General features: G+C 66.9%; 76 protein-coding genes, 3 pseudogenes and 1 riboswitch. Of the genes and pseudogenes, 30 read left to right on the forward strand and 49 right to left on the reverse strand.

From position 1 onward, the window contains the following. The first annotated feature begins 433 nt into the window (after positions 1-433). From U5805_RS18015 to U5805_RS18025, 3 genes are all read left to right on the forward strand, one after another. A complete protein-coding gene (locus U5805_RS18015; protein ID WP_322104852.1) occupies positions 434-679 on the forward strand; it encodes a hypothetical protein in 246 nt (81 codons plus the stop codon). A 93-nt stretch (positions 680-772) separates the two neighbouring features. Continuing rightward, the gene (locus U5805_RS18020) at positions 773-1234 is read left to right on the forward strand and encodes a mobile mystery protein A (protein WP_322104853.1); all 462 of its coding nucleotides are present in this window, start codon (positions 773-775) and stop codon (positions 1232-1234) included. Positions 1235-1563: 329 nt separating this feature from the next. Then, on the forward strand, positions 1564-7761 hold the full coding sequence (locus U5805_RS18025) for a tetratricopeptide repeat protein (RefSeq protein ID WP_322104854.1): 6198 nt from the start codon (positions 1564-1566) through the stop codon (positions 7759-7761). A gap of 380 nt (positions 7762-8141) precedes the next feature. On the opposite strand, the gene glmS is transcribed toward U5805_RS18025, so the two are convergent. The 5 genes from glmS to U5805_RS18050 form a co-directional block, all read right to left on the reverse strand. Beyond that, a complete protein-coding gene (glmS, locus tag U5805_RS18030; protein WP_322104855.1) occupies positions 8142-9959 on the reverse strand; it encodes a glutamine--fructose-6-phosphate transaminase (isomerizing) in 1818 nt (605 codons plus the stop codon). Between the two features lie 74 nt (positions 9960-10033). Beyond that, positions 10034-11395, reverse strand: coding sequence for a bifunctional UDP-N-acetylglucosamine diphosphorylase/glucosamine-1-phosphate N-acetyltransferase GlmU (gene glmU, locus U5805_RS18035; protein WP_322104922.1), 1362 nt, complete (start codon positions 11393-11395; stop codon positions 10034-10036). 218 nt (positions 11396-11613) lie between these two features. Continuing rightward, entirely contained in the window at positions 11614-12624 is a 1011-nt protein-coding gene (gene ttcA, locus U5805_RS18040; protein ID WP_322104856.1) for a tRNA 2-thiocytidine(32) synthetase TtcA, read from the reverse strand. Between the two features lie 3 nt (positions 12625-12627). Continuing rightward, on the reverse strand, positions 12628-13023 hold the full coding sequence (locus U5805_RS18045; RefSeq protein WP_322104857.1) for a dihydroneopterin aldolase: 396 nt from the start codon (positions 13021-13023) through the stop codon (positions 12628-12630). Between the two features lie 236 nt (positions 13024-13259). Continuing rightward, on the reverse strand, positions 13260-14123 hold the full coding sequence (locus U5805_RS18050) for an SDR family oxidoreductase (RefSeq protein ID WP_322104858.1): 864 nt from the start codon (positions 14121-14123) through the stop codon (positions 13260-13262). A 13-nt stretch (positions 14124-14136) separates the two neighbouring features. On the opposite strand from U5805_RS18050, the gene U5805_RS18055 reads away from it, so the two are divergent. Together U5805_RS18055 and U5805_RS18060 are read left to right on the forward strand one after the other, a co-directional pair. After that, positions 14137-15360, forward strand: coding sequence for a class I SAM-dependent methyltransferase (locus tag U5805_RS18055; RefSeq protein ID WP_322104859.1), 1224 nt, complete (start codon positions 14137-14139; stop codon positions 15358-15360). Between the two features lie 94 nt (positions 15361-15454). Next, a complete protein-coding gene (locus U5805_RS18060; protein ID WP_322104860.1) occupies positions 15455-15649 on the forward strand; it encodes a DUF2905 domain-containing protein in 195 nt (64 codons plus the stop codon). A gap of 90 nt (positions 15650-15739) precedes the next feature. On the opposite strand, the gene U5805_RS18065 is transcribed toward U5805_RS18060, so the two are convergent. The 4 genes from U5805_RS18065 to U5805_RS18080 form a co-directional block, all read right to left on the reverse strand. Next, positions 15740-17002, reverse strand: a complete 1263-nt coding sequence (locus U5805_RS18065; protein WP_322104861.1) for a multifunctional CCA addition/repair protein — start codon at positions 17000-17002, stop codon at positions 15740-15742. After that, on the reverse strand, positions 17002-17649 hold the full coding sequence (locus U5805_RS18070) for a glutathione S-transferase family protein (RefSeq protein WP_322104862.1): 648 nt from the start codon (positions 17647-17649) through the stop codon (positions 17002-17004). The genes U5805_RS18065 and U5805_RS18070 overlap by 1 nt, the downstream gene beginning before the upstream one ends. 75 nt (positions 17650-17724) lie before the next feature. Next, complete coding sequence (locus tag U5805_RS18075) at positions 17725-18681, reverse strand: complex I NDUFA9 subunit family protein (RefSeq protein ID WP_322104863.1); 957 nt, start codon at positions 18679-18681, stop codon at positions 17725-17727. Between the two features lie 142 nt (positions 18682-18823). Next, entirely contained in the window at positions 18824-20797 is a 1974-nt protein-coding gene (locus tag U5805_RS18080) for a lytic transglycosylase domain-containing protein (protein WP_322104864.1), read from the reverse strand. A 20-nt stretch (positions 20798-20817) separates the two neighbouring features. Between U5805_RS18080 and U5805_RS18085 the strand changes: the two genes are divergently transcribed. Next, entirely contained in the window at positions 20818-21513 is a 696-nt protein-coding gene (locus tag U5805_RS18085; RefSeq protein ID WP_322104865.1) for a 5-formyltetrahydrofolate cyclo-ligase, read from the forward strand. On the opposite strand, the gene U5805_RS18090 is transcribed toward U5805_RS18085, so the two are convergent. Then, complete coding sequence (locus tag U5805_RS18090; RefSeq protein ID WP_322104866.1) at positions 21514-22026, reverse strand: winged helix DNA-binding protein; 513 nt, start codon at positions 22024-22026, stop codon at positions 21514-21516. 187 nt (positions 22027-22213) lie between these two features. Here U5805_RS18090 and pxpB point away from each other — a divergent pair, with 187 nt between their 5' ends. The 5 genes and pseudogenes from pxpB to U5805_RS18115 all read left to right on the forward strand — a co-directional run bounded on the left by pxpB (position 22214) and on the right by U5805_RS18115 (position 26966). Continuing rightward, the gene (pxpB, locus tag U5805_RS18095; protein ID WP_322104867.1) at positions 22214-22873 is read left to right on the forward strand and encodes a 5-oxoprolinase subunit PxpB; all 660 of its coding nucleotides are present in this window, start codon (positions 22214-22216) and stop codon (positions 22871-22873) included. Beyond that, positions 22870-23919 (forward strand): annotated as a pseudogene (locus tag U5805_RS18100) (biotin-dependent carboxyltransferase family protein); the annotation flags it as partial. The gene pxpB and the pseudogene U5805_RS18100, both read left to right, overlap by 4 nt. A gap of 226 nt (positions 23920-24145) precedes the next feature. After that, on the forward strand, positions 24146-24901 hold the full coding sequence (gene pxpA, locus U5805_RS18105; protein ID WP_322104868.1) for a 5-oxoprolinase subunit PxpA: 756 nt from the start codon (positions 24146-24148) through the stop codon (positions 24899-24901). A 302-nt stretch (positions 24902-25203) separates the two neighbouring features. Next, a complete protein-coding gene (locus U5805_RS18110; protein WP_322104869.1) occupies positions 25204-26013 on the forward strand; it encodes a DUF969 domain-containing protein in 810 nt (269 codons plus the stop codon). Continuing rightward, entirely contained in the window at positions 26010-26966 is a 957-nt protein-coding gene (locus U5805_RS18115) for a DUF979 domain-containing protein (protein WP_322104870.1), read from the forward strand. Before U5805_RS18110 ends, U5805_RS18115 begins: the two co-directional genes overlap by 4 nt. Before the next feature lie 74 nt (positions 26967-27040). On the opposite strand, the gene U5805_RS18120 is transcribed toward U5805_RS18115, so the two are convergent. The 14 genes from U5805_RS18120 to U5805_RS18185 all read right to left on the reverse strand — a co-directional run bounded on the left by U5805_RS18120 (position 27041) and on the right by U5805_RS18185 (position 41572). Further along, on the reverse strand, positions 27041-27835 hold the full coding sequence (locus tag U5805_RS18120; protein ID WP_322104871.1) for a glycosyltransferase family 2 protein: 795 nt from the start codon (positions 27833-27835) through the stop codon (positions 27041-27043). Between the two features lie 334 nt (positions 27836-28169). Continuing rightward, positions 28170-29444: a TraB/GumN family protein gene (locus U5805_RS18125; RefSeq protein WP_322104872.1), complete on the reverse strand. Its 1275-nt coding sequence runs from the start codon at positions 29442-29444 to the stop codon at positions 28170-28172. 55 nt (positions 29445-29499) lie between these two features. Then, on the reverse strand, positions 29500-30537 hold the full coding sequence (locus tag U5805_RS18130) for a peptide ABC transporter ATP-binding protein (RefSeq protein WP_322104873.1): 1038 nt from the start codon (positions 30535-30537) through the stop codon (positions 29500-29502). After that, the gene (locus U5805_RS18135) at positions 30534-31580 is read right to left on the reverse strand and encodes an ABC transporter ATP-binding protein (RefSeq protein WP_322104874.1); all 1047 of its coding nucleotides are present in this window, start codon (positions 31578-31580) and stop codon (positions 30534-30536) included. The genes U5805_RS18130 and U5805_RS18135 overlap by 4 nt, the downstream gene beginning before the upstream one ends. Before the next feature lie 2 nt (positions 31581-31582). Further along, entirely contained in the window at positions 31583-32500 is a 918-nt protein-coding gene (locus tag U5805_RS18140) for an ABC transporter permease subunit (RefSeq protein WP_322104875.1), read from the reverse strand. A gap of 54 nt (positions 32501-32554) precedes the next feature. Continuing rightward, complete coding sequence (locus tag U5805_RS18145) at positions 32555-33568, reverse strand: ABC transporter permease subunit (protein ID WP_322104876.1); 1014 nt, start codon at positions 33566-33568, stop codon at positions 32555-32557. A 127-nt stretch (positions 33569-33695) separates the two neighbouring features. Next, positions 33696-35330 carry an ABC transporter substrate-binding protein gene (locus U5805_RS18150; protein WP_322104877.1) on the reverse strand — a complete coding sequence of 545 codons (1635 nt, stop codon included), beginning with the start codon at positions 35328-35330 and terminating at the stop codon, positions 33696-33698. A gap of 176 nt (positions 35331-35506) precedes the next feature. Further along, a complete protein-coding gene (locus U5805_RS18155; RefSeq protein ID WP_322104878.1) occupies positions 35507-35860 on the reverse strand; it encodes a hypothetical protein in 354 nt (117 codons plus the stop codon). A 337-nt stretch (positions 35861-36197) separates the two neighbouring features. Beyond that, on the reverse strand, positions 36198-37031 hold the full coding sequence (gene metF, locus U5805_RS18160; protein ID WP_322104879.1) for a methylenetetrahydrofolate reductase [NAD(P)H]: 834 nt from the start codon (positions 37029-37031) through the stop codon (positions 36198-36200). 37 nt (positions 37032-37068) lie between these two features. After that, complete coding sequence (locus U5805_RS18165) at positions 37069-37422, reverse strand: phage holin family protein (RefSeq protein WP_322104880.1); 354 nt, start codon at positions 37420-37422, stop codon at positions 37069-37071. Positions 37423-37605: 183 nt separating this feature from the next. Next, the gene (ahcY, locus tag U5805_RS18170; protein WP_322104881.1) at positions 37606-39024 is read right to left on the reverse strand and encodes an adenosylhomocysteinase; all 1419 of its coding nucleotides are present in this window, start codon (positions 39022-39024) and stop codon (positions 37606-37608) included. Between the two features lie 33 nt (positions 39025-39057). Next, a riboswitch (S-adenosyl-L-homocysteine riboswitch) is annotated at positions 39058-39187 on the reverse strand. A gap of 123 nt (positions 39188-39310) precedes the next feature. Beyond that, complete coding sequence (locus U5805_RS18175) at positions 39311-40081, reverse strand: glycosyltransferase family 2 protein (RefSeq protein ID WP_322104882.1); 771 nt, start codon at positions 40079-40081, stop codon at positions 39311-39313. A gap of 287 nt (positions 40082-40368) precedes the next feature. Beyond that, positions 40369-41091 (reverse strand): LrgB family protein, encoded by a 723-nt coding sequence (locus U5805_RS18180; RefSeq protein WP_322104883.1) that lies wholly within the window; start codon positions 41089-41091, stop codon positions 40369-40371. A gap of 94 nt (positions 41092-41185) precedes the next feature. Further along, positions 41186-41572, reverse strand: coding sequence for a CidA/LrgA family protein (locus U5805_RS18185; RefSeq protein WP_322104923.1), 387 nt, complete (start codon positions 41570-41572; stop codon positions 41186-41188). 243 nt (positions 41573-41815) lie between these two features. On the opposite strand from U5805_RS18185, the gene U5805_RS18190 reads away from it, so the two are divergent. After that, the gene (locus U5805_RS18190; protein ID WP_322104884.1) at positions 41816-42757 is read left to right on the forward strand and encodes a LysR family transcriptional regulator; all 942 of its coding nucleotides are present in this window, start codon (positions 41816-41818) and stop codon (positions 42755-42757) included. A 154-nt stretch (positions 42758-42911) separates the two neighbouring features. Here the strand turns inward: U5805_RS18190 and U5805_RS18195 are convergent, their stop codons facing one another. Both U5805_RS18195 and U5805_RS18200 read right to left on the reverse strand, forming a co-directional pair. Further along, entirely contained in the window at positions 42912-44750 is a 1839-nt protein-coding gene (locus tag U5805_RS18195; protein ID WP_322104885.1) for an OmpA family protein, read from the reverse strand. A gap of 217 nt (positions 44751-44967) precedes the next feature. Beyond that, positions 44968-46593: a GMC family oxidoreductase gene (locus tag U5805_RS18200; RefSeq protein ID WP_322104886.1), complete on the reverse strand. Its 1626-nt coding sequence runs from the start codon at positions 46591-46593 to the stop codon at positions 44968-44970. Between the two features lie 455 nt (positions 46594-47048). On the opposite strand from U5805_RS18200, the gene U5805_RS18205 reads away from it, so the two are divergent. Beyond that, complete coding sequence (locus U5805_RS18205) at positions 47049-48770, forward strand: isovaleryl-CoA dehydrogenase (protein WP_322104887.1); 1722 nt, start codon at positions 47049-47051, stop codon at positions 48768-48770. A gap of 35 nt (positions 48771-48805) precedes the next feature. Continuing rightward, complete coding sequence (locus U5805_RS18210) at positions 48806-50428, forward strand: coniferyl aldehyde dehydrogenase (protein WP_322104888.1); 1623 nt, start codon at positions 48806-48808, stop codon at positions 50426-50428. On the opposite strand, the gene U5805_RS18215 is transcribed toward U5805_RS18210, so the two are convergent. The 5 genes from U5805_RS18215 to fliE form a co-directional block, all read right to left on the reverse strand. Continuing rightward, a complete protein-coding gene (locus U5805_RS18215) occupies positions 50425-50841 on the reverse strand; it encodes an EscU/YscU/HrcU family type III secretion system export apparatus switch protein (RefSeq protein WP_322104889.1) in 417 nt (138 codons plus the stop codon). The two genes, U5805_RS18210 and U5805_RS18215, sit on opposite strands and share 4 nt — an antisense overlap. Next, entirely contained in the window at positions 50838-52277 is a 1440-nt protein-coding gene (locus U5805_RS18220; protein WP_322104890.1) for a flagellar hook-length control protein FliK, read from the reverse strand. The genes U5805_RS18215 and U5805_RS18220 overlap by 4 nt, the downstream gene beginning before the upstream one ends. 689 nt (positions 52278-52966) lie before the next feature. After that, positions 52967-53299, reverse strand: coding sequence for a flagellar protein FliT (locus U5805_RS18225; protein WP_322104891.1), 333 nt, complete (start codon positions 53297-53299; stop codon positions 52967-52969). Continuing rightward, complete coding sequence (gene fliS / locus U5805_RS18230) at positions 53296-53742, reverse strand: flagellar export chaperone FliS (RefSeq protein ID WP_322104892.1); 447 nt, start codon at positions 53740-53742, stop codon at positions 53296-53298. Before fliS ends, U5805_RS18225 begins: the two co-directional genes overlap by 4 nt. Positions 53743-53885: 143 nt before the next feature. Next, positions 53886-54221: a flagellar hook-basal body complex protein FliE gene (gene fliE, locus U5805_RS18235; RefSeq protein ID WP_322104893.1), complete on the reverse strand. Its 336-nt coding sequence runs from the start codon at positions 54219-54221 to the stop codon at positions 53886-53888. A gap of 278 nt (positions 54222-54499) precedes the next feature. On the opposite strand from fliE, the gene fliF reads away from it, so the two are divergent. The 13 genes from fliF to fliR all read left to right on the forward strand — a co-directional run bounded on the left by fliF (position 54500) and on the right by fliR (position 66915). Then, positions 54500-56290 (forward strand): flagellar basal-body MS-ring/collar protein FliF, encoded by a 1791-nt coding sequence (fliF, locus tag U5805_RS18240; RefSeq protein ID WP_322104894.1) that lies wholly within the window; start codon positions 54500-54502, stop codon positions 56288-56290. Further along, on the forward strand, positions 56280-57275 hold the full coding sequence (gene fliG / locus U5805_RS18245; RefSeq protein WP_322104895.1) for a flagellar motor switch protein FliG: 996 nt from the start codon (positions 56280-56282) through the stop codon (positions 57273-57275). Before fliF ends, fliG begins: the two co-directional genes overlap by 11 nt. After that, on the forward strand, positions 57268-57942 hold the full coding sequence (fliH, locus tag U5805_RS18250; RefSeq protein WP_322104896.1) for a flagellar assembly protein FliH: 675 nt from the start codon (positions 57268-57270) through the stop codon (positions 57940-57942). Before fliG ends, fliH begins: the two co-directional genes overlap by 8 nt. Then, positions 57936-59768, forward strand: a complete 1833-nt coding sequence (gene fliI / locus U5805_RS18255) for a flagellar protein export ATPase FliI (RefSeq protein WP_415914628.1) — start codon at positions 57936-57938, stop codon at positions 59766-59768. Before fliH ends, fliI begins: the two co-directional genes overlap by 7 nt. Beyond that, positions 59765-60217 carry a flagellar export protein FliJ gene (fliJ, locus tag U5805_RS18260; protein ID WP_322104898.1) on the forward strand — a complete coding sequence of 151 codons (453 nt, stop codon included), beginning with the start codon at positions 59765-59767 and terminating at the stop codon, positions 60215-60217. The genes fliI and fliJ overlap by 4 nt, the downstream gene beginning before the upstream one ends. A 34-nt stretch (positions 60218-60251) precedes the next feature. Next, entirely contained in the window at positions 60252-61775 is a 1524-nt protein-coding gene (locus tag U5805_RS18265; protein WP_322104899.1) for a flagellar hook-length control protein FliK, read from the forward strand. A gap of 489 nt (positions 61776-62264) precedes the next feature. Then, positions 62265-62771: a flagellar basal body-associated protein FliL gene (fliL, locus tag U5805_RS18270; protein WP_322104900.1), complete on the forward strand. Its 507-nt coding sequence runs from the start codon at positions 62265-62267 to the stop codon at positions 62769-62771. 96 nt (positions 62772-62867) lie between these two features. Next, positions 62868-63866 (forward strand): flagellar motor switch protein FliM, encoded by a 999-nt coding sequence (gene fliM / locus U5805_RS18275; protein ID WP_322104924.1) that lies wholly within the window; start codon positions 62868-62870, stop codon positions 63864-63866. Then, entirely contained in the window at positions 63859-64302 is a 444-nt protein-coding gene (gene fliN / locus U5805_RS18280) for a flagellar motor switch protein FliN (protein WP_322104901.1), read from the forward strand. Before fliM ends, fliN begins: the two co-directional genes overlap by 8 nt. Further along, positions 64299-64955, forward strand: coding sequence for a flagellar biosynthetic protein FliO (gene fliO / locus U5805_RS18285; protein ID WP_322104902.1), 657 nt, complete (start codon positions 64299-64301; stop codon positions 64953-64955). Before fliN ends, fliO begins: the two co-directional genes overlap by 4 nt. 99 nt (positions 64956-65054) lie before the next feature. Next, positions 65055-65792: a flagellar type III secretion system pore protein FliP gene (fliP, locus tag U5805_RS18290; protein WP_322104925.1), complete on the forward strand. Its 738-nt coding sequence runs from the start codon at positions 65055-65057 to the stop codon at positions 65790-65792. A 10-nt stretch (positions 65793-65802) separates the two neighbouring features. Further along, entirely contained in the window at positions 65803-66072 is a 270-nt protein-coding gene (fliQ, locus tag U5805_RS18295) for a flagellar biosynthesis protein FliQ (protein ID WP_322104903.1), read from the forward strand. A 51-nt stretch (positions 66073-66123) separates the two neighbouring features. Continuing rightward, positions 66124-66915 (forward strand): flagellar biosynthetic protein FliR, encoded by a 792-nt coding sequence (fliR, locus tag U5805_RS18300; RefSeq protein WP_322104904.1) that lies wholly within the window; start codon positions 66124-66126, stop codon positions 66913-66915. Positions 66916-67043: 128 nt separating this feature from the next. Here the strand turns inward: fliR and flgL are convergent, their stop codons facing one another. The 12 genes from flgL to U5805_RS18360 all read right to left on the reverse strand — a co-directional run bounded on the left by flgL (position 67044) and on the right by U5805_RS18360 (position 79509). Beyond that, positions 67044-68285 carry a flagellar hook-associated protein FlgL gene (gene flgL, locus U5805_RS18305; protein ID WP_322104905.1) on the reverse strand — a complete coding sequence of 414 codons (1242 nt, stop codon included), beginning with the start codon at positions 68283-68285 and terminating at the stop codon, positions 67044-67046. Positions 68286-68296: 11 nt separating this feature from the next. Beyond that, the gene (gene flgK, locus U5805_RS18310; RefSeq protein ID WP_322104906.1) at positions 68297-70315 is read right to left on the reverse strand and encodes a flagellar hook-associated protein FlgK; all 2019 of its coding nucleotides are present in this window, start codon (positions 70313-70315) and stop codon (positions 68297-68299) included. A 254-nt stretch (positions 70316-70569) separates the two neighbouring features. Further along, positions 70570-71325: a flagellar brake protein gene (locus U5805_RS18315; RefSeq protein WP_322104907.1), complete on the reverse strand. Its 756-nt coding sequence runs from the start codon at positions 71323-71325 to the stop codon at positions 70570-70572. Positions 71326-71770: 445 nt separating this feature from the next. Next, positions 71771-72769 (reverse strand): flagellar assembly peptidoglycan hydrolase FlgJ, encoded by a 999-nt coding sequence (flgJ, locus tag U5805_RS18320; protein WP_322104908.1) that lies wholly within the window; start codon positions 72767-72769, stop codon positions 71771-71773. Between the two features lie 19 nt (positions 72770-72788). After that, positions 72789-73997: a flagellar basal body P-ring protein FlgI gene (locus U5805_RS18325; protein ID WP_322104909.1), complete on the reverse strand. Its 1209-nt coding sequence runs from the start codon at positions 73995-73997 to the stop codon at positions 72789-72791. After that, a complete protein-coding gene (locus U5805_RS18330; protein ID WP_322104910.1) occupies positions 73991-74701 on the reverse strand; it encodes a flagellar basal body L-ring protein FlgH in 711 nt (236 codons plus the stop codon). The genes U5805_RS18325 and U5805_RS18330 overlap by 7 nt, the downstream gene beginning before the upstream one ends. A gap of 35 nt (positions 74702-74736) precedes the next feature. Continuing rightward, positions 74737-75525: a flagellar basal-body rod protein FlgG gene (gene flgG / locus U5805_RS18335; RefSeq protein WP_322104911.1), complete on the reverse strand. Its 789-nt coding sequence runs from the start codon at positions 75523-75525 to the stop codon at positions 74737-74739. Positions 75526-75603: 78 nt separating this feature from the next. Beyond that, complete coding sequence (gene flgF, locus U5805_RS18340; RefSeq protein ID WP_322104912.1) at positions 75604-76362, reverse strand: flagellar basal-body rod protein FlgF; 759 nt, start codon at positions 76360-76362, stop codon at positions 75604-75606. 29 nt (positions 76363-76391) lie between these two features. Then, positions 76392-77627: a flagellar hook protein FlgE gene (gene flgE, locus U5805_RS18345; RefSeq protein ID WP_322104913.1), complete on the reverse strand. Its 1236-nt coding sequence runs from the start codon at positions 77625-77627 to the stop codon at positions 76392-76394. Between the two features lie 26 nt (positions 77628-77653). After that, complete coding sequence (locus tag U5805_RS18350) at positions 77654-78304, reverse strand: flagellar hook assembly protein FlgD (protein ID WP_322104926.1); 651 nt, start codon at positions 78302-78304, stop codon at positions 77654-77656. A 184-nt stretch (positions 78305-78488) separates the two neighbouring features. Next, positions 78489-78914 carry a flagellar basal body rod protein FlgC gene (gene flgC, locus U5805_RS18355; protein WP_322104914.1) on the reverse strand — a complete coding sequence of 142 codons (426 nt, stop codon included), beginning with the start codon at positions 78912-78914 and terminating at the stop codon, positions 78489-78491. An 88-nt stretch (positions 78915-79002) separates the two neighbouring features. Beyond that, entirely contained in the window at positions 79003-79509 is a 507-nt protein-coding gene (locus U5805_RS18360) for a flagellar basal body protein (RefSeq protein WP_322104915.1), read from the reverse strand. 232 nt (positions 79510-79741) lie between these two features. Between U5805_RS18360 and flgA the strand changes: the two genes are divergently transcribed. From flgA to U5805_RS18375, 3 genes are all read left to right on the forward strand, one after another. Continuing rightward, positions 79742-81229 (forward strand): flagellar basal body P-ring formation chaperone FlgA, encoded by a 1488-nt coding sequence (gene flgA / locus U5805_RS18365; protein WP_322104916.1) that lies wholly within the window; start codon positions 79742-79744, stop codon positions 81227-81229. Between the two features lie 187 nt (positions 81230-81416). Beyond that, a complete protein-coding gene (flgM, locus tag U5805_RS18370) occupies positions 81417-81770 on the forward strand; it encodes a flagellar biosynthesis anti-sigma factor FlgM (protein ID WP_322104917.1) in 354 nt (117 codons plus the stop codon). 48 nt (positions 81771-81818) lie between these two features. Next, the gene (locus U5805_RS18375; protein WP_322104918.1) at positions 81819-82262 is read left to right on the forward strand and encodes a flagellar protein FlgN; all 444 of its coding nucleotides are present in this window, start codon (positions 81819-81821) and stop codon (positions 82260-82262) included. Positions 82263-82664: 402 nt separating this feature from the next. Here the strand turns inward: U5805_RS18375 and U5805_RS31845 are convergent. From U5805_RS31845 to flhB, 6 genes and pseudogenes are all read right to left on the reverse strand, one after another. Then, a pseudogene (locus U5805_RS31845) lies at positions 82665-82739 on the reverse strand (pentapeptide repeat-containing protein); the annotation flags it as partial. Positions 82740-82925: 186 nt separating this feature from the next. Continuing rightward, positions 82926-83657 (reverse strand): RNA polymerase sigma factor FliA, encoded by a 732-nt coding sequence (locus U5805_RS18380; protein ID WP_322104927.1) that lies wholly within the window; start codon positions 83655-83657, stop codon positions 82926-82928. Positions 83658-83987: 330 nt separating this feature from the next. Next, a pseudogene (locus U5805_RS18385) lies at positions 83988-84863 on the reverse strand (MinD/ParA family ATP-binding protein); the annotation flags it as partial. Then, positions 84856-87156 carry a flagellar biosynthesis protein FlhF gene (gene flhF, locus U5805_RS18390; protein WP_322104919.1) on the reverse strand — a complete coding sequence of 767 codons (2301 nt, stop codon included), beginning with the start codon at positions 87154-87156 and terminating at the stop codon, positions 84856-84858. The gene flhF and the pseudogene U5805_RS18385, both read right to left, overlap by 8 nt. Before the next feature lie 521 nt (positions 87157-87677). Beyond that, positions 87678-89777 carry a flagellar biosynthesis protein FlhA gene (gene flhA / locus U5805_RS18395; protein ID WP_322104920.1) on the reverse strand — a complete coding sequence of 700 codons (2100 nt, stop codon included), beginning with the start codon at positions 89775-89777 and terminating at the stop codon, positions 87678-87680. Then, complete coding sequence (gene flhB / locus U5805_RS18400; protein WP_322104921.1) at positions 89774-91048, reverse strand: flagellar biosynthesis protein FlhB; 1275 nt, start codon at positions 91046-91048, stop codon at positions 89774-89776. Before flhB ends, flhA begins: the two co-directional genes overlap by 4 nt. Positions 91049-91802 lie beyond the last annotated feature (754 nt).

Consider the following 91802-nt stretch of genomic DNA (forward strand, 5'->3'; position numbering starts at 1 on the left):
ACACAGCATTAAGGGGGAGTTCTCGCGGCGAACCGCCGATTACCCGATTCGCCGACGCCATCGCTCGATGAACTCCGCGCGCTCTGGGCCGCCCATCGGTCCGGCAGCAGCCAGGATGAGACCGTTCGGCGCCTGATTCTTGAAATCGTCAGGCTTCGCCGTCTAATGTACGAACTAGATGCGTTGTGCGGTGCCGTTCGGTCCGCGTGGAAGGAGGAAACCCGTTCGCATCTGATTGCGCTGGAGAAGATGCGGGTGCTCTTCAACGATGAGCGGTCGCGCCAAGGCGGACATTCCAGCGAGTCGCCGCCGGCACCGCTTGACTCATGGAGACGCTACCCCTGAGGTGACCGTACACATCGCCGGGAGAAACTGGGTAGGTGCTCTCGGGAAGGGGCTACACTCGATTGATACCCGTGACCGGAGAGCCATAATGGATACGGAAGATAGAGTCACAACAGGAGCATCTCTCGGTGAAGCTCTTTCGGTCGCCGATGCGGCGAAGCTGCTCTTTGTTTCTCGGCCGCATGTACTGAAGCTCCTCGAGAAGGGAAAGCTGGAACTACGCCACGAAACGGCCTCGGAGCAACTCGTCACGAGGGCATCGGTTCAGCGTTACCAAGCGGAACGGGAGGCTGCGGCGCGAGCCTATCAAGACTCAGCCTCGAACGAGGAATAAGCGGGCCGCTACGCTCGCCGGGCTGGGCGCGATTCAGCTTGCTTCCCTTTAGGGCAGCAAAACTTGGCTTTTTGCTAGCTTACAGGCAAGCAGATGGATAAACGGATGAGGCAGCTCAAACTTGAGCAGGTGCAGGCACTGACTGAAGCCTATGGCGATTTGGCAAAACGTCGTGCTCCTCAGCGGGGTTGGATGAAGCTCATTCGAGAGACGCTTGGGATGACCGAGCGCCAGCGAGCCTCCCGTGCAGGTATCTCGCCATCCACACTACATAAGGCGGAGCAAGCCGAGGCTGAGGGGCGAATTACGCTTCAGCGATTGCGCAGATTGGCAGACGAGTTGGACTGCGAGCTTGTCTATGCTCTCGTACCCCGCAAACCGCTCTCGAAGGTGGTCGAAGAGCGAGCGCGAGAGATTGCCATGCAGGAAGTGAGCGGAGTGGCGCACTCCATGGCTTTGGAGAACCAGCGCCCAACGTCGTCTCGACTTCGGAAGCAGGTCGAGCAGCGCATGGAAGAACTGCTCCGGGGGCCTTGGTCCGACCTCTGGCGATGATGCCGTTGCAATGGAGGCAGCTAACATCTGGCTACCCACATGACGGCGGCGTACAGGCATCTGATTCCAGCTTAGCTGGCGCAAACGCGCCAGCTAAACGCAGTGTGGTTAGTAACTGCCCATCATTCAGTACGCATCTAGGTATCCATCAGCGCCGTCACTTGACATCGGTCCACCGCATCAGAAAAGAAGTCCAGTTCACGAAAGCTCGTCGTCCGTTGCCGCTTTTATCCACCAGAGCATCAGCGTTCCATAGTGCGCTTACAAAAAAATAGGGTTAAGTCGTATAAGATTCTTCGGAAGAGAACCATTTCCTCGTGACCGCTCGCATGACCGCAGATTCCTCGCGCCGTGAAATCGTCCCGTCCACAAATCGTGGAGACCCGCCTGACTTCTCACAGATGGAGTCAAAGCAGTTTGAGGAGCTAACTCGCGCAGTCTTGGCACTCGAGCCAGATGTCAAAACTGCCGAGATGTTTCACGACGATGGCGAAAAGCAGTTCGGCGCGGACTCATATGGTGACCTACGAGGCGAGTTCGCCATAGTCGTGGCCTCTTCAAAATGCTACGGACATGTGATTCCGAGCGAAATCAAAGAGTGGTCTGACGATTTTTTGAAGTATTACGAATCGTTTTGGAAACAGCGGAATGTCCGCCGCTTCATCCTCGCGGTCGCAGCGCCGGTTCACAGGCGTGCGACGGCAGACGCGGTCTTCGAGCAGAAGCAGATTTTCCACGAACGTGGAATGGAATACGAGGTTTGGGGGCCACGCCAATTCCAAGACAAGCTCAGATTTCAGCGGGCCATCGTTGGTCAATATATTGGCAACTATTGGGCTAACGTTATCTGTGGCGATGTTCCGGCAGGCGCGCATGCGATTGCTTCTGACCAAAGCGTCCTTTTGGAGATGCTCACGACAACCGTGGCGCCGCTCGTCACTGCATTGAGCACCGAAGTCGACAGCAAACTGGATGCGTTGAAGGCTCGACTGCGCGAAGAGAATCCAAGCAGCATCGTCGTGGAGCTGGAAAAGACAAGAAATGGCGAAGCTTGGTCGCGGCTTCCCGCGCCCGTCAAAAGTAAGTGTCTGCGGTATCTAGCATCTGCAAAACTTCAAGAGGGAAATATCAGCGCGGCGACGGAGTTTGCGGACCAAGCCGATGCTTTCTCCGCAGACGGAGCTCTAGGCTTCAGAGCACTTTTGACGGCCCACCAAGGCGACCACGACAGAGCGCTGCAGCTTCTCGAAAACACATCTGAGCCTAACGCGCTGGAGGTTAAAACGGCGTTGCTTCTCCAAGCTGGGCGTCTGGATGACGCCGAATCCATCTTGGATAGGTTGCCTCTCGTCGACGGCGTGCCGACTATCGAAGTGTGCAGGTTACGTGCGTATTTGCTTCTATTCCGAGGCAAGCGTCATGCAGCACTCGCCGAGATACGCCGAGCCGAATCGCGCGCACCTCGTTGGTTCATTGTTAAGCGGGCTGGCGCGGTCATCCGCTACGCGAACGCTTTATCGAAGGTCGTTGGAGAGGAACACTTCGCCAATCCTTCGCCTATCGCGGCAGAACTTGTTCGCCAAGATGACGCGAGTCAAGCGCTTCTCGACGAAGCATTGACGACGTTCGCCAGTCTCGCCGCTGAGCCCGGAAAGCCGCTCGGAGGCTCCTACGATGAACTATGGGCACTGGCGTGCGAATGCAACCTTGTCGACGGCCTGTCCGCGGCACAAACACGCTGCGACCGCCTTTTGGACGCCGACCCGGCAAGCCCTGAAGTCATAAGTTGGGCTCTCACGCGAGGCCTTAAATTCGACCGTTCACGAAGTCGCGAGGCACTCCGCGCTTTCGTGGAAGGGGATGACAAAGATGCAAATCACGTTCTGGCCTACAGCTGGCTTCTGACGCTCGACTCAAATGATGTTGGCGCGAAGGATGTATTGCTCCAGAACGAGGCGCTCTTCACGAGTGTCGCACAACGCGCCGCGTACGAGGCCCGTGTAGGATTTTTAGAACCGCCGTCGGGAGAATCAATCTCGGCGCCAACTCCAGACAAAGATGGTTTGGAGCGGCGCATCTTCGCAATGGTCAGTGACGTTTCTGACAGCTTCGCCTGGACAGACCTTGAGTCGCTGTTCGCAAGTCTGGCCGCTAGAGATAACTGCTCAGTCGCGTTGCTTGCTGCCGCGTCTCGTCTCGCTGCCGCCGGCCGCTGGGCGTTTCTCGGTCGTTACGTCGAGCTGCTCACCAAGTTTGAGACGGCATCAGCCATCGAGATGGCTGCACACGCCGCTTTCAATTCCGGAAATGCGGCCCGCGCGCTACAGGTACTACAGAAGAATCAGACCTCTTTCCCACATGGCAAATTTCCTCGAAATCTTGCTGTCATTGAGGCTCACTCTCTCGCAGACCAAGGAGAGCACCGAAAGGCACTTAAGGCAGCGCAAGCGTTGTCTTCCGAATTCGACGGGTTCCGCGAGCGTATGTTGCCCGCAAACATTCGGCTGCAAATCGGCGACATCCGTGGCGCCATTCCTACCATTCGCGACGAGTTATCGAAGAAAGACCTATCCGCAGGTGACGCGCTTCGCTGGTCACGCTTTGTGGCATTGGAAGACCAAGACTTGGCCCGCAAACTGGTGAAGCATGCAGAAGAGAGCGGCTTGTCCGAAGAATTCGCAGTCGAGGCGCACATGCAAGCAACTCGACTTGGAATGGACAAAGAGGCCGTCGTCTTCCAGTCAACTATCGCCACGCTGATGAGCAGGTCAAGCGATGGGCCGTTCAAGATGATGAACTTTGAAGAGTTTCGAGAATTCCAAGCGGCCCGAGTTCAAGCACGGTTCAACGTGTGGAATCTCTATCTTGACGGCGCAATTCCGTTTCATGTCGCGGCGCAGCCAGCCGATATTGATTTCAGTGTGCGGTATTACATTGGGCACGAAACATCAACTGATACGAATGAGTGGCTGCCGTTGATGATTCGGAATGGCGCTCGGGATTTTGATTTTGACACTGGGATAGCGCTCAAGGACTGGCGCTTGTACATTGACGTCTCGACTTTGCTACTGGCGAAGCAGCTCGGAGTGTTGGAAACAATCGAATCTGTTGTCGCTGCGGTAATTGTGCCGGCATGTTTGCCAAGCCAGCTCGTAACCTTCGGCGACTCGCTGGAACATCCTCAGCCAAAGCGTCTCGAAATCGAACGTGCCATCGTCGAAGCATTCAAGACGGGAGCTATCCGCGTTTGGTCACAGTCACGACACACTGGCACCTATTTGTTGCCTTCCGAAAGCGACGACGCCGACATGTGGATGGTCGTTGCGGATGAAACGGAGCCCGTGCCAAACGGACTTCATCGGGCCACGGTCGCGTGCGTGCTGGAGGGACTTCGCCGAGCTGGCCGAATAGATGCAACTCAATTTCAAAATGCCGTCTCGGACTTGAGTCCGGTGAGTGCCGACCTAACCATTCCACCGGTTGGCGCTCGGTTGTGCTTCAACGAAGGCACGCTTGCTACTCTCACATTCAGATGTTCGCTGCAGGCGATTCTGGATACCTTCGCGGTGTTCGTCGACAGCGACTTTGCAGCTGTAATGACACAAACCTTCCGCGCCTCACGCCAGAGGCAGGAAGTGCTGCAGGTAGTGAATGAACTCCGTACTCACGTTGTAAATCAACTCCTTGGCGACAAATACCAGACGGCGAGGCGACGCACTTTACGCGCGGAAGCCGATGCGACGACTGGCTATCCTGTGCAGACTCAAGGTTTGCTTGAGTTACTCCGGTGCGAGCCTGACGCCAACGCAGTGTTTTCCTGCGATGACAGGTATATAACGGGTTATCCACGTTTTGGTACAGCCCCCGTAGTCGGTATATACGAACTTCTGCGTGCGCTCAGGAAGTCGCGAGCGCTGTCGGACGCAGACTATTTCATGAAGCTCCTACACCTCAGAAGTGCGAACGCAATGTTTCTGCCAGTCGCGGCCGAAGAGGTTCTGTTCCATCTCAGACAGGCAGCCATCGTCGATGGGGAAGTGGTGGAAACACACTCGCTTTCAGTTCTTAGACGCTATCTAGCTCGAGCGACGCTCCAAGAGCGCCGCTTGAAAATCGGCGCTTTTCCAGCCACCAACACTGACCGACCGGATGAAATCCACGTTTTCATTGCAACTCGTCGTCTGACGGACGAGTGCCTGACAATGGTATGGACGAAGAAAGCGCATACAGACGAACAGTGCGTTGCATGGGCAACCTGGATTTGGTCCGAGCTCCGAATGGAGAGACCACTGGGAGAGCATCCTTCGATAAGGAAGGACCAAGATTCGTTGGCAACTTTCGCCGCAGTGACGTTCAGTGCCGCCTTGAGTGCCATCATACAGCTCGCCATTGGACATTCAGAGTCTCGGAAGGAGGCGTATTCAAAGTGGCTCAACGACCGTGTCATCAAGAACAGATTTCACAACGACCAAGTGTTGGCAAGCCATCTCGTCCGCCAATTCGCGATGCTGCTGGACGGCCTCCTTGCTCCAGATATACCGCCTAAAGACAAGCAAGTATCAGACGACATAATTGCTGCCTACTTGCGAGATGGCCTTGAGCTTGTACCCGAAGAACTCCGCGACCGATTGCTAGGTGAGTCCAGCCTGCGGCGGGCTCTAATGACCAAAATCGTGAAGGTCACTCACATCGGTGACATCCAACTGCTTCAGAGCCGCTTCATTCCGGCAGTTTCCCGCGCCATTCGGCAGGGAAAATCGCAGTCTAAGGCATACGATTCGACCGACATGGTCACGTTCCAACCGATGGAGCCTCCCGGAGCTATCGCCATTGAATTCAACGGCAGGAAAGCCCAAATCAACGACCCCGCGTTTGTCATATTCGCGTGCGATGACGAAGGCGAACTTCGCTCGTTTCTGAATCAACACCTCGCGTGGTTTGACCGTGCTCCTGCTGAATCCGCCAAAGCGATGGAAGCGATTGTCGAACTGAAATCCGGCGTGAAGCGATACGAAGCGCTTGATGAAATCAGGAAACGAAGCCTCCCATTCTGCTATAACGATATTGAGGAGCAACTCAACGAGCACCATAGTGTTCCCCTCACGAAATGCATCCCGCCGGAGTCGAGTCAGGTCTTCAGACATTTGAGACTCAAAGCTCAAAGCACAACGTTTTCGTTGCGATGGGCCGAGGCCGCCGAGGCGTTGCTGCACGAATATGGTCTTGAAGAGACCTTCCTTCGATTGGCCTGCCTGCCGGTGCCGTTGCCGCAGGTCTTTATCGAACGCTTTGCATCTAGCTCGCCGGAAATTCAGCACTCTGCCTATGCAGCATTTGCCGAACTGGGTGCTCGGTCACCTCTGCACTTCCTTCACGCATTTTCATTGCTAAAGATACAGAACTTGCCTTCGGGAGTCCGAGCGCTGGGCTCACGTATGGCTACGGACGTTCTGTCCCGCTGGGACGGTTTGGCAAACGCAATGGGCCCGCTGCTGATGTGGTCAGAAATCCGCGCTCATGAGATGCAGGAATGGCGAAGCAGGTCAGTCGAAGAGCAGTTGGTAACGACTTGGTACCACGCAGCGCGATTGATGTGCATCCTTAATCGCAATCTCGACATGGAAACGCAGATTCCTAAAGCCTTTGGCAAACTGCGCAGCTCCATGTCATCGGATGCTGCGTTTGGCGGGCTAACGCGGTCTTTAGATTGTGCATCTCCCAACAATTATGTTGGAGTAGTGTTGTTCTACGGCGGCATGAACTACGCGCTGCAAGGGGCAAACGCTGGCTCGTTACAGCCTCCGGAACTGCTGGACCAAGCGATTGCGTTGACCCGAGTCGACAATCGCGTCAACCCATGGCTCATTGCATCGCGAGAGTTGTCGCCGAATTGCCTCGACTCTTTCCTGCAGGTCCACTCGGCGACACGTGCGGCATCGCCTTTATTGCCGGCGACCATCTCAGAAGACTTCGAGCAAGAACTTATTAAAGGCTTTGAGTCCTCGCCAGAGAATCCGATGCTTTGGGTTCACCTGTACACACTAACGCGCATGGGCTTGCGCGCCGCCACCCGTCAGCGTTTCGTCGAGATTGTTGCGGGCGCAAATCTAATTCAGCTTGCTGCAGTGCAGACGGAGGCTCTCATTGCTTGGCGCTGCTTTGCTGGATGCGTAAAACTACTTGGTGAATGTGAGACACAAACGAGCTTCAGGTCTCAAGTGTTCGAGCTCGCGAAGAATCTCAGTGACCGATATGAAGAGGATAAGACATCAATCGTTATTGACGGGGAAGACGAACGCGCCAAGAGACTCAACGAGTTGCTCGAAGCGTGCATCACCTTCAGCCGGAGCGATGACGTTGCTCTTGCTTACAGCAACGTAGCCGAGCTCTTCTCGCAGGTCGCTGCTGCATGGAAGCCGGCAAAGACGGCGATTCGCAGAACGCTAGAGTCCATATATGAAGAGTCGCGAATAAGCGACAACAGCGCCGTGTGGAACGCACAGATTCGCTTGCGAGCTCAGACTTGAACCGCTTGCCAATCTGACGTACGCCACCCACTAATTTACCTTCTCGGCATCTGCAGTGCGTTGAGCGCGTCTCGAACTGTCTGGAGCTCTTCGGTTGCAGCGGCAAGACATGCCTGTTCTCGCGCAGAAGCGAGTTGGGCCACGCAAAAAAGATTCGGGGAAGCCGACAAGGGGACGGAAAAACGCGAAAGTGGTGTCATTCGTCTGCCACTTTCGCGCTCAGAGGGGTCACGCGACCGTCTACAAACCGGTTTGGACTGAAAGCGTTTACGCCATTCAATCAAGCACTTGGGCGTCGAAACTCATCGAAACCGGGGCGAATCGTTTACGGCGAAAACGTTTCTAATTCCAATTACCACCAGTCGCTTCCGCGAAAAAACTTACTCCACCGTCACCGACTTCGCGAGGTTGCGCGGCTTGTCGACGTCGGTGCCGCGCGCGCACGCCGTGTGGTACGCGAGCATTTGCAGCGGCACGGTATGCAGGATCGGCGAAAGCAGCCCGTAGTTTTCCGGCATGCGGATCACGTGGATACCGTCCTCGCTCGTGATGTGCGTGTCGGCGTCGGCGAACACGTAAAGCTGGCCGCCGCGTGCGCGCACTTCCTGCATGTTCGACTTGAGCTTTTCGAGCAGCGCGTCGTTCGGCGCGACCGTGACCACGGGCATCGCTTCCGTCACGAGCGCGAGCGGTCCGTGCTTGAGTTCGCCCGCCGGATACGCCTCGGCGTGGATGTACGAGATTTCCTTGAGCTTGAGCGCGCCTTCGAGCGCGATCGGATAGTGCAGCCCGCGGCCGAGGAACAGCGCGTTTTCCTTGCGCGCGAACTCTTCCGACCACGCGATGATCTGCGGCTCCAGCGCGAGCACGCCGTTGAGCGCGGCCGGCAAATGGCGCAGCAGCTTCAGGTACGCGGCGTCCTGCTCGGCGCTCACATGGCCGCGCAGCTTGCCGAGCGTGACCGCGAGAATGAACAGGCCGACGAGCTGCGTGGTGAACGCCTTGGTCGACGCCACGCCGATCTCGCGCCCCGCGTGCGTGAGGAACGTGAGTTCGGTGAGGCGCACCATCGCGCTCGTGCCCACGTTGCAGACCGCGAGCGTGTGCGTCATGCCGAGCGACTGCGCGTGCTTGAGCGCCGCGAGCGTGTCCGCCGTTTCGCCCGACTGCGAGATGGTGAGGACGAGCGCGCGCCGATTCGGCACCGACTCGCGATAGCGATACTCGCTCGCGATTTCCACTTCGGTGCGGATCTTCGCGACCGATTCGAGCCAGTATTTCGCCGTGAGGCCCGCGTAGTAGCTCGTGCCGCACGCGAGAATCAGGATGCTGTCGATGTCCTTGAACACCGCGCCCGCGTTGTCGCCGAAGAGGCTGGCGTCGAACGCGTCGGCGGCCGGAATCGTGTCCGAGATCGCGCGCGGTTGCTCGAAGATTTCCTTTTGCATGTAATGCCGATACGGGCCGAGATCGACCGCGCCGCCGTACGCCTGCACGTCGCGCGCTTCGCGTGCGACGAGATTGCCGGCGCGGTCGGCGATGCGCACGCCGTCGAGCGTGATCTCGCAGACGTCGCCTTCTTCCAGATAGCTGATGCGCCCGGCGCTGCCCGCGATCGCGAGCGCGTCGGAGGCGATGAAGTTCTCGCGATTGCCGTAGCCCACCACGAGCGGCGAGCCGGCGCGCGCGCCCACCACCGTGTGCGGCTGCGCCTTGTGTACCACGCCTATCGCATAGGCGCCCGCGAGCTGCTGCACGGCCGCGCGCACGGCCGCGAACAGATCGCCTTCGTAAAGGCTGTGGATCAGGTGCGCGATGACTTCGGTGTCGGTTTGCGACACGAACTCGTAGCCCTTGGCCTTGAGCATCTCGCGCAGCGACTCGTAGTTTTCGATGATGCCGTTGTGGACGATCGCGAGCGCGTCGCGCGACGAGATCGGGTGCGCGTTATTGACCGTGGGCGCGCCGTGCGTGGCCCAGCGCGTATGCGCGATGCCGGTCACGCCTTCGAAGCGCGCCTCGCGCACCTGGTCGTCCAGCTCGGCCACGCGCGCGACGCTGCGCACGCGCTGCGGGCCGTCGCTCGTCACGACGGCCACGCCGCACGAGTCGTAGCCCCGATATTCGAGGCGCCGCAATCCTTCGATGAGAATGGGAACGATGTTACGTTGCGCAACCGCGCCGACGATGCCGCACATGGAGTCGATCCTTTGCAATGAGAGGCCGGGCGCCGCGCCCGCCGTTCACGAAGCGCGACGCCGAAATACCGCGTTTATTTCTTCTGCTTGACCGGACGAACGTAGCCGGACTTCGCAAGCTGGCGCTTTTCGTTGAGCGCGAGGGTGCCTTCCGGCACGTCTTTCCAGACCGTCGTGCCCGCCGCGATCGTGACGTTGCGGCCCACGCGCACCGGCGCGACGAGTTGCGTGTCCGAGCCGACGAACACGTTGTCCTCGATGACGGTGCGATGCTTGTTCGCGCCGTCGTAATTACACGTGATGGTGCCCGCGCCGATGTTCACGCCCGCGCCCACGTCGGCGTCGCCCACGTAGCTCAGGTGGTTCGCCTTCGAGCCCGCGCCGATGTTCGCGTTCTTCACTTCGACGAAATTGCCCACGTGTACGCCGTTCGCGAGCGCCGCGCCGGGACGCAGGCGCGCGTACGGGCCGAGCACCGCGTTTTCGCCGACCGTCGCGCCTTCGACGTGCGTGAAGGCGTCCACGCGCGTGCCCGCGCCGATGCGCGCGGCGCGAATCACGCAATTCGGGCCGACGTGGACGTTGTCGCCAAGCGTCACTTCGCCTTCGAACACGCAATTGACGTCGATGAACACGTCGCGCCCGCAGGCGAGCGTGCCGCGCACGTCGATGCGCGCCGGGTCCGCGAGCGTCGCGCCCGCGACCAGCAGCGCCTCGGCCACGTTGCGCTGATGCACGCGCTCGAGTTCGGCGAGCTGCGGCTTGCTGTTCACGCCAAGCGTTTCCCATGCGGCGTCGGGCTGCGCCGTCACGACCGCGTGGCCGGCGGCGATGGCGGCTTCCACCACGTCGGTGAGGTAATACTCGCCCTGCGCGTTGTCGTTCCTGAGCGCCGCGAGCCAGCCCGCGAGCGGCGCCGTCGGCGTGACGACGATGCCCGTATTGATTTCGGCGATTTCGCGCTCGGCCTCGCTCGCGTCCTTCTGCTCGACGATGCGCACGACCTGGCCCGCCGCGTCGCGCACGATGCGGCCGTAGCCGCTCGGGTCGTCGAGCGTGACGGTGAGAATGCCGTAGCGGTGTGCGCCCGCCGCGTCGGTCAGGCGCTTGAGCGTGGACGCCCGCGTGAGCGGCACGTCGCCGTACAGCACCAGCGTGGGCACGCTCGTGTCGAGCAGCGGCAGCGCCTGCGCGAGCGCGTGGCCCGTGCCGAGCTGCTGCGCCTGCACCGCGAACTGCACGTCGGGCGCGCCGACGGCTTCGCGCACGGCCTCGCCGCCATGCCCCGTCACCACCACGAGGCGCGTGGGCGCCAGCGTGCGGGCGGTGTCGATCACATGGGAAAGGAGCGGTTTGCCGGCGAGCGGATGGAGGACTTTCGGCAGCGCGGAATGCATGCGTTTGCCCATGCCGGCCGCGAGAATCACGACGTTCATTGCATCGGTGATGAGAGAGAAGGAAGCGGACGATTCTAGCATGGGGGTATCCCCCAAACACCGCGTGGGCGGGCCTTCGCGCCCCGTTTCATGCGCGTTGACAACGCCCGCACGCGCCGCTGGCAGCGCGCTCCGACAACCGCGTCGGCGCCGGTGCCGGAGCGGCTCGGCGCCGGCGCCGGATCACCGCCGCGCCGACCTGCCGGCGGTGGCGCGGCTCACAGCTCGTCGAGCGGCGTGAACTTCAGCGTCGCGCCTTGCGCGCCTTCGCCCGGCGCCGGATCGGCGGAGCACGGTTCCTCGTCGAACGCGATGTCGCCGGCCGGATCGGCCACGCCCGTCGCGCGCAAATTCGTGAAGTTGAACAGCCCCGCGTCCATCAGATGCGAAGGCACGACGTTGCCGAGCGCGTTGAACATGTTGTCGACGCGGCCGGGGAAACGCTTGTCCCATTCGCGGATCAGCGCCTTCATTTCCGCGCGCTTGAGGTTCGGCTGGCTGCCGCAGAGATTGCACGGAATGATCGGGAATTCGCGCAGCTCCGCGTACTTTTCCAGATCGGTTTCCTTCACGTAGGCGAGCGGCCGGATCACGACGTTCCTGCCGTCGTCCGATTGCAGCTTGGGCGGCATGCCCTTCAGCTTGCCGCCGTAAAAGAGATTCAGCAGCAGCGTTTGCAGGATGTCGTCGCGATGATGGCCGAGCGCGATCTTGGTCGCGCCCAGCTCGCCCGCCACGCGGTACAGAACGCCGCGGCGCAGGCGCGAGCACAGCGAGCAGGTGGTCTTGCCCTCGGGCACGAGGCGCTTGACGATGCTGTACGTGTCCTGATTTTCGATGTGGAACGGAATCTCCAGCTTGCCCAGATACTCGGGCAGCACGTGCTCGGGAAAGCCGGGCTGCTTCTGGTCGAGATTCACGGCCACGATGTCGAAGTGGATCGGCGCGCGCTCGCGCAGGCGCAACAGCACGTCGAGCATCGCGTAGCTATCCTTGCCTCCCGACAGGCAGACCATCACCTTGTCGCCGTCCTCGATCATGTTGTAGTCGCCGATCGCCTGGCCGACCTGACGCACGATGCGCTTGAACAGCTTGTTGTTCTCGTAGGCTTCCTTCTGCTCGCGGCGCGTGAGCGCGCGGCGGCTGGTTTCCTCGGGCGCGCCTTCGCTGGCTTCGCCGTGCGCGTCGCGGGCGTTCTCGCCGACGGGCAGCGTTTCGGGGGCGTTCATGAATCAGTCCTCTTTGATGCGAAAGACTTCGACGCCCACCGCGTCGCAGTCCGGATAAACGTCGGGTTTTTCGGTCGAAACGCGCACCGCGCGCACCTGTTGATGCGACAGCAGCGCCGCCGCGAGGTCGTCGCAGAGCGTTTCCTGCAAATGGATATGGCCCTTGCCCACGCGTTCGGCTACGGTCGCGCGCATGAAGTCGTAATCGACGACCTCGCGCAACTTGTCCTCGTGCGGCGTGGTCGAGGCAAGCGGCACGAACAGCTCGACGTTGATGACGACGCGCTGCTCGCCGCGCTTCTCGAAATCATGCACGCCGATGTTGATGTGTACCTCGTAGTTGCGCAGGAAAAGCCGGCGGCAATCGGCAAGCCGGGGATGAAGTAAAGCGGCGGACATGTGCGTTCCAGTCGATAAAAGCGTGCGTTTGCGTCGCACGTGGGCGGGCGCGGCGCGCCCTCTCGTGTTCGGCCGGCGTGGCCGGCCGGTCGGCGAAACCGCTCGTGCGCGGCGGCTCGCTTCGTTTCCCGGCGCCCGCCGCGCCGCTTCGGAGCGTTGGCGACGGCGAACCGCTTAATGCATTTAGTTGCAAATATAGCCGTGCAACCTCGGCGGATTGCTAACCGCGCGGCGCGTCAGGCGGCGCCGCCCGTCAAAAACATCACGTCGCGCGGCAACGGCACGAGATGCTGCCCGCCGTCCACCACGAGCGTCGTGCCCGTCACGCCCGCCGCGCGCGCGAGATACAGCGCCGCATCGACGAGATCGCCGGGCCGCGACGCGCGCTTGAGCGGCGTGACGCGATGCGCGGCGGCAAAGCTCTCCGGCGTCTGGTCGCCCGACTGCAACGTGAGGCCGGGCGCGAGCCCCACCACGCGCACCTTCGGTGCGAGCGCCTGCGCCAGCGCGACGGTCGCGTTGGCAAGCGCGGCCTTGGTGAGCGTGTACGACAGATAGTCGGGATTCATGTTGTACAGCTTTTGATCCAGCACGTTGATGACGCAACTGCGCAGCGTCTCGTCGTGTTCGGCCGCCTCGGGCGTGGCCTCGAACAGCGTGCGCGCCAGCACGAGCGGTGCGCCCACGTTGATCGCCATCAGATCGAGCAGCTTCGCGTAGCCGACGTCGCGCGCCGTGTCCTCGTCGAAGCGCGAGGCGTTGTTGAGCACGCACACGGGCCGGCCGAGCGCCGCGGCGCAGTCGGGCACGAGGCGCGCCACTTCGGCTTCGTCGGCGAGATCGGCGTGCAGCGCCACGGCGCGGCGGCCCATCGCGGCAATTTGCGCGACGACTTCCCCGGCGCCCTCGCGCGATTCGCCGTAATGCACCGCGACGTCCCAGCCGCGCGCCGCGAAGCCCAGCGACAACTCGCGGCCGATGCGGCGTCCGCCGCCCGTCACCAGCACCACGGGCGCGCGGCCGGATAAATCGGGGCGCGATCCATCGTCATGCGCCGACGCATCGGCGTCGGCCGGGCGGATCACCGAAGTTGCGCTCATTTACAATGCCGGGATGAATCCGAAAGCTCACGAACCCGCTAGTTTACCTGTTCCCGAGCCGATCGCGCTCGCGCAGTCCGAGGCGCTCGCGGCCACGCTGCGCGCCGAAATCGCCGCGGCGGGCGGCTGGCTGCCGTTCGACCGCTACATGGAGCGCGCGCTGTACGCGCCCAAGCTCGGCTATTACGGCGGCGGCGCGCGCAAGTTCGGCCTGTTCGCCGACGACGGCAGCGACTTCGTCACCGCGCCCGAGCTCTCGCCGCTCTTTGCCGCGACACTCGCGCGCGCCGTGGCGCAAGCGCTCGCGGCAAGCGGCACGCATCGGCTGATGGAATTCGGCGCGGGCACCGGGCGGCTCGCGGCCGGCGTGATGCTCGCGCTCGACGCGGCGGGCGTGGCGTTCGACGCCTATGCGATCGTCGATCTTTCGGGCGAACTGCGCGAACGCCAGCGCGAAACCATCGCGGCGCTCGCGCCCGCGCTGCTGGACCGGGTGACGTGGCTCGACGCCCTGCCCGCAACGTTCGAGGGCGTGGTGATCGGCAACGAAGTGCTCGACGCCATGCCGGTGCGCCTTTTCGCGCGCAAGGACGCGGTGTGGTTCGAGCGCGGCGTGAGCGTGAACGACGAGGGCGCGCTCGCTTTCGCGGACCGGCCGGCGCAATCGGGCCTCGACGCCAGCTGGCACGGCGGCGGCCCGCACGGCGCGCTCGCGAACATCGAAGGCAGCGAGGATTACGTGACGGAAACGCACGAGGCCGCGCTCGCGTTCACGCGCACCGTTTGCGCGATGCTCGCGCGCGGCGTGGCGTTGTTTATCGACTACGGTTTTCCGCGCCACGAGTATTACCACCCGCAGCGCACGCAAGGCACGCTGATGTGCCACTATCGCCACCGGGCGCACGGCGATCCGTTTCTTTATCCCGGCTTGCAGGACATCACGGCGCACGTGGAATTCACCGGTATCGCCGAAGCGGGCGTGGAAGCGGGCGCGGACCTGCTCGGCTACACCTCGCAGGCGCGCTTCCTGATGAACGCGGGCATTACCGAAGTGCTCGGCGAGATCGATCCGCGCGACGCGCAGCGGTTCTTGCCGGCCGCGAACGCCGTGCAAAAACTGGTTTCCGAAGCGGAAATGGGCGAGCTGTTCAAGGTGATCGCGTTTTCGCGCGGCATCGACACGAGCGGTGCGACGCTCGCGGCGTTCGCGCGCGGCGACCGCAGCCATACTTTGTAATGCGCGGTGTAATGCGCGTCGTAACGCGCGAAAACCCGCGAAAGCGCGCATGAAAGCGCAAGACTCACGCAACGACAACCCTTAAGCCGCCGACATGATCCGCTGGTTTCTCACCACCTTCATCGCCGTGGCGATTCTTTCGGGCGCGCAGCCGTGGCTGAAGAAGCTCGGCATCGGCAGGATGCCCGGCGACATCACCTTGCGGATCTTCGGCCGCGAATATCCGCTGCCTTTCATGTCGACGCTGGTTCTCTCGATGGCGCTCTCGTTTCTCGTGCGCGTGCTTTAACGGGCACTCCCACGGCGCTTCAGTTTCGCCTCGACTTCGCGTCAACGTCGCCTTCGATTACCGTTCGCTTCGGCCGCGCCGCGCCGTGCGTCAAGGTCGAGCCTCGGCCGCCAGCGCCGCTTCCACCGCTTCGATGCGCGCCTGATGCACGGCTTCCTTGATCTTTCCGGTCGCGCCCTTCGGATGCGCCTGCGCAATGCCTTGCGCAATCGCGCCCGCATCCACGCCGCGCGCCGCCACGAGCGCCACGCGCAAACGCTCGGCTTGCGGATACGGCGCGTGCTCCCAGTTCAGGCGTCCGCGCAGATCGCACTCGCATGCCTGTAGCGCCTCGGCGAAACGCGCCGGTTTGCGCAGCGCGTCGCAGCGTTCGAACATGCGCACGAGCGACGCCGCATTCATGTCCATCACGCGATGCACGTTGCCATGCTCGCGCGCGACCAGCAGCGCGAGGTCGCGGCATTCGTTGGGCACGCGCAGCCGGTCGCAAAGCGGCTTGATGAGATCGACGCTGCGCCCCTCATGGCCGATATGGCGCGGCAGCACGTCCTCGGGCGTGGTCGCCTTGCCGAGGTCGTGCGTGAGCGCCGCGAAGCGCACCGGCAGCGCATAGCCTTGCGCGGCCGCGTGGTCGATCACCATCATCACGTGTACGCCGGTGTCGACTTCCGGATGATAGTCGGCGCGCTGCGGCACGCCCCAGAGCGCGTCGACTTCGGGCAGCACGCGCGCGAGCGCGCCGCACTCGCGCAGCACCGCGAACATGCGCGACGGCTTCGCCTCCATGAGACCGCGCGCGAGTTCCTGCCACACGCGCTCCGGCACGAGCGCATCCGCTTCGCCCGAATTCACCATCTCGCGCATGAGGGCGAGCGTTTCGGGCGCGACGGTGAAATCGGCGAAACGGGCGGCGAACCGCGCGATGCGCAGGATGCGCACCGGGTCTTCGAGAAACGCCTCGCTCACATGGCGGAACACGCGGTCCCGCAAATCGCGCGCGCCGCCGAACGGATCGACCACGGGCCCGGTCAGCACGCCGCCCGGCTGGACTTCGCGCGCCATCGCGTTGATCGTGAGGTCGCGGCGCGCCAGGTCTTGTTCCAGCGTCACGTCGGGCGCGTAGAAAAACTGGAAGCCGTGATAACCGGCGGCCGTCTTGCGCTCGGTGCGCGCAAGCGCGTATTCCTCGTGCGTCTCGGGATGCAGGAAGACGGGAAAGTCCTTGCCGACGGGCCGATAACCCTGCGCCGCCATTTGCTCCGGCGTCGCGCCGACCACGACGTAATCGCGGTCGCGCACGGGCAGGCCGAGCATTTCGTCGCGGATCGCGCCGCCTACGACATAGATCTTCATCAGTCGTCGCGCTCGTCGTGGGCCACGACATGGGTTTCGCGCCGCGCGGCCTCGATCCATTCGGCCAGCGCGGGCAGCGCGCGCAGGCGCTCGCAGTAGGCCGCGGCGGGCGCCGAAAGCGCCGGCTGATAGCTCGCGAAGCGCATGGCCACGGGCGCGTACATGGCGTCGGCAATGCCGAATTCGCCGAACAGGAACGGGCCGCCGCTTTCGGCGAGGCAGGCGCACCAGATCGCGTCGATGCGCGCGACGTCGGCGAGCGCGGCCGGCGTCGCGCCCGCGCCCGGCTTCACCTTGCGGATGTTCATCGGCATGTCGTTGCGCAACGCGCCGAAGCCCGCGTGCATTTCGGCGCTCACGCTGCGGGCGCGGGCGCGCGCCTTCGCGTCGCGCGGCCAGAACGCGTGCTGGGGAAAGCGCTCGGCCAGCGTTTCGACGATCGCGAGCGAATCCCACACGGCAAGACCTTCGTCGTCGATCAGGCACGGCACCTTGCCCGACGCCGAAAACGCCAGAATGGACGCCTTCGTCGCGGGTTCGTCGAGTTCGATCAGCACCTCCTCGAACGCAATGCCGAAGTGCTTGAGCAGCAGCCACGGACGCAGCGACCACGACGAATAGTTCTTGTCTGCAATGACGAGCTTCATGCCTGGAAAGACCGTAAAGAATGGGGGCGGCGCGCCGCCGGAACGCCGCGTGAATAACGGCGCAACTACCGCACGCTACCGCCCCGCGCTCGCGCGAAAAAGGTTCAGGCGCGAGCGCAGCGAGGCGTTGGCGAGATAAAGCGGCGCGATGGTTTCGATGCTGGCGGGATCGAGATCCAGCTCGGGCGCAAGCGGCCCGCTGAGCACGCTGTCCACTTTCATCGAATCGAGATTATCGCGCGTGATGACGGGCTCGCCGGGCGCCATTTCGAACGAGAGCGCCTGCAAGCGCGCGAAGGCGTCGGGCAGACGCACGATGCGCGCGCGGCGGCCGATCGCTTCGCCGCAATACTGGAGCAGTTGTTCGAGCGTGTAGACGCTCGGGCCGCCCAGCTCGTAGGTGCGCCCGCTCGCGGCGTCGAGATCGAGCACGTTGACGATGGCCTTCGATACGTCGCCGACGAACACGGGCTGAAAGCGCGCGTCCGGCATAGCGAGCGGAATCACCGGAAAGAGCTTTTGCAGCAGCGCGAAACGGTTGAGAAAAGTGTCCTCGGGACCGAAGATCACCGAAGGCCGGAAGATCGTGGACGCGAGCGCCGGCGACGACTGCACGGCTTTCTCGCCGTCGCCCTTCGAGCGCAGATACATGCTCGGCCCGTTCGGGTCGGCGCCGAGCGCGCTCACGTGAACGAGCCGGTGTACGCCCTTGCTCTCGCATGCGGCGACGATCTTCGTCGGCAGGTCGACGTGGAGTTTGGCGAAGCCCGGCCCGTAAGGCCGGCCGTGGCCGCCGTTGAGCGTGCCGACGAGATTGATGACGGCGTCGGCGCCTTCGACGAAGGCGGCGAGCGCGACGGGATCGGACACGTCGGTCTCGATCACGTCGATGGGCAGCATGGTGAGATGGCGCGCGTTGAAGCGGCGGCGCGAGGCGACGCGCACGTTCTTGCCCGCTTCCACGAGCGCGTTGACGAGATGGCTGCCGATGAATCCCGAACCGCCGATGACCGCGATGGCTTGATGCTTCATCTTCGACCTCCCTCATCAGGCTTGGGGAACGCAGAGGCCGCGAGAGGCCCGGCGTGTGAGCCGGACTCGCGCGGCGCGACCCGCGAGAAGCGAGCACGCCGCGCGCCCGGAAGGCGGCACGGCGTGACGTGACGGCGGGCGCTTACGGCGAAATGTAGCCGAGGCGCGCCTTCAGCGATTGCGGACGCCCTTCGAACAGCGCCGCGTAGTAGACCGTGTTCGACAGCACGTTTTTCACGTAATCGCGGGTTTCCTGGAACGGAATGGTTTCCGCGAAGATGGCGCCTTCGACGCCGCCCTGCAACGTGGACCGCCACTGGCGCGGCCGGCCCGGCCCCGCGTTGTAGCCCGCGGTGGCGAGCACGGCGGAACCGTCGAACTGATTGTAGATCATCGACAGATAGTTCGTGCCGAGCAGGATGTTGGTGTCGAGATCGTTGAGCTGGTCGCGCGAGAGCGGGCCCATGCCGATCTTTCTCGCCACCATTTGCGCCGTGGCCGGCATGATCTGCATGAGGCCGCTCGCGCCCACGCCCGACTTCGCGTTGAGAATGAAGCGCGACTCCTGGCGGATCAGGCCATAGGCCCATTCGACGTCGAGTCCATTGGTTTGCGCGTCGCGCTCCACCACGTCGCGAAACGGCGCGAGATAGCGCAGCGAGAAGTCGTGCTCGGTTTGCGTGCGGTCGGCCGTGTTCACCGTGCGGTCGAGCAACTGGATGCGCTTGGCGTATTCGGCCACGGCCAATAGCTGGCGGTCGCTCATGCCGCGCAGCGGCCAGTTCCATTCGCGGTTGCCCTCGAGCCGCAGGTTGAGCGCGTAGAAGCGCTGCGCGAGCGCGAAGCCCGGCGTTTGCGCGACCTGGGCGATTTCGGCGTCGCTGACCGTGGTTTTGGGCGGAATGGTGATCTTCTGGCCGAGTTCTTCCGTGGCGAGCTGGCCATAGAAGTTGAAGCCCTGCGAGATCGACGAAAACTCCTGGTTGGCCTGCGCCGTTTCGCCCGCCCGCTTGAGCGCGCGCGCATGCCAGTAGACCCAGGCCGGCTGGGCGCGCAGCGCCTCGGGCATCTGCTCGATCGACCAGCGCACCATGGTCCAGTCGCCGCCGAGCAGCGCCGCGCGCGTGCGCCACTCGTAAGCCGGGTTCGAAAGCGGCGCGTTCGCCGAAAGCCGATACCAGTCGAGCGCGCCGGGCAGGCGCTTGAGCGCGGCCTGATAACCGATCGTGCCCCAGCCGATCGCGCGTTCGGGCGAACTGAGCTGCGGCGCGACGGCCGCGAACGTGGCCGCCGCCATGGCCGGGTCGTTGCGCGCCATCGCCGTGACCGCGAGCAGCGCGAGCTGATGCGAGGCGGGATCGGCGCTCACGCCTTGCGCGAGCATGAGCGGCGGCGTGCTCACGGCCTGGCTGAACGCCGTGGGATCGGGGCGTTGCGCGAGGCCGTCGAGCAGCTTCGCGCCGGTCGAGGTCTGGTTCTGCTCGTACGCGACGCGGATTTGCGCCCAGACGTCGTCGCTCGAAAACTGGCCTTTGATGGCGAGCGCCGTGATGAGGTCGACGCAGCCGTCGCCGTAATTGCGCGGCTCGACCAGCAGCGCGCGCGCCGCGGCGGCCACGTTCTCGCCGTGCGCCGCGCGCGATTCGAGCGCGTAGCACTTGACCTGCGTGTCGTCGTTGAGCACGAAGCGCGGGTATTGCCGGTCGAAGTTCGCCCAGTCGTGGCGCGCGCCGAGCACGAGCAGATAGTCGTTGCGCAGGCGGTCCGCGATGGCCTGGCCGTCGTAGCGCTGGAGGAACGAGAGCACGGGCGCGTCGGGCGCGTCCACGCGCGCGTGACCCTGCGAGTCGAACAACTGCGGCTTGATCTGGAAGTATTCGAGATACGACGGCGCCGGGTAATCCGGGATCGACGCAGCCAGTTGCGCGGCGCGCGCGGGATCGTTATTGCGCGCGGCTTCGCGAAGCTGGATGAACGTTTGGTCGTCGGGAGTGGGAATCGCGCCTATGGGCAGCGCGACGGGCCGCACGGCGTCCGCCGTGCTGCATGCTACGAGTGCCGCCGCGGAGAGTGCTAGACCGACCAGGCGATATACTCGGACAAGGCGTTTGGACATCGTTATTACGGGAGCGCGAGGTGAACCCAAGCATAGCACGCAACCCTCATACAGAATCCAAAAAGGACTGGCGTGCGAGGCTCCTTCCTCTGCGGATCGCGGCGGCTTCCGATGCCGCTATCGGCGCCGCCCTGACGGTGCGGCTCGAAGCCCTGCTTGCGCAATATTCGGGTCGCGCTTCGCTGCAATTTTCGGCGCAGTTTTCAGCGCAAGATTCAGCGCAAGATTCGGCTCCCCCGCCGTCGCCCTGCATCGGCTTTTACTGGCCGTTGCGCGGCGAATACGACGCGCGCGGCTTGATCGCCGCCTGGCTCGCCGCCGATCCTTCGCGCCGGGCCGCGCTGCCGCACATTCCCGAACGTCATGCGCCGCTCGTGTTCCACGCATGGACGCCCGAGGCGCCCATGCGTGCGGGCCATCACGGCATTCCCGAGCCCGAGTCGCGCGAGGCCGTCATGCCCGACCTGCTGCTCGTGCCGTGCGTGGGCTTCGACCGCGAAGGCTACCGGCTCGGCTACGGCGGCGGCTATTACGACCGCACGCTCGCCGCGTGGCCGGGCGCCGCGCAGCCGGCGACCGTGGGCGTGGCCTACGAAGCCTGCCGGATCGCAGACGGCGTGCTCGCGCGCGAAGCGCACGATTTGCCGCTCGACGCCGTGGTGACGGAAGCGGCCACGCATCTCGCGCCGTCGTCGCGGCTCGCGCGGCCGGCGTAATCAGAGCGAGGCCGCCGCGCGCGCGGCCGTGTCGTAAAGGCCGGAGGCGTTGCGCATCAATTGCGCCGCTTCGCCGATTTGCAGGTTGGTGAGGCCGCTCTCCTTGAGCGTGGCGATCAGGCAGCTTTCGCGCACGTCGCGGTAGCGCAGGCACAGCTCGCGGCCCGCGTCCGTCACCGCGAAAAACACTTCCTTGCCGGTCTTTTCGCTTTTTACATACCCTCTGGAGACGAGCTTCCTGAGCGCGTAGGTGGCTACGTGCGTGTCCTCGATATTGAGCACGAAGCAGATGTCGGCGAGTTTCTTGCGCCGCTCGCGATGGCCCACGTGGTGCAGCAGCGACACCTCGACCGGCGTCATGTCCTTCACGCCCGCCGCCGACATGCAGCGCACCATCCAGCGGTTGAATGCGTTGCCCGCCATGATGAGCGCGTACTCGAACTCGGAAAGCTCGGCGCTCGTTTCGGAGACGAGATGTTCGGACGAAACGATCTTGGTCGGCTGGCGCGACATGGCATATCACCCGTGGTCGTAGGAAGCGCGGAAAGCGGCGTGGCGCAAGTGTACTGTCAGGCGCGGAAAGCCCGCGCCTCGTGCAAACGCTTATTGATAATTTGTCGATAATTTATCGACAATGTACTCTGTCAACGAATTGTCGTCACCGCTCTTTCCGGATGACGCGTCCCGGATGTGCCGAACCATGCCGAATCCTGAACCCCGCATTTTTCCGCTTGGCGACGAAGCGCTCGTCTGCGAAGCGCCGCCGCCCGCCACGCTGGAAGTCCAGCGCCGCGTGTGGGCCGTGGCCGCGCTTGCGCGCGGCTGGGCGCCGGTGCGCGAAGTGGTGCCGGGCATGAACAATCTGACGATCACCTTCGATCCGCTCGAAGCCGACCGCGCCGCGCTGGCCGCCGCGCTCGAGGACGCCTGGCGCCGCGCCGGGGACGCGCCCGAAACGGGCCGCGAGGTCGAGATTCCCGTGGTCTACGGCGGCGAGGACGGCCCGGACCTCGCCGTGGTCGCCGAACACTGCAAGATGAGCGTCGACGAAGTGGTGCAGCGCCACGCGGCGGGCGTGTACACCGTGTTCTTCCTCGGCTTTCAGCCCGGCTTCGCGTATCTGGGCGGTCTGGCGCCCGCGCTGCACACGCCGCGCCGCCGCGAGCCGCGCCTTGCCGTGCCGGCGGGTTCGGTCGGAATCGGCGGGGAACAAACCGGCGTGTATCCCGCCGCCTCGCCCGGCGGCTGGCAGGTGCTCGGCCGCACGGCGCTCAAGTTGTTCGATCCCGCGCGCAATCCGCCCACGCTGCTGATGCCGGGCGATCGCGTGCGCTTCACCGTCGCACAGGTGCGCGCATGATCGAAGTCGTTCGCGCGGGCCTGCTCACCACGGTCCAGGATCTCGGGCGGCCGGGCTTCCGGCATCTGGGCGTCGCCACGGGCGGCGCGCTCGACACGCTTGCGCTCGAAGTCGGCAACCGGCTCGTCGGCAACCGGCCCGACGCCGCCGGGCTTGAAATCACCTTCGGACCCGTCGCGCTGCGTTTCGCGCGCGCGACGCGCATTGCCGTCAGCGGCACCGAATTCGGCGCCACGCTCGGCGGCAAGCCCGTCTGGTCGTGGTGGAGCCTGCCGGTCGCGGCGGGCGAGGAACTCGTGCTCACCGGCGCGAAACGCGGCATGCGCGCCTACGTGTGCGTGGCGGGCGGCATCGACGTATTGCCGATGCTCGGCTCGCGCAGCACCGACCTCGCGGGCGGCTTCGGCGGCCTTGCCGGGCGCGCGCTCAAGGACGGCGACCGCCTCGCCACGGGCGCCTCGTTCGCGCCGGGCCGCGAGCGCGCGGCGCTCGGCGCGCTCGCGCCCGCCTTCGGCGTGAAAGCGCCCGCGTGGTGCAACTTCGCGTTCCCCAAGGAGCCGCCGCACCGGCGCGGGCGGCATGCGGAAGGCGTGACGGCGCCCTTGCGTGTGCTGCGCGGCCCCGAGTACGGCAGCTTCACGCCCGAGGCGCAGCAGGCGTTCTGGAACGACGAATGGCAGGTCACGCCGAACAGCAACCGCATGGGCTTCCGGCTCGCGGGCACGCCGCTCGAACGCGCCGGCAACGCCGATCTGCTTTCCCACGCCGTGCTGCCCGGCACGATCCAGGTGCCGCCCAACGGCCAGCCGATCGTGCTGATGAGCGACGCGCAAACCACGGGCGGCTACCCGAAGATCGGCGCCGTGATTCGCGCCGATCTCTGGAAGCTCGCCCAGGTGCGCCTGACGGGCGGTCTGCGGTTCGTCGAAACCACGCCGTCCGTCGCGCGCGCGGCGCTCGAGGAGGAACGCGCCTACCTGCGCCAGATCGACGCCGCGATCGCCATGCACGACGAGCGTTACGCGAGCCGGCGGCTTGCGGCGGCATCGGCATCGGCATCGGCATCGAAAAACGTCGCGAGCGCTGCGGCGAACGCGGCGCACGAGGGAACGCCCGACGAAGCCCGCGAGGCAGCAGGCAAGGAAGCGGCGAAAGAAGCGTTGGAAGAAGCGTTGAAGGAAGCGCGGCCCGACGCGTCGCGCGACGCCCCGGGCGCGTCCGCCGCCTGACCCATTTCGCCGCCCGGCGTGGACGGGCGGCACGAGGAGCATCATGAACACCATTGATCTGAACGCCGATCTCGGCGAAGGCTGCGGCTCCGACGAGGCGCTGCTCGATCTCGTCAGTTCCGCCAACATCGCTTGCGGCTGGCACGCGGGCGGCGCGAACGCCATGCGCGAATGCGTGCGCTGGGCCGTCGAAAAAGGCGTGGCGATCGGCGCGCATCCGAGTTTCAACGACCCCGAGAATTTCGGCCGCAAGGAAATGGATCTGCCCGCCGGCGAAATCTACGCGGGCGTGCTCTATCAACTGGGCGCGCTTTCCGCCATCGCGCAGGCCGAGGGCGGCCGCATCGCGCACGTCAAGCCGCACGGCGCGCTCTACAACCAGGCCGCGCGCGACCCGAAGATCGCCGACGCCATCGTGTCCGCCGTGCATGACTTCGACCCTTCGGTGACCGTATTCGCGCTCGCGGGCAGCGGGCTCGTGAGCGCCGCGCGCGAAGCGGGCCTCGTGGCCGTGGAGGAAGTGTTCGCCGACCGCGGCTATCGCGCCGACGGCTCGCTCGTGCCGCGCAGCCAGCCGGGTGCGCTGCTCGACGACGAGGATCTCGTGCTCGCGCGCACGCTCGCGATGATCCGCGAGCAGCGCGTGCAAGCCGTCGACGGCGCGTGGGTGCCGCTCAATGCGCAGACGATCTGCCTGCACGGCGACGGCCCGCACGCGCTCGCGTTCGCGCGCCGCATTCGCGCGGCGCTCGACGACGCCGGCATCGGCATCCAGGCGGCGGGGCCGGCGCAAGGCTAACGCGCCGGGCCACGGTCCGCAGCGCATCGCGGATGACGTATCGCGCGGCGCACGTCGATAAGCGCACATCGACAAGCACACACCGACAAGCACACACCGATAAGCGCGCCAACAAGCGCGCGTCGACAAAAATTCGCCAGGGCAAGGCGCAGTTGTTCTCAGCAGGCAAGCAGTTCCACGAACGGCCGATAGAGCCGGGCAGTCCATGAAGTTCGCCGCGCAAGGCGCAGCAAGCGTCGCGCGGCGGGACCGTTCGCCGCGTTTCGCGGCATTCACGACAAGCCAGAGTGTTTGGAGATCCCATGCAGAGCACTGTCAACTTATGGCCGCTGATCGGCGTTGCCGTCATCGTCGCCGGGTTTTTACTACGCTTCAATCCGATGCTGATCGTCGCCGCGGCGGCCGTCGCCACGGGACTCGCGGCCGGCTTTTCGCCCGCGAGGATACTCGCGGCGATCGGCGCCGGCTTCATCAAGACCCGCAACATCCCGCTCATCATCCTGTTGCCGCTCGCGGTGATCGGCCTGCTCGAACGCCACGGCTTGCGCGAGCGCGCGCAAATCTGGATCGGCAACATCAAGGCCGCGACGGCCGGGCGCTTGCTGATCGTGTATCTGCTCGTGCGCGAACTCACGGCGGCGGTCGGCCTCACGGGGCTCGGCGGCCACCCGCAGATGGTGCGCCCGCTCATCGCGCCGATGGCCGAAGGCGCCACCGAAAACCGCTTCGGCAAGCTTTCGGATGCGGTGCGCCATAAGCTGCGCGCGTACGCGGCCGCCACCGACAACGTCGGGCTCTTTTTCGGCGAGGATATTTTCGTGGCGTTCGGCGCGATCGTGCTGATGGTCACGCTGCTCAAGGAAGCGGGCGTGGCCGTCGAGCCGATCCACGTCGCGCTATGGGGCATTCCCACGGCGATCTGCGCATTCCTGATTCACGGCGCGCGGCTGTGGCTGCTGGATCGCAGGCTGGAAAAGGAACTCGGCGGCGCGCGCGCCGCCGTGGCGTCCGGCGCGGCGCGCAGCGAAGTCGCGAACGACGCCGGCGCCTTGCAGGGAACCGGAGCCGGCGCCAAGGCGCAAACCTCGGGTCGGCAGGAGGACGAAGCATGACGCTCACGCTCAACTGGCTGTTCTGGCTGCTCGGCATCGTGCTGTTGATCGTCGGCGGCATGATCGTGACGGATCGGGAGCACCCGCGCCGTTTCACGGCGGGCGGTTTCTGGCTGCTCTACGCGCTCATCTTTCTCGTCGGCGACAAGCTGCCCGCCGAAGCCGTCGGCGTGGCCGTGCTCGCCATGGCGCTGATCGCGGGCTTCGGCGGCGTGACGGCGGCCAAACCCCGGGTGCTCGCGCTCGAAACGCGCGTCGCGAGCGCCAAGCGTCTCGGCAACAAGCTTTTCGTGCCCGCGCTCACGATTCCCGTGGTCACGGTCGTGCTCACGCTCGCGGCCGGCCATCTCGTGTTCGGCGGCGTCCCGCTCGTCGATCCGAAGAACGTCACGCTGATCGGCTTCGGCATAGGCTGCGTGATCGCGCTCGGCGTGGCGTGCGTCATCACGCGCGACAGCGTCGGCCAGTCGATGAAGGAAACGCGCCGGCTCGTCGACGCGCTCTCGTGGGCGGCCGTGCTGCCGCAAATGCTCGGCATGCTCGGCCTCGTGTTCTCCGACGCGGGCGTGGGCAAGGCGGTCGCGCACCTGACCACCTCGTACATCGACATGGACATGCGCTTCGTGGCCGTGGTCGTGTATTGCGTGGGCATGGCGCTGTTCACGGTCATCATGGGCAACGGCTTCGCCGCGTTTCCGGTGATGACGGGCGGCGTGGGCGTGCCGGTGCTGGTCGGCATCTTCCACGTCAATCCCGCGATGATGGCCGCGATCGGCATGTTCTCGGGCTACTGCGGCACGCTCATGACGCCGATGGCCGCGAACTTCAACATGGTGCCCGCCGCGCTGCTCGAACTGCCCGACAAGAACGCCGTGATCCGCGTGCAGGTGCCCACGGCGCTCGGCATTCTGGCGGCGAACATCGTGCTGCTCAATGCGCTGGGGTTCTCGTGACCCGCTAGCGCCGCGCGACGGATTCGGCGGATTCGACGAACCAGGCCGGCGCGGCCTCGCCCCGCGCCGGTTTTTTATTGGCGCATCGAAGCCGCGTCGAGCGCCTGGAGGAAGTGCGGAAAGTGACGCGCGACGAGCACTTGGGGCAGCAGGTACTGCGGAAAGCTTTTCGACGTGTTCTGCGCGTGCAGCACATGCAGGCACAGGCCGGCGTCGTCGGCGGGCAAGGCGATGCGCGCGCCGCGCGCAAGGGCGGCCGTGGCGAACACGCCGTCTTCGTTGAGCGAACGCGGCTCGAACGGCTGCGCGGCCCACAGGCGCCGGGTGTAGAGATAGCTGAAGCCGTAGCTGAGATGGTTGTCGGCGAACACGGCGGCGGCGTCGGGGAAGTTGAGCGCCGTCATCGGCCGTTCGCTCCAGCAGAAGTGCAGCCCGCTCTTGCGCATCAAATCCCAGTACGCGAACTGGCCGTACACGCGGCTGTAGAGAAAGAACGCGCCGAGCTTGACGAAATCGGCCTCGTGGCGGCGCATCTGGTCGAGCATCGTGCTCAGGTAATGCGGCGCATAGAAGTCGTCGTCGTGGAAATGGGCGATGATTTCGCCGCGTGCGAGTTCGACCGCGAGATTGCGCTTTTCGCCGATCGTCATGCGCGCGGGCAAGTGGCGATACACCACGCGCAGGTCGGCGAGCTGGGTCATGAATGCGCTGGGCGCGTCGCTGTCGTCGATCACGATCCACTCGATCGCGCTCGCCTGCTGCGACGCGAACGAGCGGTAGGCGAACGGCAGTAGCGCGTGCCGATTCCGCGTAGGCGTGATGACGCTCACGAGAGGCGCGCTCGCGGCGGCGGTCGATGGGGGCTGCATGATGAAAAATCCCTGGAACTGCGAAAAACCCGAATGGTAGGTGCGCGGCCCCTGCGTCGATATCGAATTTCGTCTAAATCCGCCGCCGGCGAACACAAACCGAAATCGAGCGCAAAGGGCCGCCGCTTTCGGAGTGCGCTTATCGCGCCGGAGCGGCCGGACTTTTACGGTTGACGATTGCTTGCAAATCCGATTGCTTGCAAATCGGCCGCCGGCCGCGAATCGGAATGGTCGCCGCCGCCATGAAATCGCCCTGTCCCCGATCCTGCATTGCGGCTTCGCCGCCGCGCTCGACGCCCGCGCCGCCGGACCGCGTGCCGCGAAAACGAACGCCCTAGCCCGGATCGACCGTGTAGCCGCGCTGACGCAGCAATTGCAGCACGCCGCGGGGTCCGCCCAGATGCAGCGCGCCCACGGCCACGAACAGCGGCTTGTTCGGCGCCACGTATTGCTGCATGCGCTGCACGAAGCGCCGGTTGCGCGCATAGACGATGCGATAGTCCACCGAAGCCGCCACGCGCGGGTCGTGCGAGAGCTTTTCCGTGCGCGCGGTTTCCCACGCGGCAATCGCATCGGCGTCGCCCACGCGCCAGAGCCGCAGCAAGGTTTGCACGTCGGCCACGTTTTGCGCGGGTGTTTGCGCGAGATCCTGTGCGAGCATTTCGCGCTGCTGCGCAAGCGAGAGATTCGTGAACGCGCGCATCTGCTCGGAAAGCGTTTCGAGCCCGACGATGCGGCGCCCCTTCCAGCGCAGGAACACGTTCTGCAATTGCGCCTCGGTGCCGTATTCGGTTTGCAGGCCGGCGCTCAGCGAATCGTAGGTTTCCACCAGCAGCGAGGCGAGCCACGGCCGCATCTTGCGGATTTCCGCGAGCGCGTCGGGGTTGCCGCGCATGCGCGCCTCGAGCTTCTGCCATAGCGGCTCGGGCAAAAGGCCGGGCAAACAGGGGCGGCGGCATACGCCGTAGCGCGAAACGTCGTCCTGCGAGACGAGCAGATCGTCGGGCGAAAGTTCGAGCGCCATGATCGGCGAGGCCGCGAGCGCCGCGAGGACGGGCTTGCGAAACGGCTGGCCCGGCGGATAGTCGGCGGGGTCGCCCACATGCAGCGTGCCGAGCAGATAAATGGTGACGTTGCCGCGCGTCGCGACATAAAACGGCATGCGCGCGGGCTGCCTGCGCACCGGGCCGCCCGCCGTGGTGCCCGAGGCGTAGCTGGGCACGGCGGGCGCGGGATGAAAGCCGGGAATGGCGTTGGTGGAGGGCGTGGGCGAAAGCGGCACCGGCGTGCGCGCCGCGGCGCCCGCCGCACGCGCGACCGGCACGAAGCCGCGCGCGTGGAACAACACGTCGACGGCGCCCACGAACGACGCACAAGCCGACGCCCAAGCCGACGTCCCAGCCGACGCCGGCGCGAGCGCACACGACGGCGCGCCGCCCTGCGCCCGCGCGAGCCGCCACGGCCGCTCCAGCGCCGGCCCGCACGCCACCGCCAGCGCGAGCGCCGCGCCGAACACGTAGCGCGCGCCACGCGTCCTGCGCCATCGCGCGCACAGCGCCGCCACGGCCATGGCGGCGCTCGAAACGACCCACGACAACAGGGAAATCACGGCGCGACGGCCGCCTCCCGGCTGGCGGCGCGTCAAGCGGCGCGCCGCCGTCGTATCAGGCCGGCATCGGCCGCCCATCCTCTTCCCCCACCTCCTCAGCACGATGGCAGGATACCTGACGCCCATCGACTTCGCGAAGTTGCGGCACCTCGCTGCGGCATCGCTCGATCGCATACGGGCAGCGCTGATGGAACGTGCAGCCCGAAGGCGGGTTGAGCGGCGAAGGCAGTTCGCCTTGCAGCTTGATCTTCACGCGGCGGTCTTCCTCGAAGATCGCGGGCGTGGCCGAAAGCAGCGAACGCGTGTACGGATGGCGCGGCCGCGAGATCACCGTTTCCTTGTCGCCGAGTTCCGCCACGCCGCCGAGATACATCACCATCACGTCGTCGGCGATGTGTTCGACCACGGCCAGATTGTGCGAGATGAACACGTAGCTGGTGCGGAACTGCTCCTGCAAGTCCATGAACAGATTCAGGATCTGCGCCTGGATCGAGACGTCGAGCGCGGACACGGGTTCGTCCGCCACCACGATCTGCGGATCGAGAATCATCGCGCGCGCGATCGCCACGCGCTGACGCTGGCCGCCCGAGAACATATGCGGATAACGCTTGGCGTGCTCGGGCCGCAAACCGACGATGCGCATCATGTGCGCGATGCGGTCCGCGCGCTCGCTGGCCGTGAGCCGCGTATTGATGGCGAGCGGCTCGCCGAGCGTCTGCTCCACGGTCTTGCGCGGATTGAGCGAGGCAAACGGGTTCTGGAACACCATCTGCACGCGGCGGCGCAGCGCCGCGATCTTCGCGCCGCCGGCCTGCGCAACGTCCTCGCCGTCGACGGTGAGCTTGCCCGAGGTGGGCGGCTCGATCATCGTGAGCTGGCGCGCGAGCGTCGACTTGCCGCAGCCCGATTCGCCGACCACGGCCAGCGTGCGCCCGCGCGTGAGCGAGAACGACACGCCGTTGAGCGCCTTCACGGTGCCCGTGCCGAACATGCCGCGCTTCACGGTGTAGTGCTTTTTCAGATCCTCGGCGACGAGCACCTTGTCGTCGTCGCGTGCGTCGCCGCGAGGTGGGGATGACAGGACTGCGTTCATCGCGCGCCTCCATTCGAATGTTGAACCGCCGCGCCGCCGCTTGCGCCATTTGTACCGCTTGCACCGCCTGCACCGCCCGCGACGTTCAGCGGCTTGATGCAGCGAACCCGCGCGAGGCCGCTTGCGTCCGCGACCGGATCGAGCGGCGGGCGCGCCTTCGTGCAATCGTCGACAACGTACTTGCAGCGCGGCGCGAACAGGCAGCCGCCGGGCCGGTCGTCGCGGCCCGGCACCATGCCCGCCAGCGCCGCGAGCCGCGCCGCGCCCTTGTTGTGCTCGGGAATCGCGGCCAGCAGCGCTTCGGTGTACGGATGATGCGGGCGCGAGAAGATATCGGGCACGCGGTTGGTTTCGATGATCTCGCCCGCGTACATCACGGCCACGCGCTGCGCGACTTCGGAAACCACGGCGAGGTCGTGCGAAATCAGCACGAGCGCCATGCCGCGCTCCTTCTGCAAGCGCACGAGCAGTTCCATGATCTGCGCCTGAATGGTCACGTCGAGCGCCGTGGTGGGCTCGTCGGCGATCAGCAACTTCGGGTTGCAGGCCACGGCCATCGCGATCATCACGCGCTGGTTCATGCCGCCCGACATCTGGTGCGGAAAGTTGTCGATGCGGTTCTTCGCGTCGGGAATGCCCACCTGGTCGAGCAGTTCGAGCGCGCGCGCGTTGAGCGCCGCGCCGCGCAAGCCCTCGTGCAGCCTCAGCACTTCCTTGATCTGATAGCCGACCGTGTAGCTCGGGTTCAGGCTCGTGAGCGCGTCCTGGAACACCATGGCGATGTCCTTGCCGACGATGCGGCGGCGCTCGCGGCCCGTGGCGTTGAGCAGGTCGCGGCCGTCGAACGTGACCGAGTCGGCCGTGACCTTGCCCGGCGCGTCGATCAGGCCCATGAGCGCCATCATCGTGACGCTCTTGCCCGAGCCCGATTCGCCGACGATGCCGAGCACCTCGCCCGGCGCCACGGAAAGATTCACGCGGTCGACGGCGGGCAGGCCGTTGAAGTTCACGGCCAGGTTGCGGATAGTAAGCAGGTCATCCATGTTCAGGCCATCCGTTTCAGCTTGGGATCGAGTGCGTCGCGCAGCCCGTCGCCGAGCAGGTTGATCGCGAGCACCGAGATCAGGATCGAGAGGCCGGGCATCGTGACGATCCACCATGCGCTGTCGATGTAATCGCGCGCCGAGGCGAGCATCGCGCCCCATTCGGCGGCGGGCGGCTGCACGCCAAGGCCCAGAAAGCCCAGCGCGGCCGCATCGAGAATCGCCGAGCTGAAGCCGAGGGTGGCCTGCACGATCAGCGGCGCGGTGCAGTTGGGCAGCACTTGCGAGAACATCAGCCGCAGCGTGCCCGCGCCCGCCACGCGCGAAGCGGTCACGTATTCCTTGTGCAGTTCGCCCAGCGCGGAGCCGCGCGTGAGACGCACGTAGCCGGGCAGCGCGACGATGGCGATCGCGAGCATGGTGTTCGTGAGACCGGGGCCGATGATCGCGACCACGGCCACCGCGAGCAGCAGCGAAGGCAGCGCGAGCAGCACGTCCATGAGACGCATGATCGGCGTATCGGCCCATTTCTCGAAGAACGCGGCCACGAGGCCGAGCACGATGCCGGGAATCAGCGCGAGCACGACCGAAACGCAGCCGATCCACAGCGAAAGCCGCGCGCCGTACATGAGACGCGAAAGAATGTCGCGGCCGGCTTCGTCGGTGCCGAGCACGAACTTCCAGTTGCCGCCGTCGAGCCAGGCGGGCGGAATCTTCACGTAGTCCCGGTATTGCTCGATCGGGCTGTGCGGCGCGATCAGCGGCGCGAAGATCGCCACGAAGATCAGCAGCAGCACGATCACGCCGGCGCCCACGGCGCCCTTGTTGCGCGAGAAGTTCGCCCAGAATTCGCGCAGCGCCAGCGTGCGGCCCGAAGGCGGCGTGACCGCGCGAGGCGCGGTGTTCTGAATGTCAGCCATCATGCCTCCTTCGCGCAGTCGTTGTGTTGTGGGGTTTGCATCGTCATGGCGCGGTTACCTCGTATGTCGAATGCGCGGGTTGAGCACGCCGTACAGCAGATCGACGACGAGATTCACGACGATCACGAGCGTCGCGATCATCAGAATGCCGCCTTGCACCACGGGATAGTCGCGGCGGGCAATGGCGTCGATGAGCCACTTGCCGATGCCGGGCCACGAAAACAGCGTTTCGGTGAGCACCGCCCCCGCCAGCAACGTGCCCACCTGCAAGCCGATCACGGTCACGACCGGAATGAGCGCGTTGCGCAGCGCATGCACGACGATCACGCGCGCGCGCGACAGACCCTTCGCGCGCGCCGTGCGGATGTAGTCCTCGCGCAGCACTTCGAGCATCGACGAACGCGTCATGCGCGCGACCACGGCGAGCGGAATGGTGCCGAGCACGATGGACGGCAGGATCAGGTGCGAGAGCACCGAGCGGAACGAGCCTTCGTCGGTGCCGGGCAGCAGCGAGTCGATCAGCATGAAGCCCGTGACGTGCGGAATGTCGAATTCCACGGCGATGCGGCCCGAAACCGGCGTCCAGCCCAGCTTCGACGAGAACACCATGATGAGGATGAGCCCCCACCAGAAGATCGGCATGGAGTAGCCGGTGAGCGCCGTGCCCATCACGCCGTGATCGACCACGGTGCCGCGCCTGAGCGCCGCGAACACGCCCGCGGGCAGGCCGATCACGAGCGCGAAAACGAGCGCGCAGATCGACAGTTCGACGGTGGCCGGAAAGCGCGCGAGGAACTCGCCCATCACGCTCGTGTTCGTGATGATGGAGGTGCCGAGATTGCCTTGCAGCGCGCGGCTCACGTAGTGGAAATATTGCAGCGGCAGCGGCTCGTCGAGCCCGAGGCGGTGCATGGCCTCGGCGTGCATCTGCGGGTCGACGCCGCGCTCGCCCATCATCACTTCGATGGGGTCGCCCGGAATCAGGTGAATGAGCGCGAACGCCAGGATGGTGATGCCGATGAACGTGGGTATCACCATGCCGACGCGGCGCAATACGAAGCGGAACATGTGGTGTTCCCCCGAAAGCATGAATTGAAACGCAACCGGCGACAGGGGCTTGTGACCCCGGTCGCCGGACCTTATTCCGACCAGTTTTCTATGTGTGCGAGAACGGTTGGAAGCCTGCTCGATCAGATTACTGCATGCCCACGCCGTCGAAGCGCGCGTAGCCGAGCGGCTCGATGCGCATGTCGGTCACCTTCTTGCTGACCGGCTGATAGACCGTCGAGTGCGCGATCGGCGAGAACGGCAGTTGATCCGCGAAGATCTGCTGCGCCTGCGTGTAGAGCTTCGTGCGCTGCGCCTGATCCGAGGTCTGGCGGCCCTTTTGCACCAGTTCGTCGAACGGCTTGTAGCACCACTTGCCGAAGTTGTTGCCGTTCACGGCCTCGCAGCCGAGCAGCGTGCCGAGCCAGTTGTCCGGGTCGCCGTTGTCGCCGGTCCAGCCGATCAGCATGGCGTCGTCCTCGCCCGCGTGCGCGCGCTTGATGTACTCGCCCCACTCGTACGTGACGATCTTCGCCTTCACGCCGATCTTGGCCCAGTCGGCCTGGATCATTTCGGCCATCAGGCGCGCGTTCGGGTTGTAGGCGCGCTGCACCGGCATGGCCCACAGCGTGATCTCGAAGCCGTTCGGCAGGCCGGCCTTCGCGAGCAGCGCCTTGGCCTTGGCCGTGTCGTACGACGCGGCCTTCAGGTTCTTGTCATAGGACCATTGCGTGGGCGGCATCGGGTTGGTCGCGAGCTGGCCCGCGCCCTGGTACACCGACTCGATGATCGCCTTCTTGTTGATCGCCATGTCGAGCGCCTGGCGCACTTCCGGCTTGTCGAGCGGCTTGTGCTCGACGTTGTACGACAGATAGCCGAGGTTGAAGCCCGGCTGCGACGGCATCGCGAGGTTGGCGTCGGCCTTCAGCGGCGCGATGTCGGCGGGACGCGGATAGCTCATCACCTGGCATTCGTCGCGCTTGAGCTTCTGCACGCGCACGCTCGCGTCCGGCGTGATCGAGAAGATCAGCTTGGAGAGCTTGACCGCGCCCGGCTTCCAGTAGTCGGGGTTGCCGTCGAAGCGGATGGTCGCGTCCTTCGTGTAGCTCTTGAAGATGAACGGGCCGGTGCCGACCGGATACTGGTTGATGTCGGCGGCCTTGTTCGCCTTGAGGAGCTGGTCGGCGTATTCGGCCGAGAGGATCGACGCGAATTCCATCGCCATGTTCTGGATGAACGGCGCGTTCGGCTCGTTGAGCGTGAACTTCACGGTGTACGGGTCGACCTTCTCCACCTTGGCGATGAGCTTGTCGAGGCCCATGTCGGTGAAGTACGGGAACGAAACCGGGTACGCCTTGCGGAACGGCTGGTTCGGGTCGAGCATGCGCTGGAACGTGAACACCACGTCGTCGGCGTTGAATTCGCGCGTGGGCTTGAAGAACGAAGTCGTCTGGAACTTCACGCCGTGACGCAGATGGAACGTGTAGGTCTTGCCGTCGGGGGAAACGTCCCACGATTGCGCGAGACCCGGTTCGACCTTCGTGCCGCCGCGCTCGAATTCCACGAGGCGGTTGTAGACGGTGAACGTGTTCGCGGTGAAATCGACGCCGGTGGTGTATTGCGCGGGGTCGAAGCCGGCGGGGCTGCCTTCGGAACAATAGACGAGCGTTTTGTTCGGAATGCTGCCCGCGGCATGCGCGAGCGGGGCTTGTGCAATCGATGCCGCTGCGAGCGCCACGAGCGATGCCATTCGTGCAGCGCGCAACAGTTTGTTTTCTTTCATGTTTCCTCCAGTTCAATGCCGGCCGGAGCCGGCGTAGCGCGATCTTACCGAGCGCGCGCCGGTGTCACAAGCCAGCCAAAAAGCCCGGCCGCCTGTGGAAAACGCCGGGTTGACAGCCCGGCGCGCCGCGGATTGTTGCACCGCACCGCGACGCCTTGCGCGTTTTTCTTGCCGTTTCATGCGGGAAGTCGGCCGAACGTGACCTTACCGCGCCGATGGGTTTCGTGCCGCCACGGCGTTGTGCCGCCCGCGTGGCGTGCGATGAAACGGGCTGGCGGCCTGCGCTTTCGAGGTACGGCCGCGGCGGCGCGCCCCGGCCGGTTCCTGCCTCGCGATTTCGCGATTGCATGCGCAGCCCCTGCGCGCGGCGTCCCGGCGCGGCAGCGCGCCACGAGCGCCGTCACGGCATCGGCATCGGCATCGGCATCGGCATCGCCATCCCCATGATTGGCGCCGTCGCGGCGCGGCGAATTCAGACAAGCGGGCGCGCGCGAGCAGCGAAAACCGCGCGCGAGCGCGAACGCGCTCATTCAGTATGCATCGGGACGCGTGAACGGCCTTTGTAGGGAAATGTCTCTAAAGCGCGCGAAAGGGCTCGAAAGGATGCAATCATCCGATGCCTGAAAATCGAACGTGCCTTGACTCAGAACAAGTTCGCACGCACCGCTCCCGCCATGCCCCGCCGTCGCGACGCGCAGGTTTGCCGTTAGCGCACCGCCTCGCTGGTCTGCACGCCCGCGCAAGCCGCCATGCGAGCGAAATCCGCATGTCATAAAAAATCGCGCGGGCCGCAACAGCGGCACCGCGCGGTTTTCGTGCGGCGTCGGCGCGAAAACGCGAGACGCCCGGAAACGTTCAACGAGCCATCTATCGCGCGAGCAACCGCTCGCAGATCGCCTTCGAAGCCGTCGCCGCGTTGAGCGTGTAGAAGTGCAGACCCGGCACGCCCGCGTCGACGAGACGGCGGCACAGGTCCGTCACCACGTCGAGCCCGAACGCGCGGATCGACTCGCGGTCGTCGCCGAAGCTTTCCAGACGTTTCGCGATCCAGCGCGGCACTTCCGCGCCGCACATGTCGGAAAAGCGCATGAGCTGCGAGTAGTTCGTGATCGGCATGATGCCCGGCACGATGGGAATGTCCACGCCCAGCTTGCGCGCGTCGTCGACGAAACGGAAATACGCGTCGGCGTTGAAGAAGTACTGCGTGATCGCCGAATCCGCGCCCGCTTTCACCTTCTGCGCGAACGCTTCGAGGTCGTGGCGCGGCGAGCGCGCCTGCGGGTGGTACTCGGGATACGCGGCCACTTCGATATGGAACGCGTCGCCGGTTTCCTGGCGAATGAACGCGACCAGTTCCGACGCGTAGCGCAGCTCGCCCACTTCGCCCATGCCCGAAGGCAGGTCGCCGCGCAGCGCGACGATATGGCGAACGCCGTGCGAGCGGTATCGCCCGAGAATCTCGCGCAGGCTCTCTTTCGAGGAGCCGATGCACGAGAGGTGCGGGGCCGCGTCCACGCCCGCCTTCTTGATGTCGACGACGGTGTCGAGCGTGCCCTGTTGCGTGGAGCCGCCCGCGCCGAACGTCACCGAAACGAATTTCGGATCGAGCGTCGCAAGCTGCTCGCGCGTGGCGCGCAGCTTCTCGACGCCGTCCGGCGTTTTCGGCGGGAAAAATTCGAATGAGAGTTCGATCGGTTTCATGATGAATGGGCCGCGTTGATAAGGCCGCCTGCGTGCGTCAGCCGAGGCTGCGGTTGCCGAAGATCAGCGCCGAAAGCAGCCACGACACGATGCTGTACAGAATCGAGCCGAAGAACGCCGACCAGAACCCCGACACCTCGAAGCCCTTGAGCAGCGAAGCCGCGAGCCAGAAGCACAGCGCGTTCACCACGAGAATGAACACGCCGAGCGTGAGGATCGTCACGGGCAGCGTGAGCACGATCAGCACGGGGCGCAGCACGGCGTTGATGAGGCCGAGCACGACCGCGACGATGAGCGCGGTGCCGAAGCTGCGGATGTGGATCGACGGAACGAGCCACGTGATGATCAGGAGCGCGAGCGCGTTGATGAGCCAGGTCAGCAGCACGGTCATGGTGATTCCTCTTGCGTCGTTGACGGGAAGCGTGCCCGCGCGTTCGGGCGCGAGCGTTTGGACAGCATCGGGTGGATCGCTTAACGGCGGCTTAAAACGGCAAGCCGCGTTGTATCGCACTGTAACCGGCAAGCGCCCGGAGCCGGCGCGCGTGCGCCCGCTCCGGACCGGCGCGGCAACCGCTTAGTAGCGATAGTGGTTCGGCTTGAACGGACCGTTCTTGTCCACGCCGATGTACGAAGCCTGGTCGTCGGACAGCACGGTCAGGTTCGCGCCGATGCGCGCGAGGTGCAGGCGCGCGACCTTTTCGTCGAGATGCTTCGGCAGCACGTACACCTTGTTCTCGTACTGGTCGCCGCGCGTGAACAGTTCGATCTGCGCGAGCGTCTGGTTCGTGAACGAGTTCGACATCACGAACGACGGGTGGCCCGTGGCGCAGCCGAGGTTCACGAGGCGGCCTTCGGCCAGCAGGATCACGCGCTTGCCGTCCGGGAAGATGATGTGGTCGACTTGCGGCTTGATGTTGTCCCACTGGTACTGGCGCGTGGACGCGACGTCGATTTCCGAGTCGAAGTGGCCGATGTTGCAGACGATCGCGTTGTGGCGCATCGCCTTCATGTGGTCATGGCCGATCACGTGGTAGTTGCCCGTGGCCGTCACGAAGATGTCGGCCTTGTCGGCGGCGTATTCCATCGTCACGACACGGTAGCCTTCCATCGCTGCCTGCAACGCGCAGATCGGGTCGATTTCCGTGACCCACACCGTGGCGCCCAGGCCGCGCAGCGACTGCGCGCAACCCTTGCCCACGTCGCCGTAACCGGCCACCACGGCGATCTTGCCCGCGATCATCACGTCGGTCGCGCGCTTGATGCCGTCCACGAGCGACTCGCGGCAGCCGTACAGGTTGTCGAACTTCGACTTCGTGACCGAGTCGTTCACGTTGATGGCCGGGAACGGCAGGCGGCCGTCCTTTTCCATCTGATACAGGCGATGCACGCCCGTGGTGGTTTCTTCCGTCACGCCCTGGATGTGCGCGAGGCGCGTGGAGTACCACGTCGGGTCGGCGTCCAGATGCTTTTCGATCGACTTGTACAGCGCGACTTCTTCCTCGTTCGTGGGCTTGCCGATGACCGAGCGGTCCTTCTCGGCCTTCGAGCCGAGGATCAGCAGCAGCGTGGCGTCGCCGCCGTCGTCGAGGATCATGTTGGCGAATTCGCCGTTCGGCCATTCGAAGATGCGGTGCGAGAACTCCCAGTATTCGTCGAGCGACTCGCCCTTGAACGCGAACACCGGCGTGCCGCCCTGCGCGATGGCCGCGGCGGCGTGATCCTGCGTCGAGAAGATGTTGCACGAGGCCCAGCGCACGTCGGCGCCCAGCGCCTTGAGCGTTTCGATCAGCACGCCCGTCTGGATGGTCATGTGCAGCGAGCCGGCCACGCGCGCGCCCTTGAGCGGCTGCTGCGCCTTGTACTCTTCGCGAATCTGCACGAGGCCCGGCATTTCGGTTTCGGCGATGTCGAGTTCCTTGCGGCCCCAGCCGGCAAGCGCCATATCGGCGACGACGAAATCCTTGGCTTGATCTTGCGGAATTGCGGCGTTCATCACGCCCTCCTTTCTAAAAGTAGCTAGAAATTAAAGACGTGAGCGCCGTTTTTCGATGCGGCCGCGCTTCGACAAGCGCAAACGGCGGCCGGATTGAGCGCCTTCGAGCCTGGCGGATCAGGCGGTGTCGAACCGCGAATCCGTCGCAACGCTCCTCGAAGACGAGGCGTGATTGTAGCAAATCGGGATGACGGCGCGGGACGGCAGCGCGCAGCGGCCGCGACGCCGGGTGCAGCGCGCCGCGCAACGCTCGGTGTGGCGCTCGGCGAGACGCGCCGCGCGCGCCTCAGCCGGGCGGCGCCGAAACGTTGAGATCGCGCAGCTCGCGAATGCGCTCGCGCGCGCCGTCGAGAAACGCGCGCGAATGCTTGACCATTTCGGCGTCGAATTCGGGATCGGGCGCGCAAAGGCGCATCTGCGCGCGGAAAAAGCGTTCGGCCGCGGCGCCCGCGCGATAGTGCATGCGCACGCGCTTCGCGTTGTCGAGCCGGCGCTGGCTGAAAATCTCGCTGAGCGCCCACGAAAGCGCGCCGTCCTCGCCGCCGTGGCGGCGGAAGAATTCGTCGATGGGAAAGCCGCCCAGCGCGAGAAAGGCGCTGCGCCGGATCACGATGCTGCTCGCCACGGTGTTGCTCAGCGTGGCGGCGTGCCTCGCGAAATCGGCGCGCGCGGCGATGACCTTCGGGAAATCGGCGTAGTCCACGTCGAGGCGCACCACCGCCTCGCGCGGAAATTCGCGCAAGTGGCCGACCGCGGCCGCGAGCGCGCCGGGCAGATATTCGTCGGCGGCGTCGAGGAACGCGACGAACGGTGTGTCGGCGAGCAGCGCGCCCCAGTTGCGCGCCCGCGCGAGGCCGCCGTTGCCGGCCGTCTGCACGAGCTTCACGCGCGGCTCGCGCAACGCGTGGACGCGCGCGACGCTGGCGCTGGCGTCGGTCGAGCCGTCGTCGACGACGAAAATCTGTTTGGCTTCGCGCTGGCCGATGCAGCTTTCGAGCGCGCGGGCGAGCGTGGCCGCGCCGTTGTAGCACGGGACGATGACGGTGATGGGTTGCATGACGGGGACGGTTCGTGGCGCAGACCGGGATTCGGCGTCCTTGCGGCGCCTTGCCCGGCAACGCGGCGAATCCTACCGCCATCTTTCAAATGTCTATCCCGATAAAAATGCCGGCGCGGTTGCCGGCGAAATCGCCCGTGAAGTCGGCGCGAAACGGCGGCGCACGCAGTTCGCTTCATGCCGGCCGCCGCATGCCGACGGCCGCAGGAAGCGGGCCACAGAAGATTCGCGATGAAGCCCGCCGATCATGCCGGATCACGCCGGCGCCCGCGCGCAGCGCCTTCGGCTCATACCGGCAGAAAGCCCAGCGCGGGTGCGATCAGCACCATCACCACGCCTGCGATCATCATCGTGAGGCTCGCCACCACGCCTTCCTCGCGGCCCAGCTCGCGCGCCTTCGCGGTGCCCACGCCGTGCGCCGCCGCGCCAAAGAGCGCGCCGCGCGCGAGCCGCGTGCGAAGCGGTACGAGGCCGAGCACCAGTTCGCCGAACAGCATGCCGCACAGGCCCGTGGCGATCACGAACAGCGCGGTGAGATCGCGCGGCGCGTGAATCTTGTCGGAGACGGCGAGCGCGAACGGCGTGGAGATGGAGCGCGTCATCAGGCTGCGTTGCAGTTCGGGCGAAAGGTGCAGCAGCTTGGCGAGCGCGAGCGAACCGCTCACGGCCACCAGAATGCCGACCGTCACGCCCACGGCGAGCGAGATCCAGTGACGCCGGATGAGGTCGCGGTATTCGTAGATCGGCACGGCGAACGCCACCGTGGCCGGGCCGAGCAGCCACATGAGCCAGCGCGTGTCCTGGAAATAGACGGGATACGGAATGTGCAGCAGCAACACCACGGCGCCCAGCACCACGGGCACCGCGAGCAGCGGCGTGAGCCACGGCGAGCGCACGCGCGCGTAGAGCGCCTTCGAGGCGAAATAGAGCGCGACGGTCAGCACGAAGCAGCCGGCGGCGATGAGGCGCGCGGCGTCGTCGGCGAACAGCGACGAGTAGAACGCGCTCATGACGGCTTCGTGCCGGAGCGGCGGAACAGCGTGAACAGCAGGGCGACCAGCATGGCGAAATCTCCTTGTCCGAAAAGGCGGATCGGGGCAGCGATCAGGCGTGCGCCAGATGGCGTTCGCGGCGCACGCGGCGCAGCGCGAGGCGGCGTTCGAGGCGCGCGGCCTGGTCGACGGCGAACGCCACGGCCACCATCACCATCAGCGTGCCGCCCACCACGACGAGCGCGAGGCGCCAGCCGTCGGCGCGAAAAAGGCCGCCGTACTGCACCGCCGCGACGGCGGCCGGGATGAAGAACAGCAGCATGTCGGAGAGCAGCCAGTCGGCGCCGGCCTTGACCCAGCGCGGCGCGACGCCGCCGCAAAAGAGCAGCGCCAGCAGCAGCACGAGGCCGACCACGCCGCCCGGCACGGGCAAATGCGCGGCGCGCGCGAGCAGATCGGCCACGAACCACACGCCCGCGAGCAGCGCCGACTGGGCCATGACCTTGCCGGCGCGGCGCGCGGCCTGCGCCGTGCCCTGCGGGGAAGCGGCGCGGGCGGAATGCTGGGCGTTGGCGGCGGCAGTCATGGCAAACCCTAGGTGACTTTGGAATGGAAGTCAGTATAGGTTGCGTCGCAACATAAATATAATGACTTAGAATCATCGTTTGCATTCCAATGTGGAATGCTGCGCCGGATGCACCAATCCGGCGTTTTTCCTGCACGCTTTCTGAAGAGGCCGACCGTGGAACTGCGCGCGCTTCGCTATTTCATCGAGGTCGTGCGGCAGCAGAGCTTCACCGCCGCCGCCGAACAACTGCACGTCACCCAGCCCACCATCAGCAAGATGGTGAAGGCGCTGGAGGACGAAACCGGCATGCCGCTCCTGTTGCGCGACGCGCGCCAGATGGTGCTCACCGACGCGGGCCGCATCGTCTATCAGCGCGGCCAGGACGTGCTCGCCGCGCAGGCGCAGCTCGAAGCCGAACTCGCCGATCTCGGCACGCTCGGGCGCGGCGAACTCACCATCGGCATTCCGCCGATGGGCGGCTCGCTTTTCACGCCCGCCATCGCCGCGTTTCGCCAGCGTTATCCGCGCATCGAACTGAAGCTGTTCGAGCAGGGCTCGCGCGCGATCGAGGCGGCGCTGATCGCGGGCGAACTCGAACTGGGCGGCGTGCTGCTGCCCGTCGATCCCGCGCAGATCGACGTGCTGCCGATCTCGCACGAAGTGCTCTGGCTCGTGGCGCGGCGCGGCTCGCGCTGGGACGGCAAGCTCGCCGTGCCGCTCAAGGAACTCGCGGGCGAGCCGTTCGTGTTCTACGGGGAAAGCCTCGCGCTCAACGACGTGGTGCTCAACGCGTGCCGGAGCGCCGGTTTCGCGCCGCAGGTGGTCGGGCGCAGCGGCCACTGGGATTTGATGGCGGCGCTCGTGCTCGCGGGCGTGGGCATCGCGCTGCTGCCCGCACCCTACGTGCGCCGCCTCGACGCCGAGCGCTTCACCTGCCTGCCCGTCTCCGAGCCGCAGATCACGTGGGACATGGCGATCGGCTGGAAGCACAACGGCTATCTCTCGCATGCGGCGCGCGCGTGGCTCGAAGTGGCGCGCGCGGAGTACGGCAAGCCGTTCACGTTTCTCGACGATTTCGTGTGCCCGCCGGGCCTGGAAAAAAGCGCCGGACGCTGATGGCCGGCCGCTCCGCGGTTCGTCCGGCAGGCAAGGCGCGCGGGCGAGAACGTGTCGGCGCATCGGCGCGCGCCGGCGAAAAAAAACCGCCCGGCGAGGCGGGCGGTTTGTCGTTGCGCCGAAACCAGAACGGCTGACGCATGGCAGCGGCGGCTTATTTCGCCACGAACGCGATGCGGCGATTGCGGAAGCGGCCGCTTTCGGTGTCGTTGCTGTCGACCGGGTCGGCGTCGCCGTAACCTTGCGCGGCGAGCGTCGCGACCGGCACGCCTTGCGCGACCAGATACGTGCGCACGGCTTGCGCGCGCGTTTTCGAGAGCGCGAGGTTGGCGGCCTTGTCGCCCACGTTGTCCGAGTAGCCGGCCACTTCGAGCTTGACCGCCTTGCCGCGCTGCGCGCACTGCTTGAGCACCTTCGCCGATTCGCGTAGATCGGCGGCGGCCGAGGCCGGCACCACCGAGCTGCCCGTCGCGAAGTTCACGACCTGGAGGTTGAGCGTTTTCGCCACGTCGTCGGCGGCGCACGAGGCGTCGGCGCCGAACAGGCCCTTCACGGCGTCGCGGAACGACTGCGTCGCGCTGGCCACGGCTTGCTGCACGTTGAACACGCCGATGTCGAAGCCCGTGCCGAACACAGCCTTGAGCTTGTCGAGCCAGCCCGCCTTCGCGTCGGCGGCCGCGCCGCTCAGCTCGACGTGCGTGCCGTCGATCTTCACTTGCGCGCCGGGCAGCGCCATCAGCGGCAGCAGAGCGTCGAAATGCGCGAGCCACGGCGCCGGCTTCGTCGCCGGATCGACGCTCACGTTGGCCGTGAACTTGCCCGCGCCGAAACGCTTGTTGAGCGCGTCGACGAGCTGCGCCTTCTCGGCTTCGCTGCCCACGGTCGCGGTGACGGTCGGCACGCCGGCCTTATCGACGGTGAACGAGAGATGCGAGTCGGCCGTGGGCGCGGGCGCGGCGGCGGGCGCCGAAGCGCTGTCGCTGGCAGCCGAAGCGGCCGAAGCGGCAGACGCAGCCGAAGCGCCGGACGCCGCCAATACAGCAGGTGCCGCCGATGCAGCAGACGCAGCCGATGCAGCCGATGCGTCGCTCGCGTCCGAAGCCGCCGTTGCCGACGAAGCGCCGATCGCGCCCGAAGCCACCGCGCCCGTAGCCGCTTGCGCGCCCGTAGCGGCGGAAGCCGCCGAAGCCGCGTCCGCCGTGACGGCGTCCTTCGTGCCGTCGCTGTGCTGGCACGAGCGCAGCGCGAGGAACGCGACGATCACCGCAAGCGCGCCGAGCAGCCACCAGAGCCAGTGATGGCGGCGTTTTTCCTCGACGATGGGCGGCGTGGTCTGGCCCACGGTCTGCGGCGGCATCGAAGGCGCGACCGGACGCACGGTCGGCTGCGGATGATCGAGATGCGCGGAAACGTCTTTCAGGCGGCCGAGAATCGAGCCCGCGAACGCCGCCGCGCTGCCGAGGCCGACGGCGCTCGCGAGGCGGTCGGTGAGGCTCGCGTTCACCGACGAGAGTTGATGGCCGAGCAGGCTCGGCAGTTGGCCCACGAAGCCTTGCGAAGCCGTGAAATGCTGCTTCAACAGACCCATGACGAGCGCGCCCACCACGCCCGAAAGCGCGAACGACGTCGACTGCGGCGCGCCGGTTTGCACGGCCACGGCGTCGGAGAGCGCGCCGAAATTCATGCCCGTCGCCTTCTGGACCAGGTCGCGGCCCGTGGCTTCGAGCTGCGCGAGGCCCGCCGTGCTCGTGAGCAGATCGGGCAGTTGCTTGCCGATCGACGGATTGACGTCCGGCGACATGATCGTGGAGAACAGGCTGCGCGCGCCGTCGGGCGTGCTGCCGCGATGCATGATCGCCGCGACGATGGCCGGTGCGGCCGCGCCCGCGACCTTGCGGGTGAGGTCGGGGGCAAGCCCGAAGCGCGCACCGAGCGTTCTGACGACGTCGTCGCTCAGAACCGTTTCGAGTAGATGAAAGACGTTGATGCTCATTGAGGCGGACCCTCCCGTTGGCGGACGCGCCACCTGACACGCCCAAAATCCGAGCGCGATTATAGGGAGTCCGAAATCTCGAAATTACGCGCCTCGCGCGCCCCGCACACTCTTTGACGAAAACGCCACCGAACTCGGATTTTTCGCCTCTTTTGCCGCGTTTTTTACGTCGGAGCCGGGCTTCCGGTCGGTGTGTAGGCGAAGAAAACCGGGCGCGTCAGACGGCGGCGGTCACGCTGCCGGCGCGCCGCGCGTGTGCGAGAAAGTCGGCCGCGCGCTCGCCGATCATCACCGTGGGCGCGTTGGTGTTGCCGCCGATGAGCGTGGGCATGACGGAGGCGTCCGCGATACGCAGGTGCGTCACGCCGCGCACGCGCAACTGCGTGTCGACGACCGAGCGCGCGTCGCCGCCCATGCGGCAGGTGGCCACCGGGTGATAGATCGTGTCGGCGTGGGCGGCGATGGCCGCGCGCAGTTCGGCGTCGGTCTGCGCGGCGTGCGTGTAGAGTTCGCGGCCGCGCATCGCCTGGAGCGCGGGCGCGTCGAGAATGCGCCGCGCGAGACGCGCGCCGTCCACGAGCAGATCGAGGTCGCGCGCATCGGCGAGAAACCGCGGATCGATCACGGGCGCGACGCGCGCGTCGGCGCTCGCGAGCGTGACCGTGCCGCGGCTCGCCGGGCGCAGCACGCACACATGCAGCGAATAGCCGTGCCCCCAATGCAGGCGGCGGCTGTGATCGTCGACGAGCGCGGTGCAAAAGTGCAGTTGCAGATCGGGCTGATCAAGCGCCGCGCGGCTCTTGAGAAAGCCGCCCGCCTCGGCCACGTTGGTCGTCAGCATGCCGCGCCGTTGCTGCAACCAGTGCGCGAGACCCGCCGCCATGCGCGCGCCGCCGCGCAGCGAGTAGCCCACGGTTTCGCTCGAGCGCACGCGCGTATTGAACGTGAAGTCGATGTGATCGGCGAGATTGCGGCCCACTTCGGGCGCGTCGTGACGCACCGCGACGCCGTGCGCGCGCAATTCGTCCGCCGGGCCGATGCCCGAGCACATCAGCAGTTGCGGCGTGTTGAACGCGCCCGCCGCGAGGATCACCTCGGCGCGCGCGTGCAGCGTTTCGGTCGCGCCGCCGCGCGCGATCTGCACGCCGCTCGCGCGCCGGCCGGCATCGTCGAACACCACGCGCAGCACGGCGGCATCGGCGATCAAATGCAGATTCGGCCGCGCGGCGTCGTACACGTAGGCGCGCGCGACCGTGCAGCGCTCGCCGTTGCGCTGCGTGACCTGATAAAAGCCGATGCCTTCCTGCTGCGCGCCGTTGAAGTCGTCGGTGAGCGGCAGGCCCGCCTCGCGCGCGGCGGCCACGAAACGCTCCGCGACCGGATTGCGCTCGCGCAGATCGCTCACCGCGAGCGGGCCGCCCGCGCCGTGCCAAGCGCTCGCGCCGCGCGCGTTGTTCTCGGCGCGCAGGAAGTACGGCAGCACGTCGCGCCACGCCCAGCCGGCGCAGCCGAGTCGCGCCCATTCGTCGTAGTCGAGCGGATGGCCGCGCGTGTAGATCATCGCGTTGATGGCGCTGGAGCCGCCGAAGCCGCGTCCGCGCGGCTGGTAGCCGCGCCGCCCGTTCAGGCCGGGCTGCGGCACGGTTTCGTACGCGTAGTTGCGTTTCGAGCGGAACGGCACGAGCGCGGCCACACCGAGCGGCATATTGACGAACAGATTGCGCGCCGTGTGCGGCCCGGCTTCGACGAGCGCGATGCTCGCCTCGGGGCAGCGCCGCGCGAGCCGCCCGGCGAGCGACGCGCCGCCCGAACCGGCACCGACAATGACGTAGTCGTATTCCATCCGTGCGCCTCCCTCTCGATTGTCTTGACGAACCGGGCCGCGCCGCTCAATCTGTACGCCCGTTCGTTTCTGGTTTTTATCGCGCATTGTAGGAAGCGTCCGATCCGGCGGTCAGTATTTATGTCAGAGCATCCCCTCTAAACCTGACAGACGATCGCCGCCTATCATGAAAGACCGTTCAGCCCGCAAGGCTGACGACACGATGGATTCCAGCCGGCGGCACAGGGAGCGCTGGAGCGCACGGTTTTCTGCGCGGACGCTTCGAACGAGGCGGCCGTTGCGCTCGCTTCCGCGTTGCGCCGGCGGTCGTAACGCAGCCGCCCGCGCCCGGAGGCGCGGGAGCGGCGCAAGGGTCGCGGCCCGCTTGCAGCCGGAGCGCAGCCCGGCCGCGGCCCGTTCGCAACACGCGCCGCGGCATTGACCCGAGCGCCGCCCGCCCGGCACAGGAGACGCAGATGAACGATCACGCCGACCTCACGCATCGCCCCGGCGCCACGCACGAGGTCACGAACCAGGCGCCGCCGCTCGAAAACTACAACCTGTTCGCCACCGACGCCGCGCTGGGCGAAGCGCTCGAACGCGCGCACGCGGGCTGGCATCGCGAAACGCTGGTGCGCCACGGCGCGAAGCTCGGCCAGGCCGAAACGCTCGCGCTCGCCGATCTCGCCAATCGCCACGAGCCCGAATTGCGCACGCACAGCCCGCGCGGCGAGCGTATCGACGCACTCGAATTCCATCCCGCGTGGCACCGGCTGCTTGCGCTGCTGCGCGAGGAAGCGCTGCATGCGCTGCCGTTCTCCGAGCCGCGCGAAGGCGCGATGGCCGCGCGTTGCGCCGGTTATTTCCTGCACGCGCAAGTCGAATCCGGCTCGCTGTGTCCGCTGACGATGACGTTTGCGAGCATTCCCGTGCTGATGCGCGAGCCCGCGCTGTTCGAAACGCTGCGCACGCCGCTGTTCGCGCGCGAGCACGACGCGCGCGACCTGCCGCTCGCGCAGAAGCGCTCGATGATGATCGGCATGGGCATGACGGAGAAGCAAGGCGGCTCCGACGTGCGCAGCAACCGCACCGAAGCGCGGGCCGCCGGCGCGCAAACGGGCCGCGGCGCGCCGTATCGCCTTACCGGCCACAAATGGTTTTTCTCGGCGCCGCAGTGCGACGCGCATCTCGTGCTCGCGCGCACGACGGAGCACGACGGCCTCTCGTGCTTCTTCGTGCCGCGTTTTGCGCCCGACGGCACGAAGAACGCCGTGAACGTGCAACGCCTGAAGAACAAGCTCGGCAACCGCTCGAACGCGAGCGGCGAAGTCGAATTTTTCGAGGCGTGGGGCGTGATGATCGGCGACGAAGGACGCGGCGTGCCGACCATCATCGAAATGGCCAACTACACGCGGCTCGACTGCGTGATCGGCAGCGCGGCGCTCATGCGGGCGGCGCTGGTGCAGGCGATTCATCACGCGCGCCACCGCAGCGCGTTTGGCCGTGTGCTCGCCGAACAACCGTTGATGCGCAACGTGCTGGCCGATCTCGCGCTCGAATCCGAAGCCGCGACCGCGCTGTTCATGCGCCTCGCGCACGCCTTCGAGCAAAGCGGCGATCCGCAACGGCACGGCGACGCCGCGCTCGAAGCGCGCGCGTGGCGGCGCATCGTCACGCCGGCCGCGAAGTTCTGGGTCTGCAAGCGCGCGCTCGCATTCACGGGCGAGGCGATGGAAGTCTGGGGCGGCAACGGCTACGTGGAGGAAGGGCCGATGGCGCGCTTCTACCGCGAGGCGCCCGTCAACTCGATCTGGGAAGGCTCGGGCAACGTGATGTGTCTCGACGTGCTGCGCGCGCTGGAGCGCGAAGCCGACGCCGCGCAGGCGCTCTTTCTCGCGTGGCGCCGCGCGGCGCACGGCGACGCGGTGCTGGGCGCGGCGCTCGACCGGCTCGCCGCGTTGCTCAACGGCGCGCCCGGCTCGCGCGAGGCGAGCGCGCGGCGCATCGCGCAGCAGATCGTGCTGATCGCGCAGGCCGTGTTGCTGCGCGAAAACACGCGCGCGCCGCGCGAGATCGCCGATGCTTTCGTCGCCACGCGTCTTGGCGAACACGACGCCGACTGCGACCGCGTATTCGGCACGCTGCCCGCGCGCTTCGATCACGCCGCGATCGTCGAACGCGCGCTGCCTTCGCACTGAGGCGTTCGCGCCACCCATTCCGAGAGGACCGACGCATGAAGCACGAATCGCCCGAAACGCTGACGCTTGATGGCGGCACGGCCACCGCCGCTGACAGGCAGGCGTCGGCCGGTGCGCAGGCACGGCAGGCGGAGGCGGCATCGCATGAATCACGCGAATCACGCGTATCGCACGAATCAGACGGATCACACGCATCAGACGCATCGCACGAACCACACGAACCACACGCGTCGCCCGCTCCGGCTGCGTCGGCCACGTCGCACACACCGCAAACGCTGGCCGCCCTGCTCGCGCTGCAACGCGAGGCGTATCTGCGCGAGCCGTATCCCGCGTGGGAGGTGCGCGCGAGCCATCTGAAAGCGTTGCGCGACGTGCTGTTCGCGCACCGCGAAGCCTTCGCGCAGGCGATGAACGCCGACTTCGGCCAGCGTTCGCCGGGCGAGGTGGCGCTCGCGGAATTCGTCGCGCTCAAGCAGGAAATCGAGCATGCGCTCAAGCACGGCGCGCGCTGGATGAAGCCGCAGCGGCGCGCCGTCGGCAAATGGCTGCTGCCGGGCCGCGCGCGGGTCGTGCCGCAGCCGCTGGGCGTGGCGGGCATCGTCGTGCCGTGGAACTATCCGCTGCTGCTGGCCGCCGGGCCGCTCGTGTGCGCGCTCGCGGCGGGCAACCGCGCCATCGTCAAGATGTCGGAGTTGACGCCGCGCACGTCCGCGCTCCTCGAGGAACTGATCGGCAAGACCTTCGCGCGCGACCACGTGGCGGTCGTGAACGGCGACGCCGGCGTGGGCGCCGCGTTCAGCGCGCTGCCGTTCGATCATCTGCTGTTCACGGGCTCCACGCGCGTGGGCCACGAAGTCATGCGCGCGGCCGCCGCGAATCTCACGCCCGTCACGCTGGAACTGGGCGGCAAGTCGCCCGCGCTGATCGGCGAGCACGCGCGCTTCGACTACGCCGTGGACAGCCTCCTGCTCGGCAAGACGCTCAACGCGGGCCAAACCTGCATCGCGCCCGACTACGTGCTCGTGCCGCGCGGCCGCGAAGCGGCGTTCGTCGCGCGCGCCCGCACGCGTTTCGCGCAGTTGTATCCGCGCTTCGAAACCAACGGCGACTACACGTCGATCATCTCGCCGCGCCATTTCGAGCGCCTGCAACGTCTCGCCGACGAAGCGCAACGCCTCGGCGCGCAACTGCACGCGCTCGGCACGCACGACGCCGCGACGCGCCGCTTCGCACCCGTGATCGTCACGAACGCGAGCGACGCTGCGGCGCTCATGCAGGAGGAAATTTTCGGCCCGATCCTGCCGCTCGTGCCCTACGACACGCTCGACGACGCGCTGCGCTACGTGAACGCGCGGCCGCGCCCGCTCGCGCTCTACCTCTACGCCGACGACGCGCGCACCGTCGATCGCGTGACGCGCGAAACCGTCGCGGGCGGCATGTCGGTGAACGAGACGCTCATGCATATCGTCGCGCAAGGGCTGCCGTTCGGCGGCGTCGGCGCGAGCGGCATGGGCGCTTACCACGGCTACGACGGCTTCGTCACGTTCTCGAAGATGAAGCCCGTGTTCACGCAGGCGCGCCTGAACGCGCGCAAGCTGATCGCGCCGCCCTACGGCCGCGTGTTCGATCTGCTGATGAAGCTGATGCTCAAGCGCTAGCGTTTGGGCGCGCCGGGCAGCGCCGGGCGCGCGAAACGCAATTCGCGGATGTCGCGCGGATAGCTGCCCGCGACCTTCAGGTTCGCGTTCGCCGGCGCTGTCTGCGTGTTCTGCGCGGCGTGTGCGTTCCGCGCGGCCTCGCGGTCGTCGAGCGATTCGAGCCGGTGCAGCCACGCGAGCAGTTCCGCCACGGCCTGATACAGCTCGGGCGGGATCTTCGAGTCGAGGTCCACGCGCATCAGCAGCGAGACCATTTCGGGCGCTTCGTGTACGTACAGGCCCGCTTCCTTCGCGCGCTGCACGATCATTTCCGCGACGAGGCCGTAGCCTTTCGCGACCACGCGCGGCGCGGCGTCGCCGCCGGGCGAGTCGTAGGCGAGCGCGGCGGCGCTGCGGCGGTTCGGCGGCGTCATCGCATCTCCCAGTCGTCGGCGGCCGCGTCGATCTCGCGCGGCTCGCTCGGGTCGCGCTGCTCGGTTTGCGCCGCGTAGGCGCTCGCCGCGCTCGCGGCTTTCGCGGCATCGGCGGCATTGAGCGGATCGCCCGCGCCGCCCACTTCCCGGATCGACAGGCCCGCGAGCGTGAGCCCGAGCGCCTCGAGCCGCCCACGCAGCGCCTCGCTGTGCTCGGTGAGCCGCGCCGCCCCGCCCTCGCTCGCCTGCACGCGCACGGCGAGCGTCGTGCCCGCGAGCGTGAGTTCGGCGTCGACGGTGCCGAGCTTCGGCAGCGCGAGCGTGAGGCGCGTGCGCCACGGCGTCGGGTCGTCGGCGCCGCCGGGCGCGTGTCGCCCATCGCGTCCGTCGCGCCCTTCGCGCGGTTCGTAGCGATCTTGCTGAAGGGTCCAGTCGAGCCGCACGCCCGGCCACGCCTCGCCGTTCCAGCGGAATTCGCCGGTCGCGAGCATGTCGAGCTGCTGGCGCACGAGCGGAACGGTGCCCGGATGCACGCTGGGATTGCCGGTTTGCGCGGCGTCGCGCGCGGAAGGCAGCAGCGTGTCGAGCGCGGCGGCGGCGCGGCCGGCCGGTTCGCGCGAGGCGGGCGCCGCATTGGCGTCGGCTCGCGCGTCGGCCGGGGCGGGCAGATTGCGCGCGGCGGCGCCGGCGTCGGCGCGCGCGGCGTTTTGGGCATTCTGGGCTTCGGCGGGCGCGTTCGAGAAGGTTTCGATCCACTGCACGTCGTCGATATCGTCGGCGGGCTGCGACCAGTCGAGCGGCAATTGCGCGTCGCCGGCGGCAAAGCGGTTCTGCGGTTCGTCGGCGAGCTGGGCGAGCGTGTACTGGCCGCGCAGCCATTGCACGAGATGCGCTTCGTAGAAGAGGCCGCTCGCGCTCACGGTGTGCGCGAGCGAAGCGGCGAGCGCCGCCACGGCGCCGGTTTGCGCCTGCGCGGCGCTCGTGGCCTGGGAGTTCTGCGAAGCCTCGGCGCCTTCGGCTTGCGCCGCGGCCGCGGGCGCGTCGCCCACCGCGGCGAGCAAGGCCGTTTCGGCGGCATTCATGGCTTCGGCCGCTTGCGCCGCCGACATGCCCGGCAGCGGCAGCGTGGCCGCGTCGCCCTGCGCGGCGGCGGGATCGGCCCACACGGGCGCGCGCCCGACCACGGCGGGCGTGGCCTCGCCGCCCGAACGGATGATCGCGTCGAGCGCCAGCGCCACCGCCGAAAGCACGGTCTGCGCCGAGTCCTGCGGCGCGGCGGCGCCGTTCTGCTGGGCGTCGGCGAGCGGCGTCAGGCCGGGCGCGAGCGCGGAAACGCCGGCCTGCGCCGCGCCGCTGGCCTCCTGCGGGCCGACCGGCGTGAGCGCCGCGACGCGGCTCGCAAGGAGCGATGCGGCTCCGGTGTCGATTCCGTTCATGGGATGTTCCGCAGCGGCGCGCGGCAAGCCGCCGCCAGTTGAATCACCGATTGGTCGCCGGGTTGGCGCCGGTTGGTCGCCGTAACCAGCCGATTCCGCGCCGGTTGGTCGCCGGTTAGTCTCAGATTCCCGCCGGTTAGTCGCCAGTTCGGCGCCGGTTAGACGCCGACTCCGCGCCGATTCAGCACGCTTAGTCGCCGATTCCGCACCGGTTGATCGCCGATTAACCAGCCGATTCCGCGCCGGTTAGTCGCCGACAACGCGATTAGTCGCCAGCTCAGCGCCGATTAATCGCCAACTCCGCGCCGGTTAGTCGCCGACTCAGCACTATTGGTCGCCGATCCCGCGCCGGTTAGACGCCGACTCCGCGCCGATTCAGCACGCTTAGTCACCGATTCCGCACCGGTTGATCGCCGATTGACCAGCCGATTCCGCGCCGGTTAGTCACCGAATCCGCGCCGATTCAACGCCGATTGTCGCCAGTTCAGCGCTGATTAATCGCCGATTCAACGCCGATTGTCGCCAGTTCAGCGCCGGTTAATCGCCGATTCCGCGCCGCTTAGTCGCCAACTCCGTGCCGCTTAATCGCCGCTTAACCAGCCGATTCCGCACCGACCAGCCCTCCGCGCGCCAGCCGCCGCGCTCGCCTCGCGCGGCATGCGCGACCAGCCGCCGCGCGCCCGCAACCTTCAGCGCGTCCCGTAGAGCTCCTGCAACACGCGCGCGGGCTGCGCGGTGCCGTAGAACAGCGCCGAAAGACGCGCCATGCACGGGCTCGCGAGATCGCGGATCGCGGCGTCGTCGGCGAGAATCTGGCGGATCAGCTCGTATTTGCGCGCGCGCTCGGCGGTCGTGAGGCGCACCGCGCTCTCGAAGCCCTTCAAGGCGTCGACGAGCAGGCGGTATTCCTCCTGCAAGCCGATCAATACGTTCCAGTGCGAATCCTGTGCCGCGAGGAGCATTTGCCCCGAAACGGCCGCTATCGCTTCATAGCGGGCGAAGTAGTCTGCTTTTGAACTCATCTCGTCACCGAGCCGGCCAGCGCGGAGGACCGTTCGGCCATCATCCGCGCCGCTTCCGGCGCAATCCCCATCCAGGCTTCCTCGAGCGTTGCCAGCAGTCCATCCACTTCGATCAGCATGGTCTCGCTCTGTTTGATATTGGCTTCCAGCAAGCGCCGCGTCATGTAGCCGTACAGCGAATTCAGCCGCTTCGCGACCTCGCCGCCCGCCTCGACGTCCAACGCGAGCTGGAGCCCGCTCTCGACAATTCGAATCGCCTTGGAAATCGCCTCGCAACGCGGGCCGACATTGCCGACCTGCAAGTGCATGCGCGCCTGAGCGATGGCCTTGCGCGCGCCCTGGTACAGGAGCGCGATCAACTGATGGGGACTCGCGCCCATGACCCCGGTCTCTACACCCACGCGTGCATAAGCGTTGGCTCCAAGGTGGGCTTGGGAAAACATCGGCGCTTCTCCTCGATACGATTGGCTGTGGATGCGGTGACCGTCCGCCGTGCGAGAGGCACGGCGTCGTCCCGTTTCTAGCCGGGTTATCGGAACGTTGAGGGAGAAGCTTTAGTGCGTTTCCAGGCGAAACCCGCAAATCGTCAGACCTGAATCTGCATGATGTCCGTATACGCCGAGACGAGCTTGTTGCGGACCTGTAGCCCGAACTGAAAGCCGATATTGGCTTTTTGCATGTCGACCATGACGTCGTTGAGCGACACGTTGCTCGCGCCCAGCTCGAACGCCTGCGACTCGCCGACGGCCTTTTGCTGGTCGTCGCTGATCTTGTCGAGCGACGACTTGAGCGCCGCCGCGAACCCGCCCGCCGTCGCCGCGCCCGACTTTTCGTCGGCTGCGGTGGGGCCGCCGGCCGCCTGCGTCGCCATCGACTGGATCTGGGCGAGGGCGGACGTGAGCGGAGAGACTGGAACGGTCATGTTGGCTCCACGAAAAGGGGATGAATCGGGCCGCCGGCGCCCGCGCGGAAGGTGCGTGGCGGCGCCCGGCCCGCCCGGCGCGCCGGGCGGGAATCCGCAGGGCGCCGAGACTGGAGGGAAGCATAGCAGCGGGGCAACGCGCGCAGCCCCGAAAGAAGGGGGAAAACCCGGCTCTATTCGCGCAATCGGCTTGCCAAGGCTCTCGGATAATCCCTCTCGTGAAAGTCTCCCCGCCGTGCGCGGACGAGACGCGGAATGCCCCCGGAGAAACCCGTCGCATGGATTCGTCTGCCAACTCTTTGATCAACCCTGACGCCCGCATGGGCCTCGCCACGCCGGGCGCGCCCGGCGCGGGCGCGGGCGCCGGCCAGTCTGGCGCCGCGGAAGACCTCGGCGGCGGCTTCGCGCAACGCCTCGGCTCGTTCTCGTCGCTGCGCGGCGTGCGCGGCAACCCGCGCGCGCCGCTCATCGTCGCCGTGGCCGTGCTGATCGCCGTGGTCGCCGGTCTCGTGCTGTGGTCGCGCGCGCCGGACTACAAGGTGCTCTACAGCAACCTCTCCGACCGCGACGGCGGCGCGATCATCAGCGCGCTCCAGGCCGCGAACGTGCCCTACAAGCTCTCCGACGGCGGCGGCGCGATTCTCGTGCCCTCCGAGCAGGTCAACGAAATGCGCCTGCGCCTCGCCTCGCAAGGCTTGCCGAAGAACGGCTCGGTCGGCTTCGAGCTGATGGACAACCAGAAGTTCGGCATCAGCCAGTTCGCCGAGCAGGTGAATTACCAGCGCGCGCTCGAAGGCGAGTTGGAGCAAACCATCCAGTCGATCGGCAGCGTGAAGTCGGCGCGCGTGCATCTGGCGATTCCGAAGCCCTCGGTGTTCGTGCGCGAGCGCGAGGCGCCCACGGCTTCCGTGCTCGTGAACCTGTTCTCGGGCCGCGCGCTCGACGACGGCCAGGTGGCCGCGATCACGCACATGGTCGCCTCGGCCGTGCCCGATCTGCCCGTGCGCAACGTCACCGTGGTCGACCAGGACGGCAATCTGCTCACGCAAAGCTCGACCGGCTCGGGTCTCGACGCCTCGCAGCTCAAGTACGTGCATCAGGTCGAACACGACACGCAGTCGCGCATCGACGCGATCCTCGCGCCGCTTTTCGGCGCCGGCAACGCGCGCTCGCAGGTGAGCGCCGACCTCGACTTCTCGCGGCTCGAACAGACCTCCGAAGCGTACGGCCCGAACGGCAATCCGCAGCAGGCCGCGATCCGCAGCCAGCAGCAGAACGTCGCCACCGACATGCAGCAGGCGAGCCAGGGCGGCGTGCCCGGCGCGCTGACGAACCAGCCGCCGCAACCGGCTTCGGCGCCCGTGAGCGCGCCGGCGGGCGCGAGCGGCGCGGCCGCGACGGTGCCGGTTTCGGATCACCGCGACACCACCACGAACTACGAGCTGGACAAGACGGTGCGCCATTACCAGCAGGCCGCGGGCGACGTGAAGCGCCTTTCCGTGGCCGTGATCGTGAACTATCAGCAGAAGGTGGACGCCAGGGGCCACGCCACGATGCAGCCGCTCGACGCGCAGAAGCTCGCGCAGGTCGAGCAGCTCGTGAAGGACGCGATGGGCTACGACGCGAAGCGCGGCGACTCGGTGAACGTCGTGAACGCGGCGTTCCAGCAGGACGTCGATCCGAACGCGAACCTGCCGTGGTGGCGCACGCCCGACATGATCGCGCTCGCGAAGCAGGCGGCGCAGTGGATCGGCATCGGCATCGTGGCGCTGGTCCTGTATTTCATGATGGTGCGCCCGGCCATGCGCCGCGCGTTTCCGCCGCCCGTCGCGCCCGCGCCCGCGCTGCCGGGCATGGCGGGCGAAGAACCGATGCTGCTCGACGGCCTGCCGGGCGCCATGCGCGCGGCGGTGGAGAACGGCGAGGATGCGACAAACGACGAAGCGCTCCTCCTCGAAAACGAGAGGTCCCGATTCGACCGCAACCTGGAATACGCGCGCACCATCGCGCGCCAGGACCCGAAGATCGTCGCAACCGTTGTGAAGAACTGGGTGAACGATGAGCGCTGAAGGAGCTGTGAAGAGCGCGCTGCTGCTCATGTCGATCGGCGAGGAAGAGGCCTCCGAGGTCTTCAAGTTCCTCGGGCCGCGCGAAGTGCAGAAGATCGGCGCCGCCATGGCGGCGCTCAAGAACGTCAAGCGCGAGGAAATCGACGAGGTGTTGCAGGAGTTCGTGAAGGAAGCCGAGCAGCACACGGCGTTCTCGCTCGATTCGAACGACTACATCCGCAACGTGCTGACCAAGGCGCTGGGCGAGGACAAGGCCGGCGTCATCATCGACCGCATCCTGCAAGGCGGCGACACGAGCGGCATCGAAGGCCTGAAGTGGATGGACTCCGGCTCGGTGGCGGAACTCATCAAGAACGAGCATCCGCAGATCATCGCGACGATCCTCGTGCATCTGGACCGCGACCAGGCCTCGGAAATCTCCTCGTGCTTCACGGAGCGCCTGCGCAACGACGTGCTGCTGCGCATCGCGACGCTCGACGGCATCCAGCCGCAGGCGCTGCGCGAACTCGACGAAGTGCTCGCGGGCCTGCTTTCGGGCAGCGACAACCTCAAGCGCAGCCCGATGGGCGGCATTCGCACGGCGGCCGAAATCCTCAACTTCATGACGAGCCAGCATGAGGAAGGCGTGCTCGAGAACGTGCGCCAGTACGACGCCGAACTCGCGCAGAAGATCATCGACCAGATGTTCGTGTTCGAGAACCTGCTCGACCTCGAAGACCGCGCGATCCAGCTTCTGCTCAAGGAAGTGGAGTCGGAAGCGCTCATCATCTCGCTCAAGGGCGCGCCGCCCGCGCTGCGCACCAAGTTCCTCGCGAACATGTCGCAGCGCGCCGCCGAACTGCTCGCCGAAGACCTCGACGCGCGCGGCCCGGTGCGCGTTTCGGAAGTGGAACAGCAGCAGCGCCGCATCCTCCAGATCGTGCGCAATCTCGCCGAAAGCGGCCAGATCGTGCTAGGCGGCAAGGCGGAAGACGCGTATGTCTGACCCGACCAGCGACGCGCGCCGCGCGGCGTACCAGCGCTGGGAGATGGCGTCGTTCGACCCGCCTCCCCCGCCGCCGCCGCCGCCCACGCCCGACGAAGCCGCCGCGTTCGAGGCGCAGTTGCAGCATCTGCGCGACTCGGCACACCAGGAAGGGCTCAAGTCGGGGCACGTGGCGGGCCAGGCGCTCGGCTATCAGGCGGGCCACGACCAGGGCCGCCAGCAAGGCTTCGAGCAAGGTCTCGCCGAAGCGCGCGCGCAGGCGAAGCAGCTCGCGCAGCTCGCGAGCCGTTTCAGCGACGCGCTCGAAACGGCGCAGGCGGGCGTGGCCGACATGCTCGTGGAGCTGTCGCTCGACATCGCCCAGCAGGTGGTGCGCCAGTACGTGCAGCACGACCCGACGGCGCTCGTGGCGGTGGTGCGTGAAGTGCTCGCGGGCGAGCCGCAGCTCGCCGGGTCGCCGCAACTCGTGGTGAGCCCGGCCGACCTGCCCGTGGTTGAGGCGTATCTGATGGAAGAACTGAACGCGCGCGGCTGGACCGTGCGTGCCGACCCGCAGCTCGAACGCGGCGGCTGCCGCGCGCAGGCCGCCACGGGCGAAACCGACGCCAGCCTGCGCACGCGCTGGGAGCGCGTGGCGGCCGCGCTCGGCAAGGCGAGGCCGTGGTGAGCCCGCATCACACCACGATCCACACGGGCGGCCTCACGCCGCTCGAGCAGGAACTCGCGCTCGCCTCGTTCGGCCCGCTCGCGCACGATCCCGCGCAGACGGCCGCCGTGCTGGTCGGCGACGACGGCGTGGCGCACTATCCGCACGAAGCGCTCGCGCTGCCGCCCGCGCACGACGACGTCGATTCCGGCGGCTTGCTGCTGCCGCCCGCGCCGTTCGATCTGCCTGAAGCGCCGCGCGCAGACACGGCGGCCCCCGCGTCCGGAGCGAGCGGAGCGACCAAAGCGAGCAAAGCGTCCAGGGCGCCGGCCTCGTCGGCGCCTTCGGCTCCTTCGGTCCCTTCGGCCGAAGCCGCAATGGCCGCGGCCGCCCCCGCCGCGCCGGCAGACGCGCCCGCCCCGCACGCGCCAGGCTACGTGCCGCCGGAAAACTACGATCCGGACAATCCGCATCTCGTCGCCTGGAACGCGCATTTGCGCGGCGTTCTTGACGTGAGCCGGCGCGCGCGGCCGCTGCGCAGTTGCGGGCGGCTCACGCGCGCGGCGGGCCTCGTGCTCGAGGCGGTGGGCCTGCGTCTCGCCGTGGGCGCGGAAGTGATGATCGAATTGCCGCCGGGCAGTTCGCTGCCGATGGCCGAAGCCGAAGTGGTCGGGTTTTCGGGCGACAAGCTGTTCCTCATGCCGACCACCGAAGTCTCGGGCCTCCTGCCGGGCGCGCGCGTCTGGCCGCTCGAAGCCGCGCCCGTCGACAATCCGATGGCGGGCGCCAAGCGCCTGCCGGTGGGCTGGGGCATGCTCGGCCGCGTGGTGGACGCCTCGGGCAAGCCGCTCGACGGCCTCGGCCCGCTCAACACCGAAGCCGACGCGCCGCTCACCGCGCCCGTCATCAACCCGCTGAACCGCGAGCCGATCCACCAGGTGCTCGACGTGGGCGTGCGCGCGATCAACGCGCTGCTCACGGTCGGGCGCGGCCAGCGCATGGGCCTGTTCGCGGGCTCGGGCGTGGGCAAATCGGTGCTGCTCGGCACCATGGCGCGCGCGACCAGCGCCGAAGTCATCGTGATCGGCTTGATCGGCGAACGCGGCCGCGAAGTGAAGGAATTCATCGAGCAGATTCTCGGCGAGGAAGGGCTCGCGCGCTCGGTCGTGGTGGCCGCGCCCGCCGACGTCTCGCCGCTGCTGCGCATGCAGGCCGCCGCGTACACCACGTCGCTCGCCGAATACTTTCGCGATCAGGGCAAGCACGTGCTGCTGCTGATGGACTCGCTCACGCGCTATGCCATGGCGCAGCGCGAGATCGCGCTCGCGATCGGCGAGCCGCCCGCGACCAAGGGTTATCCGCCTTCGGTGTTCGCGAAGCTGCCCGCGCTCGTCGAGCGCACCGGCAACGGCCCGCAAGGTGGCGGTTCCATCACGGCGTTCTACACTGTATTGACGGAAGGCGACGACCAGCAGGACCCGATCGCCGACTCCGCGCGCGCGATCCTGGACGGCCACATCGTGCTTTCGCGCGCGCTCGCGGAAGCGGGGCACTATCCGGCCATCGACATCGAAGCGTCGATCAGCCGCGCGATGACGGCGCTCATCGACGACCAGCAGCTCAACCGCACGCGCGCCCTCAAGCAGATGCTCTCGCGCTACCAGCGCAACCGCGACCTCATCAACGTGGGCGCGTACCAGAGCGGCCGCGACGCGCTGCTCGACCGCGCCATCGCGCTGTATCCGCGCATCGAGGCATTCCTGCAACAAGGCTTTCGCGAATCCGCGACTTACGAATCGAGCGTCGAAGCGCTCGCCAATCTCATCGGCCAGGGAGCCAGAACATGACCCAGCATTCGGCGCTGCAAACCCTCATCGGTCTCGCGCGAGACGATGTCGACGCCGCCACGCAAAAGCTCGGCCGCGTGCAGCGCGAGCAGAGCGAGGTCGAGAAGCAGTTGCAGTCGCTCATCGCGTATCGCGACGAATATCACACGCGCTTCACCGAAGCGGCGCGCACCGGCATGCCGGCGGGCAACGTGCGCAACTTCCAGGCGTTCATCGACACGCTCGACGCGGCCATCGAGCAGCAGCGCCGCATTCTGGAGCAGGCCACCGCGCGCGTGGAGGCCGCGAGGCCCGAATGGCAGCGCACCCAGCAAAAGCTCGGTTCCTACGAGGTGCTGCAAAAGCGCCAGGACGACGTCGAAGCGCGCAAGGAAGCGCGCCGCGACCAGCGCGATGCCGACGAATTCGCCGCGCGCGCGCGGCGCATGCGGTCGTCGCAACATTCATAAAACACCGCAGTACACACCGATTCCGGGGTAACTCATGTCGCTCCTTTCAGCCGTTTCCTCGCTGTTCGGCGCCGCCTCCGACGCCGTGTCGGGCAGCAGCGCGAACCAGGCCAGCCAGTCGAGCCAGGACTTCTCGCAGGCGTTGCAGCAGCGCATCGACGCGCAGAGCCAGCAGGCCGCGATCGCCGCCACCGCCTCGCAGTCGATGCAGACTTCGCAGGCGAGCGCGCCCTCGCAGAGCGCGCAGGCCGCGCCGGACAATGCGTCGTCGGGCGATTCGGCGCAAGCGTCGCAATCGTCACAATCGGCGCAAGCTGCGAATTCGTCGCCGGGCACGGGTTCGAGCCAGAGCGCGCATCGCGCGCCGAAGCCCGACCACAGCGCCGATGCCGCGCGCACGCAGAAGAAGCAGGCGCAGGACGCGGGCGCGCAAGCGGCGGCGGCGCAAGCGCAACAGGCTCAGCAGGCGCAGCAGGGTCAGGACGACGCGAGCGACGCGTCGGGCCAGAACGGCCAGGACGGCGAAAGCGGCCAGGCGGGCAGCGACAGCACGCTCGCGGGCGTCGCCTCGGCGGCCGCCGCAGCCGCGGCAACGGCGGCGGCCGGCGCCGCGTCCGCCGACGGTTCGGGCGCCGCGGGCGCCGGAACGGGCGATCCGAAGTCGGTGAACGAGGCGCTCCAGGCGGCGCTTTCGAAGCTGCGCGGCGGCGCGGGCGCGCTCTCGACGAAAACGGCGGGCGCCGCGAGCGGCACGGCGGCCAATGCCGCCGACGCCTCGGCCACCGGCACCAATATCGCCAGCAGCTTTGCCTCGCATCTGAGCGCGCACGGCCAGGACAAGGCGTTCGACGCGGCTTCGGCCAGCGCCGCGACCGCCGCCCAGGCCACGCAAGCGGCAGGCGACGCCGCGCTCGCGGCGGCGCAGCAGGCCGCGGCGGCGAGCGCGCAAACCGGCGCGGCCGCGAGCACCGCCACCGATGCCCAGGCCGCCGCGCAAGCTGCCGCGATGGCGGCCGCCACGGCCGCGCAAGTGCAGGCCACGCAAGCCGCGAGCGTCTCGGGCGCGACGGCGGCGGGCGCGAGCACGGCGGCGTCCAACGCGATTTCGGCGCAGGTGGGAAGCAACGAGTGGGAGGACGCGTTCAACCAGAAGGTCGTGTTTCTCTCGAACGCGCATCAGTCGTCGGCGGAGCTTACGCTCAATCCGAAGGATCTCGGGCCGCTCCAGGTCGTGCTGCAAGTCACCGACAGCCACGCGCACGCGCTGTTCGTCTCGCAGCACCAGCAGGTGCGCGAGGCCGTGGAAGCCGCGCTGCCGAAGCTGCGCGAGGCGATGGAGCAGAACGGCATCGGCCTCGGCAGCGCGAGCGTGTCGGACGGCTTCTCGCGCCAGATGAACCAGCAGGCGCAGCAGGACAGCGGCTCGGGCCGCTCGGGCTCGTCGCGCGGGGGTTCGGGTTCGGGCGCGGCAGGCGCGGCCTCGGGCATCGACGACGCCACGAGCGTGGCCGCCACGGCCACCACGCGCGTCAACGGTTTGATCGACACGTTCGCCTGACGCAGAGCTGACGCGGGGCCGCCGCAGGGCCGCCGCAGGGCCGCAGGGCCACGCCTGGCCGCCACGACGCATCGCTTCTCGCGCGGCTCGCGGCGGTTCGGCTCGCGGCGGCTCATCGCGGCAAATGACGGCCGGTCGAAGCCAACGGCGGCGGACAACGCCGATTTGCTCCGGCCGATTTGCCTCGTCTTTAAGCGCGGTTGCGCCCCGTTCGCGGCGCGTTCGCGCAGCCGCGCGCGGCTCCTGGCCGGCGCGCGCCCGACCCGCACGCAATCCCAGGCTCAAGCCACGCACGAGCCACACGCAAGCGGCCCGCGCGCCGCCCTTCGGCCGCGCCCGCCGCGCCGCGACAAACGCGCGAGATAGCCGGAATTCCCCCGTCTATTCTTCCCATCGCCCAAGGTCGAAAGCCGCAACAATTCATGCTGCCCGGACCGGTCTTCGCGACCGGCGTCCGGACCCTCGCAAGCATTCAGGCTCAAGATCGACATGGCGACCACCACCGCATCCCAGCAAGCCGCGCCCCAAGGCGCGAAACCCGGACCGATGAAGCGCATCATCGTGATCGCGCTCATCGCCATCCTCGCCGCGGCCGCGGCCGGCGGCGCGACGTGGTTCTTCATGTCGCGCCATGCCGCGAGCGCGCCGGCCGCCAACGCGCCGCCGCCTCCGCCGCCCGTGCCGGTGTACTACGCGCTCGAACCCATGACCGTCAATCTGCAATCGGACGACGGCGAATCGCACTTCCTGCGCATCGGCCTCACGCTCAAGCTCGACAACCAGGCGACGCAGGACCAGCTCGTGGCGCGCATGCCCGAGATTCGCAGCCGCCTGCTGCTCGCGCTCTCGAACAAGCATCCGTCCGACCTCGCGCCGCTCGACGGCAAGCGCGCGCTCGCCACGGAACTGGCCGCGCTCATCTCGCAGCCGACCGACCCGCGCGAGAAGGCGGCGCACGTCGACGACGTGCTGTTCACCGAATTCGTCGTGCAGTGAGCGTGCCGAAATGATCACTCCGATCAACAACGCGATGCCCGGCGCGCCGCTTGCCGCGACCGGCGCGCGCCGCGTGGAGGGCCAGTCATCATGACGATGGGTCACGACGAGTTCATGTCCCAGGAGGAGGTCGACGCCCTTCTCAAGGGCGTCACCGGCGAAGTCGACTCCGACACGGGTTCGTCCGAGAAACAGGGCGTTCGGCCCTACAACATCGCGACGCAGGAACGGATCGTCCGCGGCCGGATGCCCGGCCTCGAAATCATCAACGAGCGCTTCGCGCGCTTGATGCGCGTGGGCATCTTCAATTTCATGCGCCGCACCGCCGAAATCTCGGTCGGTCCCGTGCGCGTGCAGAAGTACAGCGAATTCACGCGCAACCTGCCGATTCCGACCAACCTGAATCTGGTTCACGTGAAGCCGCTGCGCGGCACTTCGCTGTTCGTGTTCGACCCGAACCTCGTGTTCTTCGTGGTCGACAACCTGTTCGGCGGCGACGGCCGTTTCCACACGCGCGTGGAAGGCCGCGACTTCACGCAAACCGAGCAGCGCATCATCAGCAAATTGCTCAACCTCGTGTTCGAGCACTACACCACGGCGTGGAAAAGCGTGCGCCCGTTGCAGTTCGAATACGTGCGCTCGGAAATGCACACGCAGTTCGCCAACGTCGCCACGCCCAACGAAATCGTGATCGTCACGCAGTTCTCGATCGAATTCGGCTCGATCGGCGGCACGCTGCACATCTGCATGCCGTACTCGATGATCGAGCCGATCCGCGACGTGCTTTCCTCGCCCATCCAGGGCGAAGTGCTCGACGTGGACCGCCGCTGGGTGCGCGTGCTCTCGCAGCAGGTGCAGGCCGCCGAAGTGGAACTCACGGCCGATCTCGCGCAGATCCCCGTCACCTTCGAGCAGATCCTGAACATGAAGAAGGGCGACGTGCTGCCGATCAACATCGCCGAGCACATCGTCGCCAAGGTGGACGGCGTGCCGGTGATGGAATGCGGCTACGGAATTTTCAATGGTCAATACGCGTTGCGGGTCCAGAAGATGATCAGCGCAGCCGATACGATGAAGGAAGGTGGATATGAGTGACGTCAACGGCACGGGCGCGGAAGATCCGGTGCTCGAAGCAGGTCAGGACGCGGCGGACGACGCCATGGACGATTGGGCCGCCGCGCTCGCCGAGCAGAACAGCAACGAAGCGCCCGCCGCGGCGCCCACGGCGGTGTTCCAGCCGCTCTCGAAGGTCGATTCGAACTCGACGCGCAACGACATCGACATGATTCTGGACATTCCCGTCCAGATGACCGTCGAACTCGGCCGCACGAAAATCGCCATTCGCAACCTGCTGCAACTCGCGCAGGGCTCGGTGGTGGAACTCGACGGACTCGCGGGCGAGCCGATGGACGTGCTCGTGAACGGCTGCCTCATCGCGCAGGGCGAAGTGGTGGTCGTGAACGACAAGTTCGGCATTCGCCTCACCGACATCATCACGCCCTCCGAGCGCATCCGGAAACTGAATCGATGAAACCGCAGGCCGTTCCCGCCGCGCCGGCCCGCGCCGGCTCCGGCGCATCTCGTGCGCCTCGTGCGCTTCGTGCATCTCGCGCGCCGATGTCGCCGGGCGCCCGCGCGCTGCGCTTCTCGTGGCGCCTCGCGGTGCATCTCTCGCTGCTCGGCGCGGCGATTTTCGCCACGCTGGTCGCGAAGGCCGCCGACCTCCAGGCGGTCAATCAGGCCGCGCATCCGGCGTCGGCCGTGGTGCCCGCGATCGCCGGCAGCGCCGTGCCCTCGCTCGGCTTCGGCGCCGTGGTGCAAACCATTCTCGGCCTCGCGCTCGTGATCGCCGTGGTGTTCGGCTGCGCGTGGCTCGCGCGCCGTCTCGGCCTGCAAGGCGGCACGAAGAACGCGCTCGTGAAAACCGTGGGCGGCACCTCGCTCGGCGGCAAGGAGCGCGTGGCCGTGGTGGAGATCGGCGACACCTGGCTCGTGCTGGGCGCGGCGCCCGGCAGCGTGCGCCTCCTGCACACGATGCCCGCGGGCGAAGCGCCCGCCGCGGCGAATCCCGCGGCGCCCGCCCTTCAAGGCAGCTTCGGACAGCGCTTTCGCGACGCGCTGAAAAGCGAGGCCGGCAAGCGTATCAACGCACGGTTTGGACGTCACGACGGCGGAGCGCGGTAAATGCACGGCAGTCCTCTTACAGCGACCGCGAGCGGCGCCAGCCTCGCGCGCGCGCAATCCCTCGCGAAAATCGCCCGCGCGGCGCTGCCTTTCGCGCTGATGCTCGGCGCGGGCGCCCTCGCCTTCGCGCTGCCGCACGCCGCGCACGCGCAAGCCTCGACGGCGGGCCTGCCCGCCTTCAACACGAGCCCCGGCCCGAACGGCGGCACGACCTACTCGCTGAGCGTGCAGACGATGCTGCTGCTCACGATGCTGTCGTTCCTGCCCGCCATGGTGCTGATGATGACGAGCTTCACGCGCATCATCATCGTGCTTTCGCTGCTGCGCCAGGCGATCGGCACCACCACCACGCCGCCCAACCAGGTGCTGGTCGGCCTCGCGCTGTTCCTCACGATGTTCGTGATGTCGCCGGTGCTCGACAAGGCGTACAACGACGGCTACAAGCCGTTCGCCGCCGGCACGATCACGCTGGACGACGCGGTGACGCGCGGCGTGGCGCCGTTCAAGACCTTCATGCTGCGCCAGACCCGCGAGTCCGATCTCGCGCTGTTCGCGCGCATCTCGCACGCGGCGCCCATGCAAGGGCCGGAGGACGTGCCGCTCACGCTGCTCGTGCCCTCGTTCGTGACGAGCGAGTTGAAGACGGGCTTCCAGATCGGCTTCACCGTGTTCATTCCGTTCCTCATCATCGACATGGTGGTGGCGAGCGTGCTGATGTCGATGGGCATGATGATGGTCTCGCCGTCGACCATTTCGTTGCCGTTCAAGCTCATGCTGTTCGTGCTCGTGGACGGCTGGCAACTGTTGATCGGCTCGCTCGCGCAGAGCTTTACGTAAGGAGAAGGCCATGACGCCCGAGATGGTCATGACGCTCAGCCATCAGGCGATGTACGTCGCGCTGTTGATCGCCGCGCCGCTCTTGCTCGTGTCGCTCGTGGTGGGTCTCGTGGTGAGCCTCTTTCAGGCCGCCACGCAGATCAACGAGTCCACGCTCTCGTTCATCCCGAAGCTGATCGCCATTGCCGTCACGCTCGTGATCGCCGGGCCGTGGATGCTGACGACGCTCCTCGACTACATGCACAACATGTTCGCGAGCATTCCCGCGCTCGCGAGCTAGGCCGCACCGCCGCACTTTTGCCGCCCTCCGCCGCCCTCGCAAGCACGCACGATGTTCACCGTCACCTACGCGCAACTGAACGCCTGGCTCACCGCGTTCCTCTGGCCGTTCACGCGCATTCTCGCGCTGATGGCCATTGCGCCGGTCGTGGGCAACCGCTCGGTGCCCGCGCGCGTGAAGGTGGGCCTCGCGGGCTTCGTCACGCTGATCGTCGCGCCCACGCTCGGCGCCATGCCGCAAGTCACGGTGTTCTCGGCCGAAGGCGTCTGGATTCTCGTCAACCAGTTCCTGATCGGCGTTTCGCTCGGCTTCGTGATGCAGCTCGTGTTCGCCGTGGTGACGGCGGCCGGCGACCTCATGAGCCTCGGCATGGGGCTCGGCTTCGCGAGTTTCTTCGACCCGCAGGCCAACACCACCACGCCCGCGCTTTCCTCGTGGTTCAACATGATGGCGATGCTCGCGTTCCTCGTGTTCGACGGCCACTTGCAGATGATCGCGGCGCTGATCGAAACCTTCCACAGCCTGCCCGTCACCGCGAACGTGCTGGGCGCCAACGGCTTTCGCCTGATCGCGGGCTGGGGCGCGACGGTGCTCAATTCGGGTCTGCTGCTCTCGCTGCCCGTGGTGGTGGCGCTCCTCATCACCAATCTGTCGCTCGGCATTCTCAACCGCGCGGCGCCGCAGATCGGCATTTTCCAGGTCGGCTTCGCGCTCACGATGCTCGTGGGCATGGTGCTCATCCAGATCATGATGCCGAATCTGATTCCCTACTTCGCGCGGCTTTTCGACAGCGGCTTCGACCAGATGGGGCGCGTGGCGGCGGCGTTGCGGCCGGCGGGCTGACGGCCAGACCCAGGCCGAACTCAGGCCGAACACCGGCGACGGCGCGCACGCGCAAAAAACGCGCGAGGCAATGAAAAAGCGGACCGAAGTCCGCTTTCTTTTCGTCCCGCTTCGGCCCGCCGCCGGCATCAAGGATTGATGTACTGGAACAGCGAGAGGTTCTGCGTCGCGGCGAAGCTTTTCTGCGAGGCCGTGAGCGCGTTCGAAAGCTGCTCGAACTGGCTGATGGCGGCCACCGTGTCCGTGCTCGTGAGCGTCGTGAGGCTCGTGGTCACTTGCAGCGCGTTGGCCGACGTCACGGTCTGGAGCGCCTTCACTTCCTGCTCGCGGCCGCCTACCGAGGCCTGCACGGTAATCACGTTCGAGAGCGAGTTGCCAAGCTGCGTGAGGCCCGTGTTGAGCTGGTTGTTGAGCGTGGCGAGCGCCGCGGTCGAGCCGTTGGTGGGCGTTTCGAGCGCGCTGATGACGTTGTCGATGGTCTTGAACACGTCGGTGTTCGACGCGTTGCTGGCCGGCGTGACCGAGAACGAGTCGCCGCCCGCGGGCGAGCCCGAAACCGAAACGTTCATGCCGTTGCCGAGCGAAATCGCGTCGCCTGCCGTGTAGGCCGCGGGCGTCGTGGTCGTCGGCGGATTGGCGCTGTTGTCGGTCACCGTGTAGCTGATGTTGCCGCTGCCGTCGTCGGTGAAATCGATCGCGTAGGTGTCGTTGTTGGTCGCCTGGGTCGGGTCCGTCACCGTCACGGCGCTGATCACGCCCGTGCCCGTATTCGACGCGCTGCCCGACGGCACGATGTCCGAACCGACGGCCTGCACGCTCTGGAACACCACCGCGCCCGTGTCGCCCACGGCGATCTGGCGCGTGCCCGAAACCTGCATCACGCGCTGGCCGGCGTCGCCGTTGTAGGTCGCGCCGCCGCCGGACTGGTTCGTGAAAACCTGCGAAGTGGTCTGGAAGCCCGAGAAAATGTAGTTGCCCGCGCCGTCCGTGGTGTTGGCGAGCGTGAGAAGCTGGTTGCGCAGGCCCGTCATCTGCTGGGCGAGCGCGGCGCGATTGGTGTCGTTCATCGTGCCGCTCTGCGCTTCGAGAATCAGCGAGTTGATGCTCTGCATCGTGCCCGTCACGCTCGTGAGCGTGCTGTCCTCGAGCCCGAGCGCGGTGAGCGCCGTGTTCTGGTTGCTCGTGTACTGCGAGAGCGTGGCGCTCGTGGCCGAGAGCTGCACGGCCTGCGCCGCGCCGAGCGGATTGTCGGCCGGGGAGGCGATCGCGTTGCCGGACGAAATCTGCTGCTGGATTTGCAGGATTTGCGCCTGCTGGCTCTCCATCGTCGCGACGTTGTTCGAATAAAGCTGGGAAGTGGCGATACGCATGGTTCAGCGCCTCACTGGAATATGCCGATCAGGGTCTGGAACAGCGAGGCGGCCGTCTGGATCACCTTGCTGTTGGCCTGATAAAGCTGCTGGTACTGAAGCAGGTTCGCCGCTTCCTCGTCGAGATTCACGCCTTGCACCGACTGCTGCTGCGACGTGAGCTGCGTCACGAGCGACTGCTGCGAAGTGGCCTGCGCGTTGAGCTGGCTCGCGTCGTTGCCGATCGTGTTGACGTAGTTCGAATATGCCGCGGTGAGCGTTTGCGAACCCGTGTACGCCGTGCTCGACGTGAGGTTCGCGAGCGCGAGCGCATTGCGGCCGTCCTGCGTGCCGCTCGTGTTCGCGGCGATCGTAAACGTGTCGCCGCTCGAAGGCGTGCCGGTAAGCGTGAAGCTCACGTTGTTGGTGGTGCCGCCGCCCGAATCGGTCGCGCCCAGCACCGTGAGCGTCGCGCCCGTGCTCGGGTCGTAGTTCACGCTGGGCGTGGTCGCGCTGATCGTCACCGTCGTGCTCGTGGTCGAGCCCGGCGTGGTGATCTGCACCTGCGTGCCCACCGGGAAGCCCGACAGCGTGCCGCCGGAGCCGGAAGTCGAAGCCGTGTAGGTGAGCGTGAGCGGCGTCGACGAGGTCGAATAGCCCGCGCCCACCGTGCCTTGCGTGACCTCGCCCGAACCGGCGTTGGTCGTCGATGCCGAAACCAGCACCGGCGTGGCCGCCGCGATGGCGCCGGCGTCCTGCGTGACGGAGAAGTTCGCGAGCGCGCCCGCCGTGGGCTGGATCGCGAACACGTCGCCGTCGGCGGGCGTGCTGGTCGACGGCGTGATCGAGAAGCCGCCGAGCGTGAACGGCGTGGTCGTGCCGGGGTCGGTGCCGACCACGGTATTCGTCGTCGTGTCGGTGAGCGTCCAGGCGCCGCTCGTGTACGAGAGCTGGAAGTTGTCGGTGGGCGGCTCGGTCGGATCGGTGAGCGTCGCGCTGACCGAGGCCGAATCGGCGTTCTTCGAGCTGGCCGTCACGACCGGATTGCCGACCGTGAAAAGCGCGCCGCCCTGGCCGCCCGAGAGGTTCAGCCCGAGTTCGTTCTGCTGGTTCACCTGCGCCGCGAAGCTGGTGGCGATCGCGCCCAGTTGCGACTCCGCCGGATCGAGCGTGTCCGAGACGAACGAAAGCAGCCCGCCCACGGTGCCGCCTTGCAGCGCCGACGAACTGAGTTCCTGCGGCGCGCCTTGCTGCGCCGCGCTCGCGCCGTTCAGGCCCTGCCACGTCACCGTGAGTTCCGAGGGATTCGTGTCCGAAGGCTGCGTGCCGAGGTTGTAGCTCTGGCTGCTCACCACGAGCGGCTGGCCATTGTTCAGGAACACGCTGTAGCCGCTGCTGTTCTGCACGACCTGCACGCCCACGAGTTGCGAGAGGTTCGACACGGCCTGGTCGCGTTCGTCGAGCAACTGGTTCGGCTGCTGGCCGCCCGAGCTTGCGGCCTGGATCTGCGTGTTGAGCTTGGCGATCTGCTGCGTGATGCTGTTGATCTGCGAAACCGAGCTTGTGAGCTGCGTGTTCACGCTCTGGCGCATCGACGAATACTGCTGGGCCGCCGAGTTGATCTGGTCGGCGAGCGAGGTCGCGTCGGACAGCGCGGTCTGGCGCGCGGAGGAACTGGACGGCGCGTTCGCGACGCCTTGCAGGCCCGCGAAGAACGTCGTGATCGACGAAGCGATGCCCGTGGTCGGGCTGCCCACGAGGTTCGAGAGCTGCGTCGCGAGCGTGTACGAAGCGGTGTAGGCGCTGTTGGCCGACTGCGCGCTGTTGACCGCCGAAGTCAGATACTGGCTGTAGGCGCGCTGCACGGTTGCCGTGGTGACGCCGCCGCCGAGGTAGCCGTTGCTCGTGGACTGACCGCTCGATTCCTGGAAAACGGGCGACTCGACGGTATAGCCCGCCGTCGTCGAGTTGCTGATGTTCTCGCCGGTGGTCGCGATCCCGATTTGCGCCGCCTGAAGGCCGCTCAAACCGATCGACAAGATGTTGGACATGCGTGATCCTCGAATGCGGCCTGCCCTGTTTCGTGTCGGGCGAACCGCGTGGGTGAACTCACAGTTTTACGGCACCGCGGCGCGGAAATTGAGCGTAAGGATTGGCAAGACCGCGCACGCCATGTTGCGTGCAATACCGCTTGCAATACCGCGTGCAACGACCGCGCGAAAACGTCGGCGCGAAAACGTCGGCGCGCGCGGGCCGCGGCGCCTTGCGGGCGGCGTGCCGGCGCCGCCGCGCGCGCCGCGCAAAATCAGGTGCGCGCGAACGCGCGCCGCTTCATCTCGAGCTGCGTGATGTAGCGCTGAAGCGTGTTTTCCGCCGCGCCGGGCAGCGTTTCGAAGCGCAAGCCGAGGTGAAAGCGGCGGTCGCCGTTGGGCAGGTCAATAAAGCGCAGCACGACCAGCGCGAGATCCACGCGCAGCTTCCCCTGCGCGCGCAGGTCGAGTTCCACGTCTTGCAGCACGAGGCCCGTGTCGAGCATCGCGGCGCGTTCGTCGGTGGTGCGCAGGCCGAGTCCGCCCAGCGACAGGTCGTGGACTTCGAACTGGAAGCGCTCGCCGGTGCCCGGCATTTCGCCGCGGCAGATGCACGGTTCGAGCACGGGCGTGTCGACGCGGAAATACTCGCGCCGCTGCACGTAGAACAACACCTCGGGGAAATCGGCTTCGAACGCGGGGCGGCCTTCGTACTCGGTTTCGCGCGGCGTGCCCGTCGTGAACTCCACGCGCACGCCTTCGGGCGACGCGTGGAAATGGCACGTCGACGCTTCGAGCACGCCGCGGTTCTGCGAGGCGATCGCGCCCCAGTCGAACACGAAGGTGCGCTCGCGGGCGTTGACGGCGAGCAGACGCGTGACGAGCTGGCCGTCGCGGTATTGCAGGGTCAGGAAGTCGCCGCGATTGACGAGATTGCGCAATTGCACGCCGATCTCGAGCGGATTGCGGCGCCCGAAGTCGGGTGCCTCTTCGTCGCCTGAGCCTGGTTGATTCGACTGAACGGTATTCATCGGCCTGCCGGAATTTCGTGAACGTGTCGGCGCGGCTGCGGAACGGTCCCGCGCGCGCCGTTTGTGCGGTTTCGCCGCCTGGTTAGCTTTTCCATCTCGCCTGCATTAGCGGCAGGCCGGTCCAAAAATTTAGGGATATCCTGAAAAAAATGCCGGGCGGTGCGCCTGCTGCCGTATTTGCCGCTCCGCTTGCCGCAGTGTTTCCGCTGCGTTGCCGCCGTATTTGCCGCCGTGTTGCCGCCGCGTTGCCGCCGTATTCGCGGCTGTATTGCCGCCGTATTTCCCGCGCCGTTTGCCGATATTTCCCGCGCCGGGCCTCGCGCCCGCCGCGCCGCCAACGCCCGGCCATTGCCGCGCAACCACGTTTGCGAATCCCGCCTCCGCGCGGTTTTGCCCACCGACCGGCCCACCGGCCCACCGGCCCATCGACCGGCCCGGCGATCCGTCACGCCATGCGCGCCATGATCGTCATGAGCTTTTTCGCGTAGTGCGGGTCCGTGGCGTAACCGGCGCGCTGCATGCCCTGCGCGAAACTTTCGGCGCTTTTCGAGCCGTTGATGACGTTCGCATAGCGCGGATTGTTCTTGAGCACGGTCGCGTAGTCGGTCATCGCGTCCTCGTACGAGTCGTAAGCGCGGAACTTCTCCACCACGCGATGCGGCTGGCCGTTCACGTACTCGGTCGTGAGCGTGGAGACCGTCTTGCCCGCCCAGTCCCTGGTGGCCTTGATGCCGAACACGTTGTGGCTCGTCGAGCCGTCCGCCTTCTTGATCTCGCGCTTGCCCCAGCCCGATTCGAGCGCGGCCTGTCCCAGGATGAAGCGCGCCGGAATGCCGGTGCTGGAACTGGCCTGCTGCGCCGCGTTGGCGAGCTTGTCGACGAACGCGTCCACGTGCGGGTCGCCGTCGCCCTTGATCGGCGGCGTGAGCGCGCTGTTCGCGCTGTAACCCTGGCCCTGGCCGAGCGCGCCGTTCGCCTGGGCGTTGCCGTAGGCGCGGCCGAGCGCGTTGAGCATCGCGAGATTGCCCTCGTTCGCGTCCGCGCCGGAAAGGCCCGAGATCGCGCCGGCAATGCCGCCCGCGCCGCCCGCACCTGCGCCGCCGCCCGCCGCGTTCGCGTCGCCGCCCATGCTGCGCATGAGCTGCTTGATCATCGCGTTGGCCACGCCGATGCCCTTGTTCGACATCTGCTGCGCAAGCTGCTGATCCATCATCGACGTGAACTGCGCGCCGTCGCTGGAGTCGAGCGGGCCGTCGGAAGGCGTGGCCTCGCGCATGCTCTTGAGCATCATCTGCGTGAACACGGCGTCGAACTGCTTGGCCGCCATCTTCACGCCCTGCTGCGGCGAGGCGTTGGCCGCGGCGCGCATCGAATCGAAACCCTGCACGTCGAGCGCGAAGCGGTTGGTCAGGTCGAGGCTGCCGCCGATGTTGTTGTTGTCCATGCTGGTCCCCTAAGTGCCCTTAGATGATTTCCAGGTCGGCGCGCAACGCGCCCGCCGCCTTCATCGCCTGAAGGATCGACATGAGGTCCGCCGGCGTCGCGCCGAGCGCGTTCAGCGCCTTCACGACCTCGGCGAGATTGGCGCCCGCCGTGACGAGCTTGAGCGATCCGTTGTCCTGCTTCAACTGGATCTGCGACTGGCGCGCGGCCACGGTGTTGCCGTTCGAGAACGCGCCGGGCTGGCTCACCGCCGTCTGCGTGTTCACGACCACGGAAAGATTGCCGTGCGCGACCGCGCAGCTTTCCAGCGTCACCATCTGGTTCATCACGATCGAGCCGGTGCGCGCGTTGAGAATCACCTTCGCGGCCGGTTGCGCCGGGTTCACGTTGAGATCCTGGATCTGCGCGATGAAGCTCACCTGCGCGGAAGGCTCGGACGGGCCGCGCACCTGGATCGTGCGGCCGTCGAGCGCCATGGCCGTGCCCTGGCCGAACATGTTGTTGACCGCCGCGACGATGCGCTGCGTGGTGTCGTAATCCATGTCGTTGACGGCCATCGTCAGCACGCCGCCTTGCTGCGCCACCGGCGACGGCACCGCGCGCTCGACGATCGCGCCGCCCGCGATGCGGCCGGCCGCGAGCTGGTTCACCTGCACGCGGCTGCCGTTGGCCGAGGCGCCCGCGCCGCCCACCGCGACGTTGCCCTGCGCGAGCGCGTAGACCTGGCCGTCCGCGCCCTTGAGCGGCGTGAGCAGCAGCGTGCCGCCGCGAATGCTCTTGGCGTTCGCGAGCGAGGACACCGTCACGTCGATCTGTTCGCCGGGCCGCGAGAACGGCGGCAGCACGGCCGTCACCATCACGGCGGCGACGTTCTTCAACTGCATGTTGTTGAGCGCCGACGACGAACCCGAGTTGCTCGACGTGTTGTTGATCGAAATGCCGAGGTTCGCGAGCATGTTCGCGAGCGTCTGTGTCGTGAACGGCGCCTGGGTGGTCTGGTCGCCGGTGCCGTCCAGGCCCACCACGAGGCCGTAGCCGATCAGCGGGTTGTCGCGCACGCCCTGGAACGAAACGAGGTCCTTCACGCGCTCGGCGCGCGCGGGCGTCGGCCAGGCGAACGCGGCGATCAGCGCGCCGCCCGCGAACAGGAAGGCCGCCGCGACGCCGAAGCTGGCCAGCAGCCCTTTCACGCGCGAACGGCGCGCTTGCTGGAAGCGGATCTTTACCATGGCGCGATGTTCAGAAAGAAGCGTTGCAGCCAGCCCATCGTCTCGGCTTCGTCGATCACGCCTTTCGCGGAGTATTCGATCTTCGCGTCGGCGACGTCGGTCGAAAGCACGGAGTTGTCTCCGGCAACGGTGTTGGGATTCACGACGCCCGAAAAGCGCACGTATTCGTTGCCCTGATTGATGAGCATCTGCTTCTCGCCCGACACGACGAGATTGCCGTTGGGCAGCACGTTCGTGACCGTCACGGTAATCACGCCCGTGAAGGTGTTGGACGCGTTCGCGCCGCCCGTGGCGTCGAACTGGTTCGCGCCCGTGGTATTCAGGTTCGCGTGGTTGAAGAGGCCCGGCAGGAAGCCCGCCGTGCCCGAGAAGCTCGCGCTGGTGCCGCGCTTGGTGTTCGCGCCCGAGGACTTGGTCGCGTTGATGTTTTCGGAGATGACGATCGTGAGGATGTCGCCCGTGTTGCGCGGACGCTGATCCTCGAACAGCGGACGCCCCGCGTAGCCGGGGTTGAAGATCGCGCCCGGCGAAAGATTCACGGGCGGCGCCGGCGGCACGGCGGTCATCGGCTGCTGCACGATCGGCTGCTTCTGGGGAATGTAGGCGCAGCCCGCGAGCATCGCGAGCGCCACGCCCGCCGCGAGCGCCCGCAGATCGGGGCGCGCCGTGCGGGCGCGAGGTTGGATTCGGACGGACTGCGACATGCTGATCACCGGCTCGATAGACTAAAAAACTAACCTCAGACCTGCATCTGGCTGAGGGTTTGCAGCATCTGGTCGGAAGTGGTGACCGCCTTGCTGTTGATTTCGTAGGCGCGCTGCGTCTCGATCATGTTCACGAGTTCCTGCACGACGTTCACGTTCGACGCTTCCACGTAGCCCTGGTTGAGCGTGCCCGAGCCGTTCTGGCCCGGCGAGGACACCGTGGGCGCGCCCGACGACGCCGTTTCCGAAAGCAGGTTCTGGCCGTTCGACTGGAGACCCGTCGGGTTGATGAACATGGCGAGCTGGAGCGTGCCGATGGTGGTGTTGTTGGACGAGCCCGGCGTCGTGACCGTCACCACGCCGTCGCTGCCGATGGTGAGCGAGGTCGCGTTGGCGGGCACGGTGATGGCCGGCAGCACCTGGTAGCCGCTCGAAGTCACGAGCTGGCCCTGCGCGTTGGTCTGGAACGAGCCGTCGCGCGTGTAGGCCGTGGTGCCGTCGGGCATCTGCACCTGGAAGAAGCCCGCGCCGTTGATCGCCACGTCCTTCGAGTTGCCGGTCTGTTGCAGGTTGCCCTGCGTGTAGAGCTTCTCGGTCGCCACCTGCTGCACGCCCGTGCCGACCTGGCTGCCCGAGGGCAGCTCGGTTTGCTGCGTGGAGTTCGCGCCCGGCTGACGCAGCGTCTGGTACATGAGGTCCTCGAACACGGCGCGCGAACCCTTGAAGCCATTGGTGCTCACGTTCGCGAGATTGTTCGAGATCACGTCCATCTGCGCCTGCTGCGCGTTCATGCCGGTGGCGGCGATGTAGAGCGATCGGTTCACGGTGTCTTTCTCCCGGCGTGCCCCGCTGCGTTGCGCGCGGCGCGGCTGCCTTCAATTGCCTGAAATCGGCCTGTTTGCTTAGCTGAAGTTGAGCAGCTGGTTCGCGCTCTGCTCGTTCTGGTCGGCGTTCGAGAGCAGCTTGGTCTGCATCTGGAACTGGCGCGCGTTCGTAATCATCGAGACCATCGCCGCGACGGGGTTCACGTTGCTGCCCTCGAGCGATTCGGTCGCGATCTGCACGGTCGGGTCCGCGTCGGCGGGGTTGCCGTCCGCCGTGTGAAAGAGCCCGTCGTCGCCGCGCGTGAGCGAGCCGGGGTCCGGGTTGACGAACTTGATCTGGTCGATCACGGCGATGGCGTCGGCGGGGCTGCCCGGCGCGATGGCCGAAACGGTGCCGTCCTTGCCGATCGTGACCGCCGAGCCCGGCGGCACGCCGATCGGGCCGCCGCCGCCGATCACCTGCTGGTTCGCGGCCGTCACGAGCTGGCCGTTCTGGTCGACGTGAAGATTGCCCGCGCGCGTGTAGGCCTCGTTGCCGTCGGCCGTCTGCACGGCGATGAAGCCGGGGCCCTGCACGGCGATGTCGAGCGGGTTGCCCGTGTGCGAGATCGCGCCGGGCGTCATGTCCGAGCCCGGCGTGGCCGAGAGCACGAAGGTGCGCGTGGTCTCGTCGTTGACGCTCGAGCCGTCGCCGAACGACATCGGCACGGCGCGAAAGTTGGCGAGCTGCGCGCGAAAGCCCGTGGTCGAGACGTTCGCGAGGTTGTTCGCGACGACCGACTGCTGCTCGAGCGCCTGGCTCGCGCCCGTCATCGCGGTGTAGATCAAACGGTCCATGACGTATCCGGTGCGTTAGAGGCTTCGCGTTACATCTGGAGCAGCGTCTGGTCGACGGTCTGCTGCGTCTTGATGGTCTGCGCGTTCGCCTGATAGTTGCGCTGGGCCGTGATGAGGTCGACAAGCTCGTTCGTCAGATCGACGTTCGACTCTTCGACCGCGCCGCCCGTGAGCTGGCCGTGGTTCGTGCTGCCCGGCGTCGAAACCTGCGCGACGCCCGAGGCGGCCGTTTCCTGGAACTGGTTGCCGCCCAGGTTCAACAGGCCGTTAGGGTTGTTGAAGTTGGCGAGCACGATCTGGCCGAGCGCCGTCGTCTGGCCGTTCGAGTAGTTGCCGGTGATGGTGCCGTCGGCGCCGATCGTGAAGTTCGAGAGCGTGCCGCTCGCGTAGCCGTTCTGCGTGAGGTTGTTCACGCCCGAGGTGCCGCCGAACTGCGTCGTGCCCGTGAAGTCGATCGTGATGGTCTGGTTCGCGGCGCCGTCGGTCGGCGTGATGTTGAGCGCGAACTGGCCGAGTTCGGCCGTGGCCGCGCCGCTCGCGTGGTCGGTCGTGCCCGTGAGCGCGCCCGACGAGTTGAACGACATCGTGCCGAGATCGGTCGTCGTGCCGCCGTTCACCGCGTAGACCTCGGCCGCGCCCGTCGCGTTCTGCACGAAGTACAGGTTGACCTGCTGCGTGCCGCCGAGCGAGTCGTAGCCCGTGATCGAGGTCGAATAGCTGTAGCTGTTCGGGTTGGTCGGGTCGAAGGTCGTGACGGTCGGCGCCGTGGCCTGCGCGTTGAGGTTGAGCTGCGCCGTGATGCCGGTGGTCGCGAGCGGCGGGATGTTGGTCGTGGGCACCTGGAGCGGCACGGTCTGCGCCGTGTTGATGACGCCCGTCGAGTCGGCGGCGTAGCCCATCAGGTCGTTGCCGGCCGCGTCGGTGATAAACCCGTTCTTGTTGAGCTGGAACACGCCGTTACGCGAATACGTGACCGTGCCGTTGTTCGACATCTGGAAGAAGCCGTTGCCGTTGATCGCCACGTCGAGCGCCTGGCCCGTCGTGTTGATCGTGCCTTGCGAGAAGTTCTGCTGGACTTCCGAGAGCGCGGCGCCAAGGCCGATCTGCGTGCCCACCGAGGTCGCGATGGTGTTCGCATAGACGTCGGCGAACTGCGCGCTGCTCTGTTTGAAGCCCACCGTGTTCGCGTTCGCGATGTTGTTGCCAATCACGTCGAGGTCGTTCGACGCCGCGGCGAGGCCGCTCAATCCTTGCTGGTAGCCCATGTCCGTCTACTCCGCGTTTATCGTGTTCAGAGAATGCCGGCCACGCTCGAAAGCGCGACCGTCTTGCCGTTGGCGAGCGAGAGGCCCGCGGTGCCGTCCGACTGCTGGATGACGCCCTGGACCTGGCTTGCGACGAGCGCCTGCGCGCTGGCCGAGGAACCGTTGACCGTGGCCGCGGCGCTGATCGTGTAGGTGCCGTCTGCGACGGTGTTGCCCGACGCATCCTTGCCGTTCCAGGTGACCGGAATCGTGCCGGCCGACTGCGGGCCGAGGTCGAGCGTGTTGACGACCTGGCCTGCCGAATTAGTGATCGTGAGCTTGACGTCCGAGGCCGCCGCGCCGAGCTGCACGCCCAGTTGCGGCGCGGTGCCGCTCGAAACCGTCGCGCTCGAGCCGGCCGCAAGCACCGTCGAGCCGATCAGCAGCGCGGCCTGCGCGTTCTGGCCCGCCGAGAGTTGCGTGGAAAGCGACGACAGCGACGTGTTGAGCTGCGCGATGCCCGACACCGTGTTGATCTGGGCGAGCTGCGAGGTCATCTGCGAGCTGTCCATCGGATCGGTCGGGTCCTGGTTCTGCAATTGCGCGACGAGCAGTTGCAAGAAGGTGCTTTGCAGGTCGGACGCGCTCGTGCCGCTCGTGCCGCTCGACGACGAGTTCGCCGAACTCGTGCCGTTCATGGTGTCGAGCAACTGCTGCGACACGGTGGCGGAACTTCCGCCGATGGTGGTGTTGCTGGAACTCAACGCGTTCTCCTCGGATGCGCTTTTCTGGGCGCGGCGTGCGGTGCTTCGGTGCGTGGGGTGGCGACGCGCGGGGTTCGCCGCGCACGCCTGATCTTCATGGGCCGATTCGCGGCGTGCGTCAGGTGCCGATCGACAAGGTCTTCAACATCAACTGTTTCGCGGTGTTCAGCGTTTCGACGTTGGCCTGGTACGAGCGCGACGCCGAGATCATGTTCACCATTTCCTGCACCGGATCGACGTTGGGCATCGTCACGTAGCCTTCGGCGTTCGCGGACGGATTGCTCGGGTCGTAGCTCTGTTTCATCGGCGTGGGGTCGTCCACCACGCCCGTCACCCTGACGCCGCCCACCTGCTGGCCCGAAGCCGTGCGCGCGCCGCCGAGCGGATCGACGGCGAACACCACCTGCTTCGCCTTGTACGGCTGGCCGTCGGGGCCGGTCGTGCTGTCGGCGTTGGCGAGATTGGACGCCGTCACGTTCAGGCGCTGCGACTCCGCCGACATGGCGGACCCGGCAACGCTGAAGATGTTCATGAGGGATGGCATGGTTTGACTGACCTCGCGTGGAATGCGGCTTGAGTCGTTGAAAACGGTGAATCGGGCGATGCGGTTCGTATCCGGTTGCGCCGCGGCTTCAGCTCGAACCGGAGGTGATCGCGGAAAGCATCGTCTTGATCTGCTGCGACACCACCGTCATGCCCGACTCGAAGTGCAGCGCGTTGTCGGCGAACTGCACGCGCTCGGTGTCGAGATCGACCGTGTTGCCGTCGAGCGCCGGTTGCGTCGGCGTGCGGTACATCAGGCTGCTCGTGTAGGTGTCGGCCGGGCCGCCGGTCGGGATCAGCTTCGCGTCGCCGCTCATGTGGCCCGTTTCCGTCGACGCCATCTGCATGCCGCTCGCCACGCCCGCGGGCTGCGCCATCGCGAGCGGCTGCGAACCCGAAGCCGCCATGCCGCCCGCGCCGCTCACGCCCTGCTGCTTGAGCGCGCCGGCGAGCGAGGCCGCGAAATCCACGTCGCGCGCCTGGTAGCCGGGCGTGTCGGCGTTGGCGATATTCGACGAGATGAGCGCCTGACGCGTGGCGCGCACATCGAGCGCTTCGCGTCCGAAGGCGAATTCGGCATCGAGTTTGTCCAGCATCGGGCGATCTCCGCAATACGTATGGCTTTCGGCTGACTTGCACGCCGGTTCGGTCCGGCGCAAACGTTAGGCGCGCGGTCCAAAGACCTTTGCGCATGGAGAGGAATGTTAGGCGGGCGGCGCAAGAACCAATCGGACGAATAGCCGGTAAAGCGCCCCTCTATTCGAGGGAAGCGCGCGGGGTGCGCGCCCTAGAATGCGAGGCGTGTCAATGCATTGATGGAGAACGACGATGCCGCAGCTTGCCAACTTCCGTGGGCCGCGTACCGGCCGCGCGCGCGGCGGTGCGTCGTTGACGGCGACGCGCGCGTGCGCCGCCTTGCTGCTGGCGCTCGCGTGCGCGGGCTACGGCGCGCCGGCACAGGCTCAGACCCAACCCCAAGCTTCGGGCGGCCAGATTTTCATCGCCGGCAACGGCGACCGCGCGGGCTCGGACGCCGCGCGGATGAACGCGATGCTCGCCGCGGGCGCGAAGCCCGCCGCCGCAAATTCCTCCGCCGCAAATTCCTCCGCCGCAAATTCCTCCGCAGCAAATTCCTCCGCAGCAAATTCCTCCGCCGCGAATCCGGCCGCCGCGAATTCCGCGTCCGCGCCCGCGGCCTTGCGCGCCGCCAGTTACGCCGACCTGAATTCGCACGGCGTGCCGGAAGACGCGCGCGCGGGCGTCGACACCAACGGCATGATCACGATTCCCGGTCCCGGCGAGCGCGCGCCGCAAGGCGAAGCGCCGCAGATCGTGACGATTCCCGCGCCCGGCGCGAACCCGCCCGGCGGCGCGGCGGCGCGCATCGCCCAGCCGATGCGGATTCCGCCCGCGGCCATGGCAAACGCGGCGAACGCGGCGAACAACGCCGGCGGCATGCAGCGCGTGAGCCTTCAAACCGCCGCCACCCGCGTTACGCCCGTGACGGTGAATGCGGGCGCGGCTGCCGCCGCGGCGTCCATGACGAATGCCGTCGCCCCGAATGCTGCTGCACCGAATGCCGTTGCACCGAATGCCGCTGCACCCAACGCCGCTGCCAACGCCAATCCCGCCGCGAACGCCAACGCCAACGCCAACGCCAACGCCAATGCCAACGCGCAGCCGGCGCCGCCGGGCCAGCAGGACGGCGAGTCGATCCGCGCCGCCGCGCTCGCGTTCTTGCAGCAGCAGTCGGCGGGCTTGCCGGGCAAGATCGGCATTACGGTCGCCCCCGTGTTTCCGCGCGGCCTCGCCGCCTGCGCCTCGCTCGAACCGTTCATGCCGCCCGGCGCGCGCATGGTCGGCCGCACGACCGTGGGCGTGCGCTGCATCGGCGCGAAGCCGTGGACGCTCTACGTGGGCGCGCGCATCGAAGTCGACATCACGTATTACGTCGCCGCGCGCCAGATCGGCGCGGGCGAGGCGCTTTCCGCCGCCGACTTCACGCCGCGCGCGGGCGACCTCGCCACGCTGCCGCAAACGATCATCACCGATCCGGCCCAGGCGAACGGCGCGGTCGCGCTCGCGCGCATCTCGGCCGGTTTGCCGCTGCGCACGGACATGCTGCGCAGCGTGTCGTCGGTCATCATCGGCCAGACGGTGAAGGTGATCGCCGTGGGCACCAATTTCACGATCTCCGCCGAAGGCAGCGCGCTCAACAATGCCGAGCCGGGACAGCAGGTGCGCGTGCGCACGAGCGGGGGGCAGATCATTACCGGCGTGGTGAAGGACGCGGGAACCGTGGAGATCCAGATCTGACCGGAACCTGATCGGAACCGGATCGGGACAGGATCGGGACAGGGCAGCGGCGCCGCTTCGGCCGCTTCGCGCGGGCGCCCGGCTATGTGCGCCAGCACACGTAACAGCATGTAACGCCGGGACTTTCCCGCTAAAGTTCGGCCGCCCTGCGCCGTTATCTAGATCAAATCGATCAGGGAAGCCCAACGTGAAAGTCGACTCCTCTACCCGCAACGACCCGCGCGCACTGCAAGACAGCGTTGCGCGCACGCAAGATCCGGCCGCCAGCGTGAGCGCGGGCGGCACGGCGGCGCCCACGGCCTCGGCCGGGAACGCCGCCGCGTCCGGCGCCTCGCAAGGCGACGCCAACGTAAGCCTGTCCTCGCTGTCCTCCACGCTGCGCTCGCTCGCGGCGAGCGGTTCCGCCGACATCGACGTGGCGCACGTCCAGTCGATCAAGGACGCGCTCAAGAACGGCACGCTGCAAATCGACGCCGGCAAGATCGCCGACGGCGTGATTCAAACCGCGCGCGACCTCATGAAGCCGGCTTCGGGCAGCTAAAGCCGCACGCTTCGACGAGACCCGCGCCTCCCTTTTTTGGTGCTAGTGATGAAAGATGCCCTCCTTGCCACACTGATCGACGAACACGCCACCGTGGAAGCGTTCGCGTCGCTGCTCGCCTACGAAGAGAAGGCGCTCGTCTCGGCGGACGGCATGGAGGCGCTGCCGCAGATCGTCGAACAGAAAACCACGCTCACGGCGCGGCTCGCCGGGCTGGAGAAGGCGCGCGACGCGCAACTGACCGGTCTCGGCCTGCCCGTGGGCCGCAAGGGAATCGAGCTGGCTTGCGACGGCGACCCGCGCATCGCGACCCAATGGGCGCTGCTCAAGGGCTCGACCGAACGCGCGCGCCGCAAGAACCTGACGATCGGCATGATGATCCGCACGCGCATGGACCATAACCGCCGCGCGCTCGCGATCCTGCGCGGCGAGACGAGCCAGGGCGCGATGCTGTACGGCCCCGACGGTCGCCTGCCCGCGTTCGGGCTGTAACCGGAGCGGTCCGAAGCGCGTTTGCGGACGCCGTTTCAAACGGGCGAACGAGAAAGCCGAAGCGTGCGCTTCGGCTTTTTTGCTTTTGGGCGGCGTGTTTTTGGCGGCGCTTTTGGGCGGCGCGCCTTTCTGCAACGCGCTTTTCGGCGACACGCCTTTCGACAACGCTTTTCGACAACGCGCTTTTCGGCAACGCATCTTTTCGGCAACGCGCTTTTCGACAACGCCTTTTCGGCGACACGCTTTTCGGCAACGCGCCTTTCGACAACCGCTTTTCCGCAACACGCCTTTCGACGACACGCTTTTCGGCAACGCGCTTTTCGGCAACGCGCTTTTCGACAACGCGCCTTTTCGGCAACGCGCTTTTCGACAACGCCTTTTCGGCGACACGCCTTTCAGCACCGCGCCTTTCAGCACCGCGCCTTTCAGCACCGCGCCTTTCAGCACCGCGCCTTTCAGCACCGCGCCTTTCAGCAACGCGCCTTTTCAGCAACGCGCCTTTCAGCAACCGCCTTTCGACACCGCGCTTTTCGGCCGCCCGCTTTCCCGCAACGCTTCGCGCCGAAACAAAAAAGCCGAAGCGCCATCGGCGCTCCGGCTTTCTCGCTGCAACCGGTTCGCGAGGGGAAGCACGCGAACCGTCTACCGCCTCGATCTACCGCCTCAATTCTCCGCGCCCGCCCACGACATCTCGCGCAGCCGCGTGCGCAGTCGCGCCACGGCCTGGCTGTGCAACTGGCACACGCGCGACTCGCTCACTTCCATCACCGCGCCGATCTCGCGCAGGTTCATGCCGCGCTCGTAATAGAGCGACATCAGCAGCTTTTCGCGCTCGGGCAAGCGCTCGATCGCTTCGACCAGCGCGCCGCGCAGGCTGTCGTCGAGCAGCGCCGAAAGCGGGTCCGAATGATCGACGCAATAGCGGTCGAGAAACGGCTCGTCCTCGGCGGAGCGGTCGAAGTCCTCGTAATAGATGAGCTGGCTGCCGTGCAGGTCCTGGAGCATGCCCTGATAGGCGTCGAGCGGCATGTTCAGATGCTCGGCCACTTCGGTCTCGCTCGCCGAGCGGCCCAGCCGCTGCTCCACCTGATGCACGGCGCTCTCCACCTCGCGCGAAGTGCGGCGCAGGCTGCGCGGCAGCCAGTCGTTGCTGCGCAGCTCGTCGAGCATCGCGCCGCGAATGCGCTGGCTCGCGTAGGTCTCGAACTGCGCGCCCTGATCTTCCTTGTAGCGGTTCGCCGCGTCGAGCAGGCCGATCATGCCGGCCTGGATCAGGTCGTCGAGATCCACGCTCGCCGGCATCTTGGCGACGAGCTGCAAGCCCAGCCGCCTCACGAGCGGCGCGTATTTCGCCAGCACGTCGGCCTGCGAAATCTTTCCTTGAGCGTTGTACATCATGCTCTCCTCTCCCGGCCGCGGCCGGCGCTCGCGCGCCTCGCCCGGCCCATGCTTGTTGCTTCTGACCTTTGCCGCGTCACGGCGCGCACGTCATGCGTGCGTCGGCGTGCGCTGCGCGGGCGTGTCGGTTCGCCAGCCCGCGTGGGCCGGCGCGGATGGTGCGTTCTGCACCGTCGTCACGGTCGACACGCCCGTCACCGCCGCCACGAACGACTCGGCGTTCGCGGCAAGCGCGACATGCGCGGCTTGCGTGGGGTCGGGCGCGGCGGCGGCTTGCGTCGCGCCGCGTGCCTCGTTTGCGGTTCCTGCCTGCGCGAAATCGTGCGCGGCGTCATGCGCGGCGCCCAGCGACAGCGCACGCTCGTTTTCGGCCACGTCCTCGGCAAAGCGCGCGGGCGCGGGCGAGAGCGCCGATACCGCGGGCCGCATCGGCCAGTGCGGCAGTTCGGCCGCCAGCCGGCGGAAATCGCGCGCGGCGGCCGTCGACGGAAACGCATCGACGATGCAGCGCGCCAGTTGCAGCGCGCGCGCCATGTGCGGGTCGGCGGCGACATGACCGGCGCTGTCGAGCGAGACGTTCAGATAACGGCTCGCCACGCCGGCGAGATTCTCGATCGCGGCTTGCGCGTCGGCGGCGCTCGACACGTGGTTCGCGAGCACGCGGAACTGCGCGATCGCATGCGCGAAATGCAGCCGCTTCAGGCACGCGTAGGCGTCGGTGATCGCCTGCGCGCCGATGCGCATCACGAGCAGCACGTCGTGCGCGTGCATCGCGAGCGGCGAAAGCGCGCCTTCGGCGTCGAGCTGGGCGTCGATCAGCACGATGTCGGCGGGACCGGAAAGCACTTGCCGCAACTGCTTGCTCGTGTAGTGCGCGCGGTTGTCGCGCGAGGCCGCGAGCACGCCGAAGCCGAGCGAATGACGGCCGACCGCCTCTTCGAGCGTGCGCTCGCCGCGCATCACCGCCGCGAAACTGCCCGCGCCGCGCACGCCGCCTACCGTCGCGCAAACCGAACGCGGCCCGAGGCACTCGTCGATCACGAGCACGTCCTTGCCGTGCCCCGTGAGCGCCGCCGCGAGATTCACCACGGCGGTCGTGCGGCCCGGCGAACCGGCGCCGCCGGTGACGGCGACCACGCGCGAGCCTTCGCGCGCCAGCAAGCGCCGCAGACCTTCGGCCTGATCGATGACGAACTTATCCAAACCGGACCTCGGGAGCCTGCGAATTCGAACGGGTCGAGAGCGCGGAAAGCAGCGCGGGAATGTCGTCCTCGTGCGGCACGAACGGCGAGCGGTCGCGCGGAATGCAAAAGGCGCTGCGGATCAGGAAGCGCCGCGTCGCCACATAAAGGTTCTCGGGCACCTTCTGGCCCGTCGAAACGTAATGCACGGGCAGCTTGTAGCGCAGCACGGTGTCGAGCGCGCAGCCGAGGTTGGTCGCCTCGTCGAGCTTGGTGAGAATGCAGCCCGTGAGCGGCGCGTCGTCGCTCTGGTACGCCTGCACGACTTCGTTGAGCGTGTCGCCGTGGCTCGTCGCCGAGAGCAGCAGGATGCGCCGCACCGGGCGGCCCGCGCCGCACAGCATGGCGATCTGGTCGGCCACGGCGCGGTCGCGCTGGCTCATGCCGATCGTGTCGATCAGCACGATGTGCTTGTTCTTGAGTTCCGCGAGCGCGAGTTGCAGATCCGCGCCGTCGCGCACCGCATGCACCGAAACGCCGAGAATCTTGCCGAAGATGCGCAGTTGCTCGTGACCGCCGATACGGTAGCTGTCGGTCGTGAGCAGCGCGACCTTGCTCGCGCCGAAGCGCATCACGCAGCGCGCCGCGAGCTTGGCCGTGGTCGTGGTCTTGCCCACGCCCGTCGGGCCCATCAGCGCGAACACGCCGCCGCGCTCCATCAGCGTTTCTTCGTCCTCCAGCACGGGAAGATTCGATTCGAGCACCGACTGGAGCCACGCCATGCCCGCTTCCTCGGTTTCCACTTCGGGCAGGCGGTCGATCATCATCTTCACGAGCTGCGCCGAGAAACCGGCCGCGAACAACTGCTTCGTGAGCGCGCCCTGCATCGGGCTGCGGCGCTGGCGCTCGCCCCAGAGCAGGCCCGCGAACTGTTCTTCCATCATGCCGCGCATGGAAGCCAGCTCGCTCATCACGGTCTCGTTGACGACCTGTTCGATGCGCGCGCGAATCGCCTCGCTCACCGTGGCGGCGGTGCTCTGCGCGCCGGGCTTGCCCGCGGCCTTCTCGCCTTTTTCACCTTTCTCGCCGTCCTCGCGCCGGGTCGGCGCCGGGCCGGCGGCGTCGGCGCTCTGGCCGATGCTTTGCGCGGCGCGGCGCGCGGCCACGTAGGCGGCTTCGCGCGCCCACTCGGGCTGGGTGGCTTCGACGCCGGCGGGCAGCACCGGATCGGCCACGCTGCCGAGACCCTTGGCGCGCGCCGCCGAAGGCGTCATGCCTGCCTCGCGCGCGGCGTCCTGCTGGTTGGCGATGCGGCGGGCGTGGTCGATGAGCCACGGATTCGTCTCGGCCATGGTGCGCGGCGCGCTCGCGCCTTGCAGGTCGAAGGGTGCGTCGAATTGCGGATCGCGCCGCGCCTCGAACTTCTTCGCGGCCTGCTCGATCAGCGCGGCGGCTTCGTGAGCGCCGAACAGGTTGGCGGCCGCATTCGCGGCGTTGCCGGCGGGCGCGCCCGACTGTGACGCTGCCTGTGAAGCCGGCTGCGGATTCGATTGCGGCATCGACGGGGAAAGCGGCTGCGCCGCGTTGACGGGCGCGTTGCCGTTCGAGCCGAACGCCGATTGCAGCGTCGATTGAAGCGTCGATTGCGCGGCCGCGTGTCCGGCTGATTGCGCGGTCGATTGCGCGGTCGATTGCAGCGTCGATTGAAGCGTGGCCGGCATGGGCGACTGCGCGGCGTGCTGGCCGGCGGCGGCGCGCGACGCCGACGCGAGCGGCGCATTCGCGCTCGATGCGGGCGCGGCGGCTTCGCGGCCGAGCGTGACGCTGGTGTCGGCGCTGGCGTCGCTGTCGGCGTCCGCGTCGGCGTGCGTGCCGTCGTGCTCGGCGCCCACTTCGGGGCTCGCGCCGAACACCGACGAAAACACGTCCGGCATGCCGCCGTTCGCATACGGATTCGCACCACCGCCGAGCGCGGCGGCGGCGGCCGTTGCGATGGGCGCGGCGGCCACGGCGCGCGGCGGGCGCGGCAGCGCGGCGGCCGGTTGCGCGAACGCGTTCGCGTTGCCTTGACCGGCCTGAGCGCCAAATCCGCCCGAAGCACCGGAGCCGAAGCCCGCGAAACCGCCCTGGCCTTGCGCGGCGCCTTCACCGGCCGGGGCGATCGCCGCGAGGTCGCGATCCGCGAGCGCGACGATCTCCACGTTGCCATCGTCCAGCGTGCGGTTCGACAGAACGACGGCGTCCGCGCCCAGCGCTTCGCGTACGAGTCGTAACGCGTCGCGGCTGGTGCCACCGATGAATTTGCGAATGTTCAAGCTAGGCCCCTGATGAGGTGAGCGGTTTCGTGCGCCGCCGGTCGTCTGTTTGCTGGAATGGCGTTGGAATACTGCTGCCCGCGCATCGCGACAGGGCTTTTCCGATGGTGAAATTATTTCGCCGCCGGACCTTTCACGATTGATGGATCAAGCCGGAGAAATGCGGGTAATTCGCGGGATGGGTGGGGCCGCGCGCCGATGCGGGTCGCTGGCCGGTCGCCGGCCGCTCGCCGGACGTATCGGCGGACGTGTTCGCGAAGGGAATCGGCGACGAGCCATGCGGCGGCACACCGACACACCGCAGTGTTGGGGATTGCCTGGCTCGTCATGACGTCATGAGGCCGGCAAGAACCGCTCGTGCCGCCGATCGCCGTGGGCAAGCGCGAGGCGCACGCGGTCTTTCGGAAGGCGCGCGTGCGGCGCCCATGAAAAAGCCCGCGACCGCGGGCTTCATTCCATCGCCGAAAACATCGCCGAAAATATCGGCTCCGCTCCGGCTTCACGTCGCCCCGGGACCGGCCTCAATTCCCGCCGATCACGTTCACCACGCGCACGCTGCGCGTATCGGGCACTTCCGCGTACGACAGCACCTTGAGCTGCGGCAGGCTGCGGCGCAGGAAGCGCGAGAGCATCGGCCGCAACGCGTGCTGCACGAGCATCACGGGCGCGAGGCCCATGGCCTGCTGGCGTCCCATCGCGGCTTCGGTCTGCGTGAGCAGCGTGTGCGCAAGGCCCGGTTCGAGACCGGGGTTCGGGCCCGACGTGAGCGTTTGCGACAGCACGCGCTCGAGGTTCGCGTCGAGGCCCATCACCTGCATGTCGCCGCTGCCGGGGAACCACTGCTGCGTGATCGCGCGGCCCAGCGCGATGCGCACCGCCGCCGTGAGTTCGTGCGCGTCGGACACGCGCGGCGTGTGCTCGGAAAGCGACTCCATGATCGTGCGCATGTCGCGGATCGGCACGCCTTCTTCCAGCAGGTTTTGCAGCACTTTTTGCAGCGTCGTGACGGGCAGCGTCTTCGGCACGAGATCGTCCACGAGCGAAGGCGTGTCCTTCTGCACGCGCTCCATCAGCGCCTGCACTTCGCGGCGGCCGAGCAGCTCCGCTGCGTGCGTCACGACGAGATGGTTCAAATGCGTCGCCACCACCGTGCTCGCGTCGACCACCGTGTAGCCGAACACCTGCGCCTGCTCGCGCATGTTCGAGTCGATCCACACGGCGGGCAGGCCGAACGCCGGATCGGTGGTGGGCGTGCCCGGCAGCATCGCGCTCACCTGCCCCGGATTGATCGCGAGCCACTGGCCCGGATACGCCTCGCCCGTGCCCACTTCCACGCCCTTGAGCGCGATGCGGTACGCGTTCGGCCGCAGTTCGAGGTTGTCGCGAATATGAATGACGGGCGGCAGAAAACCGATTTCCTGCGCGAACTTCTTGCGAATGCTCTTGATGCGCTTGAGCAGTTCGCCGTCGGTGTTCTTGTCGACGAGCGGAATGATGCGGTAGCCCACTTCGAGGCCGAGCGTGTCGATGAGCGCCACGTCGTCCCACGTCGCTTCGGCGTTTTCGGCCGGCGCGAGCGCGGCGGGCGCGATGTCGGCCACCACGGCGCTGGCCTTCTTCGCCTCGGCGTTCTTCTTCAGCACGCGGCCGAGCTGGATCGCGCCGCCGCCCAGCAGCAAAAACGCGAAGTGCGGCATGCCCGGAATCAGGCCCATCGTGCCGATGATCGAACCCGTGATCATGAGCACGCGCGGGTTCGTGAAAAGCTGGCTCGTGAGCTGCGTGCCGATGTCTTCGTTGGTCGCCACGCGCGAGACGATCACGCCCGCCGCCGTCGAAATCACGAGCGACGGAATCTGCGCGACGAGGCCGTCGCCGATCGTGAGCAGCGTGTAGGTTTCGCCGGCCGCCGCGAACGGCATGCCGTGCTGCACCACGCCCACGATCAGGCCGCCCACGATGTTGATGACCATGATGAGCAGGCCCGCGATCGCGTCGCCGCGCACGAACTTGCTCGCGCCGTCCATCGAGCCGTAAAACTCGGCTTCCTGCGAAACGTCGCTGCGGCGCCTGCGCGCGGCTTCTTCGTTGATGAGGCCCGCGTTGAGGTCGGCGTCGATCGCCATCTGCTTGCCCGGCATGGCGTCGAGCGTGAAGCGCGCGGCCACTTCGGCGATACGGCCCGCGCCCTTCGTGATCACCATGAAGTTGATGACCATGAGAATCACGAACACGACGATGCCGACCGCGAAGTTGCCGCCCACGAGGAAGTGGCCGAACGACTCGATCACGCGGCCCGCCGCCTCGGGGCCGGTGTGGCCTTCGAGCAGCACGACGCGCGTGGACGCGACGTTCAGCGAGAGGCGCAACAGCGTGGAGAACAGCAGCACGCTCGGGAACGCCGCGAAGTCGAGCGGCTTCATCGTGTACATGCTGACGAGCAGCACCATCACCGAAAGCGCGATGTTGAACGTGAAGAACAGATCGAGCAGGAACGGCGGCAACGGCAGGATCATCATGCCGAGGATCATGCAGATCAGGATCGGCCCTGCCAGCGCGCGCAGATTCGTGCCTTGCAGCACGTCCGGGCGCCGCGCGAGGAAACCGGTGCGGGCGTTCATTGCGTTGCTCCTTCATTGCCGTCGCGCGCGGCGCGTCCGGCGGTGTTCGTATCCGTGTTCGTGTTCGCGCCCGACCTGCGCGCGCGCTCCTCGGGCGTGAGCGCTTCGTCGGCTTCCTCGGCTTCGTCCTCGGCGCTCACGGCGCCCTTGTCGAGTTCCGGCGGCACTTCCAGATCGGTCGGCTCCATCGGCACGTCGCCGCCGTGTTCGCGAAAGCGCTTCAACTGATAAACCCAGGCGAGCACCTGCGCGACCGCGCCGTAGAGCGGTCCCGGAATCTCGCGGTTCAGGTCGACGTTGTAATAGAGCGCGCGGGCGAGCGGCGGCGCCTCGAGCAGCGGCACGTTATTCTCGGTGGCGACCTCGCGAATGCGCGCCGCCACGAGGTTCACGCCCTTGGCGACGACCTTCGGCGCGCGCATGGAGCCGTCCGTGTACTGAAGCGCGACGGCGAAGTGCGTCGGGTTCGTCACCACGACGTCGGCCTTGGGTACCTGCGTCATCATGCGGCGGCGCGCGGCGGCGCGCTGCTGCTGGCGAATGCGGCCCTTCACGTGCGGGTCGCCCTCGTTCTCGCGATGCTCGCGCTTCACTTCTTCCTTCGTCATGCGCAGGCGGCGGTAGTACGACCAGAGCTGATACGGCACGTCGAGCGCGGCCACCACGAACATGCCGGCCACGGTCATGCCGCAGCACACGGCGACCAGATGCAGCGCGTCGGCGAAAGCGCGCGCGGCGGGCTGCATCGACAGGCCGATGATCTCCTCGCGATGCTTCCAGAGCGCCGAGCCGCCGATCAGGCCGACCACGATCGTCTTGAGGAACGACATGCCGAGCTGGATCGGTCCCTGTATCGAAAAGATGCGGCCCAGACCGGCGATGGGGTCGAGGCGTTCGAACTTCGGTTCGAGCGACTTCGCCGAGATCAGCCAGCCGCCCAGCGCGAGCGGCGCGAGCAGCGCGGCGACGCCCGTGAGCGCGAGCACCGGGAACACGGCCATCATGCCTTCGCGCGCGGCCACGCCCGCGCCCGTGAGCATGCGGCGCGTCTCGAACGCGCTCGCGTGGTCAAAGGTGAACGCGCCGCGCATCATCGCCTGCAAATGCTCGCTGATCGTGCCCGACAGCAGCCACGCGCCGAAAAACCCCGCCGAGAGCAGCGCGAACGTCGAAAACTCGCGCGAACGCGGCACCTGCCCCTCCTCCCGCGCCCTTTCGAGGCGCTTGGGAGTGGCGGATTCGGTTTTTTCGAGGTCGCTGTCCTCTGCCACGCGTGCTCCAGTCGGGGGCGCGCGCCGCTCGTCGCGGCTGCACGGCTTGGCGCGCGCCCTTTTTTCAGTGAGAGCGATTATTGCCGCGCAGCACAAGCGCCGATTGCCGGATCAGGGCGGGGAAAACGGGGTATTTCGGGAGATGGGGGCGGGGAGAGGGGCGGGAGATAGCGGGGAAGCGGCGTGAAAGGGGATGGAGGCGCATGCGGGCGGCGCGCGCAAGCGGCGCCCGAGGCAGCAACGGCGGCGAAGAAAGCGCCGCCGCGAACGGCCGCGCGCGGCGGCAAGCACGGCCGTGGGCCGCCTCAACGGCGCGGCAAGAACAGCGGCGGCGACGACATCGGCAAAACCCACCGCAACGGCGCTAGACGAATCGCCGCCGGAAAAAGCACGAGGCGGCAACGTGCCGTGGCCGCGCGCTGCTGGAACGCCCCACCGCTGGAACGCCCCACCGCTGGAACGCCCCACCGCTAGAACGCTGTATCGCTGTATCGCTGGAACGACGCACCGCTGGAACGCAGCACCGCTGAAACACCACGCAGCTAGAACGCACGCCGCTAGAACACCCTACCGCTAGAACACCCTACCGCTAGAACATCCTACCGCTAGAACGCCCCACCGCTAGAACGCCGCGCCGCTAGAACGCCGCACGCCAGAAGGCCGCACCGCTGGAACGCCGCACCGCTGGAACGCCCAGCCGCCAGAACGCCACACCGCTAGAACGCTATATCGCTGGAACGCCACGCCGCTGAAA

Origin of the sequence: Paraburkholderia sp. J41 (assembly GCF_905220235.1) — a bacterium.
In the GTDB taxonomy this organism is placed as follows: Bacteria; Pseudomonadota; Gammaproteobacteria; order Burkholderiales; family Burkholderiaceae; genus Paraburkholderia.

Bases quoted from the DNA above. Each gene is read 5' to 3' on its own strand.
- U5805_RS18015 (WP_322104852.1), top strand. From the start codon at position 434: ATGGATACGGAAGATAGAGTCACAACAGGAGCATCTCTCGGTGAAGCT.
- U5805_RS18020 (WP_322104853.1), top strand. From the start codon at position 773: ATGGATAAACGGATGAGGCAGCTCAAACTTGAGCAGGTGCAGGCACTG.
- U5805_RS18025 (WP_322104854.1), top strand. From the start codon at position 1,564: ATGACCGCAGATTCCTCGCGCCGTGAAATCGTCCCGTCCACAAATCGT.
- glmS (WP_322104855.1), bottom strand. From the start codon at position 9,959: ATGTGCGGCATCGTCGGCGCGGTTGCGCAACGTAACATCGTTCCCATT.
- glmU (WP_322104922.1), bottom strand. From the start codon at position 11,395: ATGAACGTCGTGATTCTCGCGGCCGGCATGGGCAAACGCATGCATTCC.
- ttcA (WP_322104856.1), bottom strand. From the start codon at position 12,624: ATGAACGCCCCCGAAACGCTGCCCGTCGGCGAGAACGCCCGCGACGCG.
- U5805_RS18045 (WP_322104857.1), bottom strand. From the start codon at position 13,023: ATGTCCGCCGCTTTACTTCATCCCCGGCTTGCCGATTGCCGCCGGCTT.
- U5805_RS18050 (WP_322104858.1), bottom strand. From the start codon at position 14,123: ATGAGCGCAACTTCGGTGATCCGCCCGGCCGACGCCGATGCGTCGGCG.
- U5805_RS18055 (WP_322104859.1), top strand. From the start codon at position 14,137: ATGAATCCGAAAGCTCACGAACCCGCTAGTTTACCTGTTCCCGAGCCG.
- U5805_RS18060 (WP_322104860.1), top strand. From the start codon at position 15,455: ATGATCCGCTGGTTTCTCACCACCTTCATCGCCGTGGCGATTCTTTCG.
- U5805_RS18065 (WP_322104861.1), bottom strand. From the start codon at position 17,002: ATGAAGATCTATGTCGTAGGCGGCGCGATCCGCGACGAAATGCTCGGC.
- U5805_RS18070 (WP_322104862.1), bottom strand. From the start codon at position 17,649: ATGAAGCTCGTCATTGCAGACAAGAACTATTCGTCGTGGTCGCTGCGT.
- U5805_RS18075 (WP_322104863.1), bottom strand. From the start codon at position 18,681: ATGAAGCATCAAGCCATCGCGGTCATCGGCGGTTCGGGATTCATCGGC.
- U5805_RS18080 (WP_322104864.1), bottom strand. From the start codon at position 20,797: ATGTCCAAACGCCTTGTCCGAGTATATCGCCTGGTCGGTCTAGCACTC.
- U5805_RS18090 (WP_322104866.1), bottom strand. From the start codon at position 22,026: ATGTCGCGCCAGCCGACCAAGATCGTTTCGTCCGAACATCTCGTCTCC.
- pxpB (WP_322104867.1), top strand. From the start codon at position 22,214: ATGCCGAATCCTGAACCCCGCATTTTTCCGCTTGGCGACGAAGCGCTC.
- pxpA (WP_322104868.1), top strand. From the start codon at position 24,146: ATGAACACCATTGATCTGAACGCCGATCTCGGCGAAGGCTGCGGCTCC.
- U5805_RS18110 (WP_322104869.1), top strand. From the start codon at position 25,204: ATGCAGAGCACTGTCAACTTATGGCCGCTGATCGGCGTTGCCGTCATC.
- U5805_RS18115 (WP_322104870.1), top strand. From the start codon at position 26,010: ATGACGCTCACGCTCAACTGGCTGTTCTGGCTGCTCGGCATCGTGCTG.
- U5805_RS18120 (WP_322104871.1), bottom strand. From the start codon at position 27,835: ATGCAGCCCCCATCGACCGCCGCCGCGAGCGCGCCTCTCGTGAGCGTC.
- U5805_RS18130 (WP_322104873.1), bottom strand. From the start codon at position 30,537: ATGAACGCAGTCCTGTCATCCCCACCTCGCGGCGACGCACGCGACGAC.
- U5805_RS18135 (WP_322104874.1), bottom strand. From the start codon at position 31,580: ATGGATGACCTGCTTACTATCCGCAACCTGGCCGTGAACTTCAACGGC.
- U5805_RS18140 (WP_322104875.1), bottom strand. From the start codon at position 32,500: ATGGCTGACATTCAGAACACCGCGCCTCGCGCGGTCACGCCGCCTTCG.
- U5805_RS18145 (WP_322104876.1), bottom strand. From the start codon at position 33,568: ATGTTCCGCTTCGTATTGCGCCGCGTCGGCATGGTGATACCCACGTTC.
- U5805_RS18150 (WP_322104877.1), bottom strand. From the start codon at position 35,330: ATGAAAGAAAACAAACTGTTGCGCGCTGCACGAATGGCATCGCTCGTG.
- U5805_RS18155 (WP_322104878.1), bottom strand. From the start codon at position 35,860: ATGAGCGCGTTCGCGCTCGCGCGCGGTTTTCGCTGCTCGCGCGCGCCC.
- metF (WP_322104879.1), bottom strand. From the start codon at position 37,031: ATGAAACCGATCGAACTCTCATTCGAATTTTTCCCGCCGAAAACGCCG.
- U5805_RS18165 (WP_322104880.1), bottom strand. From the start codon at position 37,422: ATGACCGTGCTGCTGACCTGGCTCATCAACGCGCTCGCGCTCCTGATC.
- ahcY (WP_322104881.1), bottom strand. From the start codon at position 39,024: ATGAACGCCGCAATTCCGCAAGATCAAGCCAAGGATTTCGTCGTCGCC.
- U5805_RS18175 (WP_322104882.1), bottom strand. From the start codon at position 40,081: ATGCAACCCATCACCGTCATCGTCCCGTGCTACAACGGCGCGGCCACG.
- U5805_RS18180 (WP_322104883.1), bottom strand. From the start codon at position 41,091: ATGAGCGCGTTCTACTCGTCGCTGTTCGCCGACGACGCCGCGCGCCTC.
- U5805_RS18185 (WP_322104923.1), bottom strand. From the start codon at position 41,572: ATGGCCCAGTCGGCGCTGCTCGCGGGCGTGTGGTTCGTGGCCGATCTG.
- U5805_RS18195 (WP_322104885.1), bottom strand. From the start codon at position 44,750: ATGAGCATCAACGTCTTTCATCTACTCGAAACGGTTCTGAGCGACGAC.
- U5805_RS18200 (WP_322104886.1), bottom strand. From the start codon at position 46,593: ATGGAATACGACTACGTCATTGTCGGTGCCGGTTCGGGCGGCGCGTCG.
- U5805_RS18205 (WP_322104887.1), top strand. From the start codon at position 47,049: ATGAACGATCACGCCGACCTCACGCATCGCCCCGGCGCCACGCACGAG.
- U5805_RS18210 (WP_322104888.1), top strand. From the start codon at position 48,806: ATGAAGCACGAATCGCCCGAAACGCTGACGCTTGATGGCGGCACGGCC.
- U5805_RS18215 (WP_322104889.1), bottom strand. From the start codon at position 50,841: ATGACGCCGCCGAACCGCCGCAGCGCCGCCGCGCTCGCCTACGACTCG.
- U5805_RS18220 (WP_322104890.1), bottom strand. From the start codon at position 52,277: ATGAACGGAATCGACACCGGAGCCGCATCGCTCCTTGCGAGCCGCGTC.
- U5805_RS18225 (WP_322104891.1), bottom strand. From the start codon at position 53,299: ATGAGTTCAAAAGCAGACTACTTCGCCCGCTATGAAGCGATAGCGGCC.
- fliS (WP_322104892.1), bottom strand. From the start codon at position 53,742: ATGTTTTCCCAAGCCCACCTTGGAGCCAACGCTTATGCACGCGTGGGT.
- fliE (WP_322104893.1), bottom strand. From the start codon at position 54,221: ATGACCGTTCCAGTCTCTCCGCTCACGTCCGCCCTCGCCCAGATCCAG.
- fliF (WP_322104894.1), top strand. From the start codon at position 54,500: ATGGATTCGTCTGCCAACTCTTTGATCAACCCTGACGCCCGCATGGGC.
- fliG (WP_322104895.1), top strand. From the start codon at position 56,280: ATGAGCGCTGAAGGAGCTGTGAAGAGCGCGCTGCTGCTCATGTCGATC.
- fliH (WP_322104896.1), top strand. From the start codon at position 57,268: ATGTCTGACCCGACCAGCGACGCGCGCCGCGCGGCGTACCAGCGCTGG.
- fliJ (WP_322104898.1), top strand. From the start codon at position 59,765: ATGACCCAGCATTCGGCGCTGCAAACCCTCATCGGTCTCGCGCGAGAC.
- U5805_RS18265 (WP_322104899.1), top strand. From the start codon at position 60,252: ATGTCGCTCCTTTCAGCCGTTTCCTCGCTGTTCGGCGCCGCCTCCGAC.
- fliL (WP_322104900.1), top strand. From the start codon at position 62,265: ATGGCGACCACCACCGCATCCCAGCAAGCCGCGCCCCAAGGCGCGAAA.
- fliM (WP_322104924.1), top strand. From the start codon at position 62,868: ATGGGTCACGACGAGTTCATGTCCCAGGAGGAGGTCGACGCCCTTCTC.
- fliN (WP_322104901.1), top strand. From the start codon at position 63,859: ATGAGTGACGTCAACGGCACGGGCGCGGAAGATCCGGTGCTCGAAGCA.
- fliO (WP_322104902.1), top strand. From the start codon at position 64,299: ATGAAACCGCAGGCCGTTCCCGCCGCGCCGGCCCGCGCCGGCTCCGGC.
- fliP (WP_322104925.1), top strand. From the start codon at position 65,055: ATGCTCGGCGCGGGCGCCCTCGCCTTCGCGCTGCCGCACGCCGCGCAC.
- fliQ (WP_322104903.1), top strand. From the start codon at position 65,803: ATGACGCCCGAGATGGTCATGACGCTCAGCCATCAGGCGATGTACGTC.
- fliR (WP_322104904.1), top strand. From the start codon at position 66,124: ATGTTCACCGTCACCTACGCGCAACTGAACGCCTGGCTCACCGCGTTC.
- flgL (WP_322104905.1), bottom strand. From the start codon at position 68,285: ATGCGTATCGCCACTTCCCAGCTTTATTCGAACAACGTCGCGACGATG.
- flgK (WP_322104906.1), bottom strand. From the start codon at position 70,315: ATGTCCAACATCTTGTCGATCGGTTTGAGCGGCCTTCAGGCGGCGCAA.
- U5805_RS18315 (WP_322104907.1), bottom strand. From the start codon at position 71,325: ATGAATACCGTTCAGTCGAATCAACCAGGCTCAGGCGACGAAGAGGCA.
- flgJ (WP_322104908.1), bottom strand. From the start codon at position 72,769: ATGGACAACAACAACATCGGCGGCAGCCTCGACCTGACCAACCGCTTC.
- U5805_RS18325 (WP_322104909.1), bottom strand. From the start codon at position 73,997: ATGGTAAAGATCCGCTTCCAGCAAGCGCGCCGTTCGCGCGTGAAAGGG.
- U5805_RS18330 (WP_322104910.1), bottom strand. From the start codon at position 74,701: ATGTCGCAGTCCGTCCGAATCCAACCTCGCGCCCGCACGGCGCGCCCC.
- flgF (WP_322104912.1), bottom strand. From the start codon at position 76,362: ATGGACCGTTTGATCTACACCGCGATGACGGGCGCGAGCCAGGCGCTC.
- flgE (WP_322104913.1), bottom strand. From the start codon at position 77,627: ATGGGCTACCAGCAAGGATTGAGCGGCCTCGCCGCGGCGTCGAACGAC.
- U5805_RS18350 (WP_322104926.1), bottom strand. From the start codon at position 78,304: ATGAACGGCACGAGTTCGGCGAACTCGTCGTCGAGCGGCACGAGCGGC.
- flgC (WP_322104914.1), bottom strand. From the start codon at position 78,914: ATGCCATCCCTCATGAACATCTTCAGCGTTGCCGGGTCCGCCATGTCG.
- U5805_RS18360 (WP_322104915.1), bottom strand. From the start codon at position 79,509: ATGCTGGACAAACTCGATGCCGAATTCGCCTTCGGACGCGAAGCGCTC.
- flgA (WP_322104916.1), top strand. From the start codon at position 79,742: ATGCCGCAGCTTGCCAACTTCCGTGGGCCGCGTACCGGCCGCGCGCGC.
- U5805_RS18375 (WP_322104918.1), top strand. From the start codon at position 81,819: ATGAAAGATGCCCTCCTTGCCACACTGATCGACGAACACGCCACCGTG.
- U5805_RS18380 (WP_322104927.1), bottom strand. From the start codon at position 83,657: ATGTACAACGCTCAAGGAAAGATTTCGCAGGCCGACGTGCTGGCGAAA.
- flhA (WP_322104920.1), bottom strand. From the start codon at position 89,777: ATGAACGCCCGCACCGGTTTCCTCGCGCGGCGCCCGGACGTGCTGCAA.